Genomic DNA, 115,343 nt, shown 5'->3' with positions numbered 1-115,343 from the left:
GTGATCAACGATTTCGCGACTCAGCGGCTCTATTTCAACTTCAGGGCCTTTAACCGAAACGTAACACCGGCACAAACGGCCATCTACTACCGCATCCTGGATGAGGCCACCAATACCGTACGGCAAGGACCTACCTTGGTCTCTACCGCTGCTCAATTGGCGACTTATGCCCAGGCGGCAGCAGGACCCAATATAGCGGGCACTGCACCTACAGGCTACAGCAACTTCATCACCTTTACACCCACGACAAACGGACACTTTTACGTGGAGCTGTATCCCAGCACGGATGGTGGCGCAACAGCCAGCAACACCAATATTATTGTAACGCTATTCGACTTTACCGTGGCCAATGCGGCCGGTCAAAGGTTTGAAGGCCGCGTGCACAGCAAGGCCTGGAGTTTCATCACGTATGACCCTGCCACCAATTCCGGTGCGCTGGCCAACGCGCTCGAGGGCGACTTCTTCGGCTATACGTCAGACAGTACCGTCATCAACCTGGACTTCCTGCCAGGTTTCCGTCCCTTCGGTTTCACGCTGTACATGAATAAATACGGTGCAGTCAACGGAACCAACTGGGTCAATGACCGCCGGTCACAGAACTCCGGCGCCACCCAACCATCGCTTCCGGATGGTTATGATGTGTTCCTGGAGCAGCCGGATGCCACGCTATTCCCGGTCGCGGTAGTGGCTTCCGCACCGACCTTTGCGGGGCGTATCTATGGGTGCGCACCTACGCTTTATATACCCTATGGCATCGACAAAGCAGGAGATGTCGCCATCCTCCTCGATATCAACGGCTCTCCCGGTTACCAGGCTGGTACCAGGGACCGGTACCTTTACTTCTACAATGTTCCCGTGGGTGCCAATGTAGGGGTATGGGATGGTCTCGACGGTCTTGGTGCAGCTGTCACCTCCACAGTCACCGTAAATATGAGCCTCTCCATCCGACGGGGACGTGTCAATATTCCGATGTATGATGCGGAGTTGAACAGCAACGGTATGAGTGTAACCGGGGTAGCGCCGGTCGCCACCGTACCCCGTCTCTATTTTGATGATATCTTATTGGCCAATACAGCGAGCACGAGTTGTAGCAACCCTACCACCGATGCCAACAACAACAATACCGGCGGCGGTATCACCAATGCCGATGTGGGTGTAGCTTCACCAGGTCGTGCCTGGGATGGCCCCGGCTCAGGCAATGCAACACCAGCACCAACAGGTACCGGTGGTTCGCTGACCCTGCCATTGAATTGTGATGACTATGGTAACGTACGTACGCTAAATACCTGGTTCTGGGCTTATGAGGTCAGCACCGGCGTATTCGCAGTTAACGTACCCACTTGTAGCTCGGATGGTGACCCGATCGGCTATGTTACCGATCTTGACGACGACAACGACGGCATCACCGACCTCGTTGAAGGCAATGGCATCGACGCAATGGCTGATGCCGACGGCGATGGCATTCCCAATGCCTTCGATGCTACGCCTGGTGGCGCTGTTCCAGCCTTTGTAGATGCCAATGTTGATGGCGTCAACGATGCGTTTGATACAGACCTCGATGGTATCGTCAACTCTTTCGACCTCGACAGCGACAATGACGGCATCCCCGATCTCATAGAGGCAGGCGGCATCGACACCGATGGCAATGGACGTGTTGACAGCAATGTCGACACCAACGCCAACGGTTTGATGGACATCTATGATCCTGCAGTCGGTGGTGGTATAGCACTACCCAACCGCGATGCGGACAATGATGGTGTTCCGAACAGCCGCGACCTCGACAGTGACAACGACGGTATTCCCGACATCCGCGAAGCTGGTGGTACAGATGCTAACAACAACGGCATGGTCGACAACCTGGCCGACGCTGACCGCGATGGCTTTGTAGACGATTACGATCCGGATGACCAGAACGACGGCACCAATGAAAGTCCGTTGCAACCACTGATCGTGACCGGTGCTGACACCAATGCTGACAGACGTCCGGACAGCTATACCCGAGGCGACTTCGACGGAGATGTAAAACCCAATCCATATGATCTCGATGCAGATGGTGACGGTATCCTCGACGCCCGCGAAGCAGGCATGCCAGATGCCAACAACGATGGTATTGCCGATGGGGCACGCGGCACCAACGGATGGGCAGTTGCGGTATCCAGCCTGCCCGGCCCGCTGGTATTCCCCAATACCGACAGTTCAGGTGGTCCCAACTTCCTCGACATCGACTCCGACAATGACGGTATCGTCGACAACATCGAAGGACAAACGACCATCGGCTACCTGGCTCCGCTGAATGCCGATACCGACAACGACGGTATCGACAACCGCTACGACAATGTACCAGGCACCTTTGGCGGGAACCTCAACAATGGTATAACGCCCACCAATACAGATCTCTCCGATACCCAGGATTATATCGATACGGACTCCGACAATGACGGCAAGCCCGATTCACTGGAAGGCTGGGATACGAATGGCAATGGCTCTATCAACGGTGGTGAAAGAAGCGGCGGCATTGCCGACGCCGATGGCGATGGATTGCTGGATGGCTGGGACAACAACACCGCCCTGGTGAACCCCACCAACGGTATGATCCCAGCCAACTTCCCCGACGTGAACAACCCGGGTGGAGACCGTGACTGGCGCCAGGCGGAAGACACCGATGGCGACGGCATTCCGGACATTACCGATCTCGACGACGACAATGATGGCGTACCGGATATCGCGGAAAGCCCCACAGGATTGGATCCTTTAGGTGATTCAGACGGTGATGGCATTCCCAACTACCTCGACACCAGCAATCCTGGTTTCGTAGACAGCAACGGTGATGGCATCGACGACCAGTACGATACCGACCTGGATGGTGTCATCAACTGTAAAGACCTCGACAGCGACAACGATGGCATTCCCGATATCATCGAAGCCGGTGGTATTGACCAGGATGGCAATGGCCGGGTAGATACATTTGTTGATACCAACAACAACGGTCTCGCAGATGCGTATGACCCTGCAGCTGGTGGTATTGCACACCCGAATATCGATTCCGATAACGACGGCATTCCCAATACACGCGATCTCGACAGCGACAATGACGGTATTCCTGACCTCGTTGAAGCGGGCGGCGTAGATGCGAACAACGACGGCAAGGTCGACGTAACGACCGATACCGACAACGACGGCTATGTAGATACCTACGATCCGGATGATAACAACGATGGCATCAATGAGGGCGCATCTCAACCGCTGATCATTACTGGTCCCGATGGCAACGGTGACGGCCGACCAGATAATTACCCACGCGGCGACTTCGATGGTGATACGGTAGCTAATCCTTATGACCTCGACTCCGATGGAGATGGTATACTCGATGTACGCGAAGCAGGTATTACCGATAGCAATGGTGATGGCTTTGCCGATGGCCCAACGGGTGCCGATGGCTGGAGCGACCTGGTGGATGCAACCCCCGGTCCGCTGACCTTTACCAATACTGACGGCAGCGGTGGTCCCAACTACCTCGATATCGATGCCGACAATGATGGTATCGTAGACAATATCGAAGGACAGGCAACTGCGACCTATATAGCACCGACTGGTTTGGACACCGACCGTGACGGTATCGACAATGCGTATGACAACGTACCAGGTACCTTTGGTGGTAACCCCAACAATGGTATCATACCAGTGAACACGGATGGGGCCGATACGCCCGACTATACCGATCTCGACACCGACAACGACGGCAAACCCGACACCCTCGAAGGCTGGGATGCCAACGGTAATGGTACGATCGATGGCGCTGAAAGGACTGGCGGTGTAGCAGATGCCGACAATGACGGCCTGCTCGATGGCTGGGATAACAACACCGCTGCGGTGAATCCCACCAATGGTACCACACCCACCAGCTATCCGGACGTTAACAATCCCGGTGGTGATCGCGACTGGAGGCAGTCTGCCAACAGCGACAATGATCCGATCCCGGACAACCTTGACCTGGACGATGACAACGACGGCGTACCAGATCTGTTGGAAAGTCCGACAGGATTGGATCCGCTAGGCGACCAGAACGGCAATGGCATCCCTAACTACCTCGATCCTGCACAGCCAGGTTATGTAGACACCAATGGTGATGGTATCGATGATCGCTACGACACCGATGGTGACGGCGTCATCAACTCACGCGACCTCGACAGCGATAACGATGGCATTCCGGATATTATCGAAGCAGGTGGTGTGGACACCAACGGCGACGGCCGCGTGGACAACACGACCGACGGTAACAATAATGGCCTGATCGACACCTATGATCCGGCAGCCGGTGGGGTAGCACTGCCCAACCGTGATACCGATGCAGATGGTATTCCCAATACGCAAGACCTGGATAGCGACAACGATGGTATTCCTGACATCATCGAAGCCGGTGGCGCCGATACCAACAACGATGGTAAGGCCGACTTCCCAGCAGATGTTGACCAGGATGGATACGTTAACACCTACGATCCGGATGACGACAACAATGGCACCCTTGAAAGCCCGAACGATCCGCTGATCCTGACCGGTCCTGACACCAATGCCGATGGCAGACCAGAAAGCTATGTGCGTGGTGACTTCGATAACGACGACAGGGCCAATCCGTACGACCTGGATTCGGACAATGACGGTATTCTGGACAGTCGCGAAGCCGGCATGCCGGATGCAGACAACAATGGTCTGGCCGATGGTCCTTACGGTGCCGATGGCTGGAGCGATGTAGTAGATGCATTACCCGCACCGCTGACCTTCCCGAATACAGATGCACACGGACGTCCGGATTACCTAGATATCGACTCCGACAACGATGGTATTGTGGATAACATCGAAGGTCAATCGACCGCCGGATACCAGGCACCTGCTGGTGTCGATGCAGATGCCGATGGTATCGACGATGCGTACGATAACCTGCCGGCAGCCTTTGGTGGCAACCCCAACAACGGCATTGCACCTGTCAATACCGACAGCACCGACAATCCCGATTACAGGGATCTCGACACCGACAACGACGGCAAGCCAGACACCATCGAAGGATGGGATACCAATGGCAACGGCGTGATCAGCGGTGGCGAAAGGACCGGTGGCACCACCGATGCGGATGGTGACGGTCTGTTCGATGGCTGGGATAATGACAACACTGCGGTAAATCCGACCAACGGTACGACTCCGCTCAGTTACCCGGATGTGAACAACCCTGGTGGTGATCGCGACTGGAGACAGGTGGGTGACCGTGACAACGACGGTGTTGGCAACCAGGTAGACCTCGACGACGATAATGATGGTATACCCGATCTGCTCGAAAGCCCCACGGGTCTCGACCCCTTGGGCGATCTGGATGGCGACGGTATTCCGAACTATCTCGATCCGACCAACCCAGGATATGTAGACAGCAATGGCGATGACATCGACGATCGCTACGATACCGACCTCGATGGCATCATCAACAGCTGGGATCTCGACAGCGATAACGACGGCATCCCCGATATCGTGGAGAATGGTGGACTTGACACCAATGGAGATGGCCGCATAGACAACTTCACAGATGCCAATGGTAATGGTTTGCACGATGCCTATGATCCTGCTCTCGGCGGTACACCGTTGGGCTCCAGGGATACCGATAGCGATGGCGTGCCCAACTACTACGACCTCGATAGTGACAATGACGGCCTGCCCGATATACGGGAAGCAGGTGGCACTGACCTGGACAACAATGGACGTATCGATGGCTTCACCGATACCGATGGTGACGGATTCTCCGATCCTGTTGATGGAGATGTGGGCAACGATGGTATTGCAGAAAATACCGCCAATACCCTCATCCCAACAGGTGCCGATACCAATGCAGATGGAAGACCCGACAGCTATGTCAAGGCCAACCATGACGCAGCCGGATTACCTGATCCATATGATCTCGATTCAGATGGCGACGGCATCCTCGACACACGCGAAACAGGCCTGCCAGATACCGACAACGATGGTATCGCAGACGGACCTGTGGGAACCGATGGCTGGAGCACCGTGGTGAATGCACTGCCGACCATCGTACTGCCCAACTTCGACAATGCGGCACTGCCTGACTACATCGACATCGATGCAGACAATGATGGCATCACCGACAACGTGGAAGGTCAGTCTACGGCAGGTTATATATTACCAACCGGCGTAGACACCGACAACGACGGTATCGAAGACGCTTATGACAACGCACCAGCTGCCTTCGGCGGCAACACCAATAACGGTATCACACCATACAGGCTTTCCGGATTGCCCAGCGCAAGCCCGGATTACCTGAACCTGGATACCGATAGCGATGGACAGCCGGATGTGGTAGAAGCGCATGACTTCAACGGCAACAATGTCAATGACGACCTGGTGACGTTGACTGGTCTCGACAGTGACGGTGACGGCCTCGATGACAGGTTCGACATCGCAACCGGACCGAATGTTACCCAACAAGGTATGCTGGCAGGTGGCGTAATCGGCAACCCGGCAACGCCTGGCGCAGTTGGACCATTGTCTAAGGGACTGCCTACCGATACAGACAGGCTGTGGAGGTTCGCATTGGGTCAATTACCTGTGAAACTGATCAGCTTCACAGCGAAATCGATCGATGGCGATAAAGTACAGCTCGACTGGAAATCAGAGAAGGAAGAAAACTTCCAGGCATACGTGATCGAAAGAAGTGTGGACGGAGTGACCTACACAGCAGTTGGCCAGGTGGCCGGCAAAGGTGAGCTGGTCAACGACTACACCTTCATCGATCCGCTGAACAACGTGAACGGTAACAAGGTATACTACCGCCTGAAAATGGTGGACCTTGACGGCCGCTTCGAGTACAGCCGCGTAAATACGGTAAGTTTCACCGCCATCCGTGGCATCACCGTACAGGTGACACCGAATCCTTCCAATGGCCAGGTGGCGCTGAAGGTTGTATCGGGTGTGAAACGCCTGGCCATGATCAACATTGTTGATATGCAGGGCCGGATACTGATGAACAAACGCATCAGCATCACAGACGGCACCAACCTCATCATGTTGAGTGCAGAAGCCAACAGGTTACCATCGGGTACCTACACCGTATTACTGAACACAGGTGAAGAAAAACTGTCTGCCAAGATGGTGATTCAAAAATAGCAGGGGTTACTCGTAATACGCAAACGGGCGCCTTCCTCCGGGAAGGCCCCGTTTTTTTTGTGCCTGCCTTGAGCCATACAACAAACCAATTTGAGCTTTTCAGCAAACTCCCGGGTGCTCACGCCACCGACCTTTGAAGAACAAAATCGATATAACATGTCAAAAGTTTGGTTCATAACAGGAAGTTCCCGCGGTTTGGGAAGAAGTTTAACAGAAGCCGTATTGGCCAGTGGCTACCGCGTAGTTGCCACTGCACGCAAACCCGAACAATTACAGGACCTGGTGGCACAATATCCCGGTCAGATCCTGCCGGTTCGCCTCGACGTTACTAATAAAACGGAGATCAAAGCCGCTGTAGCAGCAGCGATCGACCAGTATGGCCGCATCGATGTACTGGTCAACAATGCAGGTTTTGGCATCACCGGTGCAGCCGAGGCATTTACGGACGAACAGGTGACCAGTCAGCTGGAAGCCAATCTCTATGGCCCGATCGAGATCACACGGGCCATCATTCCTTATATGCGTCGTCAAAAAAGTGGCCGCATTCTACAGATCAGTTCGATTGGCGGCCGCACGGGCACCCCCGGTATTACGATCTACCAGGCCGCCAAATGGGGATTGAGTGGTTTCAGTGAGGCCCTGGCCAAAGAGCTGTCCCCCCTGGGCATCCTGGTGACATCGGTAGAGCCTGGCGGATTCCGAACTGATTGGGCAGGCGACTCGATGAGCTTCGCACCGTTTGTAGAGGGATATGAAGAATCGGTAGAAAAAGTGAAACACCATTTCCGGGGAGAAGGATTCGTGCCGATGGGCGACCCACGCAAGGCGGCCCGCGTCATGATCGAATTATCAGAAAACCCCGAACCACCTGTACACCTCGTATTGGGCAGTGAAGCAGTAGCCATCCTGGAAATGGCAGATGCGAAACGTACGGCCGACCTGCAAAAATGGAAGCCCGTGAGCGTATCGACCGACCACGACGACGCCGTTAATTTTCTCGACACGCCCCAGGGAAAAATGTACAGCCAGTTAAAAACGAACTAAACCATTATTAGTATTCGCGATAAACAGCAGCCAGGCGGCTGCCGTTTATCGCTTACATTTGAAGGCATGGCTATGGACACAACACGCGGGCAAAACTCCTCCATCCTGTACTCCTGTTATGTCAGCAGGAACCGGGAAGGGGAGCAGTTTGTAGGAGAACATGTATTCGGCTTTCAACGGGCGGGCACGCTTACGCTGGAAGATGCAACCGGTAAATACGTGTGTGAACCCGGACAATTCAGGCTGGTGCGCAAGAACCACCTGGTAAAATTCATCAAACAACCGCCCCCTGATGGCGCCTTTCGTTCGGTGTCGTTGTATTTCGATCAACCCACTTTACTGGCCTTTAGCCGGGAACATGGTTATGAGGCCAGGGAACGGCAGGAGGGGAGCGCCATCATCGCCCTGAAGCCACATCCCCTGTATAAAAGCTTTATGGACTCACTGCTGGTATACGAAACGTTGCCGGTGGAGGAACAGGAAGCGGTGATGCAACTCAAACTGAAAGAAGCCCTCTTACTACTGTTGAAGGTAGATCCTGACTTACGGCAGGTATTGTTCGATTTCTCCGAACCCGGCAAGATCGATCTGGAAGCGTTTATGCAAAAGAACTACCACTTCAATGTGGAGTTGAAACGTTTTGCCTACCTCACAGGGCGCAGCCTGGCCACTTTCAAACGCGACTTCGAGAAGATCTTTCACCAGTCGCCCAGTCGCTGGTTGCTCCAGAAACGATTGCAGGAAGCGCATTACCTGATCAAGGAAAAAGGGGCAGCGCCCTCCGACGTGTACCTCGATGTAGGGTTTGAAGACCTCTCGCATTTTTCCTTTGCGTTCAAGAAAATGTATGGCATAGCGCCATCACGATTATAGTCTGTTTATGATGAGGCCGGGGTGATCCCGGCCTTTTGGTTGGAAACGCATGGGCAGCAAAATGAGTTGGCCAACCGGCATGCGTCACCAGCATGGAAGCTATTGGGATTTCGGTTATCTTGCCCTACAGTATGATCATCGTAATACAATGTATCGACCAGGTAGGTCTGGTGGCTGCCATATCCGGCGTATTGGCCGTGGAGCGTTTAAATATCGTATCGCTGCGCGAGCATGTCGACAAGGCAGAAAACAGGTTTTTCCTGCGCGTGCAGGTGGAAACACCATCGCATCCATTGGCCTTACAGGAGCGGGTGCAACAAGCCCTGGCGCAGGTATTGCCGGTCGATGCTACCATCCTGGTCAACCCGATGCCGTCAAAGCGGATTGTCGTACTCGTGACCAAAGAATACCATTGCCTGGCCGATATCCTGATCCGTCACTATTTTCAATCGCTAAACGCTACGGTCCTCGCCGTAATCGGCAACTACAACAAACTGCAGGATATTTGTGCGCGTTTTGAGGTGCCTTTCTACCATATTACGCATGAAGGCCGGTCGAAGGCAGATTTTGAGCAGGCCATCGGAGAGATCGTCGACGGTTACGATCCCGACTACCTCGTGCTGGCCAAGTTCATGCGTATTCTATCACCCGGCTTCATTGCCGGTCGCGTAGGCAGGATCATCAATATCCATCACTCCTTTTTACCGGCATTCGCCGGAGCCAATCCATATCGCCAGGCTTTCGAACGGGGGGTAAAACTCATCGGCGCTACGGCACACTTCGTGACCAATGACCTCGACGAAGGACCGATCATAGCCCAACAGATCATTCCGGTGAGTCATTCATTGACAGCCGCCGATATGATGCAAGCAGGAAAAGAGATTGAAACAGCTGTACTGGCCCGTGCCATGCGACTGGTGTTCGACGACCGGGTATTTGTGTATAACAATAAAACCGTAGTGTTCGAGTAAACAGCTTATTTGAATTTGTGAACGAGTCCCAGACCGAAGGCGCCCTGAGAATAGGTAGGCATGACGACGGTATTCAGGTCTTTATTTTTGGAGAATCCACGTTTAATAATGGGGTATAGCCAATAGGCCAATTTGGTAGAAGCAATACCGACACCAGCGCCGGCGACGACATCACTGAACCAGTGCTTGTTGTTGTACATGCGCAGGTAACCTGTAGTCGCTGCTACCGCGTAACCCGCTACGCCATACCACGGAGAAACATCCTTATACTCCTGGCGCATAAACTCTGCCGCCACAAAGGCATTAGCGGTGTGGCCAGAAGGGAAGGAATAATAATTCGATTCATCCGGTCTTTGTACATTGCTGAACTTCTTGATCGAGAAAACGGTGGCATTGGAGATAATCATCGACATGCCGTATAAAATACTTCTGTCTTTGAAATTGTGTTTACCGTGTATACCCATCGCATTCAACCCGTACACCGCAACAGCCGGCGCATACTGCAGGTAATTATCGATGGTCAGCTTATGGTGCGGATGCTCGATGGCTACCTCTTCTTTGATATTTTCATTCAGGTTCTTGACCCCTTTCAACGCAAAAGAAGATACGCCATACGAAATCATACCAGCCGGAATGATGAATGATTGCAGCGGGAACCTGTAGTCGGGCACCGGCTTATTCCAGTCAATCCGCAGGGGCAACGTATCCAGGGCAGGTACCAACCGACGGGTGCTGTCCGAGAACTGAGCCGAACAAGGCTGTAAGGCGTGGCAACCAACAACTACCACGACCAAAGTTTTAATCCAATGCTGCATGTATAAAATGGGGGGCTTTAATAGTTGCAAACTAAACGTAATTTCTAAAGAAAAATTGAAGACGGTGGACTGGAGCGGCCGATTACTTCATCTTATAAGGCAAAACATGTATGTGTGAGTAGCGAAGCGCCCACTGCCTGAAATCCCACCCGCCCCATAGACTAATGATTGTCATCCTTTTAGCACTCATTTACAGGATGTCGCGCACTAACAAATACCGGCCTTGTAAAGGCCTCCAAACGCCGTTAAAATAATCCTAATGTTTGTCTGAACCTACCTTCAAAGGGGGATTATGCAAGATGAACGGCTGACGAACTCATGCCGATATGCGCCTGCATAACATAGCAGAACTGACCTGGAAGCAGACGGGGCAGTATCTTGCACCGGAGGGGCCCATGTATGGCCTGCAGGATCGAAGGAACCGTCCATAGCACAATTGGTTAATTTTTATCCACTAACGGTTAGACATTGAGCACATCATTTTTTTCCATACTTTTATCGCCGGGATCTCATTTTCGTTTAGCCATCCAGTAAAAAAGAACGGGTTTTACTGAACAGCCTCGAGGCGAAAACAGGTCTCGACCATTCAGACTTCCTTTGCATGGATCAGGGCGCAGGTAACTGACAAAGTCATTTTTCAGGACTTGTACAAGTTTCCCCTTAGTTTGTTAACTTTAGTACAGGGGGATCCTTTTTTACAATGGGTCGCTGTTGCCCTTCCAAAGCAAAGCTGGCAACCATGCAAGCTAATAACCCGGAAAACCTTCCTCATCCTTTATAGTGATCCTCCCCACTATCGGCTATGGTTTCTCGATAGCAGCGGCGTTAGTCTGATCAATTCTTTATTCACGGTAACACGTAATGACCTGTTCATGAAAACAGCGGGAGAGTCTTTAATTTACCAGTTCCAAAACGGAGAGGAATCGGCATTTGCCGAGGTTTATCATTTATTTTTCACCTCGATTTACTACTATGCGCGGCATTATGTAACCGATGCCCAGGAGGCACGCGACATCACGGCGGAAACGTTTGTGAAGTTATGGAAGCTGCGTAGCAATTTCGATCACCTGCAAAAGATCAAGACCTTTCTGCATGTGACGGCGCGCAATGCCTGTATCGATGTACTGCGTCACCAGAAATGGAAGGCAGGTAAACATCAACAGCTGGTCGAATTGCTGATGGATGATGACGAGTCGCTGGTATCGTTCAATACATCCCCCATGGCGGCGGCGACACGCTTCGTACATGGATTGGCCGAGAACGATGTACTGGGGGTCGTTTACAAAGAGATTGAAATGCTGCCACCCCAGCGCAAGCTGATATTTAAATTATACTACCTCGAAGGCATGCGCAATGCAGAGATCGCAAACCGGCTGCAACTGAGTGTGCAGACCATACAAAACCAGAAGACCATCGCCATTAAATCGTTGCGAACAGCCGTGTTTACGCATAAGCCGGCACGGCGGTATGTCTGCCCCGGTTAATTCAATGATATTTTTTTGCGCTTCCGTGGTTCCAGCGGTTACCTCATTCGTTACATATCCGGAGGAATCCGGGGTTCCTCCTTTGTTCATGCATCACTGGCTCCCGGGTAACATGATGATGATCCCGGTCTTTCCCGTTTAGACCGGGATCTCTTTTATCAAACAGTTACCGGCGCCGTTGAGCTCAACATACCGAACGCATTATAAATAAATAATTTACCCTTAGTAGGGGAGCGATTCCTTTTCGTTGTAGCTTTTGAATCGCTCACCTGGAAGAACTACTTTCAACATGCCAGCTGAAGCGTCAAAAACCTCATCCATGAACGAAACACTTTACCAGAAGGCCGAACTGATTGCGGGCTACCTCAAAGGTTCGCTCAGCAGTGACGGCGAACGGGAATTGAGTGAGTGGATCAACGAATCACCCGACAACCGACACCTCTTCGATCAACTCACCAATCCCGAAACACTTCGCCTGGCCATTACCCGGCATGATGACCGGAAAACGAAAGCGATCAATGACCTGAATGCCGCCAGGTGGTTCAAAGATGAAAACCAGGATAAATGGTGGTATCGCCGCCGCGACCGGATCGGACTACTTGGCACCTTGCTGGTATTCGTACTGACCATTACCTTTCTGTGGCTCAATGAGACAAGAACGAAGAACCTGACTGCTATGTTGGGTAACATGCAGGAAGACATAGAACCAGGATCTGACCAGGCCAGGTTATACCTGGAAGATAGTTTGGTGGTGATCATGGTAGATACCGTTGATGGCATCATTGCCCAGCAATCCGACAATGATGTACAGGTGCTGAAAGAAAATGGCTGGCTGTTTTACCACTCCAGTCATCCCGGAGACACCATTTCTTACAATGCGCTGGAAGTTCCCCGTAAGGGCAAGTTCAGGGTGATCTTGCCCGATGGCAGCCGGGCATGGCTCAATGCCGACTCACGCCTAAAGTATCCAGCTTTGTTTGGCAACAATTTCCGCCGTGTCAACTTCAGTGGAGAAGGCTATTTTGAGGTAACGGGATTACCAGCCACACTGATCAATCCCATCAATTACACCGACCGGCTGGCGCTGGGTAAAGCCCGGCCATTCCTCATCGATATTAGCGGACGACAACTACCTGCCACGATCCAGGTATCCGGATCACGGTTCAATGTAAGAGCTTACCGCGACGAAGATTATATAGAAGTATTGTCGCTCGAAGGAGAGGTGCAGGTTCGCAAGGGGGATCATCATCTCACCTTGCTCCGCAATCAGACAGGGCGTATCTACGATGACGGCAGAAGCGTTGTGCTTAACAATGTAATGGCCAGCACCATCATTGCCTGGAAAGACAATTTCTTCAAATTTGATAAAACGCCTTTACCCGATGTCATGAAGGCAGTAGAGCGCTGGTATGACGTACAGATGGATTATGGAGACCATACCAGCAGACAGGCGATCACGGGCGTATACGATCGTGATGTACCCTTATCAAAGCTGTTGCGCAACCTGGCTACAACTACCGGCATCCGGTTTCAGTTGAAGGGGAAGGTTGTATCCATCATTCCCTGACAGTTTAAAACGTATCCCCAGGCAGTCTCAGCACTTTTTATCTAGCTACACCTACACTACCAGTGCCTTCTACCGGGCAACTCCTTCCTCTATGCGCCAGCCTTGTAAGGGTTTTCCCGTAGCACTTATTAATTATTTGTGACTAAAGCCATAAAAAAGGCCAGGGTGCTGAATTCCTGTGTACCATCCATACGTAGATACTATTAAATTTGGATACTCTCCTAATAACGGTAATGGTCGACGGAAGCATCAGGTGAAAATTTCCGCTACTACACGGTTATCGTCCCTTTTGAATTTCATTTCCTGACAATTGAACCTTACGGCTATGCGTCCTTTTACGGAGAAACTGTTATGTTGCCCACTTGATCCGGGCATATTATACACGCCTTTTTTCTATGGGTTGCTGCCAGGCGACCACCGCTTTTTTTCCCTACGCCCATTTTGTATACCAACAGACTTGCCAGTCATCTACTCGTGGATCGAACAATACCGGCCCGAGCCCTGTAAAACACCCCTCTTGCCCATCCGTCAATTGCTGGAAACTTACCAGGACCTGCTCACGGCCGATTACAGTCAATCGTTGATGGCCCTCATCAACCATGTACCACTGATGCAGATCGACATCATCCGCGCCGACCTCGACGAAGTCAGCATCCGTGAAGAAATGGAACCGGGTGACTACAGCATTCACTTCTTGTTATCGCCCGAGCAACAGGAACCAGTCAGCTATTTTGCCCAGGCCCTCAACAGCTGCCTCTATAGTTTCTTTTCCTTTCCCGGCATACACCGCATCTACTGCAAGACCGCAGTCAACGACCGTAGATCCAACAGCCTCTTGCAGGAAGCCGGGTTCATACTCGAAAAAACGATCTCCGAATACCGGGGCAAGGTCAATATCTACCGGCACGACCAGGTGCCCACGCTGATGGAGTAGGGAAAAGGACATAGGCCATGCCTGACCGGTTCAGCATCGACCATTGACCGGCTGTTTAAGCTTCCATTTCGGCAGCAAGCCCAATCGCGAGCTTGTACCCTTTGCCATGTACGTTGATAATGCTGACACGGGGGTCGGCCTGTAGTTTCTTGCGTAGTTTAGAGACGAACATATCCAGGCTGCGGCCTACGATCACGCCTTCGTCTTCCCATACCTCTTTCATCAATTGGTTGCGGTCGATCACTTCCTGCTGGGCCATGGCAAAAACCTGTAGCAATTTAGCCTCCTTGGCTGTGAGTGGGATAATGTCTTTACCCGATAATAATTGCTGACTGTCCTTATAAAAAAGCAGGCTGCCGATAGGTATCGGCGCGGGGGCCAGTGGATCGGCCGGCAATGAAACGACGTCTGCAGTCGCTTGCTCTTGGATATTGTCCGCTACCGGCGAAGGGATGTTGACAGCCATGACAGGCTCCTGCGGCAGTACGGCACGCATCGTTTTCCGCCGATACAGCGCCCTCATCAACAGGCCCAGCCCGATGGCACCAAGACTGCCAACAAGCAGACCATTGGAAAAAGGATTGGCCTGCTGGCCACTCTTAAAAGTGAGTTTGATATTGTAACAGGCTTTAAGTTGTTCCCGTCCGAGACACGCGACCACGTTGTGCGCGGTGTCTTTGGCTATCTGGTATCCGAAAATGACCTGCGAGGGGGCGGAACAATCAATCACCTCCACGAGGTAGGCGGGCGGAAGGCTGGTGGAAGCGACTACCTGGGCCACGGTGGCGACCAGGGAATCAGGAATAAACACGAAGGGAGCAGAAAACCGGAGGAGGTACTGCCCGGCAGCCAATTCTTCCACGGGAAGGATCCGTGAGGTGGAATCGCCTGCCTGGCGCAACAACTGGTGACCAATCTGCCGGATGATGATCTTCTCGGCAGCCGGATCGGCAGGTGGCCAGGACGTCCGGCTGCGGGTCGCCGTCCAGGAAACGATCAATAGCAGGGCAACGCCCAACACAAGCAAGGCTTTCCAGGTCATGCGTAAAATTACTGCATTCACCCGGCGCAACCGGGCCTTTGCCAAGAATTTACATTCGTTTACACAAGTTTTACGACGCTTTTACCACCGCCAGGTGTGTGGCAATGTAGGTTTGTCGAAACAGTCCGGGCCTGGGACTTTTCGATCAATCACCTCAAATCTGAACGTCTTATGCGTATCAATTCCTTGTTAGCCAGCACAACTTTTTGCCTGGTGGGCCTGGTGGCCTGCCAGGATCACCCCGATCCGACGGTGGCCGTGTCGCCCGTCACCGCTGCTGTCGCAGCGCCCCCGGTACCCGCCAACGCAGTGGCCTATGAACTGACCCTACCCACCAGTTTTGTGTATTGGGAGGGTAAGTCGGTGGGCGGCGGCGGCCACAAAGGTTTTTTGAAACCCGCAAAAGGCACCCTGGCCCTGGAAACCGATGGACGGATCGTGGGCGGCTATTTCGAGCTCGAAATGAAAACGATCACCCACATCGACCCCAAAGACCCTGTCGACAAGGAAAGCGGCCTGGAAGAACACCTGAAAGATCCCGACTTCTTTGATGTCAAAAAGTTTCCGACTTCCACGTTCCAGTTGGTGAAGGCCCAACCCGGTGCCAACGACAGTTCCTTCACGGTCACGGGGCAACTGACCGTACGGGGCATTGCCCGGGAAATTAGTTTTCCTGCCACCATTGCGCGGAGTGGTGATGAGATCCATGCTACAGGTACCCTGCTCATCGACCGCACCAAATGGGGTATTACCTACCAATCGAACAGCGTAGTGGGTTTTGTGAAAGACAACCTGCTGGAAGACCTGGTCCCGATATCGATCGACCTGTTTTTCCGCAAGCAATAGCCATGAACAACTGCATTTGCGCACATCCTTTCGGGTAAGCCCGGAGGGATGTTTTCGTTCCGCAGGTTCACTATTTATAACCCAATATGGAAATGGGCCCCGCCAACCCCGCTGGCACCAGGGGCGAATCGGCCGTATAGTGCTGATAGGAAACAACAGTGGAAGGAATTACACCTGGTTGCTGGTCGCCAATGAGGCGATTGATCCATCGGTTGGTGACCAGTATCTCCAGTTTATTTTCTCCCGGCTGTACATAGTTGGTGATATCGGCGACGTAAGGAGCTGTCCACAACGTAGCGACCTCCTTTCCATTGATCCGGATGGCAGCAATATCATACACCTGGTCCAGCTGCAAACGCCACAAACCCAGGGAGCGTACAGGATACAGCAACGTAAAGGACCTGGCATAAGCCACCGTACCGGAGTAGTATCTTATACCCGGATTGGTAAACTCATTCCATAACTGCAAACTATCGATGCGCAAACTATCCGGCGCACCACGGCCATCAAGGAACCGTAACAGCCAGGAGCCGGTTAGGGGCAAGGTGACAACAGGAAGGGGTGGGGGCTGTAGCAGGGCCGCCAACGAAGCAACCCGATGACCACGGTCACTCTTGGTCAGACTGTCATCATGCGACCCAGTAACGGCTGTAACAACAGGCGCCCGCTTTGCCAACACCACACAGGTAGCCGCATACGGCGCCAGCATCAACCGGAAACTGGTGTGCCCCCCAGCTTGATAGTATCGATCGATGGCACAGATCTTACCCGTCACAGGATCCCATAGTTGCGGTACACCAGCGGCGGCCAGCGTCACTTCGGCCCACACCTCTTTACCTTGTTGGTTCGAGAGAAAATAGATATCGGCCTCGCTGGTACGCCGATGAACACACTGCACAGAGTCTGCCTCTTTCACCAACATATCCGGCAGGACTTTATTCGACTTAAAGACTGCCAACGGATCGCTAGTCGTATAAACTTTTCCCGCACCATAACGGCCACTACCATTCCAGATCGTTTTTACCAGGCGGTTGTATTCAGCGAGGTTGGCTGCCGATACCATGCCAGGCGGCGATAACGGCGGCTTGCCCGCAACGATCAACCCCTGCCGGATCAATGTTTCCAGGTGTTTCAATACCGGCAACCGCATGAACCGGTTGGGCGGCAACAGCAACATACGGTACGACTGCCCATGCGGCAACACCAACCGTCCATCCTGCATGCGCATGTTCAAAATATCGTCGTGCGCACAGTAATCATAGTTATAGCCTGTATAAGCCAGTCGCGCGGTGTCACTACCTGGCTGATCAGCCACGAAATCGATCTCATCGTTTTTCAGCACGCAGATATCCGCCACAAACTGCCCCTGTTGCAACATAAATTGCACGCGCGATAAATAATCGATCCACGCGGGAGCCTGGCGCCACCAGGTGTTGAGCCGTCCGAAGTGCGATCCAAAACGTCCCAGCGTAAAACCGGGTCCTGCATCGGCAGGCTGATGTACATAGGAGTGCAGCACGTTGAGGTTGAGTCCGTCCAGAAAAGCGCGATCACCCAGCCGCTTGATATACGCCGGCATATCCTGGAAAGCGCCATACTGCGGTACTGCCGTAAACGCTTCAGCGCCTACAATTGTTTGCCCCTTGGTATGGACCGCCGACGCGATCTGGCGGATATTGTTGGTACCGAAAGACATCCAGAATTCACCCAGCGTTACATCGGCAAACCCCGTATTGCGATACGTATCGAAGAAACCGCCATACGGTTCTACATACAGTTGCAGGCCCTGCTCATTGGCCAATATTTTCGTAGTGCCATAAAAGTTCCGGGCGAGCAAGCTGCTGACCGTTTGGCGGTAGTCGTGCAATACGGCATTGGACGATTCCTGCGAACCCAGCACCCTCCCCGTCAATACGGGCAACCAGGGTCGCAGATCATATCCGTGCTGCTCACGAAATGCTTGCAGCAAACCTGCCGACCAATTCTGTACGCCGGCTTCATAACTATCGATGGCAATACCTTTCCAGCTTGTGAGGCCTTGTTCTCTGACCAACTTCTGCATGGGCGCATGCATCTGGTTGAAATGATACGCCACCGCCGCCGCGTCGAGTTTATCCACCTCAAGACCGGTCGCCTCCGGCGGCGCCGGATGATTGGTTGTCCCCGATACGGTATACCCCATACGCAGGATCGTCCAGTTACCCGCCGGTGCCTCCCAATCCAATACGCCCAGGCTATCGACTTTATCAGTAAGATCAATTGCCGTTGCTGGCGTCGATAAGGAAGCTGGTCGGTTAGCCACCCGGTGGATATTGGCAAAGGTGCGTCCAATCTGTGCGTCTTTGTTTTCCACCCGTTGTGTGTGCGACAATGCGATCTCCCGTATATCGGTAGCTATGGCGGTAGTGCGGTAAGCCGTTTTGACATAAACCCGAAAACTGCGCGCTGTTACCGCTTCAAAAGGGATGGTCATCGCCGTATGCATGATATAACCCTGGTATTGAAAATCGCGCAGCGGCCGGTAAATCTTACCATCAGCCGACCAGGTGATCCTGCCATCAAAGTGATACAACCACGCTCCAGACCCCATATACAACGTCAGCAAACTGGTGGTGACCGGTTGAGCGAAGTTGATCTCGATATAATCACGCGCATCGCTGAGGGGGATAGTAACCCCCGTCTGCTCATCGCCATCCGTCAACAGCTCCAGCGGCAGTGTTTGCGTTTTATCTGAATAGCAGATCGTACCCAACCCCCTTAAATCGATCTCATTGCTTTTATCTGAAGGAACCGCCACCACAGCAATCTCATGGTAGTAGCTGAGTTTGGCGGCCGGCATAGGCAAGGATATGCGCTGTCGTCTGCCGCCCCGCACTTCCTGTTCACTCCAGGTCAACACTTTCATCGACCGCGCTACATCGATCCAGGGACCACCACTCGTAGACCAGCCAGGACAATTCGTATTGATCAAGCTGATGCCCAGGCTGTCACAAAGCCGCAGGGCATAGGCCATATGTTCGTACCACAGCGGCGTACCATAGCGCACTGGTCCCGGCGGCACGTCCTGCGCTACATTGAACACGAACACACCCCCAATACCACAACGCTGCATGTCGAGCAGATCTTTGCGGATACCTTCTTTTGAGATATTGCCATTCATCCAGTGCCAAAACACCTGGGGCCGGGCCGTAGGGGGTGGTTGCTGAAAGCCCTGTTGCAAGGAGGAAAGCGATTGCGCAGTCAACCTGGCAACCGGTAGGATCCCAATAAACAAAAGCATCAATACGTAAAGTCGGAACAATGGCAGGCGTAGCTGGTGCATAGATTCATTGCCAGGCTACTGCCCGGACTTTATTTTACAGAAGAAGCCCTCACCACCAGTTTGGTGGCCAGGGTGCGGTGTACAGGCGTATATTGCCCATACCCCTTGGTGATATGATCTATCAGAATATCCATCGCCACCCGGCCCATTTCATGAACCGGTTGTTCGATCGTGGTGAGCGATGGCTCTATATAAGCTGATAAAGGATTGTTGCCGAAACCCACGATGCCCAGCTCCTGTGGTACGGCAATCCCCATTTCTTTGGCGACCAGCAAGGCCTGGGTGGTACATACATCATTGAGACAAAAAATGGCATCGGGCCGGTCGCGCAGTTGCAACAATTTCTGGGCACATTTCCTGGCATGACTGTCGGTGAGGTTATAAGGTATAATGTATTTATCATTGATGGGCATGCGGTATTTCTTCAAAGCATCCTGGTAACCTTTCAGCCGGTTATGGCTCAACAGCAGGTTACCCGGCCCTGCAATATGTGCGATCTTTGTAAAGCCATTCTTGATCAGGTGCTCTACGCCCTTGAAGGCGCCTTCATAATCGTTGACCGTCACCCGCGAGGTATCCAGTGGTTCACAAATACGGTTGAAGAACACCATCGGGATCGACAATTTTTCAAAGGTCCGGAAGTGGTCGTATTGTTTGGTCTCCTTGGTCATCGACACGATCACACCTTCCACCCGGCTCGACAACAACACGTTCACATTCGCCACCTCCGTTTTCGCCGACTCCTGCGATTGACAGATAATTACATTGTAGCCAGCCCTGGCAGCCACCTCCTGTGCACCTATGATCAAGGTAGGGAAGAAGTAGTTGACAAACTCCGGCACGATGATGCCAATGGTATTGCTCTTCTTATTAACGAGGCTCTTGGCCAATAGATTCGGATGATAATTCAGTTTGCGCGCCATATCGATCACCGCATTGCGGGTATGCTCGTTGATATCGCTGTGCGCCTGCAAGGCCCTCGACACCGTCGACTTGGAGATATTCAGTTCCGTTGCAATATCACGAATCGTGGGCGCCTGCTGTTGCCTGACCGGGGTTGGTTTACCCTCCTTATCAGGGAACGTAAAGAACAGGTTGCAATCCTTGCAACGGTAGCGTTGCTTACCACGTACAATTCCCGATTTGGTGATGGCGTGTACCTGGTTGCACTTGATGCATCTGATCATACCTCGGTGTCCTTGTTAAATTTCTATGCAAAGAAAATGGCATTCCAATAAACCTACCAGGACTACTCGTGTATCGGGAACGATTGCGGTATCGTTCCTGGCAGAATCTGAGGTAGGACAGGTAGCAGCAGTCGAAATTCTTTCTAATATTGGAAAAGATTACTGCTGGCATACGCAGCCTGTGCCATCCATTACTAAGCTGTTGTTTTAAAATTTGATTGCCGTATGAATGTACAGAAATTACGCGAACCGCGTTCCCAATCCAGTTTGTCCTTACTCATCTCTTTCCTCTTCCTGTCTTTAATAACCGGCGCTCAATCAGGCGCCATCCCCGCCCGGGAAGTCTATGCCAATAAAAAGCAACACCATTTCGGCTTGCGCGTGATCGCCTTTTCGCTGTTATTTACCGCAGCCATGTTGCTGGGGCTTAGTCTGGTGGCCGATGCGGGAGGTCGCTTTACAGCGGTGATCGCGGTTGTGGTGCTGGCAGCCGCCACCATCCCAATGATAGCGGCTCGTCGCTCCAAACAACAATTGATGCTGGAGGAAAAAAAGGTGCTCACCCTCGAGCAGCCAGCAACCACCACTACACTCACTGTATAATACCACTATGAACAAGATATTGCTATATGGACTATTGATGACCTTACCCGCCACCGGTATACAGGCACAAGGATCGGGAGAAGATACCTTGTCGTTGAACGCCACCTGGCTGTTCCAGACCGACCCCAACAATACCGGCGAACAACAAGGCTGGTATACAACTGGGCTGGCAGATAATGGCTGGGATAAAATGACCGTTCCCGGCAACTGGGATACGCGCAATGAATATGCCCATTATGCCGGCAAATCCTGGTATCGTCGCCAGATCGTAGTACCTGCCGGATGGAAAAACAAACTGGTCCGCCTCCAATTTGAAGCCGTGTACCACGACAGCAAGATATGGATCAATGGACAGCTGTTGGGCAGCAGCCACAGTGGCTTCCTGCCTTTTGAATTTGACGTATCAAATCTGAGCAACTATGGTGGGCAGAATACGATCGTGGTGTGCGCCGACAACAGTTTCCGTCGCGGCGCTATCTGGAACTGGGGTGGCATCCGCCGGCCGGTACAGCTGGTAGCGGGCAGCTCCGTACGTGTGGTCCGCCAACAGATCGAGCCGGTCATCAACCTGCAAAAGCAAACAGCCACCGTGACCGTCAAGGTGGTCATCCACAACGCAGGCACTTCACCAGCCAACATACAGGGTGCAGCAGTCCTTTCGGCACCCAACGGTTTTCGCCGCAGCCTGCCTTTTACTGGTACTGTTGCAGCAGCCGATACACAAACCCTGACGGTGGCCACCACCATTACCGGTAAAGAAGTACACCTGTGGTCGTTTGACGATCCCTTCCTGTACACCAGTACGGTAACGATCGGGCAGGAGCGGGGTGCCCCCTCGGCCAAAACAGATCGTTTTGGTTTACGCAAAATAGACATCGACAACAGCCGCTACACCCTTTCACTCAATGGAGAACCGATCCGTCCCATGGGCTTCAACCTGGTGCCCGATGACCGAACTAACGGCAGCACGTTGCCTTTGTGGCGCATCAAAGAAGACATTGACCTGATGAAAAGTCTCGGTGCCAATATGATGCGGCTCTCGCATTTGCCCTTACCCAAGGAAGCCATGGATTACCTGGATGAAAAAGGCATCATGATCTTTGATGAGATCCCCCTGTGGGGCTTTGACCGGCTGGCCGACAAAGACCAACCATTACCCAAGGCCTGGCTGAAGCAACTGATGGAGCGGGACTATAACCACCCGTCCGTCATCGGTTGGTGTGTAGGCAACGAGATCGGACAGTATCCCAAAACCATGGAATACGTACAGCACGCCATCGAATACATACACCGGCAGGATAGTCTGCACCTGGGGGTGATGGTATCGCATACTGCCGATCAAAAAACAGATCCCATTCAATATTCCGACCTCGGCCTGATCAATAAATATGGGTCCGCTATCGGCAGGCTGGCCGATAAGATCCACGAATACCATCCCGAAAAAGTACTGTTCTATACAGAGTACGGCTATGGACAATTGGGCGAAGACCTGAACACCGATGCCCCTGCACAAGCTATGCTGGATTCCATGCGTTTCAAGCCCTGGCTGATTGGCGCATCACTCTGGACCTTCAACGATTACCGCAGCAGCTTTATCGGTACCCGCGAGCCTTCAGAGAACCGCTCCTGGGGTATTGTCGATGTGTTTCGCCGAAAGAAACGAGCCTTCTATTCCTTCCGCAAAGAATATGCACCCGTGCGTGGGTTGACGATCACTGACCTCCAGCAAGGCACCACCAACACGGCCAACCTGGTGCTGACGCCCCGCAAGCTGCTCGACCTGCCCGCTTATACCTTACGCAATTATCAGGCAGTGTGGACAGCGGTCGACGCGCACGACCAGGTGATCACAGGCGGCATCGTATCCCTGCCGGTTATCAAGCCCGGCGATGCGGAGCTGCGTTATCCGATTCAATGGACCGCCAATACCGCGATCAAGGCTTTGCGGATCGAGTTGCTTTCGCCTTTACAATATTCCGTGTATGATACCTTGATCAACCTGCAGGCGCCTGCGGTGCCCGCCGTCGGCTATGCCACCGGGGTACGGATCGAAATGAACAATATGTTCAACAATGCGGCTGGGCTACGCGTGCAGTTCCCCACCGACCCACAGGTGAAAGCCTATAAGCTCCGGTACGGCAAAGACGGGCAAATGCAGGAATCTGCCCCTACAGTGAATCATTACATCGATGTGCAAAAGCTCAACTTTTATGAAAACTATCAGTACCAATTGGTAGCGATCAACGACGCTGGCGAAACTGCTTCGCCGGTAAAGAACGTTCAGATCGGCTATGGCTCGGCACCACCGGTGATCTACTATACCGAAGCGGCAGATGGTGGCTTCTTTGTGGGGCATGCTTCACAAGCCGACGACTATCTATACCGTATTCAATACACCACGAGCAAGGGCGATTATACGCAGGTGCCTACGATACAGTCCACCACGAAGGGCTTGTTGTTTGTATCGGGGTTGAAAAACGGTCAGACCTATTATTTCCGCCTGCAAACGGTGAAGCATAACTTTTCCGATAGTGAATGGAGTGAAGAGATCGCCGTAACACCCGATGGTGGTCAACTTCCCGCAGCGCCGCAGGTACGTGGCTTGCTGCGTGACAAGACACAGGCTTTGTTGTTCTTTACCCCAGTGAAAAAAGCAATCGGGTACCAGGTGCAGTATCGTAGCGGTAACGGCAACTGGCAGCAATTAACGATTACCCAGGCCGGCTCGCAGCACGTCTTATTGACCAACCTACCCAAAGGGGTAGTGGAGTGCCGCATCGCCACCATCAGCGCCAATGGGCAATCTGCCTTTAGTGCTGGTATCAGCAAATAGTCACTATTGTTTTACAAACTTTTGCGTCAGGTTGGTATGTCCATTGTACAACCTGACAAAGTATACTCCTGGAGCAAAGCTTCCAACATGGATGCGCTGTTTAGCGCCTTTCAATAGAGGAGCGACTACCTGCCGGCCCAGGTTATCGTAGATCGCCACGCGCGAATAGCTTTGCCAATCCGTACCCGCATCGATGATGATCTCGCCGTCAGCAGCGGTGGGGTATACACGCAAGCGGCCCGTTGCAGCAACGGAGGCGGGCGTTTCGGTTCCAACAGTTGCCACCCGCGCCGTCGCTTTCGTGAACACAAAATGATTGAGGTTAAAGAGATAACCGGTTCCGCTGCCACTCGCCAACACGTACAGATCATGGATGCCCGTAACGCCGCTGGCGGAACCACTAACTGTTGTCCAGGTTTGCCAGCCGCCCGTACTGGTCACGGGGTAGCTGCCGATCTGCGTGCCGGCCGTACCATCGATGCGAAAGGTCAGGGTACCGCCGGTCGTATTGCTCGATACACGGGCAGTGAAACCAGTAGCCCCCGTACCAAAATCGACACTGGCATACCGCATCCAGTCCCCGTTGTGAATGTAACCGACATTCAAGCCACCTTCACTGCAGGTTTCCGTTTTTACCCCTAGCATGGCGCTGTAGTTCTCTGCCTGTATCGTCGTAAAGGCGCTGGTGCCAGCCGTCGCGTTGATGGTGGTGAGGGGATTCCAGTTATCCGTTACCTGCGGACTGCCACTGTTGGCCTTCAACACATTCAATAGGGCATAAGGTTGCGCCTGGGTGGCGTTGAGGATCTTCACCCATGATGGCCTCGATCCCGGTACATAGCCGTTGCCCGAATTACTGTACTCGCTAAAGCGCGCGGTGGCCTGGTTGGCCGCATTGCCCCAGTCATTCCAGCCAGCCGCTTTTACGGCACCGGATATATTAGTGGCCCGAAAGGTCACTGATGCATACGGACCCCAGGGTCTGCCCAGGTCAGTAATATTCGTCCCCGCGCCGGTAATGCGGCAATTGTTGAATACATACCCAAACTGGATATGCTGTGCTGTATTGGCTGCTGTAATAGAAGTACCTCCTTTACTGTAGATATCACAATTCTCAAAGAAAGAGATGGCGCCTCCAAAGATGAAATCGGTAGTACCTTCAAAATAACAGGCTTCATGGTACGACCTACCGCTGTGCGCGTAGTACGTATCCTGGTTGCCCAGGAAACGGCAGTTCTTAAAGATCGCCTTATCGGCCGTAGCACGCACAGCCACAGCCTGGCCCAGCGAAGGACTGGCGGTATTGGCGAAGGACAGATTCAGGGCGTAAAAACCTGCTCCATTTATAAAGCTGCTGGCAGAGTTGGAGGTACCAAAGGGTTGACCAGTAGCCGGGTTGATCTTATTCGCTGCATTATCATAAGTAAGAATGGTACCTGTATTACTTTCCCCGATAAAAGTCAGGTTGGTTTTATTGGACGGCACCGTAATGACCTCATAATAAGATCCATTGCGGATAAAAATCTTCGTACGTATGGCACTGTTGGCTGGTGCCGCATTCACCGCAGCCTGTACCGTGGTATAGTTTCCAGATCCATCCTTAGCAACTACGATATCATATTGTGCAAACAGGGCAGAGCACGAGATGATCAGGATCAATAAAAGCAGGGAAGGGCGTCCAAAATGGCCACCGTGGCGGGTTCTGCGGCATGCGGAACGCCTTAAGAACCCTAACTGAGTGAGAATGACAGGCTTGGCGGTATTCATATGGTTTAATGGTTGATGACAAATCGGCAATCGTATACAGTTATACAACTGGGTTAGTAGATTCAACCACAGAAATGTCAAATTTCTGCAGGCGTAGTTTTACCCATAATGGTCAAAAACAGCGCCTGTTTTGAATAAATCCACGCGGCCTTGCGTTGATAACAGACGATTGTCCATACCCAAACTGAAAGCGATGAAACCAATGCTCACCCTGCTACTCACGCTATCGGCCTGCGCTGCCACTGCCCAACACTGCGACAACTCGCTGCTATTCAAACCCGGTGTTGTACTAACATTTAAGACCTACCAGACCTATATGACCTCACCCAAGGTCAAATACCATGAAACCACCAGGCTGATCGTAAAAGTGGAAGCTGTGAAGGATAGTAACAGCAAGCGATACAGTTATATTACCAAAACGGGGGTCAATCCACAAAACGAATCACTCCGCTATGAGAAGAAGTATATCATTGCCTGCGACGGCCAATCCTTTACCATCCCCATCGACCTTTACTTCGCAGAACAAGTTTATTTTTCCAATCATTATGAAAATAATTCACCAGCAGCCTTGAGCGATACCGGTTTATATGCTTCTTACACCTTCAACAACACCGTAGCGCTCCGGTTTCCGGTAAGCAGCAGCAGTCTGCCAGTTCAACTGAAAGGAGATCGCCTGGACGGGCAGCTGTACCGGCGATACTATGAGGAAACACAGAAAGCGGGCGAGGTTGGTGGAGAAATCACCGATCGCAAAATAACGTCCACAGCTGCTGCTTCATTTGTCTATTCCGATCTGCGCCTGGGAAACAGGTTGTCGTATGAAGTACCAGCGGGCTCTTTCAACTGCCAGCTCATGAGCCTGGCGCAAACCATCGAGTTGGGCAAGGCCAGTTTTAAGCAGGAACAGAAAGTTTATTACAACCACCGGCTGGGCATCGTTCGGTCAGAGCATTACGTCAACACAACACTATACACTATGTTCACGGAGTTGGTGAGTGTACAGGAGTAGCTTTTCCGCCCTCACAAAACTAAAAAGGTTGATTGCCCATGATCGATGAACAACCAACCTTATTCAATTCTATACAAAGACTATTTAAGGAACCATTTCCGCCAATCCGGCCTGCCGCCGTTGCCAGAAGGCCGATTCCGGCCAGCGTTTCTCTTGCTGATAAATGCGCCTCCGCAAATCCATGTATTGATAGAAATGCCGCTCCAGGTCAGATTGATAGGTCTTGATCCTTTGCGGATCGGGAGCCGCTAATTCGCCCAATATCACACTGGCTGCCTGGCAGGCTGAGGTCAGCGCAAATCCCACGCCCATGGAAGAGACGGGATCAAAGGCGACCGCCGCATCGCCGATGGCGATAAAACCTGTACGCCCGGCTAATTGCGCAAACTGGCTGTGTGCACTGCGCAACCAGACCTCATCGATCTTCTCCGCCCCCTGCAACAGTTCTTTCAGGTGTTTGGATTGCTGCATGGTATCTATCCAGCCATCCACCGTATGCAGCCGCTGTTGCGATATAATGTCTGCGTCGGAGAAGAAGATCATGGTACGTGTATCCCTCGCCAGGGTGGCACTGTACCACCAGCCGTTCTCCACGGTCTCCAGCATTACTTCCTGCGCCAGTGCAGGCCTGCCTTTGAACACCACACGCGCACCCACCCCCAACAATTTATCGGTCTTTTCAGTGGGCACCCCGATCTGCCGGCATACGGAAGCCTTTCGGCCGGTGGCATCGACCAGGAAGCGGGTCCTGAAAGTAAACTCGCCCTTGTCCCGGTGCCTCACCACCACCTTCCAGCTTCCGTCAGCATCCTGCAGGAACTGTTTGCACCGCATATTGGGAAATACATGGCCGCCTCTGGCGGCTACCTGTTCCAGCAGGGTGATATCGAATTGTAACCGGTCGAGCTGGTAGCTGTTGCCGGCGGTCGTAAAGACGGCGTCTCTCATCACCGGAAGGTCCATCCCCCAATACGTGGTATGTCCATAAGAAGGCAGGAAACAATCGGGGCCAAACGCTTTTCGGTCGATCTGCAAATAATCGATGAGGTCGAAGATGGCAAGGGATACATGCTCGCCGATCCGTTCAAAGTCGAAGTCGGTCAGCTCTACGATCGAGACGTCGAGGTCTTTGCCATATTGTAACAGGCTGAGAGCAGCGGCGGCCCCTGCCGGGCCGCCGCCGATGATCAGCACATCGTTGGTGTATTCTGTCATAACAAGGAGATTAACGTCTGTTGCGGGTTCCTGACCGGGGTACCTTCGGCGCATCGGGGTGCATCTCTATTTTCTTAAAGGCTCTGGCTTCCAGTGCTGCTGCCAGCTTCTTCGCCTTTTCACTGCCCACCGCTTTCACCTGGGCCGGCGACTGTATATAAAACACTGGAATGGTTGTCTCATTGTCGTCTGTATTGCCACTAATGCTTCCTATCCCAACGTTTTTGGTGGTGAACAACTCGTTGTTCCTTTCCGTTTCGGTAAAGAACGGATAGTTGGCATTGCCCGTGTTTTGATTACGGATAAAGGCCAGGGCAAACCAGTATTCCACCATCTGCGTGAAACTGTTGATGCCACGTGCATAGTTGAGCTGCTGCCCCATGGGAGAATTGGCAGCCGCCTGACCTTCTGGTGTCGATTCACCTACCAATGTATCCCAGGGACTTTGTGGTGGCCACCAGTAGGAATAGTAGGTAGGTGGCAGCGGCATGGCACTGTCGCCGGTACCTGTTTTGTTCATGGAAGCGTCGGTAAAATTGACGTACTGGATGGTACACTGGAAGAAGTCTGCCTGCCAGGGGCAAGCCATCCTTTTGGTGAGGTCACCCGGCTCGCAGCCACCACCATTGCATTCATCCCGCATAGGTGTGAGGCCCGTACTGTTGTAATAATTGGGGCCAGCTGTGTCGTTGATTACGAATGGCGCAGCATAGACATTGGGATTTTGCATATTCCAGGTCGCTTCAATTCCCGGACACATGGGTAACCCCACACAATTACCCATGGCACCCATGACACCATCATAGTTAAAGTCACGTAAATATTGGGGATCACTGGTAAACTTACCAATGGCCCATTGCCCCAGTAAAAAATACTGCGTATCGTTCAACGCCAGAAATTTCACCAGGGTCTGGTTACTAACAGAATTGCTGCCTGAGTTGACTGGCATGAGTGGGAAAGTGCCACCTTGATTGTGCGCGAATAATTGTGCCGATGGCTGATTGGGCGACGGGTCGTTGATGCCATTGGGCTGCCGGAAATAAGTAGCAAACTCCAGGCGATTGGCCTTGTTGCTGTCGCTGGCATCTGAAAAGTCGAAGATATTGGAAGCGAAGGCCTGCATCGGTTGTACGTTGGCCACCCATTGATAATTGCCCATGCGCTGAAGGATGGGCAGAATGTCACGCTCGTATATAGCCATATAGGAGTGGTTGTATTGTCCACCACTATACATGTCTGGTTTGAAATTGAAATTTCTGACAGCAACATCAAACATCGTATCGGCCAGTGTGGAGATATTGACGATCTCAGGGGCAAAATCCGGTGAACCGACGATACACCAGGCTTTCAGGGTAACTGGAGGAAGCCCGCGATTGAAGGTGATGGTGCAATAGACAGGCCCATCAGCAATATCGTCGTGCCAGGTGCTTTGGCCACCGTAGTTCTTGATGGCTTCTTTGCCACCGGCATTCCCATAGCCGCCCAAAACCACCAGCCGCCCCTTGCTGTCGGTGAGCACTTCGCCCAGGGTGGTGATGGGCGTACCTTGCGTTACCGATCCGGGAAAACTCACCGGATAGCCTGCGGGGGCTGTATCTGCCGTAAACTTTGCGGAGTCATTCGCTCCTGTAACCGTACGGGGGCCAGGATCGATGATGAGTTTTTGCCGGTCCGAATCCTTCAGCACAAGCGGATTGCGCATTTTCGTACCTAACTTTTGGTAACTGTTGTCGGGCCCAAAAAGCAGGTTACCATCTTCTTCACTGAACTGGTACCAGGCAGCCTTTTTGTTGGCCAGGTGCACCGTCCAGGTAATAGAAGCAACCAGGGGATTATCCAGTGTGAGCTCACCGCCCGTATCACTCATAATAGTGAAAGGTTGTCCCTGCCGGCGCACCATGCCCGACGCGTCTTTGAAATTCTTGACAGGCCCCAGATTGTTGCCAAACTGATCGGCTTCAAAAGGTAGTCCGCCTGCAGTTTTGGGAGCAAGATAGAACGGGCCCGTGCTGTTGCCCAGCCTGGCTACCCCCACGGAAGGAGAGATGAAAAAATTCATTGTTTGTAGATTAATGAGGTAAACAAAAGGTAAGCATCGCGCTAAAGATAGCCGCGCGACCAGACGAGGAGGGACCGTGAAAACACCCTTTTTGCCCGACAGGGAAAAACTCCCTGTTTCAGCGCAACGATGTTGTAATTGCTGCGCGTTCGATAGTTGATTAGTCCATTTATCGGTCAGGCGTAGTGCCTGTAAAATGCCTGCGCAACCGGTAGCGGGCATATCCGGGATCACTAGCTAGGTTTCATGTAAGTTTTGTGTGCGGCACAGGAGGGGATACCTACCTGCTTGTAATGCCCTCAGATCAATCCTGTTTCCTTGGCACGGTTGATCAGGGTCACGATATTGTTGACCTGAAATTTGTGCAGCAGGGTAGCACGATGGGTTTTAACGGTCAATGGACTGATGTACAGTTCTTCGGCAATAGCTACCGATTGTCGGCCAGCTGCCAGTAGTTGTAAGATCTGCTTCTCACGCTTCGTGAGTTCGGGCACGGGTTGCTGTGTGTTGAGATCGGGCTGCGCCATGATCTCTTTGACTTCCTGGCTCATCACTGTCTTGCCGTCCAACACCGAATTCAGTGCTTCCAGCAATTCCTGCGCCGACACATTCTTGAGCAGGTAACCGCGGGCACCGTTCTGCAGCATTTGGCTGATGATGCTGCGTTCGCTGAGGTTGCTGAGTGCCACCACCATTGTGGCTGGCCATTGCGTGGTGATCTGTTTACAAAAATGAACACCACTGCCATCGGGTAGCGTAATATCCAGCAATACGATATCCACAGGCTGCGTTTGCAGAAAGTCCAGCAGCGCGCTACCCGTGGTAAAGCAGCCTGCAATGGCATAAAGCGGATCATGCTCCAGCAGGGACCTGAATCCCTGTAGCACGATAGGATGATCGTCGACGATGACGACACTGATCTTATGTGGCAGATGCGACATTCAATTCTATATTGATGATGGTTCCTTCGGGCGATGATTCAATCACCAGGCTGCCCTTGAAGTATTCCACCCGGTTACGGATATTTTTCAGTCCGATCCCTCCCGACTGCACGGTAGCGGGATCGAATCCTTTGCCATTGTCTTCCACCGTGATAAAAAAACGATCTTCCTCCTGACTGCATTGCAACAGGATCACCGATGCACCGGCATGCTTTACCGCATTGCTGATGATCTCCTGTATCATCCGGTAGATCATCGTTTGGGTAGAGAGCGGTAATGCCGCATCGATATGATAAGCATTGTACACCACCCGCAGCTGTGCGCTCATGACCGACCCGCAAAGGTCTTTGAGGGCATCGGTCAGGCCGAGCGTCAACAGCGACTCCGGCATCATATTGCGCGATATCCAACGCAATTCCCGGATCGATTGATCCAGCTGATCCGTCACCAGCTGCAGGGACTGTGCTTCTCGAGCTGATTCCGCGTTAATGCGAGAAAGGTTCAGTTTGACTGCCGACAACTGGCAACCCAATCCATCGTGCAGGTCGCGCGCCATGCGCTGACGTTCCTGTTCCTGGCCATCCATCAACGCGGCATAGTTCTTCTTCTCCAGTTCGGCCTGGTGTTCCTCCTCGCGCCGGGCAGCCATGCGCTGGCGGTACCGCAAGCGCATAACGGCGAGCGAAGCGATGAGCAACAAGCCTGCTATGACCGACAGCAGCAACAATACCTGAAACTTTCTGTCGCGGGCATCGATCTTTTTCTCATGTTCCAGGGTTAGTATCTGTTTCTCTTTTTCCGTAGTTCGGAATTGTGCTTCCAGTCGGGCGATCTCAGTATTGGTTTGATTGGCATGGATAGAGTCCGATAGCAAGGCATACTGCCGCATCCAGGTAAACGCAGCCTCCATATTACCAGCCTGTTTTTCCGTTTCGGCGAGATCATACAGCCATTGTCTTTTGTTCTTGGATAAGGGGAAGCTGGCCTCCAACGCCAAACCTTGCTGTAGTAAATTCCTCGCCGCTGTATAATTCTTTTCGTCTTTGTACAAGTTGAATTGCTCATAGAGCAGCGATCGTTTTTCGAATCTATCCTGCATCCGGTCGGCCAGAATCAATCCCTGCGCCAGGCTCTGGTGCGCTTTTGCCCGATCACCGACAGCGCGGTAATAGGCGCCTTCCACCGCGTAGTACAGTGGCCAATAGGGCGAATCAGGGTTGGGAGTCAACACCTTCCTCGCTTTGTCGAGCAACGGCTTCGCCATGGCGGATTTCCCCTGCAGGAGGGAGGCACGGGCCGATAGCACATAGGCATCGGCCAGGTCGGCATAAACAGTAGTGTTGGCTTCCATGATGGCAATGGCCCGCGGGAAATACTGTAGTGCCCGTCCGTAGTCCCCCATGTTCAGCAACACCAGGCCGATGTTGTGGTAGTTGAGCGCCACGCGCGTGCTGTCGCCCGCCTGTTGTGCCAGGGGCAGCGCTTTGTTGATCAGGATATCGATATACCCTCTTGTATTGTCGCGCCGCTGTTCCAGGGCGCCATAATTGTTCCAGGCCCGCGAACGATATACCAGCGCTTCGGGTTGCGGAAATTTGGCCAATTGCTTTTCGGCATACAGGTATTCCTCCTGACTACGATCGGGATTGAACTCGAAGTAAACACCTGCCAGGTAGAAATGAGCAATGGCTGACAGGTAGGCATCCTGCTTGCTCCGGTCGAGGGCTTGCCGCGCATAGTCGAGCGCTTTCGTGGTATCACGGGTGCTGTAGTAGTCTGACAGTCCAAACAGTGCCTCCGTCTGATCTTTTAGCGGACCAGCTTTCGCCAGTACCCGCTGCAGGCTATCGGGCAACCGACGATCATCGACTACATGCTGCGCCCGTGCAGGTAAGGCCAGGACCAGGCACCACAAAGCACAATAAATGATATGGATGATATGGACAAAGTATTGCTTCAATGGGAGCTGTTAAACGTGGGACTAAAAATAGGGATAAAAGGGTAGGCGGCGCTCGTTTACCAGCCCTACACCAAAAATTACTCCTTTGGGAGTATTGCCTCGCGATGCCGCTATCCGGAATTTTGTGGAGCATTTAATCAAACCACCATTCATCATTTTACCACCATGAAAAAACTTGTATACTGGCTCAGCCTGGTTGTGCTGCTGGCAGCCTGCTCCAAAGACAAACCCGAGGACGATAATAACGGTACCACGCCCGGCGGCGGCTTCAAAGCGCTGGGTGCTGGCTTCATTTATTACGACTGGGCCACCGAAGGCATTCAGAAAGTAAACCTGCAAACAGGTGTTAAAGGACAGGCCATGGTGTCCGATACCCGCCGCAATGGCTGGGACATCAGTCGCGATCATACTCTATTACTGGAAGCCAAGGACCATCCCGATGACTATGACAACGAGCTATACACCATTACCAATATCAAAGACGGTACGCTGGTGTCGCAGTTCAAGAAACTCTCCGGCTATGCCAATCATACCTTTCCTTCCTTATCCTACGACAATAAGCTGATCGTGGTACCCCCAACAGACGACGACGGCATCATGCTGCTGGACCTGCAAGGCAAGGTATTGATGAACCTCGTCACCTTCCAGGGCAAAAAACTGGAAGGCAGTGTAGAATGGATGCCCGACAACACCCTGCTATTCCGGCAAGGCAACAGCTTGTACCGCACCAATGCCGCCTTCACACAGGGCACCCTGGTAAAGACGCTCAACTTTGCCGAATGGGGTGATATGGCCGTAAGTCCCGACGGCAGCAAGATCGCCCTGGCCGGCGGCAACCATATCTGGCTGATGAACAGCGATGGCACCAACCTCACACAGGTTACCGAGAGTAATAAAAAGGAAGTGATGCCCGTCTTTTCGCCGGACTCCAAATACTTGTTGCTCGGGTACAACTATACCATCACCGGGACCTTTGGCCGCTACTGGTACCTGGCCATCATTGCGGCCGACTTTGGCAAATACAATGTCGACGAAGGGGCTGACAGCCGCGTGATTCCCTTTATTCCGAAAGGGGAAACCCGGGCTGAGCCTTCCGACGGCACCATGCTCTGGCGATAAGGCCAGTAGCATTGCCGGATATTTTCTAATGCTAGACGCATATTAACCCACACCACAATAATCTTTCAGTAGTCAGGAGGGGTAGTTTAAATTGCTATGGTGAAAGCCTACTAAGATAAAGTAGGCTTTCCTGTAGCATTATGAAACAAGCCACCACCTTTTTAGCCGTATGCCTTTCTTTGTCGGCCGCTGCACAAAACAGCCAGCCCGGCAATGCCCTGATCACCACCTATAGTCAATACGTGATCGGCGCACCACCCGATAGCCTGAAACTCGATACCAGTTTTTACAAGAAGTATACCGATGCCTATGGCATTCCGGTGGTATCATCGACCAATGTGTCGGACGAAGCGGTGCTGGTAGCACGTGACATCGTCAACTATATGTTGTTGAAAAGACCTGATGTGCGGAGCGTACTCATCCGCAGAGGTGCGCGCCTGTCCATCATCGGCAAAGCGGAAATGCAGACCGACCTGCCCGAATGCCGCGACTGGAAGAAACCTACGAAAGACGATCGCCGGCTGACCAATGGCGAACGCGAAAACTACGACAAGCCCGGTGGCATCGCTTCGATGACCGACCGTCAATACTGGAACCAACGTGCCCGCGGCATGGGTGGTATTAAAACCTCCTGTGCGGAAGAGAACCTGCTCGGCATTCCCGGCACGCGCTACTTTGGCGAGAACATCACCGTACATGAATTCAGCCACAACATCATGGGCGCCCTGGTATCGATCGATACGGCTTTCCGCAGTGCGTTGAGAGCGTCGTATGAGGCGGCCAAGAGCAAAGGCCTGTACAAGAACCAATATGCCATCAACACGATGGAAGAATATTGGGCAGAAGGCACGCAGTGGTGGTTCTGGTCCAACTTTGAGTTCATGGACGGCAGCACACGCCTCCAAACACCCGACGACCTGAAACAATACGACCCCACGTTGTATGCCTTGCTGGAACAGGTGTATGTAGGTCATCATATTCCCATGGATGTGTACCACGGCCGCAACCTGAATTCGCCCGCTAGGAGACGGTAAGTTGATTATATCGAAGCAAAAGGCCATCCCCCCTACGGAGATGGCCTTTTGCATTGGTGACAATGGTTCCCTACAACTTCAATAATTTCTTCAGCACTACGCCTTGTCCGTTGAGCACCCGTACGAGGTACTGACCCTGTGGCAGGTGCTGTACCTGTGCGGTGGTTTGATTGTAACCTTTGAAGGTGGCTACCGTCTTCCGGGAAAGTATGACGCCTTTCAGGTCTACGATCTGAATGGTAGTCACCCCATTGGCAGCGGCCGTCCACCCGATATTGACGGTACCATACGTAGGGTTGGGGGCTATACCGATAACGGTTGGTTCCTCGTTGGTGATCGTCTTTTCCACCAGCAGCGATGGCTTCCGCAGCAAGCCGCTGCAATCACTGGTATCGGCGATCCAGATAAAGACATTGTTCGTCGACGTAGTACCGATGGTACTGTACGCACTATCCCAGGTAATGGGTGAATAACTCTGGGCAAGCTCAGTGTACTTCGTCAGCGCTCCCGGGTTGCGTACCCTGGCCGAATCCCTGCCGTGGCGGCTGCTGTATGCCCCAAATGGATACCCGCTCAGGTGACTGGTCCACCACCAGCTCTTCAACGGATTGACAACTACCGTCCAGCCATCGGAATCCATATGCCCGTTGTCATAATGGTCGAGTGACACATATACGCCGAACGCTTTGTAATAGGCTGACTGTCCCTGTCCGTTCACGCTGAACTTGTTCATGAGGTAAGTGAGCTGACTGTTTGCACTGCGGCCAATCGCAGTAAAGATATTCCGGTGCCGAACAGCGGCAGCTGTATCGAAGATATGATGGGGCAGGCTGTCGAGGCTCCACTTGATACCGATCTCCATATCGGCCTTGAGGTGAATATTGTTGAGCTGGGTCACCATATGGTATACGGCGGTGTCGCCATTGCACAACGGTTGTTTACCGTTCCAGCCATTCTTGTATTTCTTCGCCAACCCTTTTTGCACGGCATAGGCAGAATCCTTGCCCGTTGAATCGGTCATATTGTAAATGAAGAAATGCTTCAGCGTGGCGCGTTGAGCGGTATCACCAATGTAATACAGGAAATTCTTGCTGGCATGCGTGAACTGCCGCAGCTGACCTACCACAAAGGGACCGGAGGGCGCCGGGGGTTGCGTGACCACACACTGCGCCGTATCGACGATCCAATGGAAGACGTTGTTAGCCGGCAGGCTTCCGGCTGTGCTGTAGGCACTGTCCCAGGTAGAAGCAGCGTAGTTAGCGCTCGTAAGCGTGATTTTCGTCAGCGGACCGGGGTTGCGGTTATCAGCCGAGTCTTTACCTATTGTAGAGGTACTGGACACATAGGGCCAGCCGCCGCCGGTGCCAGCCCACCACCAACTCTTGAGCGGTGTTTGCATATTGGCCCAGCCATCTGTACTCAGGTACCCATTATAAGCCTGGTCTACCGAAATGAAAACACCAAAGTTCTTCCGGAAGTAAGCGGTACCCTGACCACCTACATATTTATTCATCAGGTAAGTGAGCTCCGTGTTGGGACCATACCCAATGCCCGTGAGCACATTGCGGGGACGATGCGCAGCCACGGTGTCGAATACATGGTTGGGCAGGCTGTCCAAGGCCCATTGAATACCGCCCTCCAACGCCAGTTTGGAAGTAGGATCATTGAGCTGGGTGACCATGGTAAATACCGCCGTATCCCCATTACACAGCGGTAGCTTGCCATTCCACCCATTCTTATACTTTTTGGCCAGACCGCGTTGTACTGCGTAGGCCGAGTCTTTGCCGGTAGAATCGATGGTGTTATAGATAAAATAATATTTGAGAGAAGGACGCTGTGCCGTATCGGGAATATAATACAGGTAATTGCGGCTGCCATAGGTTTTCTGCCGCAGCTGCCCTACGACAAAAGCGGGTGGGGGAGGTGGAGGTGCCGTGAGGCCATCCAGCGGGTTGACCAGCCAGCGCCAGCGGTTGGTGAGTGCGGTACCGCCGTTGGCTACCTGCGTGCCTTTGATGCTCATGCAGCTGTCCCAGATCGTACCACAATGGCATTTGGTAGGCATGTACTGGTTGGTCAATATCTTTTGCGTGCTGCCAATATCATTGAACAGGTTGACTGCATATAAAGGCTTCGTGCCTGAATTATTATCACTGTCGGAATACCATACCCAATGCCTTCCCGCAGTGCTCCGGGCTGTAACATCGGTGCCAAGCGAAGTTGGCGACTGGGAGATGGTGATCTTGAACAGGTAGGAAAAAGCGGAGCTGCCATTGATCAGCCAATCCCACATCCTGCCCGGACCACCCGAAAAGCCGCCGCTGGAAAAATAGTTGTGGTTAGACGTGTCAACTTTATTCCCCAGCCATTTAAATACCGTGTCAACGGCCCGCGCATAGACCTGCGACTGTACGCCATAGTTGGGGATACCAAATACAATGAACTTCGCCACCGAGCTATCGTTCATCGTGACACTGCCATTCCAGTTGTGTGGGGAAGCAAACAAATTGCCCGGCGTCTGGTTACTCAGCGCGTAGCCATCTTCCTCGCCGTTGCCCCAAAAAGCCACGTGGAGATAATAATTACTGCCGGTGGCATAGTCGGCCGGCAAAAAAAGGCGATAAGTAAGGCCATTGATCGTGACAACCTGCCATTGGCCCGGCGTTGTCGGAAACTGTGCATGGGCGACGACCAATAGCACGAAGGATAAAGCTGTTAGTACGACTTTTTTCATACAAAGGTATTTTGGTTAGGATAAAACGAGGTCTGCAGCAATACAGGGAAACTGTAATACTGTATAGGGCATCACGGATCAACTGCTAATGGCAAACAGGCAAACATCATCAGGCGGGAGTGCTGGGGGGTTGGGGCAGCCGCAAACCTGATGTAGATGATTGAAACGAGTAGTAACGATAGGGTGCGATGTGTGGAGTAGTTGCTGATGGGAAATTAATGATTTCTGTTTCTATTCGCAATAACACAACGTAAATAATTTATGAATTGCGTAGTATTACCGAACCAAACAGGCATGCACATATACTTTCTGACTAATAGGTGACAAAGTATACAACATGCAGCTACTGGTTAGCCCTTAGTTATGGCGTATTTAAGAATATTTGGCAAGACCTTGCAGGTATATTGTCATTGATACACGTATATCACAATCGTACCGCAACCAGTTGAAGAAACACCGCGACGGTGGGCGACCAGTTGCACCCAATAACACCGCCGCGATACATACCGGGTTTACAATCCCAGTCGATGCCAGCCAGTTCAGACAATGGCAGTTTTCTATTAAACAAGTTTTAATAACCTTTTGCCGGCTGGGCTGTTAATAGGGCTAAATTTCTCCCCATGAATACAAGTAAGATCGGCCATTCGGACCTGGCAGTAAGCAGGATCAACCTGGGCGGCAATGTTTTTGGCTGGACGCTCGACGAAGCACAGTCCTTTAAAATACTCGACGCCTTTGCCGACAAAGGCGGCAATTTCATCGATACGGCAGATGTCTATTCCTGCTGGGTACCCGCCAACACCGGTGGCGAATCCGAAACCATTATTGGCAAATGGCTGAAAACACGTAGGGATAAAGACAAGCTTGTCGTCGCCACCAAAGTGGGCTGGGATTTTGGCGACGGTGTCAGAAAAGGGCTGAAGCCGGCTTATATCAAACAGGCCGCAGAAGCCTCGTTGAAACGCCTCCAGGTAGATACCATCGATTTGTATTATACGCATATCGATACCGGCGAGGTGCCCGTAGAAGAATACCTGGGCGCCTATGCCGAGTTGATCAAGGAAGGCAAGGTCCGCTATATCGCCGCCTCCAATGTACCGGCCGACCGCCTGCGGTATTCGCTGGAACTGGGCGCCAGTGGCGCCTATCCGCTGTACCAGGCTTTACAGCCCCACTACAACCTGGTAGAGCGCACCACCTACGAATCGGAGTACGCACCCATCGTAGCACAATATGGCCTCACCGTATTTCCGTACTGGTCACTCGCGTCGGGTTTCCTCACTGGTAAATACCGCAGCGAAGCCGACCTGGGCAAAAGCGTGCGTGGCGGCGGTGTAAAAAAATACCTGGACGCAAAAGGACTGTCCGTATTGGCAGCACTGGACGAGGTAGCGGAAAAACACCATACCTCGGTAGCAGCAGCGGCACTCGCCTGGTTGCTGGCCAAGCCGGGCATTGGAGCGCCGATCGCCAGCGCCACCAGCCCCTCACAATTAGACACCTTATTTGCCGCTACAGCCCTTACACTCGATGCGGGGGATGTGCAGGCACTGGACAAAGCCAGTCAATAACCACCATCCGGGCTGGCACGAAATTTTATAGAATGCCCGGAAACAACCAAACAGCAAGTATGAAAACTAAAACCACTAAATCTGGCCCCCGCAAAGTGTTGATCATTGAAGATGAGGGTGATCTGTGTCTGTTATTGAATATCCTGCTCGACGGCAAGGGTATGGAAGTAGACCATGTACAATCGCTCGGCAAGGCTGAGGAATATCTTCTACAGGAAGAACCTTCCGTAGTATTGTTGGACAATCGTCTGCCCGATGGATTCGGCATCGACTTCATCAGTTCGATCAAGAAACAGCATCCAGCTACCAAAGTAATTATGATTTCTGGCGTAGATACTGCCGCGCAGGACGTCGCCCTGGAGAATGGTGCCGATGCGTTTTTGAGCAAGCCTTTCACACGCGCAGCGCTGCTGGATTCCGTGACGTCGTTGGCGTAGCGATGAAAGGCATCGAGGCAGAGAGGCAATCCCGGCATTCGCCGGGACAACGAGGGATGGAGAAGCGCCAAGGCCATGAAGAGAAGATCGAGCACCATGATTTCGTGTTCTCATTAACCGTATAATAGATGATTTTAGCCCGTATAGTATGTTCGCGTGTGCGGATGTATTGTACGGGCTTCTTGTGGCCCATCACGCATCAAATTATACTTGTAAACGGGGGTGTTGCCGCTGTATATTTGCGAAGGGGGATAGACTGGGGAATCAAATACCCGTAAAAGACCACATCAGCGCAGTCGACAGATCCTGTACGAGGACCTTTCACTCGCCATCTACTATTCCCCCTTCCGATCAAACCCGCCCCGGGCTTGCATATGCCAATCGGAACCAACAAAAACCGGCGTCCCGCCTGCATTTCATCCTCCCCGACATGGGCTTGACCTGGAGTTGACGGGGGATTAACCTGGCGTTCACCAGCCCCTGCCTCCCAACAGACTGGCGACCGCTATGGAAGAGATAGGTCTGGGGTAGTAAGCTACTATTACAGCCCCGTTCATGGCCACCACAAGGACCCCATACAGCCATCAACTGGCCAATGGCTGCTAAGATATTCTGTAGATATCTCGTATATATCCCGGTGAAACCTACGGAATATCTGGATTGACGGCATACAGCTTCCGGCCTTGTACGGTATGGTGTACCGCCAAAGGCCGAGTGGCATCAAAGTTGAAGCAGGCCATACAAAAAGGAGAACCATGTATACAACCGCTATTCAATCACAGGACGAGGCGTTGACCCATTTGTTTTTTCATTGCTGCCTGAAGGATAAAGAACTGGCCGATGCCGAGTTGGAAACCGTATCCAACAAACTGGTGACCGTGGGGCTCAACAAGACCCTCAACTTCAAAGATGAGATCGTTAAATACCGCGAATACAGTGCTGAGATCACCGACGAGAACGAATACCTGCAATACCTGGTAGAGCAGATCAACCCGGCCAACGAACTGGCGTTGTTTTCGTATTGTGCCGAGCTGGTATTGAGCGACGACATTTTAGCGCCCGAAGAAGAAACGCTGCTCCACAATATCGCCGAAACGCTGGGCATCAGCAACGAAGAGCAAGACATTGTAAAAAGGCTGATGATACAGCGCAAGGTCGTAGAGACCGATAAGCTGTTTTAGCTGAAAAATTATCGCCCAATCAAAAGCCCTGCGGACTACAGTCTGCGGGGCTTCTTTGTGCCCCCGGATTGGAAGACAATTTCCGGGGATTGGCAGATAGAAGGGGAGTCTGCCCGAGGGGGATCGTATCATTGTGGTATTAAAGCACCTTACCATGATCCGATCTGTCGCTGTTTTCCTGTTGTTGTCTATGATCGCTTTGCCGGGTCGCAGTCAATCCGTGGTCCGTTACCAGGCCGACCTCGACCTGCTGTATGAGCAATTACAGACAACACCCTCCTTCAAAGACCAGATCAGGAATACGCGGAAAGCATCGTTCGACTCCCTCTACCAGGCATTGAGAAGCGATACTGCCCAGGCAGGGAATAGCTTTGCCGAATTTCGGCAATTGTCCAAATTATTCTTTCAGCTGAAAGACAATCACCTCGGCTTTTACCAGCAACCGGAAGCCGTCCTGCCATTGACCGAATACCAGAACACGGCAGCCATCGAAAAATACCGGCAGTCACGTTTTTTCACCCAATTTCCTGCCGTTCAACTTTCGCTCGACTCATTGCAGCAGGCACTGTCTACTACGCCGGCGGACTCCATCGAGGGCATTTACCACTACGACACGGTGCTGAGCATAGGACTGTACCGCACCGCCCAACCCGGCGAACTGATTGGCGTGGTATTGCGCTCTTCACTGCCTGTATGGAAACCAGGACAGGTAGCCGCTTACCTGTATGAGCAGGAACCGGGCACTTACCGGGCCCTGTATGCGCATCCCTTTTACAAATACTTTCAATTCTATACGACCGAAAAGGCCCGCAATCAATCGCTGGTCAACTCCTGGTTCTACGCTTCTCCTTCCAATGCCATCTACAAGAAAAAGCCGCTGGCACCTGACTACGTCAACATACCCCGCACAACACCCCGGCTCCAGTTCAGCACCCTGAATGCATCAACCCAATACCTGCGACTGGGCACTTTTCAATCTTCCGACGAGGACCTCAAGATCTCACAAGCCTTCTTCGACCGGATCAAAGATTCACTGACCGCACCCCACCTCATCGTCGACCTGCGCAACAACAATGGCGGTGGTTACAAAGCAGCCGGCAAGTTTCTACAACTGCTCAAGCGATACAGCTCCAAAGGAAAGATCTACCTGCTCATAAACTATGGCACGATGAGCTATGGCGAGATATTTACGTTACAATTGCGGAAAGCGATACAGGTGACGGTTTATGGCCAAACGACCCAGGGCACCATCGCCTACGGCGTCAACGGCGAATCCTCACTCAAATTTCCCAGCCGCCGGTTTGCCGGTACGATGACCGATATGAAAGATGTCGGCTATAGCCCTTACGAGAACATCGGCGTAGCTCCCGACCACGAGTGGGACAATTCAGCAGACTGGATTCAAAAGCTGGTGGACATCATTGGGCAACAGTAGACTTCGATACCCGGCTAATGAATTGTTAATCGGGTAGTCATGTTTTCCTGACTTATTGTTTGGCGTGGCGCATTTCGTCAATTTTACACCCGACATCCGGCTCCGAAGGAGCGAGGGAAAGTAAGCAAACAGGAAAACAAACAATGACATTCATGGAAAACCAGACGGTGAACCCTTTACTGTGTGATATCGAGACCGGCCTTTGCGAATTGCCGGCCGCCCACAGCGATCTGCAAACAGAAGCCATTGCGGCCGGCAATCAGCCCATCCGCGTCATCTACTATACCGATCCCATTTGCTCGTCGTGCTGGGGCATCGAGCCAGCCCTCCGGAAACTGAAATTGCAATATGGCAAGCACCTCGACATCGAATACCGCATGGGCGGCTTGTTGCCCGACTGGAGCTATAACAGCGGCGGTATCAGCAAACCCTCCGATGTCGCCAGTCATTGGGATGAAGTGAGCCTTCACTATGATATGCCCATCGATGGAGATGTATGGCTCGAAGATCCTTTGTCTTCTTCCTATCCGGCCTCCATCGCTTTCAAGGCGGCACAGGTGCAGGATGAAGCACTGGCGATCCGCTTTCTGCGGAAGATCCGTGAAATGGTATTCCTGCAAAAGAAAAATATCAGCGAATGGCAACCACTGTCAGAAGCGGCCAGGGCTGTTGGCCTGGATGTGGTAAAACTGAAAAAAGATTATGCCGGTAAGGCCAAGGCCCTGTTCAACGAAGACCTCGAGCTGGGCAGGAAGCTCGGCGTAAGGGGATTTCCTACTATGTTCTTCCTCGACAGTTCGGGCAATAAAGAACGCGTATATGGATCACAGCCGTATACGACGTACGAACAAGCCATCACCCGTTTGTATCCGGCAGCCGGCAAGTTTCATTACGACCATGACTGGCTGAGCCTGTTCACTACTTACCCCACACTCACCTCAAGAGAGTTCGCCGAATTATCCGACATGCCGCGCCAGGCAGTAGATCATTTTCTGCAACAGTTGGTGGATGATGGCGCACTCGACAAGCTGGTCACGAAGAATGGCGTCTTGTGGTTGCTTACTAGCCAATAACGTTATACCTGTTCGCAATAAATGAATGAGCCCGCAGTGAACGCTGCGGTTTTGCTGTTTGTGCCCATGAGTCATGGCGGCCCTCGAAGATGATTTTGTTTTATCGTTCGCTATAGGCCTTCAGGTATCGGCCCGTCAGCGAGTGTTTGTCTGTGACGATATCCTGTACCGTTCCCTGAAATACCACGGTACCACCTTCGTGACCGGCGCCTGGCCCCATATCGATGATCCAGTCGGCCTGGCTCATGACCTGCAGGTCGTGTTCGATCACGATCACCGTACTGCCCTGGGCGATGAGGTTGTCGAATACCTGCAGCAGCTTACCAATGTCCGACAGGTGGAGCCCGGTAGTAGGTTCATCAAATACATAGACCTGACCGCTGTTCTGTAATTCGGCGGCCAGTTTTACCCGTTGTCTTTCTCCTCCCGAAAAAGAACTGAGCGGTTGTCCCAAACGGATATAATCGAGCCCTACGGCAGCCAACTGTACCAGCGGGCGCTGCAGGCTCTCCCGGGTTAAAAAACGGGAGGCTTCTGCTACCGTCATCCGCAGCAACTCGTGTATATTTTTTCCTGCCAACTCATACTGCAACACTTCCGGCTTAAAACCCGATCCGTTACAGACCTCGCAGGTTTCTTCTACGGCGTCCATAAAGGCGAGGTCGGTGGTGATAACGCCCAGTCCTTTGCATTCGGGACAGGCGCCTGCGGCATTGGTGCTGAACAAGGAGGCACTGACTTTGTGTTTGGCCGCATACATCCGGCGTACTTCATCGGCCATGTCCATATAGGTGAGCAGGTTGCTGCGCTTACTGCCCGTCAACGCCGATTGATCGATGAGCCGTACGGTGGGATGTTGTTTGCTCAGCACCCGGTTGATCAGGGTGCTCTTGCCCGATCCGGCCACGCCCGTAACAACGGTCAATACACCAGTAGGTATATTGACACTGATGTTTTTCAGGTTGTGCAGCCGGGCGTTTTTGATGGAGAGCTGGCCGGTCGCTTTCCGAGGATCTGCCTTCAGCGTATTGCGCCTGGCCAGTGCTTCGCCGGTGAGTGTGCCGGCCGCTTTAAGGCCTTCGAGTGATCCCTGGTACACGATCTCGCCACCCTGTTCACCCGCCCGGGGCCCCATATCGACGATGTGTTCGGCCGTGAGGATGATATCGGGATCGTGCTCAACGATCAGGATGGTATTGCCCTTATCGCGCAGCTGACGAATGAGGCCATTGAGGCGGTCCACATCGCCGGGATGTAATCCTACACTGGGTTCATCGAAAATATAAACGAGGTCGGAGAGGCTGTTACCGAGGTGTTTCACCATCTTGATCCGCTGCGATTCGCCGCCCGACAAGGTAGCTGTTTCCCGGTCAAGGCTCAGATAGCCCAGCCCGATATCCAACAGGTGCTGTAAGCCGTTGACGATGGCCTGGCGCACGGTGTCTGCCGGCCGGGCATCGATGCCGCGCATAAATACCAGCAGCTCGTCGACCTGCATGGCGGCACAATCGGCAATATGTTTTCCATCGATCCGGCAGGATAATATCTTTTCGTTGAGTCGGGTGCCTTTGCACACCGGACAGGTACCCTGGCTAACCACCTGCTGGAACCGCAATTTGTTTTTCCCCTTGATCTCGTCGGTATCCCGTTTGAGAAAACTACGTTCAAAACGGGGTATGACACCCTCATACCGGGAGGTTTTGGGATATTCATGCGGATCGGCATTGGCCAGGGTGAGGTCATCGGCGTACAACAACAGGTCCCATTCTTCGGTCGTGTAATCTTTCAACTTTTTATCGTTGTCAAACAATCCGGCATAGACGTAGCGTTTCCACCGCCAGCCGCCTGGCTGAAAGGAGGGGAAGTCGATGGCGCCTTCATTCAGCGACCTGTTCTTATCGATCAGGGCATCGATATCGATGTGATCGGCCGTGCCCAGTCCCTGACAATGTGGACACATACCCACTGGGTTGTTAAAGGAAAACACATTGGAGTAGCCGACAAATGGTTTACCTACCCGGGAATACAACAACCGCAGCAGCGTGAATATCTCCGTCGCCGTACCCACGGTGGAGCGGGCATTGCCGCCGATGCGTTTCTGATCGATGATGATGGCCACAGGCAGGTGGGCAATGCTGTCGACATCCGGTTGGCCATAATGTGGCAGGCGGTGCCGGATAAAGCTGTCATAGGTTTCATTGAGGTGCCGTTGCGATTCTGCGGCAATCGTATCGAATACCAGGGATGATTTACCCGAACCGGACACACCGGTGAACACGATAAGCTGATGCTTGGGCAGGTCGAGCGACAGGTTTTTCAGGTTGTGCTCCCGGGCACCCCGGATGCTGATCATGGCGCGATTTTTCATGCCTTATCATGCTATAAAGACCGTGCCGGGATGATCAATATACCCGGACACGGCCTATTGCTTGCTGCGTTTATTGTATCGTGACGCCGCTAGTGTCCACTTTCATCAAAGGATTGAAAGACTATGTCGTGATGCACGTCGACAACCAGAAGATAATTACAGCCATGAACATCAAGACCATTTATGACCAGTTGTCCAGGAGTATGTTGGCCCGGGTGAGTAAGTCGTATGTCATCAATGTGAAGCAAATCGAATCGGTGGACAACAATACCGTCTATATCGGCAAAAACGAGATTCCCATCGGCAATATCTACCGGGAGTCCTTCTTCAATGAATTTGTGATCAAATAGGTGTTGAACAACAAGTTGACCGGAAAAGCGGGATGATCGCAGCGGTCTTAGCGCCTACCGGGCAAAGACCATCGTAATCCAAAATAGTCTAAATTACAGGGATGAGAACCCTTATCTTATTGCTCGTCCTTTCATTGCCAGCGCTGGTGTGGGGTCAAAAGCGTACAGCGGTACCAGTGAACCAGCTCGTGCAGGGACGCCTGGATACGATCGTGTCCCTATTGCAGCTTACTCCCCAGGATGTGGTGGCCGATATCGGCAGTGGCAATGGCAAAAACCTGGTACGGCTTTCTGCTTATTACCCGCCGATGCGCTACCATGTGGAAGACATCGATTCTTCGACCTGCAACCGGCGTACCTTCAGTAAGATGATCAAAGCGTATAACCCGGCTATTTCCATCGATAGCTTTACGTTTCACTACGGTACGCCTACAGCCACCAACTTACCGAAGCAATACTTCACCAAGATATTGATGATCGCGGTGCTGCATGAATTTGACAGCCGCGATGAGATGCTCGCCGATATCAAATCGATCCTGCAACCTGGTGGCTTGATTTATTTTGAAGAACCGCTGACGACAACACCACGCCCGGTAGAGAAGGGCTGCCGCAATCCCTATTTAACCGAGGCCGCCTTCCGGGAGATCCTGCAACGCAACCGCATCGAGATCATCCGGGAAAAGCCGATTCCCGATGCGGGTGATGGACAACGGTACCGGAAGTTTTTCCAGTGCAAGGTCGGTGCGTAGACCCGCCCTAGATATTGTTTCAAATCCTTTTAGCAAATAACAATATGGAAACATGGTGCTTTAATTCAGATAGGACTTTCAGGATGTGTGATTACACAATGGGGCTGGGGCAGCTTCTGCTGAGGTCCTCTAAAAACTCGGTAAATAAAACCAATATTGACATTGTGTTTTTCGACACAACGTTTGTACAGGTTTATTGGAATCTTGACGGCATTAAGATCAGTGACATTAGCCCAATCGCCTTCAATGACTATAAATCCGTGAACGACTATCTAAAAAAACCTGGTAGCCACCTTTTTCAACTAGAAAGCCAGGAAGAGCGGTATCTTATAGCCGCATCATTCATTAAGATTTATGAAAACAACTTACATTTCAATGTATCAAGTTTGGGACTAGATGAGCAGGAAAAAGGCACACTGATCGGCAAAAGCAGTTAATTACCCAAACAGGATTAATTATCGTTTCACCCCCAGGTGTTGGTCAAACCACTGTACAAAGGCCTTTTCATCTTCTTCCATGCCCTTCCAGCCATGACCGGCGCCGGGTTTTACCGTCAGCACCACGGGTACTTTGGCGGCTTTGAGTTTTTGCTCCATCCATTGTGATTGCTGCAGGGGCACCTCATTGTCTTTATCGCCGTGCATGATATAGGTGGGGGCGTCGTCGGCAGTCACCAGTTGAGCCGGAGACACCGACTTTGCCACTTCGAGAAGCTGGGCTTTGTCTGTGACCGGAACATACACTCTTTGCGCCTTATCCCATTGTTTGAATTGGAATGCCCCCAGCACCCGGTGTTGCTGCAGCAAGACTGTCTGTGCAGCTAAATTGAACTCCAGCCTTCCATAATTCAGGAAATCGGTGGGCGGACAGAATACCGCTACGGCCTGCACTTTCGATGACATGCGCTCGATTGGGTCATTGGAAGCGGAATTGCGTACATCATCGGCCATGCCCGCCATCAGGGCCAGGTGACCACCGGAGGAAGTCCCGGTAATACCAATATGCAAAGAGTCGATGCCAAAGGTGCTGGCTTTATACCGCACGAACTGTACAGCCCGTTTGATGTCGAATACGGCATCATCGATGGCGTATTTCGGTGCTGCACCATGTGAAGTGATAAATACGGTATAGCCACGGTTAACAAAGGGCAGGGCACGAGTGATAAAACTTTCTTGCCAGTCGTACGAAGAGCCCCAACCGCCGCTATTCAGACTGATCACTGCCTTGCCATTGGGTTTTGCAGGCGTGAGCACCGTCATCATCAGCGCCATGCCATCTTTGCGGTCGTATACAACTTCCTGTTGGGTATATTTTTGCTCCTGGGCTGTAGCGATCAAAGTGAGCAAACAAGCGAATAGCAGGGTTGTGCAGTGTCGTTTCATTTGGTTGATTGAGTGCAATAAATATACACTTATTGCCCCTGCAGACAAAATCCCCCATTGCCTGATTCCGCCTGTCGTGCTGATTGCTGCGGCAGTCTGCCTTCCATCAGGCAGCTGCCATCCACTACGCTGTCAACTCACCGAAATACCACCATCTACCGGCAGTATCACACCCGTGACCCACGATGACCCCGACTCGATGAGCATAGCCGTATTGGCGACAATATCGCTGACGGCGCCACGTCGTTGCAGGGGTATGGTGGTTTTATCGTTTTCGTGAATGGCCTGGATCAGTTCCGCCGGCAGCCCGGCATTTTCCAGTACCGGCGTATTAGTAGGACCAGGTGCAATGGCATTCACCCGAATGCCCAGCGGGGCCAGTTCCAAAGCCCAGATAGACGTCAGCATGTTCAATCCCGCTTTGGCAGAGCCATACGCACTGAGTTCGGCGTATGCCTTGATGCCATGGCTGCTGCTGATATTGATGATCTGTCCTTTGCTTTTTTGTAGGAAGGGGACACAAGCTGCGGTGAGCAGGCTTGGGCCTACCAGGTGCACCTGGTACATCGCTTCCAGGTCATTTCTGTTGATGGTGGTAATCGGCGTGAGCGCCACATGGCCGGCATTGTTGACCAATACATCGAGTTGGCCATTCCATTGCTGGCTGATGAAGTCTGCGATCAGCTGTTCCTGACCGGGCTGTAAGCTATCGTAGTTGATGGTTTGCAAGCCTGGCAGTTCCCGGGCAAGCGCCGTCAGTTTGTTGTTGTTGCGGCCGGTGATCAATACCTGCCATCCCTGCTGTATAAAATGCCTGGCCAATCCTTCTCCAATGCCTGAAGATCCTCCTGTGATGACTATATGTCCTTTCATACTTTGTGTTTTTATAACTGCAAAGTAAGAACACCTCTATCCGCAAACAATAACTTACCCCAGGGTAAGTGACTGACAGCAAGGTTGGCCTCATTCACAACCAGGCCATTGTAAAAAGGGAGTTTGTCGCATTTTAACACGGCATTGGCGAAACCAGCTACCCTAATCCGTTACTACGGCCGCCTTTTGCCGGATATAAGACTTTCCCCAGGTATCCAGGGAAGCGAATACAGCTTCCAGTGACTGGCCGAGCCTGGTCAATCTATACTCGACACGCGGAGGCACTTCAGGGTATACGGTTCGTACCACGATTCCGTCTGCCTCCATCTCCCGCAACTGGGCCGTCAGCGTTTTCTCCGAAATATCGCCCAGTGATTTAGTGATGGTGTTAAAACGTTGCGGCACCCCATCCCGCAGGGCTTTGTAGATCTTCAGTTTCCATTTGCCGCCGATGATCGAAAGGGCAGCTTGTACCGTGCAATCGGCTGTGGGATTGTTCTCGCAGCTAACAGTATCCTGTCTGTTATAACTCATACTGGCCTATAACAACCTACCGGCGGGTTGGTTGGGGCGGGCAACGATTTTGACCAATACAGGCAATTAATCGCCCGGCAGATGCCGGAAATTTTTGCCGGCCGGCAAGCGCTGTTCGCCGTCACGCGGCGATCTGTCCGGTTCGCCCCGGAATTTGTCTGACCAGGCAGGATCCATGCTGGCGGCAACTGCCGGGCGGGGTAGTTTTACCGACATGGAAACCAGAAAATTCACCTCCAGACAAAGAAAATGGATCATTACCGCCGGCATCGTGTTGTTTGTCGGCATCGGCCTGCAATTCACGTCGCCGGCATTCACCAATCCACCCGTCACCAATGAGATCGCCGTACCCGACGAAGTGCTGGCCATCTTTCAAAAAGCTTGTTACGATTGCCATTCCAATAACTCCCAGCCCACCTGGTACGATCGCATTGCCCCTGCCTCTTACCTGGTAGCAAGCGATATCCGGGAAGGCCGGTCACGCTTCAATTTTTCTGACTGGGATAAAAACCCACCGGCCGTACGTGAATTGTTGCTGTGGGAGATGGTGAATACGATCGAGCAACATAAAATGCCGCTGGCGCTGTACACCTGGGCACACCCGGAAGCGAAGCTGACAGCAACCGACCTCACCACATTGAAGAATTACGTGAACACACTTCCCGGCAGGCACCGCGTCGATACCGCAGCGATCATGCAGCCCGACGCTTCTCATACCCCTGTCAACACACCCGTATCAACCACGGGAATTGCTTACCCGGCAGACTACAAGAACTGGACAATCATCAGCAGCACCGATAAATTCGACGGCGGCAGCATGCGGGTGGTGTATGGCAACGACATCATGGTAAGAGCCATTGAAGCGCATCAATTGCCTTTTCCGGATGGTGCCACCATCGTGAAAGTGGTATGGGGCAAGCAGCCCGCCGACAGCGCTGGCAATGTGTTGCCGGGCAATTTCCAGAACGTACAGGTCATGGTGAAGGACAGTAAGCAATACGCCTCCACCGAGGGCTGGGGATTTGCCAAGTTTGATGGACTGCAACTGAAACCCTACGGTAAGACGGCCGACTTTGCCATCACCTGCATCAACTGTCACCGCGAGCTGGTGCCTGATCAGGATTTTGTTTTCAATATTCCCACCAAATAATTCAACCAACATGATCAAGCTAATTCCTTCCATCCTGGTGTTGCTGCTGTTGGCAGCGTGTAAAGAGACCGCCCGTCCTGTACTGGCACCCGAATACCTGCATCCCGAAAAAGACATGCACCTGATCACTTCCCTCATCAATAACAGTGACAGTACCATTGCGCTGCTGTACGGCAATGAACCTGCCATACAGTATGGAAAAGCAATAGAGAAAGTACATCGCTCCGACGAAAAATATGTACTGGTAACAGCCCACCTGCGCCAGATGCCGCATTGGTACGGCACCAATATGAATGGCCCCATTGTGAGCATCGAGCAGGTAGCGGCGCATTTGCACGAGGCCGGCAACATCAGTTATGCCTACAGCAAACACAACCGCGAGGGGGAAGTGCTGCCCGATACGGTGGGTCAGGCAGCCAGGATCAGGTTTATCATCGACCAGCCACTGGCTGTTGCGCCCTAAACTGGCAACGCCGAAGCCGAATCTGCAACAACCTGCATTCAAACAGCGGCCGTTGTTACGCCTGCGGCGCTGGTATCATCGCTGTAACCAGCAAAATATCAGCAATAATGCCCTATATCGGTATTTTCATGCCGGTTAGTTAGCGGTCGAATGCCCATTGCCAGTAATTTTGAACCAATGTATACACGGGTGCACACAGTCAGCCACAACAACGAAGTATGCGGTAATCAAGGCACCGCCCGACCTCATTCACCCATCCTGCGTAGTTGGGGGTATGCCGTGTTGCTGTTCCTGCTTCCCTTGTACAGCTTATGTCAATATTATCCCGCACCGCTTCCGGTAACGGCTGATAAAAAAACTGGTTTGATCCGGCAGCTGCGGGTAGTACCAAAGGGTCCGCTACATATCCACCTTCTCATCGATCTGGGCAGTCTTTACCTGAACCTGCCGGTCAGGACGTCCTCCGACCTGCAGACGGCTGCCAGCTATGCCAACCAGGCGTATACTGAAAGTGCGCTTACGAATGATCGCGACCTTCGGGAATTATCGCTCTTATTATTGGCCCAGGTTTACTTCCGCGAAGAAAAACCTGCTTCGATGATTCAATTGCTGTCATTGGCGCCGGATGACACGGCCAAAGCGAAGCTATTGCTCACCCTCAGCTTCTATCACTGGGCCACCGATCAGGGCGACTTCAAGGACCTGAACGAAAAATGCATCAAATATGCGCGGGAAGCAGAAACCCTTTGTAAACGACTCGGGTTGGAAGAACTGGCCATCATGGCGAGAAGAAACATAGCCTTCGTTGACTTCCAGGAACAAAGAAGCAACGCGGGGCACGATATGTTGCAAGTGGTGGAAGATTATCGAAAGCTGGGGTATAAGCGGCTGCACTATGCCTATTTTGCCCTAGCTTTTTATTCCATGCAGGCAGGCAAATCAGATTCTGCCTATTATTATTCGCGCGCCGCCATGCAGAGCGTGCACGACACCCGCGACTCTTCCGCCGCGGGCGACATCTACCTGATCAAAGGAATGATAGATCACCGGCAGGATCGTTTTGACGACGCCGTCAATGCTTACTTACAGGCCAGTAACTACTATAGGCATTATCCGGGACTGTATAATTTGTCGTCTACCATACTGCATTCATCCCTCAGCGTATCCTATAGCAAATTGGGCAGGCACCGGGAGGCTATTCAATACCTGGAGAACTCCTGGCAAAAATATCCGCCTAAAACCTGGCTCGACAGCTGTATGTACATACATAAACTGGGACACGCTTACCGGGAAATCAAGCAATTTGGAAAAGCCGAACAATATTTTCTACAGTACCTGGAAATTCTGGAAAGAAAAAAACACCGCGTGCTGGATGGCTATTACACCCTGGGGCAACTCTACCTGGACTCACACCAGTACGACAAAGCCAGGAAATACCTGTACCAGGTATTTGGCGAAGGATTTGCCGACTCGACCACTATAGGCGAGCGCCAGGCACACTATATGCTGTACCTGGCCGATTCGGCCACCGGCCATTACCAATCGGCCATAAAGCACTTGCTTTACCTGAATGGGGAAGCAGAAATGAAGCTGCGCGCCAAAAGAGACAGTGTCGTCACCGAAATGGACATTGCCTATAAAGCCAAAGAAAAAGAGCAGGAAATAAAGATCAAGAACCAGGGCATTGCGATCCTCGAGCAGAAGGCCATCGCCCAGGAAGATAAGTTGCGACAGTCCAGGATGATCTACCTGATCGCTGCTGGTTGCCTGGGGCTAGCGCTGATCACGCTGATCCTGGGGTACCGGCTTTACCGGCAAAAGCAACGCAACAACCAGCGTGTTCAGATGCAGAATGAGGTATTGCAAAAAGTGGTTTCTGAAAAAGAATGGCTGCTGAAAGAGGTGCATCACCGCGTTAAGAATAACCTGCATACCATTTTTTGCCTGCTCGAAAGCCAGGCACGCAACTCCGGACTGGAAGCCCGTACGGCCCTGGAGAAAAGCAAAAGCCGGGTATATGCCATGTCACTGTTTCACCAAAAAGTATATCAGTCGGAAGACATCGAGCAGGTTTGTTTCAGTCAGTACATCCGTGATTTCCTCATCTTCCTCGAAGACAGTTTCGACCTGGAAAACAGGAATATCCGGGTGGTGCATGAACTTCAAAAAGAAGCACTGCCTACCAAAGTAGCCATGCCACTCGCGGTCATCATCAACGAAGCCCTGACCAATGCGGCCAAATATGCCTTTGAAGGCCGGGAGCAGGGGACGATCAAACTTGTTTTTAACCGGGAGGGAGATACGTATCATTTACAGATCATCGACAATGGCGTCGGCATTCCGGCCGACCAACTGGCTGGCCGGCGTTCGCTTGGCATGCAACTGATGCAGGGCCTTTGCCGTGATATCGGCGCAACCCTCGTGATGAACGTCGACCACGGCACCACCATCCATATATCTTTCAAAGCGCAGGAAGCCTGGCAGCCCGCAGCAGAACCTACAATAGCATGAGTAAAAAAGTATTGATAGTAGAAGATCAGTTCATTGAAGCACACAACCTCAGCATGGCGCTGGAGACGGCCGGGTATGCAGTAACCGGTATTGCACGGTCTGCCGATGAAGCCTTGCTGATGATGGAAGACGTATTACCGCAACTCGTGTTGCTGGACATTTTCCTGGAAGGGAAGAAAACAGGCATCGACCTGGCGGGTGACCTGAAACAAATGAATATTCCCTTCATCTACCTGTCGGCCAACTCGGATGCTGATACGTTCCGGCTCGCCAAACAAACTTCTCCGTATGGCTTTCTTGTCAAACCCTTCCGGGAAAAAGACATCATCGCCATGCTCGATATTGCCGACAACCTGCACCAGGAGCACCTGGCACTGGCCCGCCTGCATGAGCACAGCGATAAACGCCCCGCGTTGAAGCAGCCGGCCAATGAATATGGCATGATCGGGAAAAGCAAAATGCTCAAAGAGATCCAGAAGTTGATCCATATAGCCTCCAATGCCGAAACACCGGTATTGGTGCTGGGCGAAAGCGGTACGGGTAAAGAGTTGGTGGCCCGCGCCATACATGATCATTCATCGAGAAGCAAGAAGCCATTGGTGATCGTCGACTGTGCGGCCCTGTCGCCCACGTTGATCGAGTCCGAACTTTTTGGCCATGAGAAGGGCAGCTTCACCGGTGCACTGGACAAACGGCTGGGTAAGTTTGAACAGGCTGCAGAAGGCACCATTTTCCTGGATGAGGTAGGAGAGATGCCCATCGAAATACAGTCCAAATTGCTGCGCGTGCTGCAGGAAAAAGAGATCTGCCCCATTGGTGGCAAAAGAAAAAAGGTGGATGTGCGCATCGTCGCTGCCACCAACAGGAACCTGGAAGAAGAAGTGGCTGCCGGCCGGTTCAGGCTTGACCTGTATTATCGCCTTTTTGTATTTCCGATCAAACTGCCTTCACTCCGGGATCGCCGGTCAGATATCCTTCCTATTGCCGAGCACTATATAGCCCATTATGCTGCCCAAAATAAAAAGTTGATCCAGGGGTATTCGGAGGCCGTTAAGGAGGCTTTGCTGAATTACGCCTGGCCCGGGAATATCCGTGAACTAATCAACCTGGTTGAACGCTGTGTGTTGTTGACCGAGACCACCCGGATCGAACAGGTTTCCCTACCCGCCATTAGAACTAACGGTCCCGATGCCCTCCAATCGATCAAGTCGATGGCAGATAATGAACGGGATCATATCCTGCAAACACTTGCCCGCTGCAACTGGCGCATCTATGGCCGTGGTGGCGCGGCAGACCTCCTCAACATCAATGCGTCTACCTTACGGTCCAGGATGAGCAAACTGGGTATCGTCAGGAAATTTGATTGACCGCTTCTGGAGTTAATGCTGGTCGGCGGATCCATGCCCGACCAGCGGGGTCTTGTACTTTCGGTGCGCAGCATTTCCCTAAATCGCGAAATATCGCGACCATCCTTGTAAGCCATTTTCCATAACCAATTACCTGTCAATGGGTTACCAACAGGCACACTCTTTGTTTTTCCAGGTGATCGCTTAACAGCAAGATCATACCTAGCATTCACCATTCATCACCGGAAAATTAAAACCAATGAATACATTCAACGCGCGGGCAGAAGTGACCATCAACCTGAGAAGCCTGGGGTTTATGCAGGACCTGAAATTGGTAAAAGACTGTGTGTTGTACCTGGACGATTTGACGGAATCATCCGTCTCTTCCAACCTGCTGTCTCTATTAAACAACGTTAGCGCTGTAAAGAAATCTGACAGTGCCGAGTTGCTATTTGATCCTACGCCACCGAGCGTGACCACCGGCAACAAAACGAGCTTTCTCGTATTCAAACACCAGAAGTATTCCACAGTACCAACAGAGGACATCGCCTTTTTTTACATCCGCAACGAGGGCGTATCCATCATGCGTTTCGACGGCAGGGAGTATTGCTTGAGTCAGTCTTTGTTGCAGGTAGCCGAAGCCGTTTCTTCCAGGCAGTTTTACCGGGTGAATCGGCGATACCTGGTCAACTTCAAAGCGATCAAAGAGGTTGAGCACTACTTCAACCGGAAACTTTTTGTAAAGCTGCATGTCAACTCACCCGACCTGCTGTTGATCAACAAAGAAAGAGCACAGGATTTTCTCACCTGGCTGGAGAACCGATAGCCGCCCGGCACCTGCTCTCAACCGCACCAGCGGTTGAGAGCCCTTCACAATCGCCCCGTTTTCAAGATCCACTATCGTTCCGCCAAAGCGGCCGGTGGCTATTATTTATTAAAAGCCGGCAACACATATTTGGCAATGAGTTCGTCCGAGCAGGACTGGCTGTTGTAACTGCCGGCCGTGATGATCGTTACCATGTTTTGTTCGGGCCAGATGCAGATCCGTTGTCCACCGTTGCCTTGTGCCGAGCGGTTGTAATAGCGCTTGCCGTTTGCGTTGAGGTATTTGATCCACCAAAGGTAGCCATAGCCGTTGTTCTGTACCGTGGCTTGCGGAGCGATCGATTGTTCCACCCAGGTAGCTGGAATGGTCTGCTGGCCATTCCATTGGCCTTGCTGCAGGTACAGCAACCCAAATTTGGCCATATCCCTCGGACGCAGGTACAGCTGGCAGAACGTTTCTGCACTGCTTTGATCGGGCTTGAAATGCCATTTGAACTGCGTGATGCCCAGGGGGGCAAAGAGGTTTTGTCGTGCAAAATCGGGCAAGGCCTGCTGACTGGTGGTTTCAATGATGCGCCCCAGGGTGATGGGGTTGCCCGAGCAATACCTGCCTTTACCACCCGGCGTGTCGACCATGGGCAGGTCGAGGGTGTACTTGACCCAATCGGATGAATATCCCATGGCCGTTTCGTTGCCGGCAGCCTGCGGGTTACTGATGTCGCAATCCAATCCGCTTTGGTTGGATAGCAGGTGGCCTACGGTGATCTTTCTTTTGCTTTCGGTCAGGTTGTCCAGGATGTATTCGGGAAAATAGGAGATAACTTCCTCGGCCGTGTTTTTGATAATGCCTTTATCGATGGCGATGCCGGTGAGGGCAGAGATAAAACTTTTGGTCACCGACCGCAATTCGTGCAGACTGTCTTTGGTATACTGGTAAAAATATTCTTCGAACACGAGTTTGCCGTCTTTGATGATCAGGATGCTGTGAACGTCTTTATAGGTACCATCGATGATCTGCTGCATCATGGTGTTGAGTAGATCAGCATTCAAGCCGGCAGCGGTGATATCGCCTGTTTTAAGTCCATCCTTTGTGGCAACTGGCTGTTGATACTTATAACCTTTTTTGCGCTCCGCTTCGGGCCTGGCGTACCAAATGTTCGCTGGGAACGACACCTTGTTGTCCAGTAGCTGAAAGGTATCGTTGCGGACGGAATAACCGGTGATGAGGTTTTCTTTGTTTCGATAGAACTGTACTTTGTTGTTGGTCCCGTCCAGGAACAAGTCTTGTTCAGCATGCCTGAGCGGATATTTGCTTTCGCCGATCACGGCATACAGCAGGTTGTCCTTGGGAGAGGCCGCTATCTTCAGCGTGCTGTTGTTGGTGTATTCGTACAGACCCTGAAATTCCTTGAGTTGCTTGTAAGAAGCAGCGGGTTGTTGTGCGGTGAGTGCGCCGCTGCCAGCGAGCAGCAGGAGCATCAGTTGTAGCTTTTTCATTTGAAATGATTGTACTGGCTAACAGTCCATGGCTGTGCCAATTCGCTAACTCGCTACAAATCAACCACCGGCTTTTTTGCGTCGCCCCGGCTACTGTCCGCTTTTGGTACGACAGGCGTTCGGTTGCGGAGTGTTGGCCGCTCTATTCAAGTTGCTGCCGGTGGATCTTACTGATAGTATCTTTGAAGTCAATATCACCGGCATCAAAAGCCTGATATAAATAGGACCGGATAGGTTGATAAGATAGCTGGGGAGGAATACTAACCACTACATAATTATCGGCCACATGGGTATTCACCCCACACCCAAAGACATTCAGGGCCGCTACGATCCGTTCTTTCGACGCTTGTTTCCTAATAACAAGATGGGCAACACTGAATCCCGATTCTTCCATTAGTTCATCGAAGTGGTATTCGCCCTCGTCAAATTCAACCTTGACGACGTCACCATACGCGATATTAGGTGCAAAGGCAGGTACATGGACCAACCTGTAATAGTCTCCAACCTTTTCAGCGTCCACCTTTTCCGTGAAAATTTCTTCGTCTGCTGGATCGTGCTTATAAGTCAACACCAGTACTATTCTGTCGGGATAATTCATGAGAACGTTATTGATAACCTGTGTAGCAAATTTACATCGATGATCCATTATTTACCGACCCCGGCTTGCTTAAACACCTTGACCAGCTTAGCGGCGATGATCTCATTGCCTTTGTCGGAAGGATGCAGCCCGTCGTAGGTCATGTTGATGGCTTCCGGGGGATAGGGGTATTCGTCGTTTTTGGGATCAAAAGGGATCTGCGTGTATAGGGGATAGGGATAATTTTTATACTGACCGGTAGCCGTATCTTTCAACCGCTTGAAGTTGACCATCTTTTTGAGCCCGAGCCGTTTTTCGTGGTACAGGTCTACCACCGGCATCTTTTCGGCCTTGGCGATGTCGATGACGGCATTGGCAAACTGCTCCAACCATTGACCGTTCTTTTGCTTGTATGATCCATAAGCGTTATTGGTGGGATTGAGCAGGTACACAAAGTCTCCGCGCTGCATGGGCGTTATGAGCACGATCTTCGCCTCCGCGTTGAGTTGGCGTATTTTGTTGATGATGATCCGGAACGCTCCGTATACGGAACCCGTACCCGTATTATTCTTGTAATCTTCCAGGGTACCCAAGGGACGGCCGCCCCACCAATCGTTGGTGCCCAGGAACACCGTGTATACGTCTGCTTTCACCAGTCCCAGGCTTTCGATCTTGCCGGCGATATCGGTCGACTTCCATCCATTGTGTCCCTGGTTGATGTACCGCAGGTTGGGCATTTCTTCCACGACGCGGCTGAGATAACCTTTGGTCACGCGGTTCCCGGTTTCATTGGGATGGTCATTGAGGTACGTGATCGAGTCGCCAATGGCCACCCATACGGTTTCTTTTTCTTTGAAAGCCGTCACCAACAAAACGACCAGTATCAACACCAGCCATGTACGCAGTAGGCTCATATCAGTTTTTTATTCTTATGTCTGACCAAGATAAAACAAACCGCCGAATATCACCTACGACTTTCCCATGGGCACGAAAAAAGCCAGACCGCTACCAAGCAATCTGGCTTTTTCGTTTATAACGATATATTTCTATCCGTTGATCAACTTGTACAATTCATCCAGCTTGGGCGACAGGATGATCTCTGTTCTTCTGTTTTTAGCTCTTCCTTCGGGCGTGCTGTTGGCCTCTACAGGATCATATTGGCTATGGCCAGATGCTACCACACGAACCGGATCGACCTGGTAGTCTTTCGTCAGGATACGCACGATGCTCGAAGCCCGCGCAGTACTCAGCGCCCAGTTGTCTTCAAACCGGGTGCGGATAGGAATAGAGTCGGTATGTCCTTCGATATTCACAGTAATGTCGTGGTTTGCATTCAATACCTCGGCCAGTTTACCCAGGGCCTCTTTTCCTTTCGCATTGACCGTGGCACTGCCAGAAGGAAATAAAAGATTTTCCTGCAAGCTCACATATACCTTACCATTCTTTACAGATACACTCAGTTCATTGGAATTGAACTTCACCAACGCATCGGCCATTTTCTGGCGCAGGGCATCGGCGTTTTTCTTTTGTTGCTCCAGCAATGATTGCAGGGATTCCAGCTTACGTTGCCGGTCGGCCAGTTCCTGTTCACTTTTCTGGAGGGCATTTTGCTGACTGGCAATGGTACCTGCCGCAGCTTTGTTACTGGCCTCCATTTTCTGGTTGAGGTCTGCCAGGTTTTTCTGCAGACCAGCCACATCGTTTTGTAATCCGGCTATTTTCTTTTCCAATCGCAGGCTATCATCTTGCAGACTGCTGACTTGTTGCTGGGAGGCCACAAATTTTCTTTTGGCCACACAGCTTGTCATCAATAGGGGAACACAAGCAACCAATAGCAGGTTTTTCATTTGTTTGTTCATATTCGGCAGAATTAATTGCAGCAGCTTATTCAATAACCATACCAGCCCTGTTGACATGCTGCCACATATACCTTCAACGGGTCAGAAAACGTCCATTAGGGGATAATTGCTATCAATAACATCGTAGCACTTTCACCGGCCGGCCTGGTCGCCTCACGGATGAAATAGACCGCCTTGCCCCTTTGTGCTTGTCAACAGGCAGGCACCGGCCATAATTTTACCAGCAAATCAATATAGCATGGAACAAACAATGAACCGGAGGGCCTATAACAATAGCAAGAACTCGGCTACAGCCATTTATTCGACACCATACCTCGCAGCAGTGGTAACGTTCATGCTATCTTTATTGCTGCTACCGATGCTTACAAGGGCACAACGGTTGCCGGTGAACAGGGTAGGGTCCTCGTTACCCGATAGCATCAGCTGGTTTCCCTTTGCAGCATTTCCCGCGCCGGTACGCCTGGCAGTGATAGCGGGCGACCCCACGATTAAAGGTCCGTATGTGGTGCGTGTAAAAGTACCGGCGGGCGTCAAGCTCTTGCCGCATATCCACCCGGAAGACAGGATCTATACCATCCTATCGGGTGTTTTCTACATTGGCCTGGGCACCAGTTTCGACGATGCCAAACTCATGGCATTCCCTCCAGGCGCTGTATTTATTCTACCCGGTAACACCCCGCATTTCCATTGGGCCAAATCCGGCGAATACGTTTCGCAGGTGACCGCCACTGGCCCATTGGGCATTAGCTACGTTAATCCGGCCGATGACCCACGCAACCATTAGCCAGTGTGCATTACCAGCCATTGATGGCTTATATCTGCACGGCAGCCATCCAAGCGGGCAGGCTTATCGAAGTATCACCAAAGGAGTATTTATGGCAGCAGTGGCCTGTATACTTCATCCATTTGGATAAAGATCTTTTGCTGCCCGACGTGCTGTAGCCTGCTGTAGGGCCTCGAGAACCATTGTGCTACCTGAAATTTCCGAATCTCGGCTTCCAGTGTTTTATTACATTTTTTCCTGACCAACGACACCATTTCTTCCAAGGTATATCCGCTTTGCAGGGATTCGTGCCTGGTAATCTTTCCAATAAAGGTGTCGAAGTTAAATTGGCCGGCCAGGAAAGGATATCCCGTAAAACGCATGTTGTTGCCGGTGTTGTAAAAACGGTCGCGGAATTGCCCGATGGTATGAATCGCACCGTCCTGCAGCAGGTTCATGGCAAAACAGGTAAGGTACAATTCCTCGTTGCTGTACCTGTCCACAAAATGAGCATACACATCGCCCCACGATGGCTGCCACTGGTCGAGGGCTGTCTTGCGGTCAATCGCCTGGTATCGGATATATCCCGTAATGCCCGACTGCGTCAGTGATTCGGCCGCAGTGCCTGCAATGGTTGCCGGACAGTAGGTCAACACCAGGTCTGGCGCAAACTGTTTTATTTGCTGGTCGATCCGGGCTGTCTGCAGCGAACTGCTGTCCCGCTGATTGGTAAATGCAATCAGGAGCTGTTGCTTTTTACCCCGCCGTGCATGGACGGTAACCATTATACCCTGTTCCTGCTTTTTCTTCCCGGTGCGTATGGATCTAACCCTTTGCCGGGCAGGTTTCAAATAGCAGGGAACAATATCCTGTAGCGCTTGAAAATGCGCCGCGCCCGCCTGCAGGTAAATCTTTTGATACGCAGGAATTTCGCTTTGCAATACCTGCAGCAACCGCTGATCCCGCAATTGCGTAAACCAGCTATCGCAGCGTTTGCGCGCGGTATCCTTCCACACCATTAATCGTTGCGCAGCATACCCGATATCGGATGGGGGCAACAGCGCCTGGCCAAAGTATTGTTCAAAAAGCTGCTGGTAATAAGCAAAGGACAATTGCGCGGGCGTCAACAGGCCACCAGCCATTTGAAAGGCATACCGGAACTGCGCATAGGCTTCTTCTCCACTTTGCGCCCGTACTCCCATCTCTCCAATTGAATTCAACAACATTACCAACGCACTATCGTATCCATATTTCGGAAAAAGCAGGTTATACACCTGCGCTACATTGTCCCAGCTCTTCACCGTGATCTTATGAATATTGGCGAGATAGGTAACATACCCGGCATCGGCATAACCGGCAACCGCCGCAGCACTGTCAAGGTCTTCAATAGCCGCATAATTCTCCACCAGTATGATGCCTGGTTTAAAAGCTGTCACCACCGAGTCTATCTTACGGTAAAGTGGAAAGGCGATTTCCGTCGAGTGGATCGTGCCCATAAAAAACACTTGCTTGTCCTTACTCCCGAACAACCGATTGCTGTGTGCCGCGTAAAAGGCGGGAACGGTGTCTACCCGTTTATATTGGTCCCAGAAGTTCGTTATATGCTGTTGAATCACCGCAGGGTTACAAGGCTGGGCAACACCCAACTTACCAATGAGCAGCATGGCGAGGCAATACAGCAATACTTTATTAGGCATACGTTTTTTTCCTGGGATAGGTGGTGTACCATGCGCCGCCAATCCGCAACACATAGTACAGAATAGTACAGATCGTGAATATAGGAAATTCCTGCTACAATTTGCCGGACGGCTCTCAATTCTCCCAACGCGCAATGCCCTTCAGCGTCTGACGGGTTTTGGCTGTTTTTTAGTGTCCATTGTACAATTATTCCGATTTAGGTCCTACATTTACCCGGGACGTACAAACATATTGCTTGTCGCCCGTCAGCGCCGGTGACCCCTCAGCGGGGAATCGGTCTGACCAGATTGCACCATTCATAAAATTTCAGTCAGCATGCGTATGCCCAACAGGACCCTTATTTCTCTGACATTGCTCGCCATTGGTACCACCTTACAAGCCCAGGACCTGGTAGTAGCTTCCCCCGACAACCAATTGCAGGTTACCATCGTCAACCAGGCCGGCAAACCCACCTATGCCGTCAGCTACAAAGGACAGTCATTCCTCGAACCTTCTCCGCTCGGTGTAACCACCAACGTTGGCGACTACAGCCAGCAAATGACCTATGTCAGCAAAAAAGAAAACCGGGTGGAAGAGTCTTATTCGCTGGCCAGCATTAAAAAGAGTCAGGTCAATTATATCGCCAATGAACTGATCACTACCTGGCAGAATCCTGCCAAACAAAATATTGAAGTCATCTTCCGCGTGAGCAACAACGACATCGGTTTCCGCTACCGTGTGTTGCGCAGCGGTAAACCCGCCGCTTTGGTGATCGAAAAGGAATTGTCGGGCTTCGACTTCCCCACACACACCACTACCTTCCTCACACCACAGGCTTCACCCATGATCGGGTGGGAGCGTACCAAGCCGAGTTATGAAGAAGAATACACTGCCGACGGCGCACTGGGCGCCCGGTCCAAGTACGGCGTAGGATTTACTTTTCCGGCCCTGTTCCGCATCGGCAGCAACGGCTGGGTATTGTTGTCTGAAACCGGCGTCAATGGCTCCTATTGCGGTGCCAAATTAAGTGAGGGCAATGCAGCCGGACTGTACTCCATCGCCTTTCCCGAACCTGGCGAAAACAACGGCCTCGGCAGCGTAACACCGGGCATGGCTTTCCCCGCCGAAACGCCCTGGCGCACAATCACGCTGGGCACCGACCTGAAACCCATCGTGGAAACAACGATCGCGTTTGACCTCGTGAAGCCGTTAATGGAACCTTCCATTCCGTATACCTATGGCCGCTCTGTGTGGAGCTGGATCCTGTGGCAGGACGGCAGCATCAATTACAATGACCAGCTTAAATACATCGATCTCGCCGCTACGATGGGCTATGAATTCAGCCTGGTCGACAACTGGTGGGATACGCGGATCGGTCGCGAGAAAGTAGAGGAGTTGGCGGCTTATGCGAAATCAAAGAACGTGAGCCTGATGATGTGGTACAACTCCAATGGTTATTGGAACGATGCCCCACAAGGCCCCAAACAACGCATGAACACCGCCATGGCGCGTGAAAAAGAAATGGCCTGGCTGAAGAAGATTGGCGTGAAGGGCATCAAGGTAGACTTTTTTGCCGGCGACAAACAAACCACCATGCAGCTGTATGAAGACATCCTGGCGGATGCTAACCGGTATGGCTTACTGGTGATCTTTCATGGCGCTACCATGCCCCGCGGCTGGGAGCGTATGTACCCCAACTATGCCGGCAGCGAGGCGGTACTGGCTTCCGAAAACCTGATCTTCACCCAACACGCCAACGACAACGAAGCCTTCAACGCCGCCCTGCATCCTTTCATCCGCAACAGCACCGGAGCGATGGAGTTTGGCCCCGTGTTATTGAATAAACGCCACAACAAGGAAAACAATGGTGGTACCATCCGCAAGACAACCGATGTGTTTCAACTGGCGACCTCCATCCTGTTTCAAAATCCGGTACAGGTCTTTTCCCTGGCGCCCAACAACCTGCAGGATGCGCCTCCGGTGGCCATCGAGTTCATGAAACAGGTGCCCACTACCTGGGATGAAACACGCTTTATCGAGGGTTATCCCGGCAAATATGTGGTACTGGCACGCCGGCACAAAGACAAGTGGTACCTGGCCGCCATCAACGCGCAAAAAGAACCTTTAAAGGTAAAATTGAACCTGAGCTTCCTCGGCAATGCACCACTCGTTAAATACGCCGACGATAAGAACCGCAACCCGGTGATGGAGAAAGTGACCGCCGATAAGAAGGGCAATATCGATGTCGAGATTGCCACAGGCGGTGGGGTGATCATCACCAACGGTATCCAATAAGCAGACAAACACCGGCATAGGTGTTCACCCAACAACATTTCGGCAAGAAGCCTGATCCCGGCATCCCCTGGGTCAGGCTTCTTGTTTTGGCGCCACGGCGTGGATGGCATCAGGTGCAGCCAAAGCTTCACCTTTTCGCCATAACAGCACCGGCAGTACGACAAGTATTGAAAACAGCGAAAACAACAAGCCACCGATGGCCCCCACGGCGAAAGAAAACCAGAATACGCTGCTGGACCCTTCCAATAAAAATGGTACCATGCTGACACATACCGCCAGCCTCGTCACGAACATGGTTTCCGAACGGGCCACCAGGGTCCTGATCAATAACCGGCTGTATGCTTCGTCCGAGGTTTGTCGAAGTATAGCCAGGTCATTGATGATAAAAATGGAAGATCCGGCAACCAGGCTGCCCAACAAGATAAAAGCCGCGTAGCCTCCCTGGTCCAGGTAAAAGTCGCCCCAATAGTAAGTAAGGAACAACCCGATAAAAGAAACCGGTATAATAGCGATCACGTACAGTGGCTTTCGCAGGCTTTCAAAAACAATGCTGGTGATGAAAAAAACGGCGACCAACAGCAAGGCTACCCATACGATCTTGTTGTTGCCCCCCCATTCCCAGCCGCCATCATATTCTTTGTACACGGCTGTATAACCTACCGGCATTCCCGCTTTCATGGCTTCCAGCTTTGCCGCTAAAAAATACCGCCCTGCTTCCGATAAGCCCAGGTATTCGAAACTGACGACCCGTACATACTGCCTCCCTTCCTTATAGATACTGTTGACAGCCGGCGTAAAGACCAATGACCCCACGCTGTTCAAACGGAGTAGGTGATTGGAATCTACCGCCTGGTTGGCAAACAACAGGTCGTAATTGGAAAAGGTTCCCGACGATTGCTCTTTGATAAGGACCGGGTAATAGGTACGGTTGATGTACACCCCTCCGGCAGTCTGTGTGGGTGCTGATGCACTCCTGATCGCATTCAGTACGCCGGCTTTATCCACCCCAACCAACGCCAGCCTGCCTGCATCCAGGTACAAGCGATACTCGTTGCTGGGCTTTTCGCCGTGATTGATCCGTTCGTTGATGTTGATGGCCTGTACCCGCCGCTGCTCTTTCAGCTTATCGGCCAGGCGTATCGCCTGCTTTTCCAATTCGTCGTAGTTGTATCCCTTCATCACCACCTTAAAATTGGGGGTTTCCGCCTCTCCACCATTGCTGAATCCCTGGCCAATGCCATAGATACTCCATTTTACACCACCCCAGTTCAGAGACCGGCCAATCAGCTTTGCCTTCAACTGATAGGGCAAACTGCTATGGCCGGCATGCGCTGTAAAAGAGATCTCGATAAACCCAAATTGCCCGGAATAAACGTTCGTGATGAATTGATCTACCCCGGATACCGTTGACAGGTACTCTTCGAAATCTTTCAATAGCCGGTTCATTTGAGCCGGCGTACTGCCGATGGGCAATTCCGCCTGCAGATACAGTTTTGTTTTACGCAGATCCCGCACACTGCTTTTGTTGTATACCTGCTCCACAAACAAACGTAGTGTACCACCCAGGCATTTGTCGATGGCCGGACGGACGTGTTCCAGGTAATAGGCATTACCGAGCGTATGATTGTAGGCCTTATGATACCATGCCGTTCCCCTCCACTGGTCGGGCAACAGGAAGACCGGAGTGCCAAACAACAGCACGAGCCCCACGATAAAAAGTTTCCGGTACCGCACCAGCCAGGGCAGCATGCGCTGGTAACATCGCTCCACGAATGGCAGCAAGCGGTGGCGATGTGTTACTGCAATACGCAAACGGGGAGCTGCTGTTATGCGCAACAAGGTGCAAAGCGCCGGCGTACACCAAACGGCCGTGATCAACGAAGCCACCAGGGAAATAATGACGATCACCGGAAAGTCGCCGCCAGTGGCCTCGTCATTGCTTAGGTAGCCACCCACCAGCCACAGCGCAAAAATGGAGATCAAACTGGCGCCACACATGGCCAGGAACATCCTGCGGTCCTGCCTTGTTCGATAGTAGTCGAGCATGAGGATCCCATTGTCCATAACAATAGCGACGGCCACCGCAATGCCCCCCATTGTATACAAATGGATCGTAGCGCCCAGCAAACGGGCGATAATCACCGTCAGCGAAAACGTCAGGAGTAGCCCGGCCAATAAGTGCACGACCATCCGCCAGTCGCGGTAAGCGATCGCCAGCCACATCACCAGCAACACCAGCGACCCCAACAGTCGCCCATAGCTTTTGTCCGTAGCGGCGCTAAGAAAGGACGTATCATCGTATTCAAGGCTTACCGCAAATCCCTTCGGCAGTAGTTGGGTGGCTTTCTCCATCACCACCTGGGCGTTACCGGCCAACGCCACCTTGTTCACGTCTTTCGCCGGGTATACAGACAGCCGCACCACATTTTTACCGTTGATGCGAAAATAGGACTGGGGTTCCGCCCGCTGCAGGTACACCCCGGCAATATCCTTCAGCAACAACCGGCTATTCCTGCCGGAAGGGATTGTGATTTGTTCTATCGCACCGATATCCGCTTTGGGTGCCGGCACCCGTAGAAAATACTGTTCATGGTTGTCCCGGGTGAGGTAACCCGGATAGGATGCTCCGAAAAAACTGTTGAGCGAAGGCAGTATGTCGTTAGGGCTGACATGCCAGGCAAGGCATTTTTCCCGGTCAAACTGTATGACCATTTGCACCTCATCGACACCGGAAACCGTCACGTCCTTAACACCCTTCAGGTCAGCAAAAGCCTTGCGAAAAATTGTTTCACTTTCTTCCCGGATCAGCTGCGGTGGTAGCTGCGCATGAATCGCATACACCAGTATTGGCATGGCTGTGCGATCGGTTTCTCCGCCACCGATGTAGGGAAAACTGACCCCTGCCGGCAGTTGCCGGTAAATACGTCGTATCAGCGTGGCCAATTCCAGTCGTTTAAAAGCCATCTTCGCCGATGGATCGAAATACAATTGAACAAAACCGCCATGATAGCTGGAGGTGGAACTGATGTGCTTCAATTCGCGGAGTTGTGAACAGGCGTTCTCGATGATTGCAGTGACACCTTCCACTACCTCGGGTGTACTGTTGGGAAAAGAAAAAGAAACCGTTAACGCCGTTGACCGTTCCTTCGAGTCGGCCTGCACATACAGATCCGACAAAAAGAAACCAGCCACCATCACCAGCGCAACATATACCATCATCCATCTCTTCGGCGACATAGTCAGTAGTTTATCCCGCTCAACGTGGTGAAGGTTACCACCAGGTTTGCAGGCCATTTTCGTAGGTAAAAATGCGCTCTTCCTGTCCACCCGTCAGGCATTTGAGCCAAAACAACGCGCCAGCAGGTACTCCTTTGTAATCAAGCCTGTATTGACCCGAGGCAGCTACCCCCAATGAAATCCAGTCTGTACCATTCCAGTAAAACAATTCATACTGACTGTCTGGCAGAATACCATTGGTATCGTTGCGCGGACAAAACCTGATAGACCCCACAGCTGCCCGTTTACCAGGACCCAGGTCAATACCAATCCACCCGTCTCTGTTCCGTGCATTCTGGTAATAAGAATTCAGGTCGCCATCAAACGCCTTCGCAGGCTCGTGCCCGGCAATGCCGTCCATGCCGATGACCTGCCCTGTCAACGGCTTGCCATCCACCCCGATGAACTGAACTTCGGCAATATTATCCGGTTCGAAATTGGCCTCCGGAGCAGCCACATACCGCAGGTACCGGAACCGATCCTTACTGGCACTGCTCACCTCATTCACAAAAAACGGGTAGTTGGCAATCCGGTGCAATACTGTCGGATGCGTGAACACCGCATCATTGGCGCCTTCAAAATGCCCTCCTTTCAAAATCTCGGAATGATAGGCCGTGTAGGTATACAATGGATATTTCCGCAGCACCCGCATATCGGTGGTCTTGTTGCTGGCCTTCACCTGGTGCACCTGGCTGGCAGCATCGATGTAGAAGGGGGCACCAGCCGGCCAATGCTTTCCTTCGTGGTACACCGTAGGTAAATACATCGTCTGTCTTCCCAGCTTCTCAAATACCGCTTTTCCCGCTGTTATGGGGGCCACCGCTACTGCCTGCCAACCGCTGATATCGAAAACCGTCAGGTAAGCGAGTTTATATTGAGCCATCGCTTCGGTCACCGGGATGGTGACGGTGGTAGTGGTAACATATTCATCGGTTACGTCTTTGAAATTGGTTTTGGTAAACTCCGGACAGACAAATGACGCTGGGGTATTTTTGTTCATCTCGACCAGCTCAACGTTTTGCGAATACTGGTAGCGGTATACTTTGGGAATGGTACGCACATTTTGAACGTATAAGCCCGGTGGCATTTCTTCGGGGGTAAACTGGTGGCGATGCTCGTTGAATTCGGAAGAAAAATCGACCAGGTGCCAGGTGTTCTCCTGTACATTCTCATTGGTGATCAACCGCAGGGAGTCAAACTTACCCACCAGGTGTGGCATATAGTGCCGGCTATTGGTACTGCCCCAATGCATGATATAATCATATCCTACCGGCAACCCCGCCGCGCGCATGGCACTGGTGGCAAAATAAGCCGTGATCTCACAACTACCGATCCTCCCTTTTTCTACGTCGCCAATGCTTTGGTCGAAAGGGTAGTACTTGTCAAAAAACACATTGAAACTCGTTTCGGTGTTCAGCTTCCAGTTCAGGTCATCGAACACCGACCGGGCATTGCGTGGTTCATAATTGTTCTTTGCCCAACCTGTATAGCGCTGGTAAAATTCCGGACGCCAATACTCAGCCCGTTCTGCCTTGATCCGGTAGGGGAGGATATACTCACAAAAAACAGCAAAAGGTACCTTATCGGCCCAGGGAGCGCCTTTCCAGGCCCTGACAGCAAATTCAATATTACTGATCAGGTACGAAGCCGATAAGATCCTGCTGTCGTATTGCGGCTGCAGGTTATCTACCTGTGGCCAGCCAAACCGGCTCACGACAGCCTCGCCAATAGCCTTCTTGTCTGCAAAGGACAAGCTCTCTTTCAAATACGACAGGGTGTCTATCGCGGCAAATATGCTGGCGTAATTGTTTACTTCCGTACCATAATACCCAACATGGTACGGCATATGGCGGATGAGGAACCTGGCTGCTTCCAGCTTCAGGCTGTCTTTGGGCGCTTTGTAATGGTCCAACACTTTTTCCAGTTCGCCCCGGTTCTTACCGGCAAATGCCAACGCTTTTTCCAGGTCCTGTTCATGACGCGGACCACGGGCAGCAACCGCCAACATCAATGCACCTGCGAGCAGGCCAGCCATCACCACAAGTAATGTTTTGTTGTGTAGCATAACCAGTAGTTATTTTTTAAGTGGATAAATGATTCCGCCATACACATCGTGCTGTGGAGGAGCAGCGTACCATCCTTCCGTGGAGTGGCCCTTATCGGAATAGTACCGTAATTTGTATTTTCCTGCTTTCAGGTAGATTTTCGCTTCCATGCTGTAAGAAGGTGCGTAGCGGGTCGTATCCGCTGGCATCTTCCAGATCAACTGGTTGGTGGCGGCCTCTTCAATCCAGCATTTGTCTTTGGTGATGACGCCTGTCTTGTTTTTGCAATTGTCGCCTACATAAAAAAGGAAATACACGTACGATTCATCATACAACGACTTGAATTTACCGGCATGATCGTACGCACTGACCCGGTCCTGGTAGGGCCATTCGATACCGGAATAAGTAACCTGGTCCCAAACGTCGTCGATCTGCCCGTCGATTACCGGGGGATGCGATACCAGCCTGCTGGCATAGCCCTTCCTGACGGCTGCGGGATGCGCCGCAAAGGACAACACCCCATAGGTGGCGGGATCGTCCCAACGCTCACCCGGCTTGGTGGCCCAGGACAAAATGCTTTCCCGTTTGTTTTCTTCATAGTCACAGTCGCCCAGCAAGACGTTTAACCTTACCGGTCGCTGGTTGAACTTTTTCTTCCCCGGCATTTCATACCAGGGAATGGCTATCTCCAGCACATACGAGGTATCGTCCGGATCGCCGTAGGCAAACCGTATATTGGATGCCTTTATCCAGCTATCGGCATGCCGATCGTCCTGCATACCGGCAATCTTGTTGTACCGGTAGTTGAAATGGAAGACCTGCAATGGATCTTGGCCGGCTTTGACATGATCGTCCTGGCTGAAATACAGCTGAACATGGTCTGCATTGTAAGGGGCGTTGTATTGATCAGTGACAGGTAACACCTGCCCGCCCGCAAATACCTGGTAATTGCCATCCTTGTCAATGGAAAAAGCGGCAGTGGTATTGAGGCGATCCGAGATGTACCCGGTTTCTGCAATCGGCACTTCATTGAGATAGGCAGCCAGCGAGCTACCCCCGGTAAGCATTTCATATCCGGCATAGAGTTTTCTGGCGTTGGCACTATCACCGACCGCTTCATCGTATCGTGCGCGGGCGATCAACTCTTTGTTGTACAACAGCCGGTAGGCGCTGTTGTCGATTACTTTCCTGTTTTCAGCAATCGTGCTCCAGGCGGCCGTATAGTCTATATCGAGTTGCTGTGCCTGCGGAACCAGCAATGGTTTTATCAGGGCCAACGCGATGGGTGATTGCAGCAGATCATCCCGGTGGTAACTGTAGGGGTCAGGTACAGGCTTCGCTGTATATTGAATGGCCGCAAAAACCTTCTTGTCCATGAATTTCATGAGCAACAGCGTCCGCTCCTGATCGACAAAGCAATTCCAGAGGATCGTACTGTGTTGGATCTTCAGGATCTTCCAACCGTAAAAAAAAGTTTTGTTCTCCGTATACCAGGTAGGGAAGAGGTTGGCCACCAGGCTATCCGCCTTATAGAAATACTCGATGTATTTTTCATCAAATAGCCGGGATACCTGCGCCAGCGATTCCAGCAGCGATTGGTGGCCCTGCAGGTGGGCAGTTGCCTGGTCCAGGGCGCCCATAAACGCATTGGCATACTGATCCTTTTTCGCTACTGCCTGTACCAACCGGTCCGTCATCCAATAAACGGAATCGGCGCAGAACCGTTGCGGTTCATAATTGTCGGCAGGCACAACGACCAGGTCTTTCACTTGTATCCCTTTGTTATCGATGGAGTGGAAATACTTCTTCAAGGCACTATCGCCGGGCAGGATGGAGTCTTTGACCAATACATCCAGCTTTAGGGGATTGCAAAAAATGGCAGCAATGGCGCTGTTGGTTGCCGGCGAAAAATCAAGTAGGGAAGAAGAGAATTGCTCCGCAGCCACCCGGCCGTTTTGGGTGATCAGGTACGAGATGTCATGGATGCCGTATTCTTTACTGACCCGGTCCAGGATATCGTGGTAATCCCTGTTGGGTGCCGTGGCATGGTGGGCACAGCCCGCCAATAGCACCAGCAGGGGAAGCCAACAAAGCCGTTTAGGGAGGATAAGTGTTCGCACTTTCATCACAATTGTTTTAGTGGATGTGGATCGTTTCAATTCGTATTGTCCGGGGTACTGGTTCTCAACAACGATTCGTGTTTTTCAAAATCATACAAGGTCTGCTTGCGAAGCTGGTAGTAACAATCCCAAAAGGCCCGTAGCGCATTGATGTAATTCCTTCTGCTGTTGTCTTTTTCCGACTGGGCAAAACTGAGATCGGTGACAGACAACTTCCCGATCTGGTACAGGTCATTGGCCAGGATGTACCGCCGGTGTGCCACAGAATCGGTCTTCCTGGCCAGATCGATGTTTGACTCCAGCAGGGTCATATTGTTGATGAGGATCTCGATGGCCTGAAAGATATTCGCCTCTTCAAATTCATTGCTGGTAGCGGTCAGTTTTTCCAATGCCCTGGCAGTATGGTACCGGGCTTTCCGCCGGCCCCAGTCTACCAGGGGGATATTAAAGCCGATGCTGAGCCGTTGCTGGTTGTTGGGATTTTGGTATACGTCGCCCACCTGCGTGCCAATATGAGAAAGACCATAACTCGCTGTGAGGTTGACCTGCTGGGTGGCAGCCCTGGCTACGGCCACATCCCGTTGGGCCTCGCGAGTCCTTCGTTGAAAGGCAATGAATTCGGGCCTGTTCTTTTTCGCATGACTGGTCGCTTCTGCCAGATCGATGGACAACTTCTTTGATTGTACGGGCTCTATCAACAGGATCTTTTCTTCCTTGATCCCGATGTACATGTTCAGGTTCAGCTGGGCGATCGTGTGATCGTATTTGGCCCTCTCCAGATCCTGCTTACTTCTCAGCATCTGTAACTCCAGTTGCAGCAACCGGTCTTCGGAAGTAGTGCCCAGGTTGACGCGCTTCTTTTCGATCTCGTAATTCTCCTGGGCTACCAGCAGATTGGTGGTGGCGATGTCGATATTGTTTTGCGCCTCCAGGATGCCGAAGAAAAGTCCTACGGCCACCTGGGCGATTTGCTCCCGGTCGAAGGCAAATTGTTTCTGCGACTCATCGAATTTCAGCGTTTCGATCAGCCGGTTCCACTTCAATTCGTTGACGGCAAACAGTGGTTGATTCAGCTGCAAATACACCGGTGTGCCACTGTACTGTTTTGTTTTGGTCTGGAAATTATCAAACCTCGACAAGTCGGTGTTCAGCGAAATGGTACCCCCGGAGAAAGGCAACCGCTGGCTGATGCCCAGTCCGATGTTGTTGTTGCTTTGTTCGATCAACTGGTAACTGATCGCCCCATCGGGCTGACGCACGGCATAATACTCTTTGTTGTATACAGGTGCATTGCCATAGAGCGAGACCTGCGGTTTAAATTCGCTGCTGAAAGTGCGAAACCGGTAAAAGCTGATCTCCTTTTGCGTGGCCGCCAATTTGTAGCTGTACGATTGCATTTGCGCCCGGGAAATGATATCGTTCAACGAATAGACAGCGGGCCGCTGCGCCAGCAGCCGCGTCCCGGACAGCAACAGCAGCCACAATAACAATGTTCTCGCAGAGATGAAATGCATAAGTCAGGCTTTATTCTTTTTTTTACTCCTCACGGTAATGTACCAGTAAGCAATCGGGATGAACCAGGTCGTGAAAAAAGTACCGATCGTCAACCCGCCAATGATGACAATGGCCAGAGGCTTCTGCAGGTCATTCCCGATGCCGGATACAAACAGTACGGGCACAAGCGCAATACTGGTGGTCAATGACACCATCAGCAGCGGTTTCAGACAAATATCACCGGCTTCGTGGATCATTTGCTCCATCAGCTGTTGATCGATAGGGAGCCCCGCAGCGCGGTATCGTTTCTCCAACCTGTTCAATGTTTCAATTTTCAGGATCGGGTCATCGACGATCAATCCCAGGATGACAATAAACCCAATAGCGGCCATCACATCGAGGGTGCCACCGGTTACCCACAGCAAGAATAAACCACCGGCCACGCCCAGCGGTATGGTCAGCATGACGATCAATGGTTGCACGAGGCTCTCATATTGTACTGCGAGGATGACATACAGCAGTAACAACACCACCAGGAAGATCCACCACAGTTGCGTTACCTGCTGTTGGTTCTCAAAATACTGACCGCGCAAGGTCACCGAATAACCGGCCTCCAACGCCAGTTGCCGGATCTCCTTGTCGAACCCGGCCCTGTCGCTGTTTTGATCGAACACGACAGACTGGAATACCCCGGAACGATCGGCCGTAATGTATTTGGGTTTGTGCTCCGTGATCATTGCCACAAACAGGCTCAGCGGATAAGCTGTGCCGCTATTGCTTCTTACGCCCACCGATAATTTATCCTGCAGGGACGGCCTGTCTGCCTGTAGTCGAATGGCCTGCACATCGCCATATCTTTTCAACTGAGAGATGGTGTACACACCAAATTGTTGCCGCAAGGCATCCTCGATCTGCCCCCTGTTCACACCATATACCTTCATGCTTTCGTAGTTGAGTACCACAGTCACACTGGGCTCCCGGATAAAACCCATACCCAGGACATAGTCTTTAGGATCGAATCGACGCAATGCCTTTTTCAGCTTTTCGCCCGCCTCCGATGGATCGGCAGACCTGATCATTTTAAAACGGGCTTCCAGGTAATGGTCTGCCGTAGACGCAAACAACTGGGTAAATGCATTGGGAGCGTCGACAATTTCCAGGCTGGCCGCAGGGTAGTGACGGCTCATCCACGCTTTCACCCGTTGGTCCGTCGTGGCTTTCAAGGCTTCCTCCCTACAGCTGTAGTACAGTTCGCCCCGCTGTATGCTGTTGTCGGTATGCTGCAGCATAAACTGCCTGATGCCAACATCGGCTTCCGACTCCTGCATGTCTTTACCAACATCAGCCAGTAATTCCTTTATCCGCCGCAGGTTTTCGGGTGCATCGACGGGTGCGTTCCAATCGATGAGGACGAGGCTCTCCTTTTTCTCCAACCTGGGCAAGGCACTGACGGGGATCAGGGTCGACAGCCCGATACCGGCGCACATGACGAAAACGGTAACCAGCAGATAAGGCAACTTATGCCGCAGTATATGATGTACCATCCGGTGATACCCTTTGGCGACCCACGTATAAAACCGGGTATCCTCATTCCCTGCCTTCACCCGCTTTACCAACAGCGTATACAGCAAGGGAGCCAGGATAAATGCGACGAGCAACGATACACACAGGCAAATGGTGAGGCCAATCGCCTGGTCATAGACCAACGAACCCGCCATGCCGCTCAGCAATAGGAGGGGCGCGTATACAGCAACGGTTGTCAGCACCTGGCTGATCACAGGGGCTATCACTTCATTGGTTCCCTGCACGCTGCTTTCCTGCATGCTCAACCCCTGGTTTCTTCTCCGGGTGATGTTGTCGATCACGACAATGGAGTTGTCGATCAGCATGCCCACGCCCAGGGCCAGCCCCGATAGCGAAATGATATTGAAAGAGATGTTGAATACGTAAAAGAAAATAAAAGTGATGATCAGCGACAGGGGTATGCTGATACTCATCAGCAGGGCAGGTGCCCAGTTGCCCAGAAAAAGCAGCAACAGCACGACGGTGAGGAGGCCTCCGTACAGCAGATCCTGCCATAGGTTGCTGATGCCTGCGTCCAGCAGAAAAGACTGATCCTGGCTCACGCCAAACTCTATCTGCGGAAAATCTCTCCGGAACTGCTCAACGGCCTCTTTTACCTTCGGCACCAGCTCGTTCATGCGGCTGGAGGATTGCTTCTGAATGGTAATGACCAGTCCTTCTTTTCCGTTGTACAAATGGTAACCCGTGGGGGCTTCCTCCTGTGTCTTTACCTGCGCGATCCGGCCCAGGGCTACTGCGGTACCTTCCCGCAATACCAGGGGCAGGGCGGCAATATCCGACTCACTCCGAAGTTCATTGTCGAGCCTGACAAAATATTTGTATTGCCCATCTTTTACGGTCAGTCCGCCTAACTCCGTATTGGCCGCCTGAATGGCATAGGAGAGGTCACCTTCGTGCAGGTTCAGGGCCGATAGTGCTTCTTTGTCCGGAACAACGGTAATCACCTGTTGCCGTAGCCCGTTAATATCCACCAGCGAAACGCCTTCCAGTTGTTCGATGCGGCGTTTCAAAATCTTTTCCGTAAGCCGCGACACTTCCAGGAACTGCTTTTCAGCTTTGGGAATCACCTGCACCCGTACGATGGGAATATCCGACGTATTGACCCGCATCACTTCGGGCCTTGGCATGTCACGCGGCAGGAAGGAAGACAGGCGGTCCAGCTTTTCATTGACAGCAATGTAGGCCAGGTCCATTTCCGTACCATATTCGAAAGTCATTTCGATGGTACCAATATGGTTGGCTGCCTTGCTTTCTATAGACCGCAGGTTGTCGGCATTACCCAGCGCCTCGCGGATGGGCGCCAGGATACTTTGCTCCATGACCTCCGCCGCCGTATTGGGATAGTTCACCTGCACCACCATCTGCGGAACGTCGATGTTGGGCAACAGGGAAACAGGTATCTTATGAATAAGCGACAACCCGGTGATCAGTAGTGCTGCAAAGAGCATCAATACTGCAATGGGCCGCCGGATGAGGTATCTGACCATCTGTGGGGTTTGTACTTAGGAGATCATTTATCCATGTCCCTTTGCCCCTCTTGTACAGGAGCCAGGTGCGCCAGTTGCAGGTTATTGGTCGTTATCACCTTCATACCCGGTGTCAACCCTTCCAGTATCTCCACCTCTTTGCCATTGGAACGCCCGGTAGTGACATAGTGCCAATGGGCCAATCCTTTCTCTACGCTGAAAACCACCGGCCGGTCATCGTGCATCACAATGGCTTCCCGCGGTACTGTCAACGACCGGCTGGAAGACAGTTTGATCGTGGCGGTACAGTTCATGCCCGGATAGATCACCCCAGCATCTGTCAGCGCCAATCTTACCAGGGCCATGCCGTTCTCATCGATATAGGGATTGATTGCTGCCACCCGGGCCCGGTACTTTTTGGACGAGTCTGCCAGCGGTGCCACCTCTGCCGGCGCACCTATCGTCAACAAGAAAACATCCGCCTCCAGCACCTTGATCTCCAACACCAGCTGGTGCGGATCATAGATCCGGAACATCGGCTGATCCGGACGGACCCGCTGCCCTTCTTCCACCGTTACATCGGACAGGACCCCGGCAAAAGGTGCTCGTATCACCGTCCTTGATAACTCATACTGCGCTTCGCTGATCTCTTGCTCTGCCGGCAACAAGCCGCTGCGGATCTTCAACTGCCGCCTGATCTTTTCCGCTTCCGCTGCCGGCTTATCTTTCAGCAGGCGCTCATAACTCAATATCTGGCTTTCGTACTCCTTTTCGCTGTTGAGCAGGTTGAGTTCGGCTTTGTTGAGCCGGAATTGAATCACAGTGGGATCGACCTTTACAAGCACCTCCTGCACAGCTACGCGCTTGCCCGTAGCCGCATGACAAGCCAGCAGCGTACCACCCACCTCCGATGCAATCATTCTTTCGTGCAGTGACCGGATCTTCCCCGAAGACCGGATCAGGTATTTAAAAGGCGCTTCGCCGGCCAATACGGTATGGACGATCGTGCGCGACGTATCGGACTGCTGACTTTTTAGAAAGGGAAGCTCTGTATCGCCCTGTGAGGATAAGGAGTCGCCACAAGACACCAGGCAGCCCCCTGCCAAAACGGCGACACAATACCTAAGCAGAGGCTGTCGCCGGTTCGAGCGGGTAGTAACGATGGAATGGAAAAACATGTCACAATCTATTTTAGGATACTCCAACCACTACTCACGGATAGGGTAAGGTGGAGTATTAATGAGTTGTTTCTTTTGTCGTTCATTGGCCGTTTAAGCTAGCGCGTGCTTAACAACAGGCTTGTTTCTCTTTTGATCCTGTCTACTTCATCGGAAGGAATCTTGACTGGCATACGCAGTATCAGTTGGGCAATCGCGGTTGCCTTGTCGCGCTCCCCGGCCTCGTGATACAGGTTCAACAACCTGAATTTGATGGCAAACCGGCTGGGTAGATAACCAGACAGCCATTCATACCGGGTGATCGCTTCCCGGAGGTGGCCATCTCGCCGATACGCTTCCGCCAGCAGCTCGATGGTCCTTTTGGAAATGAAGTAAGTGCTGGCAGCCTCCAGCACCTGGATCGCTTTTGCCGCATCCTTTTGTTGCGACAACAAAAACATCCCATAGCTGGTCAGGAACTTCCCGTTGCAGGGCAGGGAGGCACGCAGGGATTCGTAGGTTTGCACACGTTGTGCAGGCGACAGTTCCTGTTGTCCGATCTGCTGCCAGCAGTTGACGGCCCGCCATTGGCGCCCCGCAGTATACGTGGCAAAACCGCCGGCTACAACTGCCAGGGTGATGATGGCTTTACCCACAGGCACCGGTACCCTTCCGTAAAGGGTATCGAGCCATCGCCACCGCCCGTCGTGCAGGATCACCGATGCGGCCACGCAACAGGCCCCCTGCAACAGCAGGATGTTTACATGCAAGGGATACGAAAACAGGCTACCTGTCAGCAGCAATACCATGGTCATTTTTACCGCCGTCAACAACTTTGCCTGTTTCGCCGACCGGCTGTTAAAAAACAGGATCAGGCCCATAACAACACCGATCATACCGGCCAACCCGATCGTATGAAACAATTGAATGGGCTCATTGAACAGGATATAACTTTCATCGGCACTTAAAAAATACGCATCGGGTGAAGTAGGGTGGGTCGTAAAATAGTGTGACTGCCACTGTGGGTAATACCAGGTAAACCGTCCAACACCTGTTCCTGTTAGAAAATGATCCTTCCAATGCCCTGCCGCAATGTCCAATTTCATCATCCGGCCAACAGCAGACAGCATTTTGGCTTTGAACAGCACCTGTGCAGCCGCCATGAGCGAGAGCAGGATCAGGCCCGCGCCAGCAACGATCACGATCCTGGGCAACCGGCTCAACCTGCTCTTGATGGTTTTCCCCAGGGTGCTCATGACCAGGCCTGTCAGCCAGACGAGCAGCATGACCATGGCCGTACGGGTAGTCGTCTTCCAGACAACCCAGGTTGTAAAACAAAGCACCAGGGAAAAGACAAGGATCTTCGCGATAACGAGGCCTGCTGCTTTCCGGTGCCGGAGCGGCTTATCGGTACTTGCTGGGCCCACAAAAAGAAGGTAGTACAGAAACGGTAGCTGTATGACCAGGTAATTGCAAAATATGCCCGTGTTCTGCAGGCTCCCCTGCACGTTAAAACTTCGGATGTCCAGGGCAAGGCCTCCCATTTGAAAACAGGCGATGCCGATCTGGATCAACAGGACGAGCACAAAAAGCCAAACGATCAGGGGCAATAAGCGTTGTCCTGCGTAGATCACCATACCCATCAACAGGATGATGCAGCTTACCTGTACAAAATACTCGTTGGCCAACGAATAATACCGGGACCAACACAGCCAACCTATCAGCAAACACCCCAACAGCAACGGCAATAGTGGAGGAACCGGCAGGGACCTCTTAAAAAGCAGCATGACAGACCACAAGGTCCAACCGGAGAGCACAACAACAGCCACCCCGTATTGCTCGTGGCGGGTCAATTCGTAGTTGAAAGAAAAAACACTTTCCACCTGGTAGTAATACCCGCAAAACAGGAGCAGCACGACAGCCAGCACGGCTGCCGGCGTTAGCTTGTTTTCCCGGGGTATGGAGTTGATGGCAAACATACTTACTGGTTGGGTTGCTTGATGTACCTGCCAACGACTGCCTGGAGATAATCAGCAGTTCGGGACGTATTCTCCTTCATGGGGAAGAACAATTGATGCGCCGTCATACTCTTGGGAGTCAGTACAAAGAAATAAGGGATATTGTAGGCATCCACAGCCGGCAATACCTTACCGGAAGGAGCGTTTAAGATCGTGAAATCGAACTTATTGACCCTTTTCCAGATCAATAGGTTCCGCCGGTTCTCATAGCTGGGCACAATGAGGATCTGCTCATGTCCGATCTGATCACCGATCGCCCGCAATACCGACAGGGAGGAATCGACGCAGGGGGTGCAGCCAATATCGGAATAACGGAATATGATCCTGGGCGACTGAATATACCGGTCAAAAAAAGCCGGCAGGGAATAGGCGGTGGCAGTGTCAGATAAGGTAACTGCATCCTCCACCACCGGATCAGCATGCTGGATGGCCAGCCTGTTGTACTTACGTTCCAGATCAGTCACCACAGCAGCGGCCTGTTGCTGATCCGGCCCCACCGGGTGGCTACCTTTATTATTGAAGTAGATAGCACCGTTTACGACAGTTACACCAATAGCAGCAACGATCAGCAATAGATAAAACAGAGATTTCTTTGATGGAAGCATAACACAGTCAATTGAGTAATGATAACGAAGGATTCAAACAGGCCGCGCGGCCGTAGCGGCACTTAACCTTTCAGGTTGATCACCAGCAACACCGGGTTGTCGTCTTCTTTCAAGGCTGCTGTCACGTGCTCCAGCGACGATAGGAGTGCTTTGGTGGCGCCTTCCTGCACACGTTGGCGATACAAGGCGATCAGCTCCGCAGCCTCGAACTTCACCAGCAACTGGTTATCGGCAGCGCCTTTGTACCAGTTGACGCAAGGCAACATGGTCTTGGAGCTAACAATAAAGTTGGCATTGGAAAAAGTCTCTTTCCGTTTCTTGTCCCAGATAACAGACCGGTTCCCTTTTTTGTAGATATAATTGAAAAACAGGTAATCTTTGAGTTCCAGGTACCGGCATCCAAAAACGGCGTATTGATTTTTCTCCACGTCTTTCATCTTATCCCGTATATTCTTATCGTTTACATAACCGGCCGGCGAGGGATCATCTTTAAAATCGAGAATATACCTGGCAGACAGTTTCAGCGAGTCTGCAGCAAAATTGTAAATCGTGTCATTGAAAAACTCAAAAAATACCGGCCCTTCGGGAGAAGCCTGAAAGTGTGATTCATCGACATAGGATTCGGTCATTGACAGCGACCGGTCGATGGGTAGAAAGTATCTTTCCAACTGATTGCGTGCTGCGTCCCAGGCAATCAATTTGTATCCCTCGTTGCCGGCAGTAGGCTCGTTGACATTATAGAAGAGGTATTTGCCCTCCGAATACTTCAGGAAGTTGGTCTTGTAGAAGTGAGCTACCTTATACTCCTTCGAAAACTGACCATCGAGGTCATAATGCAACATCTTCGACAGGCTGTTATCGAAGATGTCGATACCGGCGCTATCGGCCTTACACCGTCCGATGCTGTTGAACTCACCGGGACCTTCGCCGGAGGGGGATAGCTTAGCTACAAACTTCCCTTGATCAGAAAAGATGAAGACGCTTTTTGCATTGTATTTATCGAAGACAACGATCCTGTTTTTAATGGGGAATACGGCATTGATATTACCCAGCAGGCTGCTGTCTGTTGTTTCCAGTGGGATATAAGAGAAGGACGAGATCAACGTGTCGATATTGGAAAAATCGGTGATGGCACCATTATCTACCGAAATGGTGGCAGTCTTCGCATCGACAATGGGTCCGGTCTGGACATTGGGGTCACAGGAAGCCAGCAGGCCTCCCAACACGAACAATAAGATACTATTTCTCATGGTCATTGTATGAATGGGGTATGGTATCGTCCAATCGATATGGATTCAAAGAGAGAGCTATTAAAGGGTTCAATAGCTCTTCTCTTTGCACAATGTTGTGATTGGGGTTTATGAATTACAAGGTTTGTAATCCATGCCTTTTTTGTCGCAATCTGTCGGTAAGCAACCTGTATTGCCACCAGAAGCGCAATCAGCTCTCCAGCTCGTTACCGTTACAGTAGTAGTGCCCGGATTGGTAGTCGTCCATGAACTGGTTTGCGGGTTGTAGGTGATAACGACGCCGGCCGTTTGTCCAACGTTGGCATTGCTGGCAACGCCGCCCGTAACCTGGCCCGTAATCTTTCCACCCGTCACCGTTGTTTGTGTGGTTACACCATTGGTGGTAGTAGTGGTGGTACCATTGCACATTTGCTGTTCTGTTTTCCAGCAATTGCCTCCACCGGATTCGCCATCACCTGTAAAAGAAGAAAGCGAGGTAATGGTACCAGTGCCGGCAGCAAGCAGGCAAACAGCCAGGGCGACTTTCTTTAGTCGCGTTGAACTTGTTTTTTTGTTTGTCATAAATTAAAATTGCATGGTTAAGAAAAAAAAGCACGCTACGTAGCTTTTTTGAATGGCTTATTGTTGGGGAGACGGACAATAGATAGCTATACTTCTATAGAATAGAAATACAACAGGTAGACAGTCTTTGTAGGATTGGAAGTGGGCAGTACCCGCGATGGGCTGATGAAGCGGTGCCTTACAGCATGAGTACTATTTTCGATTGTTGCGTACGCCGGTTTTAGGCGCACCTACGGGCCGGCCATTGCAATCGGTCACCTGACAGGATGAACAGTTGCCTTTACCCGGGCCAACATATTCACATTCCCATCTTATCCTTTCAACAAGGCTATCGATCGCCTTCACTTTTCTTTCCAGCTTATTAGTTGTTGGATCGGCGCTCCACACCGTATATTTTTTAACGATCAGAAAAACCGTATCGGACAACAATTGCGCTTCCGTGATCACGCCCGACGAATCAATCCTGGCCAGGTCGGCAACTGGTACAGCAGGAGCCACTTCTTCACGAAACAAATTCCGCTTCCTTTCGCCTCCGCAGGACACTTTCGTCCGGCTCCAACACTTGTCTGACGGCTGGGCAATGTGTGATAGGTGGCGGCTGGCCGTCAGGGCAATAGCCGCCACGATCATACCAATTACAGTACAATGAAAAAGCATACCTTAAACTTTAAGCATGGGCATGACAACTCAAGTCAGTTACCTGAGCACAAACCCGAATACTGTATTAAACGCTGGAAAGTTATTTAACGCAAACCTTGAGGGTTCCGATAGATTGGCCATTACAATCGGTAGGCTGACAATCGGAAGTCGAATTGCCTCCTTGTGAACAATCTGATCTGCTACTGGTCACTACCGTAACTGCTCTGCTTTCGATTTTGTACCGGAACGAAAAAGTGGCAGGATCCCATACAGGCGTAGCAGCGAGGGTGATGACCGTGATGTTTCCCGAAGCGTCGGTAGTCGTTTTACCGTTATAGTCGCCGGGACCAGCCCACGGAGCTGCTGCTCCACTATAGGTGGTCGTCGTGGTGGTTCCATTGCAAACGACTCTTTCGGCTTTCCAGCAATTACCATTACCGGTTTCGCCGGGATCTGTGAAGGAAGAAGTGGTTGCCACGAGGCTGGCAACAAAGGCCAGGCAGGTCAGACTAACGGAGATTTTTTTTAATGGCAGGGAGAGGTGTGTGTGCTTTTTCATAACAACAAGGCAAAATTTTGGTTAATAGTTTACAGTCACCATCCATACAACAGGTAAACCAAATAGTATAGAATAGTATAGTACTGTTGTGTGAATATAGGCATTTCCCCCAGAACGGCAGTAAAAAGGATCAAAATATTTTACAATCTACCCACAGTCCGTTACCGTTAGCGTCATTTATGACAGCATCGCGCACACTACGCGCAACCACGGATGCACATCATCACTTATATATAAAGCAAAAGCCTTCTAACGTGGTTAGAAGGCTTTTGCTTTATAGCAAGGTCACAACGGCCGGTCTACTTTGCCCGCATCCTATCCGCCAGCATTTTCATATAGAATCCGCCTACCACACTTCTCGCCTTGAAATTGTCGCGGATACCGGTGATAGCATCGTAGAAATCGTTCAGTGGCACACGGGAGGGTGTTTCCAGCGCATGGAGATAAACGGGGGCGATGATCTTTTCAAACTGCTCGCGCTGTGGCGCAAACGTGGCCGTCCACAAGATCCAGTCATTCTTCGTATACGTCTTACGGCTATCCAATGGCAAGCCAAACTTCTGCTGCTTCGTCAGGTAGTACTGTGTTTCTTTCTCATATACCTGTTGGGGAAACAATTGCAGTTTCAGCACCTTATCCCATACCAGGTTGTACTTCTGGCTCCAGGTATTTTTATTGTCGAAGGTCAGGCTATAGTGATCACCACCATCGGCCATCTCCATCCATTTGGGCACCATGCTTTCGGCGATGGCCCTGTATTTCTTAGCCGTTTCTGCTTCGCCAAGTGCTTCCGCCAGCTGTGCATAACAGGCAATACCAACAATGGCCTTCACCGATAGATTGGCATTGCGCGCCAGGTGGCCCGCAAAATCATCGGTACACAGCTGCGTCTTTGGATCGAGGCCTTCCTTCACGAGGTAATCGACCCAGGTAGTGAGGGTTTTCCAATGTAGTTTAGCATAATCCGCATTGCCTTTCACTTTCGCGATCGCCGCCGTGAGGATGATCATATTGCCGGATTCTTCTACCGGCATGGGTTCGCCGTAGGTCTGGCCATTGGCGATGGGATAGGTACCCAGGTCATGCGCAGCCCAGGGGTGTGGATACTTGCCACTTTCGCTGAAATAGAAAATGCCATTCAGCATGCCTTCCAGCAATTCGGGGTTGTAGAGCAAGTACAGCGGGGCAGAAGGGTAGGTGACGTCTACGGTGTTGATGAACCCACCACTGTTGTTTTCCTTCGACAGCCACAGGGTTTCTCCCTGGGGACTTTTCACCAGCGTATGAGCGGCGATGCTCTGGCGGTAAGCCAATGCACAAAGATGCGCATACTGATCACCACCGGCTTTCACTGCTTCTTTGTTCAGCTCACTGTTGAAGGCCACACATTTGGCGATGACTGACGGGTAATCTTTTTCAGCATCGGCCAGTTGACCTTCGATGGTCTGTTTGCCATCCTGGTTCCACCAGGGGCGCAGGTTGGTATTGAAGTATTGCACGGAATAGATCTCATCGTAACCAAGCAGCAGATGCCGCTCGATCAGGCTTTTACCCACGGCAGTGATTGGCATCACCGTATTCAGCGATAAGGATTTCCCTTTGGAGGCGGTGGAAGTGGTAGCGCCCTTCGCGAAGGCCTGCGCTGCTTCCGTGCTTTTGGTGATAAATTGTGTGGCGCCGGATGACTGGGGCACTGCCACATGGAAATAGCCCCAATCGATGCGCATATCGTCTGCGCCCTTTTGTAAGATGGGTTGCTCGACGGTACCGGCTTTCAGGATCGACAAACCGTTAGCAGCGTATTGGCGCGTGGTGACTTCCTGCATCGGCTGGTAAACAGCCAGGTTGGAGGAGGCACCCAAAAAGACTTTTACCTGGTGCTTCTTATTATCGTTGGCCTTTACGCCGTAAGTAATGTACGAAACGGGCCTTGCCAGCAGTTTCATATCATTGAGCAATAGGGGAGACGTAAAAGTCAAAGTCAGGTCGATCGTTCCGCAGGTAAAGTCATAGCTGGTTTGGGTGGCGGTGAACGCAACCTTCTTTTGATCGGCCAGGGCAATGGCGCCGGTATTGTCTTTGATCTTATCCACCAGACCAAAGTCGAGGAAACGACCACCGGCCGTGTTTTTCAAGTAGATCGCCAGGATATTTTGCCCGGCTTTCAGGTCTGCCTTGTTGATGGCATGGTACTGGAAAGTGTTGGTCCAGCCCGCTTTTTCATAGACCCTTTTCCCATTCAGGAATACTTCCACATTGTCGTCGTGGTTCAGCTTCAGGAAAAGCTCGTTGATGGCGGCGAGGTTGGCTACGGTAAAAGCCCTTCTTACCCAGATATCGTTGGATTTCCAGAGCGTTTTGGCCGTCTTGGCATCATCGCCGATGGGTGCCTGGCCCGATTTCCAACTGGCGTCGTTGAAACTGGCGGATGCCCAGTCGCCCTGGGGCTTTTCTTCGGTATAGCGAACGGTATAGGCTATTTCGTCGGCAGCCAGTACGATGGTTTTGTAATTGGATTCGGTCTTGCCCATGAACCGGTATACCTTGCCATCTACGTTGATCAATCCCAACAGCGAATGATCGGCTCCCGTCCAGTGCTGGGTCGTAGAGGCAGTCAATTGATCGGTCATCGACCAGATACTGAAGTAGGTATTGTGCGTGATCAGGGGATAGGCGGGCGCTTGTCGCTCCTGCGCAGGCAGGTGGTTGCTGGCAAACAAACCGACGGCTACTGCCATGGCTTTAAAACTGTCCAATCTCGTCATGTAAAATGGCTTTGTTCAAATAAAAAGAGCGGTAAGGTAAACAACGGATGACTCACCCCTTACACCTTTTTGTTTCAATCTTTGTGCAATCCGTTCCAAAATCAGCAAATATCCCTATTTCGGCCTGCCGGCGCGATCACCCAACCTATTATCTTTCTATTTTTACCGCTTTCCGTAACCAGTTTCAGTGTGTTCTGAACGCCCAATTTTTACCCGACGACGATGGACAATAACCAACTTGCCACCAAACCTCACTATCCCATTTTGGACGGACTGCGCGGGGTAGCTGCCCTGATCGTAGTATGTTTTCACCTCTGCGAACCACTTTCTACCAGTCATTTTGATCAACTGATCAACCACGGTTACCTGGCGGTTGATTTCTTCTTCCTGCTCTCGGGCTTTGTGATCGGGTATGCTTACGATGACCGGTGGAACAAACTTACGGTCGGTGGCTTTCTCAGACGTCGGTTCGAGCGTTTACAGCCATTGGTGATACTGGGCATGACGCTGGGCGCCATAGGATTTTACTTCACCGATTCTACCATCTGGCCTACGATCCACGAGGTGCCGGTATGGAAATTTCTCCTGGTGCTGCTGATTGGTTATACGATACTCCCCATCCCTTTGTCGCTCGACATCCGCGGCTGGCAGGAAATGCATCCGCTCAACAGCGTTGCCTGGTCGCTGTTCTTCGAGTACATCGCTAATATTTTCTATGCAGTCGGTATCAGAAAGCTGTCAAACAAGGCGCTTTTTGTATTTGTATTGATCGCTGCCGCGGCCCTTTTCCACTTTGCCCTGACCAACGCCAATGGCGACGTCACCGGCGGCTGGACCCTCAACTGGGATCATATGCGGGTGGGCATCACGCGCACGATGTACCCGTTTTTTGCGGGGCTGTTGTTATCCCGGGTAGCGAAACCTACCCAGCTCAACAATGCCTTCTTGTTGTGTAGTCTGTTGGTGGCGGCTTTGCTCTTTATGCCCCGCATAGGCGGCGAGGCGCATCTTTGGATGAATGGGCTGTATGAGTCGATCTGTATCGTGGTGATCTTCCCGGTGATCGTGTACCTGGGAGCGAGCGGTGTGATTAAAAAGCCTTTTGAAAACAAAGTCTGCAAATTCCTCGGCGATATCTCTTATCCCTTATACATGGTGCATTATCCGCTGGTCTACTTCTACGTGGCCTGGGTCAGCAACAATAAGGGCATCACCCTGGCGCAAGCCTGGCCTACAGCGCTGATGACCTTAGCGGGATCGATCGTCCTGGCTTACCTCAGTTTGAAATTCTTCGATGAGCCCTTGCGGAAATGGTTGCGGAGGAAGATGAAATAACATCCTCCCGGCATCACACGGCTGCATATTCCTCCCCGGCACTCACCATGGAATGCAGTGATAACCGGGGTTTGAAACGCAGGCGCACGGAAGTGCCCTGGGATGACTCGATGGATACGGTGGCGCCGATATCGGTTGCCAGTCCCATTACCAGTTCCAGTCCCAACCCCATGGATTCCTCCTCTTTGCGCCGGAAGCCAATACCGTTGTCGGCGATCAGCAGTTCGGCCATGCCATCCTGGTGGGTCAGTGACACCGTGATGACAGGATGCTCGATACTGTCATTAAAGGCATATTTGAAGGTATTGGTGATCACCTCGTTGACGATAAGTCCCAACGGTACGCCTTGCGTAACATCCAGCTCCAGGGGCACAATATCCTTCATGATCGCTATCGGACGTTCCACCTCCAGGGCGTCTTTGATGTGCTGGATCAATTCCGACAAATAGGTGGCGATATTGACGGACGATATATTGTCCGAGCGATACAGCTTCTGGTGGAGCAGGGAAGTGGCAAAGATCCGGTTCTGGCTGGTCAGTAAAGCCGATTGGGCATCCTTGTTCACCGCGTTGGACTGCATTTCCAGCAGGCTCATGATCGTTTGCAGGTTATTTTTCACCCGGTGATGCACTTCTTTGAGCAACCATTCTTTTTCCTTCACCAGGCGCTCCAGTTTATTGTTCTTCCCGGTAATTACCTGGTTGCTTTGTTGTTTTAGCCGGTACTGCCGATAGAGCAATCCGATGATGACAGCGGACAGTACAATACCGGAAATAGTAATATCCCTTGTCAACCCTGCTACGCGTAAACTGGCCGATTGCAGGTCATTCTTTTGCGTCAGCAAGGCAATGGAATCTGCCTTTCTGGAGGTTTCGTATTCAACCTCCAGTTGCTGAAACTGGCGGAATTTCACCTCGTTGAACAGGGTATCCGACACCGACTTGTATAAGTTTAGATTCACCAGGGCCTCCCGGTAGCGGCCTTGCGCGGAGTCGAGCTTGTAGGCCAGGAAGGCTCTATCAGCGGCAGGGCGCGATATCGGTGGCACTTCCAGGCTATCGCATTGACGAAGAAAATGCAAAGCCCGCGGCAGATCCTGCCGGCCGAAATAATTCCGTCCCAGTACCACATACGCGGCATACTTCAGGTCCTGGGAAACTACCGGATCTACAACGGCCCTTTCCAATGCGTGGCGGTGCCGCAACACGCTGTCCTCCTGCCCTTGGAGCTCATATGCACGCATATAGATAGTGCTGAGCCAGGTGCGACCGATGGGATGTGGGTCGGACGTATGGTGTACAGGTATCGATTGCAGCAGGTTGATCGCCTCGCGGGGCTGCCCCAGATCGAGGTAACACAAACCAATATTGTAAGCGATCGAGATCACATTGGAGGTTTCATCAAAATGGAGCGCTACCCCCAGGGCATCTCTAAAATAGCGGATCGCGGTTTCCCGCCTGCCCGCCATCCGGTACAGGTTGCCCAATGAGTTGTTGATCGTAGCCAGTTGCAGTGAACTATCCTGTTCGGCTTTCGCCACCTTCAAGGCCAGCAGTCCATAGACGATGGCGCTTTTATAGTCCGTAACGCGCATACTGGCCCGGCTCATCAATTCGTATACCCCCTGCAGCTTTGTATGGCCTGCTGCCTGGTAGGCCACGACGGCTTCTTTCAGCACGACCAACGCTTTGGGAAATTCCCTGTTGACGCCATACAGATCTCCCAACATGCGTAGTGCATGTCCCTGTTGCTCGATATCCCCCGCCTGCAGGAAGGCGTCGGCCGCCTTATGCGTCAACACGATCCGCTGCCGGAGTTGATCTTTATCCTGCCATTCGTAATAACCACCCAGTTCATTGTAAGCCCTTCCCAGGTGATAACGGTAGGTACTTTGCTCGAGGAGGGGTATTGCCTGCTCCACGGCTTTCCGGCCATCGGCCTCGTTGCCCTGCTCGCGGAGCATAATGGCTTTGATCAGCAGCAGGCGACCTTCAAAAAAAGGAATACGGGCCGATTGGTTCAGTTGAGTAGCCTCCTGCAACAGGGTATTGGCACTATCCAGGTCGACCTTGTTTTCGCCGGGTTTGAAAATATGGTAGGCAGCCAGGTTGGTAAGTATTTCGACCTTGGGGGCCGATGCCTTGGTTGCCTGCAGTAATTGCAACAGGGAATCCGCCTGGAGGCGATTGAACTCCTGGGCAGCCGAAGTGAAGGCAGCAGCCACTCCCAGCAATACGAGGATGAGTCGCATGGTCAATGTTTTATGGATGTAGATAGATGTAGGATAAGCGTTTCACGCGGTACCGGGATCAACAGTGAAAAAGGGCAGGAAGGGGTGGAGGGACGGCAGGGCGGATAAACCGATGGCCGAAATTACTGTTATTAGAAGAGATGGGAAATTAATTGTGACTGACAGTAATTACCTGGCTCCGGCGTTACAAAGCAATTCCGGACTATCTATTGACCCCGGAATACGACAGTGGAGCTGTGATGCAACAATTATATGTTTTGGGTAAACCAGGAGCCCTATTTTACGAAAGATGTATTGCCTTGCTTCCCCAAAGGCAGTAGTGCCGCCATTGACTCTCTGCACACGACCAGTTAATACTTCCGCTCAAAAGACTTGCCATTGAAACGAAACACCCCGTTGGGGCCTCCACCAAACCACAATTCGCCTGATTTACTTTTGTAAATAATCCAGGTCATGTCACCATCGAGGCCATCTTGTTGAGTGAAATTGGTCATGGTATGCCCATCATATCGCCACACACCCGACTGTACGGTGCCAAACCACATGTTACCCGAACTGTCCTCACCAATCGAAAACACCCGATCCAGGGAGTTACCTTTGGTGTCTTCTTTTCTTAATCGCTGTTGTTTGGTAAAGTGATTGAATTGCTTACCATCATATTTTATGACGCCGATGCCACCAATGGGACTGCCACCACTGTTATTGCCAATCCATATATTGCCTTTGCTGTCCTCCATAATGGCCCGGATATGCAAAGATTCGGTACTATCTAATCCCATCGAATCATCAGTATACATGGTAAACCGCTTGCCATCGTACCCGATCAAGGCATTGTAAGTCCCCATCCACACCATGCCTGTTTTGCTTTTTATAAAAGGGGTGGAAATGGAATAGCCATTTTCGTGTCCCCGTGGCGGTTGTATAGGAAAGGAGCGGTAATAGATGTGCTTTCCGTCATATTGATACACACCTGCCAGCCCTTCCAGCTTATTGTACCCAACCGTTTCATCGCTTTTAAACCAAAGATCACTGACGTTAAACGTCCTGTCTTTAGGGGCCGAATATTCCCGCTCCCTGGAAACAGTCATTGCCTTACCATCGTACTTACTTAACCCCACCCCACATTCAAACCAGATGATGCCATTTTTATCTTCATAAATACTCCTGACCTGGTTATCACTCAATCCATTTTGGGTAGTAAAATATTGCAGTTGCCCATCCTTAAGCATACATACCCCTTCGCGATTGCTACCAAACCAGGTATTTCCTTTACTATCTTCCAAAATGGCACGAACGCCCGTGGTGTATCTCAACCGGGCGGTGTCGTTATGCTTAAAGTCGGTGATGGGCCGGGCATTTTCTGGTGGTTTGTTGGTGGGGTTTTGTCCGCAGGAGCTGAACCAACCAGCCAGGGAGAACAACGTGTAGATTAGTAGGTGTTTCATAATTATTTGTGCAGGAAGGTTTGACACCGCGAATCTACCGGCTTCCCGGCAGCATCCTGAAACAGGACTGTAAAATAGCGGCGCCAACTGTGTAAATAATTGTAAATACCCGGTTTCCTCCGGCCATTAGCGTACATTTAAGTGCACAGCGAACCTATTAAAACCGTCACCAACATGAAATACAATATCTTAAACGGAGATGCGCTCGCTTATAGTTTTCCTGAAAGCGAAATTGAAGGAGCCATTATTGTGTGCAGGGAAGCGCTGATAGATGGAGATGTATCGGGCAATGACCTGCCATCCTTCTGGCAAGCAAGGGCGAAATACCTGGGTGTAGCGGAGAACGACTACCACGACAAGGTAGTCAGCCAATTTGAGCAAGTACTACAGGCGCCCGACGGCTCCACCTTCAACCTCTGGTTTGAGTACGACCTGTTTTGCCAGGTGAATATGTGGTTTGTGCTGTCGCTACTCCATGGCCTGTCGATCCGGAAAAAGGTCTATGCCGTTTATACCTCGTATGTAGACAGAGACAGCAAGCATTTCTGGAATGGGTATGGGCCGGCCACATCCCCGCAGCTGCAGGTTTGCTATGCCGACAGAATTCTTTTAAGCGATGTAGACGGGCAACTCGGGCACGACCTATGGGCTGCCTATAAAGACAACAACCTGGATGCGCTAAGCCGGCTGGCCAGCCATCCTACTGATGCCTTTCCCTATTTGCAGGAAGTGGTACAAGCCCATATTGACCGTTTCCCCCACGACGGCACAGCCGGGCGGCCCGAAAGCGTGATCGCCGACATCCTGCAACAGGGCACTACCGACTTCCCCGGGGTGTTTCAGGAATTCTGGAAGCGGGAAAGCATTTATGGATTTGGCGATACGCAGTTGAAGTCAATCTACGATATGGTGATGCGTGGCCAGTGAAGGGGCTATTTTTTGTAAACCGTTTTACCATCCTTAATCGTGGCCAGCACCTGGACCTCGCGGATAGCCAGCGGCTCCACCTTCAGCAGGTTTTTATCGAGAATAACCAGGTCCGCCTTTTTCCCCACTTTCAATGACCCCCTGCTATCCTCCTCACTCCATTGGTAGGCAGCGTTGATCGTAATCGCTTTCAACGCTTCATAGGCAGGGATGCGCTGATCGGCACCCAATACCCGGCCACTCCTGGTTTGGCGGTTTACAGCTGCATAGATGGCCGTAATGAGGTCGGGCGGGGTTACAGGAGCATCTGAATGAATGGTAAATAATAGCCCATTGTCCAACCCTTGTTTCAGCGGACTTATATGGTTTGCACGCTCTGGGCCCAGCACACTTTCGTAATGCCAGTCGCCCCACAAATAGCAATGCGTGGGGAACCAGCTGGGTATAATGTTTAGCTGTTTTATCCTTGGCACCTGATCGGGCCGGCAAACCTGTGCATGTATAATTGCATTGCGCATATCGGTTGTAACTAAATTCTCTTTGCGCAAGCTGTCTATGAGGTCCAGGTACTCGTCAATAGCGGCGTCACCATTACAATGCACATGTACCTGCATACCGTTACTGAATATATCCTTCAACCCATTGTAAGCAGCCTGTCGGGTATATATAGGCACGCCATTAAATCCTGCCTGTTCACCATCCGGCGGAACCAAATAAGGCATTGTAAGCCATGCAGACTTTCCCTGTGGAGAGCCATCAAAAGTCATTTTTATGGCCCCCACCTTGAAGTGCCCCTGGTATTTTTTATAATACTGTTTCCAGTAGGCCAGGCTATCCTTATTGAGATCATAGTCGGGCAACACAATAAAATCACCGGTTAATAGCCCCTTTTCGTCGGCGGCCTTGATCAGATGGAGTGTAGCTGGGTCGGCCCTGCATTCTCCGATGACCGTTTGGCCATTTTTAAACCACAGTTTTTCTGCGGCCAGTAAGGCATCGAATTGATGTTCCGGAGGTGTTGGGGGAGTCTGTTTTCGCACGTACAGCAAGGCATGAATATTGGCGTTTTCAATCATTCTTCCAGTTAACTGTCCGGATGCTTTATCCCTGATAAAGGCACCGCCCACAGGATCAGGCGTGCTGTAACGAACACCCAATTTTTTCATAAACAGACTATTGCCAACACCCATATGACCCGAAGTATGCACGATATATATCGGGTGGGTAGTTGATACGCTATCCAACTCCGTAGCTGTGGGATGCCGATGTTCCCGCATCACCGATTCATCATAGCCATTACCCAACACCATACCACCATCGGGAATTTTATGCTGACCGATGTAATCGGATAACACCTTCCGGAGATCGGGTATCGACATTACGTCACCATAGGGTGGGGGCGATAATGGGGCAGTGGCAGATACCATGGCATAATTGGCCACATGGGCATGAGCGTCAATAAATGCCGGCACCAGCGTTTCGCCCCGCAGGTCATACATCAACGTGCTGTCTCCCTGATAGCCGTCCGCCTCCTTTGTAGTACCTACAAACAGGATGCGGCCGTTTTTGACAGCAAGCGCTTCCACATAGCTGGCCGAATCACCCTCCATGGTAATGATATCACCGCCGTAAAAAATGGTATCAGCTTTGGGAAGATCGCGATCAGCGCCACAGCCCAAAAGTATAAGACTTAGGAGTACCGAAAATGAAATAAACAATTTGCTTCGCATATTATTTTGGTTGATGGTGTAACAGGTAACTCATCCATAGTAAAAGCAGTTCAGGCAGCCTATGAATCACTAAGGCGGGATAACAGAGCGGGAACGTTGCTTATTAGCTGCCAGAAAGCACGAACGCATCAAAGTCGGCTATTCAAAAAGTAAGTCAATGGGATCGAAAGCACCTATTGTGTTTAGCTTGCCGGGACAATTATTGCACTATGATATTAACAAAACGCACCGCCTTGCCAACCAAACATGCCAGAAAAAGAAGGAAGAAATGACAGCGTTCGTGACAGGCGGGCAACCTGTTCGTGCCCAACCTCAACGTTTTGCGTACATTTATAGCTAGTCTCCCCGGCGCAAATAATGCAATGACATGGGGATCGATGGTGTATAATGCTGGCAGCATAAACAACAACTATAAAGGAATGAATAAAGTGATCTTGGTGCCCGCGCTACTGTATGTAATCTTACAGCATGCCTCCGCACAGCTCCCCAGCGATAGTATCCGGGCGTTGCTCAAACGCGAGGTAGCGGCCCAACGGGGCAAAAGCATCATCGTAGGCATGATCGACTCCACGGGCAGTCGGCAGGTATTTGCCGAAGGCATACTGAGTGACAAAGATCGCCGTCAGCCCGATGCCAACACCCTGTATGAGATCGGATCGATCACCAAGGTGTTTACGGCGCTGCTGCTGTGCGATATGGACCAGCAAGGTCAGCTCAGCGTGAACGACCCACTCTCGAAATACCTGCCGGCCAATACCAGGGCGCCCCAATGGAATGGGAAAGAAATCACCTTGCTGTCCCTGGCCACCCACCGCTCGGGCATGCCGCGTTTTCCCGACAATGTATTTCCCAAAGACCCCGACTTTACCCGGGCCTATGCCGACTATACGCCCGTTAAATTGTATGAATACGTGTCTACATTTCAGCCACCCGATATCGATACTAAGTGGAGATATTCCAATGTGGCCTATGGCTTGTTGGGACTGATCCTGGAAAAAGTATCGGACAAGGACTATGAAAACCTGGTAAAGCAGCGCATCTGCCAGCCACTGCATATGAACAACACCGTAATCACGCTGAATGCTCAACAGCGTAGCAACCTGGCCATCGGCCATGCGGAAACAGGTGCGGTGGTGGGTCTGGGTCAACTGGGCGCCATTGGGGCAGGAGGTGCCTTACTATCCAACGTCAACGACCTGCTGACATTCGCCCGGGCCCAACTGGGTCTTGTATCCACTCCCTTGTATCCTGCCATGCAGCAGACACATATACTGCAAGCGAAAAAAGAGGGAGAGGATACCTATACCACCATGGGCTGGACGCTTTACCAGGAAAACGGCAAGCATTACCTGTTTAAGGACGGAGGCATGCCGGGCTACCGGACCTACCTCGGCCTTGACCTGGTAAAAAAATGCGCAGTCGTGGTGCTTTGCAACAACAACAACTCCGTCACGGATATCGGTAGGTACCTCCTCGATCCCAGTCGCCGGGTGGATCTTTACCGCTATCCCTGGGCATTGCTGGATACGTTGCGGAGTACGTTGCGGTCGAGCGGTGTCGATGCCACTGTTGCCCGCTATCGTCAATTAAAGGCCGCAGCCGATCCGCGCTATACCTTCAACGAAGCCACCCTCAATTACCTCGGAGAAGAATGCCGGAGGAACAAACAATATAAGGATGCTATCAGCCTGTATGCACTCAATGCGGAGGAATACCCGAAGTCTGCGGGCGCGTGCGAAAGCCTGGCGACCACCTACCTGCTGTTAAAAGACAAGACCAAAGCACGGCAATACTTTGAAAAAGCGCAACAGCTGGAGCCGAACAACCGCCATTGGAGGTATATGCTGGAGCAAATCAGCCGGTAAATTTCAACTATTTTGCACCTACGCAGCTCTACTGCGCAGGGGTGTTGCATCTTGCAGTCAAGTGATAAAATTGTTACCATGATTACCGGACAAGAATTGATTGAATTGGGCTACCGACCTTCAAAATGGTTTAAAGCGGCCATCGAACACGCCAACCAACACCAACTGGCAGGAGAGGCCCTGGCCGCCTATTTAGCCACCGTGGCTCCGGCCATTGTTGACCCTTTCGAGCAACCATTGCCTTTTCACCAAAATATCAAAGCTGAAACGAACGATGAAATAGCCAACGTGCACCAAGTGGTGGCTACCATGAATGAGTTGATGAAGACACCGACCCTGGTAAAAGGTGTGGTGATGCCCGATGCCTGTCCGACAGGAGGGCTTGGACAGATCCCCGTAGGTGGGGTAGTAGCCGCCAGAAACGCCATACACCCGGCCATGCATAGCGCCGATATCTGTTGTTCGGTGATGATGACCAATTTCGGTAAGCAGGATCCTAAAGCAGTATTGGATGCAGCAAATGCCGTGACGCATTTTGGTGGTGGCGGACGGCTGGAGTATTCAGACCTGCCCCAGGAGCTGGAAGCGCGTATGAGGGCCAACTCCTTCTTCAACAACCAGGCTAGTTTGCAGATCGCCAAATCGCATCTGGGTACTCAGGGCGATGGTAACCATTTCCTGTTTGTAGGGATTTCCCAACAAACAGGCGACACGATGATGGTGACCCACCATGGAAGCCGTGGACTGGGCGCCAACCTGTATACACAGGGCATGAAGGTGGCTGAACTATTCAGGAAAGATATCTCTCCGCTAACGCTGGCGAAAAACGCCTGGATACCGTATGATACCCAAGAAGGACAGGCGTATTGGGAGGCCTTACAGATCGTGCGGGATTGGACCAAACTGAACCATACCACCATTCACGATGCCACGCTGGAAAAGCTGCATGGGAACCTGGTAAACCGGTTCTGGAATGAACACAATTTTGTATTCAAGGAGGGTGATTTGTTTTACCACGCCAAAGGCGCCACACCGTTGGATGACAAATTTGTGCCGGATAGTCAAGACGGGTTACGCCTGATACCGCTGAACATGAGCATGCCGGTGCTGATCGTGAAGGGACAAACGACGGCCACCAACCTCGGCTTTGCCCCACACGGCGCGGGAAGGAATGTGAGCCGAAGTGCGCATAAAAGGGCCAAGGCTGGCAAAACCATAGAAGAAATATTTGCAGCAGAAACAGCTGGACTCGACATCCGTTTTTTCTCTAAACACATCGATATCTCCGAATTGCCCAGCGCCTACAAGGATGCGCATGCCGTAAAACGCCAGATGCAGGAATTCGGATTGGGGGAAGTGGTCGACGAGATCATGCCGTATGGTTGTATCATGGCAGGAGATTGGGAGATCGATGCCCCGTGGCGAAAGAAGAAGAACAAAGCCATTCAGGCACCTCTATAGCAAATCAGCTTTTGCTATAAACGGGTCGATATGTTCTCTAAGATGCAGGGGTTTACTATTGTCAAAAAGGTTACCAAAGCATAAGTATTGTCTCCGCTTTGCCGGGGTGGTCATGCGCCTCATTGTTTGATTTTTGCAGTTTTTAGTTTGAATGATGCAGCCGGTCAATGCGCGTAATGAATATTTTTGTGTCGAATGGACCTGGCTCATGGCTGAACCAGGTCCATTTTTACTGACGAAATATTACAACTATGGGAACGCTCGCCGACCTCGATCTCCCCACCATGTGGATGCCCGATTACCTGCAACGGGAAATGGGCCAGTTCAACGTATTTGCCATTCACAACACACCCGGTAATTTTGTCAATTGCCAGCCCTACAACCGGAAAGGGTTTTATAAGATCAGTTTGCTGAATGGCAGAACCCGGTTGTATTACGCCGATAAAGACCTGGAGTTTCAACAAAGCGGTTTGTTGTTCTCCAATCCGTATATACCGTATTCCTGGGAAAACCTGGCCGACGAGCAAACCGGTTTTTACTGCATTTTCACCGAGGCATTTTTCCGGGAGCATCCGCAGGTGAAGGATTATCCGGTCTTCAAACCGGGCAGCAATCCCCTGTTTGAATTGTCGCCGGCACAGGTGGGGGCCGTCACAGCAATATTTGAACGCATGCAGCAGGAGATCGACACGGATTTTCAATACAAATACGATGTCTTGCGCAACCTCACCCTGGAGTTGGTATACATGGCCCTGAAAATGGAACCAGCCAGGAGCCAACCCTGCCAGGAAGCCAACGCGCCCCAACGGGTAACCGCCCTGTTTACGGAACTGCTGGAACGCCAGTTCCCGATCGAATCTACCCACCAACGTATCCGGCTGCGGTTTCCGGGAGAATACGCGGATCATTTGTCTGTCCACCTCAATCACCTGAATCGTTCGCTGAAGAAAGTAACCGGCCGCACCACTTCGCAACTGATCGCTGCCCGCCTCATGCAGGAGGCGCGGACCCTGCTACAGCATACCAACTGGAATATCTCGGAGATCAGTTGGTGCCTGGGCTTCGAAGAACTGCCGCACTTCATCAACTTCTTCAAAAAAAATGAGGCATTGACACCAAAGCATTTCCGCAACCGGCAACCATAATGGTTGCTTGTACAGTGATGCCCCGATGCCATGCCTCTTTCGGCTGCCGGTTTTAGGAAGCCTTTCGTTGGTTGGCGGTTTGAATCCAACCTTTGGCACTTTGCACGTACTGCATCAGGTTTTCCGGGATCTTTTTTTCTGCAGCGAGGTCTGTATCCAACACCATGGTGATCTCATCTTCTATTCCTTCATAAGCCCATTGTGCCCACTCGGGGTGTATGACCAGTCCACGGCCGATGGCTACCAGGTCGAGCCCGGCCTGCAGGGCCTTGTCTGCTTCTGCTGGTGTGGTGATTTGCCCGGCAGCTATAACGGGTAGGCGCTTGTTGATGAAGTCGGTCAGCACCTGCGTAATGGTTTTGGGGGTCTGACTGTTCAACGGCTTCTGGTTCAATACATGAAACAGGGAGAAATGTAGATAATCGACCTGCTCATGGATCAACCGGTCAACGAGGGCCAGGCTATCCCGCAATTTCAATCCTTCCTGGTGCGATTCTTCCGGTGAAATGCGAAAGCCAGTAATGAACGGGCGGTCGGCATATTCAGCGATCACGCGCCTTACTTCCCGTACTACCTCGGTAGAAAAGCGAAGCCTGTTGTCCAGCGAGCCGCCCCACTGGTCGGTGCGCCGGTTGACCATGGGCGATAAAAAGTTCTGGTTGAGAAACCCATGGGCGCCGTGGATCTCCACGCCATCGAAACCCGCTTCGATGGCCCTGCGGGCGGCGTCGCCGAAGGCCGCGATGACATCCCATATCTCCTGTTCTTCCAGTGGGCGGGGTGCCACCAGGTCGGGGGCACTGAAGGGTGTTATTTCCGATGGCACGTCGCTGGCGCTGACCACCGTTCTGCCAGGGCTCAATCCGGGGATGGCCTTGTGCCCGGCATGGAAGATCTGTAATATAGCAGGAGCACCGGCGCTTTTGGCAGCAGCAGCCAGCTTTGTTAATCCTGGCAGAAAACGGTCGTCGTAGGCCGCGAATTCATTGGTAAAACCGATGCCTTCGGGTTTTACGTGGGTGCAGCCGGTGATCACCATGCCAACGCCTTCCACGCGTTTTTTGAACCATTCCAGTTCCTGGTCCGATACGGTGAAATCATCATTACCGGCCCAGGTGGTCATGGGTGCCATGACGATCCTGTTCTTTAAGGTAATGCCGTTGGGGAAGGAGAGGGGTGTCAATAGTTTATTATACTTGTTCATGGTGTGTTATTTTTCGCGGTAAAAGATGTAGCCGCCATGTTGCAGCGTATCGTTGTCTGTAAAGGTGCCGTCTGCCGTAAACCCGGTATCATCCCAGTAATCGATATGGGTGCCTTTGATCTCGTAACGACCGGTATAAGCACTTTGCCGGTTGCCGCGGGCTTCATCATATCTTCCGTTGGGCAACAGCTCCTGCCGGATATAGCCGTCGGCCGTTACCCACATGCCGATGTAGGTTTGATTGTCTGTGTGTTTGTTGTTTGTTTCCATTGCTTGCTGTTTTATTTGATCCACTGTTATTGCTTTTGTCAGATCAAAATTATCGCGTGCAGCAGGATGCGTTGATGCACCTACGCGACTAAAAACTGCGAAATTCAAACAAGTGGAAGTGGTGTGCAGGCGCGAGGGGGCTGCTGCCTGTCACCATGAGCCAGGAAGGGCGGTGCGTTGGAGGTGGAGCACCTGCAGGTAGCAAAACGTGGATATTATTGAATCCCTTTACGAATAGTGGACAGGTATTGGCGGTTGTTTGATTTGGTAATGACGATATCGATGCATTGGTTGAATTGAGCGAAGGCGCGAATTGCTTCCGCTAATTTGTCGAGGGTCGCCTCGCTGAGTTTGACAGCTTCAAAGTGCAGGTTGTGGATGGTGAGTACCTGCTGTTTCCGCTCGGCTTTGGCATCCATGCGGGCGATGAAGGTATCGCCGGCCAATACAGGCAGCGAGAAATAACCATATTTGCGTTTGGGGGCTGGTACAAAACATTCTACCTGGTAGTCGAAGTGGAAAAAGTCGCGGAGGCGATGCCGGAAGACGTTCAAGGTATCGAAGGGCGACAGGATAAAGACATCTTCAGAAAGCGTGATCTTTTTGTTCTTATACCCCGGAAGCATGTACAGGGGTGCTGCCTTCAATCCTTCAATGGCCACCGATAATACTTCACCTTCCTGCACCATCTTCTGCAGCTCTTGCTTCACCAGGTTATTTTTCACCAGCCGGGCGCGCCAGGCTATTTCTTTTACGTAGGCGATGCCGAGGCATTGCAGTTCGCGCCGGATGACATGCCGGGCAAACTCCTCGGGCGTGGGTGGGGTGGTATCGATATCGTCGGGCAGTATATTGATGGGCAGGTCGTATAGTTTAAAGAAGTCTTTACCCCTGGTGACCATGAGTTTGCCTTCTTTGTACAATCTTTCGATGGCGATCTTGGAGGGGCGCCAATCCCACCAGCCGGCACTGGCTACCTGCCGGTCGTTGTCGAAGTCTTTCACCATACGTGGCCCGTCGCGGGTAACGGTGTCGAGGATCTTGTTCATCAGGTTGATCTCTGGCTGCGTCAACGGCTTCCGGTTAGCTACAAAACCTTGCTGTACGGGCAGGGAAAAGCGATAGTCGTGCATGGGGAGATAACCGGCATCGGCGGTAAAAAACTCGAAGATCCGACCATCGGCCTGCAGTTCCTGCAACCACTCCGGTTTGTAGCCGGGTACCCTTGCCGCGATGCTGTGGTGGTGTGCCCGCTCTACGACGTAGTTGGCATCGATCTGCACGAAGCCTAATTGGCAAATGAGTTTGTACACGGCCTCGGGGCCTTTGCCGAAGGCGGCTTTCTTCCATAGTCCGCCTGCGTGAAGGATGATCTTTCTGGCTTGTTCAGGTGTAAGGATTACTTGGCTCATACTGATGGCGCTGCTGTTTGTCCAATATGGTATCCCTAAATGTAACGATTTATTACAATGGTACGCATGAACTGTAACCTTAGGTGCACCAAATCCATTACCTCCTACTTTAAAGAATAGAAAGGCAATTCCTTTTAACGGGCGCTTGTACTCCTTTCTAACCGCACACTATGCTTGGATGCAGTTTAAAATAAAAACTAAAGTGTCGATTATTAAGCGTAGCTTCGGTTTATTCATTTGAGCCTCGCATCAGTACTTGTCTTCAATCTGCTACTACCATTGCACATTTGTCTTCTACTACTTCTTGCCTTCCTCAGATATCATTCTAAAAAGTTTATTACATGAACATCTACGTATCGAACCTGGCTTTCAGTTTCCAGGATCAGCAATTAAAAGATCTTTTTAACCAATTTGGCACCGTTAGTTCTGCGAAAGTGGTAACCGACCGCGAAACAGGCCGTTCAAAAGGGTTTGGCTTTGTTGAAATGGAAAACGGCATTGCCGCGCGCGAAGCTATTCATCAATTGGATCAGTCTTCGCAAGACGGCCGTACCATCAAGGTGGCAGAAGCGATCGCGAAACCTTCCAAATCTTATAATAGCAGTCCATCCGAAAGCGACAGTTCATCTTCCCGCAACAGATGGTAACTCATCATAACGCCTGCCTCGTGCAGGCGTTTTTTCATTGCGATATCCTTCCTTACCCTGAAATGCTATTCAGCCTTCAAAACACCTGGCACACTTCAGCAGTACACAGAAAGTCCGTCTTCAGTTGAACCAGATGACCGTTTCATCGCATCCCCGGCATTAATATACTCCGCACCATTGTCGAATAACACTTCATCCCAGGGAATGCTTCCTTGAGCGAGAAATTGTATTACCAGCGCTTCCCCTTTTTCGGCTACTATTTTCCTACACCAAACACCCTGGGGCATTAGTATTCCGATGGGGCCATCGGTACACCACGCACTGCACAGGGTGGCAATCTTATGTAAATAGGTTAATGGCCTTTTCGCTTTGGCGGGATTTATGCCCGGCGTGGTGGATTTCCCCAAGGCCCATAAACCCGTCATTAAACTAAAAGGAAATACGCCGGAAAGCTCCCGGCTTACCGGCGGTAAATTCGATACGGAGATACAGATCAGCGCCCGGGACTATACCATTGAAAAGATCATTACGGCCAACACCCGATCGGTGGCTCAAAAAGCCGATAAGCTCATGAGCGAAATACACTACGGTATGTATGGTGGTATAGCCATGCAGGTATTGTATGCTTTTTGCGGTATAGGCACCGGCCTGCTATCGATCACCGGTTTTATCCTTTGGTATAACGAAAAATAGACTGACAGTTTATTATGAACCCTTTCGCCTGCAGATAATCAATTCCTGATTGTTTTTGTCCGACATTTCTGTGGGGACCAAACCAGGAGGTGCCACTACAATCGTCAGGGAATCTCCGTCCAACGCATAAGCAACGCTGACGGGCGTCGAATCGGCAAGCGTTTCCGCTGGCCGAATAATAATCAAGTTGAGATTGCCGGTTGTGTCCAACTTGAACGAATACTTCATCTCCTTCCCGGTCTCGTCTATAAAAGTAATTTTGTCTTCTCTGAAGACATATAAGTAAGACACATTCTTTTTGACGCCGTTCAGGCTTTCTGATTGCGCCAGCCATTCTCCTTGCAGGTTCGCCTGGTCATTGGATTTTGCCGCATCTCCAGGGGCGTCACATGACAAGGCGCCTGCAAAAGCCATTAAGATGAGTAAGGTCTTCATAATGTCCGCTATTATTATCTTCTCAACCCTCATTGAAATAAATGGATGAAAGACGTTGTACAATAATATCTCCCCTTCCTGTCAATCAGGTTGCTCTACATCTCCCACATAAATGAACTATTCAATCCTGACAGGGTACTTTACCGGAGAGCTACGCAGCAGGTGTCATTTGAATACTATATTAACGAAAACTAACGACATGGAACAACCTCTCAACAACTAACCGGCAAATAATGAGCATTTTATGAGATAAATCAATTCCAGTTCGACTATTCAGCCTCTTCTTCTTAAAATAACCCGTGTTGTCAGCCCACGGGCGGATACCATCACCAGTAGCTACACCTGAAACTCAGCTACCCGACACCCACCAAATAAAAAGCCCCCGAAGCAACTTCGAAGGCTTATTCTTTGTACCAGGATCAACGATCCTGACATAACTATAAAGGTAGTACCAGTTCACCTGCAGAAAGGCGAAATACAAGCAGCTTTACGAATTATTGATCTCCGACATGATTTCAGCAAATAGTCTGACAGACTTTAGCCGGTCATTGATGTCATAGGCGGTTGATGCTACAATAAGCTCGTTGACTTTTGTCTCCTCCAGGAAAGCCTGTAATTGCTTTTTCACGGTTTCTTTACTCCCTACAAACGAATACTTCAGCATCTGATGTACCGAAGGGTGATGGAGCACCTCTCGTAAATCGTCGGTCATTTCGGCGGGCGGCTGCAAGGCTTGCGATTTACCGGTCAATACGCCCACAAACATCTTGATCAGGGTCGTGAATAGTCTTTCTGCCTCCTCATCTGTATCGGCCACGCACACATTGATCCCGGCCATCGTATAAGGCTGATCCAGCCATTCCGATGGCTGAAACTCCCTTCGGTAAATAGCCAAAGCCTGCATTAATTGCGTAGTCGCAAAATGACTGGCAAACGCATAAGGCAAGCCCTTCTGGGCGGCCAGGTGAGCACTATCCGTGCTGGAACCTAGTATATAGATGGGCACCTCTGTACCTTCTGCGATGGCAGCCCTGACTTTGGCGTTTTTGTTGTTTACAGAAAAGTATTGTTGAATTTTATCGACCTCCCGGGGGAAGGCATGGGCCGCACGCATAAAATCCGCACTAATGGCCTCGGCCGTTTCCCGGTCGGTGCCGGGCGCCCTGCCCAGGCCCAGATCGATGCGGCCGGGATACAGGTGTGCCAGGGTGCCGAATTGTTCGGCCACCACCAACGGCGAGTGATTGGGCAGCATGACACCGCCGGAACCTACCCGTATGGTTTGCGTGTTGTCTGCTACATAGCCGATCAGCAAACTGGGGGCATTGCTGCCTATATAGGCTGAATTGTGGTGCTCCGCAAACCAATACCGTTTGTAACCAAGTGCTTCTGCCTCTTTGGCTAAGGCGAGTGAATTATTGAGGGTCTGTTTAATGGTGTTGCCTTCCGAAACGATGGCCAGTTCCAATATAGAATAGGCGACTTTATCTTTATTCATGCTGCGTATGCTGTTGAGATGTAAATACTAGTGGCTTTTTAGCTTTGCCGGGTATCTAACAAGGCAACAGGCAATAAGGTTGACGATGGCTATTACCATCCCGCAGCCTCTGCATCTTTTTAATCCGGTTATAATGTTCCGGGTTGGTGCCCAGGTAAGTGGAAGGGAGGGCGAAGTAAAGCAATTACGGCCGGCCCTTCCGGACCGACCGTAACCAAGTGAAGGGTATATGATATTACGTACGGATCTCCTTGCGCATAAAACAATAATAGGTAAGCGCACAGCAAACTGCAGTGGCTGCCACCAGCCCCGTTACCTGCGGCCATACGATCAATAAACTTTCCCTTACAGAAAGTGGTGACGGGATGGCGCCGGCCATCTGCTCCATCGTCAGCGGGCCAAGACTACGAACAGATGGCATCAGCAGGGTAGTGGTCGCATCGGTATACAGCTGGCTGGGCGCGAGCCTGAGAAAGTCCAACAGCAGTTGCTGGTACGACACCACTTCCGATTCGGACAGGTATACCGGATCGGGGAAAAAGGCTTTGACGATCATGCTCACCACAATACGGTAAAAAATGGTGAAAAATAACCAGATCCCGATGACGGTCAGCGCCGAGGTAGTTGCCTGTTTGAAAAGTACAGAGAAGAGGATGGACAAGGCCAACCAAAAACCCACATACAACACCGTTACAACAACAAAAGCCATGATGCGGATAAACTCAGACCCTTCTATTTTTACGCCCGTCACGAACAAACCACCACCGATCATCAGCAGCGCCAGGGACAGGAACAATGTGCTCACGATCGTGAAAGCCCCCAGGAATTTAGCCAACAGCAGCGTATCGCGGTATACGGGTTGCGCAAGCAGGCGGGTAAGGGTGCCGGCATTTTGCTCCGCATTGATGGCATCGAAACCAAGGCTGATACCCAGCAGCGCGCCCAGGAAACTGATAAAGATGTGAAAGGTCGGCAGCGAACCATCCGAAATAGTGAGCAACTTCAGGTACAGAAATAACCTGTCGGGGTCATTCTCATTGGCCACTGCGGCCTTTACATTCGAAAGGGATATATACATAGATCCGGCATAGGTCAGCAGGATCAGCAGCAGCAGTATCAGGAAACGCCAGGAGCGGATATGGTCGGCAATTTCTTTGCGTACCATGACGGCCAGCGGTGGTCGCTGCCTGGCCTCCGTAGTGACCTCCGCCCGGTTGAATAGCAATGACAAGAAGCGGTTATGCTTTTTGCTTCCTGAAAAAAGTCCGTTGAAATAAACCAGTGGATTTTCCATCCGTTTTATGAAGGTTTACATTGTTTTCAAAATAGCGGTGATAGATATCTTCCAGCCCGTAAGCTTTTTGTTGAACGCCCATCACCTCCAGCCCCAGTTGTACTGCCCTGCGTACGATCGCGGGTGTGATGTTGGCGGAGCAGGATAGCTCCATACCTTCCTCAGTGAGCGACACGGCCTGTACACCTTCGAGGTCCTTCAGGGCAGCCGGTATCGCGGGGTCTACCGAAGCCGGATCGGCCAGTTGGATATTTACGACGGTATTTTCCCCTGGCGAAAGGTTGCGCCACAAAGAAGTCACATCACCATCTGCCAGCAATTTGCCGCCCACAAAGATGCCCACCCGGTCACACACCTGCTGTACCTGGTGCAGGTGATGGGAAGACAACAGCACCGTAATACCCTGCTGCCGGCTTAGCTGTCGTATCAGGGTCAAAAAGTCTTTCACACCGGTGGGATCGATGCCCAGGGTGGGTTCATCGAGCACGATGACTTCCGGTTGGCGAATGAGTACTTCGGCCAGGCCAAGCCGCTGCTTCATGCCCCGTGAGTAGGTTGCTGTTTTTTTATCCATGGCCGCTGCAAGGCCTACCAATTCCATCATTTGACGGGACTGGTGATGCACTTGCCCTTCGGGTATCCCACTTAGCCGGGCCACGTACACGAGGTTATCCAGCGCCGTCATCGAATCGTAGAAACCCAGGCTGTCGGGCATATACCCAACTTTGCGCTTCACCGCTATGGGATGGGTGGTGGCATTGATGCCACACACGGTCGCTGTGCCGGCAGTTGGTTCCGTCAAACCGAGCATCATGAGGATGGTGGTGGTTTTACCGGCGCCATTGGGCCCCAGCAAGCCATAGATCTCCCCGGGAGCGATACGCAGATTAAGGTTATCCACGGCTTTCAGAGAACCGTAATGTTTGGAGAGCCCTTCCAGTTCAATGATTGCTTGTTGCATAATTAGTGGATTATCTGCGTCCGTACTTTTTTATCAGCGTATAAATAACCCCCACTGCCGCCAGGATGATGAGCACACCAAACCAGCCTGCCAGCCAGGAAGTGGTAACCGTCATACGGAATACAGCACTGCTGTTCGATTGATTGTTCCGGGTAGAAAAAGTGGTTACATAATCTCCGGCAATGGTTTTATCGGGCACCTTCAGGGTCGCCACAACGTCGACCGATCCACCGGGCTCCAGCCTTTCTATCTTTTGCGGTTCGAAGGTAGCGTCCCACTTGGGTGGGGATTGGGCAGTCAGTTCCAGGCCATCGAGTGGTAGGGTACCGGTGTTCTTGATGGTCAGGTGAATTTTTTGCTGCGAACCTTCTGTGATCTCATCGCTCAGTAGCCCCGACGGCGTAGTGAGTTCCACGCCATAAGCTCCTTTCACCACGGCTTCCAGGTTTAGGGAGAGGTCACCCAATTCACTGGTAGCCTTTACAGGTACCGGATACTTACCCGGTTTTGTTGCTGGCCCTGGAACCAGTTCGATCGATACTTCCTGGGAGCGCCCGGAATCTGCACGGAATGAAGTAACGGACATACCATCGACGCGGAATACGATGTTCCACCCCGCTGGTGCTCCCGCCGAAAATTGGTAAGTGACCGGCCTGGCCGATCCGTTGTGCAGGGTAGCACTGAAACGAAAAGTTTCCTTGGCCGTAGCTTCCAGGTTGATCAGTCTTGCGGTGAACGTGGAAGGCGCGCTGCTGGCGGGTGCCGCATACCCGGGTTGGAAAATAAGCAGGAATAAAAATGCCAGAACAGGCAAAGAGTAGTCATGTCGCCGGCCTTGCTGTTGCCGGCTATGGCAATGTAGCGCTAACATAGATTAACAAATAGATTTTAAATATTCATTAATGGATTAAAAGCGCCTCGAAAAAAAGGCGGGACTAAATTAAATAGCCTGCAAAAAATTTCCAAATCAGGAATATATTTTTTTTAAAAAAGCCCAGCCCCACGCATACTGAAGATAGCCAGTACCACGGCAGTTATTCCAATTGTACCCGTAATACTCCGGCATTATATTGTAGGTTCTATTGAATGGTAAACTGACCGAATAGCTATTCTTTTGATACGGCTGTAATTATCGGGGGGGCCAGATACGTTTATAAACGGTATGTATCCTAATCGCTTCGCCGTTCGGCTATGGAAGGCAGCGGTGACGGTTCTTACATCCCAGTAGTTTTCGGGGAGCCCTCCAATCCCAGCATTGCTGCCGTTAGCTGGCTAAAAGGCTTATGGCAATGCTTTTGCTGCATAAAACAGGCAGGATGATATCGCAGGATATCAACAACTTGATTGTATAACCTACCATCGGGCGACCTATCGGTAGCTCCAGCTCCCGTAACCAGGTGGTTAAAATGAAACATATGACAATAAGAACAGGCATACCGTCGGATGAAGCACAAGCCATCGCCACGATGACCCTGGCGTTCAGTACAGACCCCATGGCACGTTGGTCATTGCCGGATGCCGCAACATTCCTGGCGGCCTTTCCGTTACTGACAAAAGCATTTGGTGGAAGTTCGTTTTTTGGGGGAACCTCCTTTATTGCTGACGAATACGCGGGCGTAGCTATGTGGTTACCGCCCGGCGTGGGACCCGATGAGGAGTCGCTGGTGCGTATATTGGAAGAAAATGCCCCTGACGCTATCAAAGGCGATATGCCGAAAATATTTGAGCAAATGGAAAAGTTCCACCCGACCGAACCGCATTGGTACCTGCCACTGATCGGTGTAGACCCAGCGCACCAGGGTGCTGGGGTAGGTGCCGCCCTCATGACCGAAGCGCTCAAGGTGATCGACCGCGATCACGCCATTGCCTATCTCGAGTCCTCCAACCCAAGAAATATTTCCCTATACGAGCGTCATGGCTTCGAGGTTATGGGAGAAATTCAATCCGGCAGCTCACCAACTATACATCCTATGCTGCGAAAAGCCAGGTAGGTTAGTGCGACGCTCACACGGATATAATCAGGCCGCTTCTCCCGGCTTCCGTTTATCATTTCCCGCTTTCATCAATTTCTTTTTGATGCGGCTGTAGTTCTCGGGGGTGGTGCCCAGGAAAGTAGCGAGGTGTTTTTCGGGCACCCGGCTTATCCATTCCGGCCGGTGTTTCATCAGCCACTTTACTTTTCCTTTTGTATCGAGCGGATTGAGGGCAGCCGACTGGTAATTTGCTTCTCCCCATGATTCCAGGGCCATGGTGAATGCCAGTTCAATAAACTCCGGGCAAATTTTTGCGATGGCAAAAAACTCCTCGCGGGTCAGCGTCAACGCCTCCGTAGGCGCAAGTGTATAGATGCTTTCTTTGCTGGGGATATTTTTACCAAAACTGGCCACATTGAAGACCGTCTCGGTTTCCATCATAAACCGCGACGACTGCCACCGTTCTACTTCCTCATCTTCCCGCAGCACTTCACCCCGCAGTAAACCGGAAATAATAAAATACATTTTGTTACTGACCTCGCCGGCTTTCAGCAGGCAAGTATTCTTTTGCGGGAACGATTCGTGCTTGATATGCCGCTTTAGCAGGGTGATCAGTTCGGGGGATACATACCCTTGCTGTTTGAGGAAGTCGAAAAACTGAACCAATACTTTGTCCATGAAGCTGTTTCTTTTATTAGGTGAATAAATAAAACATCTCCGGACTGTTGGTTGGGACACTGGCTACTTGTGATGGATCGCAGCCCCACAAATATAGTAGAATTAGCAAAATCACCAAAAGCTTCTGAACGATACCGGTGTCACACATACGCCGTGGTCCCCAAAAAACTTAACACCTGTTAAGTTGATACCCAAAAGAAGTCAAAAAACCCTCCAGAACTTAACAGGTGATAAGTTTTCGTAACATGATTCCCCACTATTTTTGAAGCTGTCAAAATCGAACCACCGAATCCTTCAGTTCTATTGCCTAATCCCCTACCCGGGAAGTATGTCAATCAACCGCCGGCGCAAAATTTAAGTCGCCTGCCTAATCATATCATAAAATCAAATCATCGCTTATGAAAAATTGTCAAGATGAAATTTCAGCTCAGTTGCAATCATCACTAAGCAAGTTGCACGAGGTAGAATGTAAAGAGACGGACCTGGTGAAACGTCTTAAAAAATGTATTCAGGTATGCCATGAAATGCTCAACAGCTGGCGGCAGGCCATCAACTTGTACGGCTTTCCAGACCAGCGTAGTGAGATTTACTTTTTTAAACATGGCAAGCCCAGGCTGGCCGCACATTACCGCTACTATCAAAGGGTGTTGCATTTTCATCTTGACGAATGGAAAGGCTGCCAATATAACCAGGAGCAAAGACTGGTCAAAGAAATGGCTTATGTTGAGCAGGTCTTTGAGCAAAACAGGTCTCTATGGCAATACTATCAGTCGCGCGACACTTCCATGGATAGCGTCTATTTTGTACGGGGCACAGAATTGTGGCTATTGAATAATGGTACCGGTTACTTCGACGACAGTTTCAGCAGTCGTTGTGATGGTCCCCTGGCAGAACTGTTGGCGATGGAGATGTATTCGGCCTATATTGGACGCCGTTTGGCTGGTGACGAAGATCATATAGTGGCTGGCCCTTCAGCACCAACTATAGGTAGAGTCGTGGGGACGGGTACGCTCACGCAACTGACGGTCATTGGCTACGCGCTATATGAGAGCAATATCTATGACCGCGCGGTCCTTTCCCGCGAAATGGCGATGGAGCATTGGGGCAAGCACTGGAATGTCGATTTGCGCAATCACCGGCAGATCATTTATCGGTTGAAGGGACAGCACGAACCGGACCGGGTGTTGAAAGACATGTGCGGAGATTTCAATAATTTTTTAGGAGCATAGGAGTAATAAACTTTTCATGAACCTCAAAATGTAAACACCCATTATAATGGGTTTTGGTCCAGAAACTGGGTAAAGCATTGAAAAATGCGCAAACAGCTCAAAAACGATCGATTTTCGGTCGTTTTTTTTATGCCTTGTTGCAAAAAAAGTTGGGTGTTTATAACGGGTATGTATCGTGATCCAGGCTCGCGGATGTTGCAGCTTTGTGTTATCAAAATTGATGTATATGACAACACAAGCAAACATACCGGGTTCATACGGCCACCAAGGGACGCCGTTGTACAACGAAGCTGGCAGGTTACTGGCCTGGCTGATGCCTGCCGATGCACTGGATATGCCCTGGCAAAGCAACCCCTTACAGAGCAGTGGCAGAACTGTGCCAGAACTATGCCAGAGCAGTGCCTTGTTTACCGACTTGCAGTCCGGACGAAGTGGGCAGGATGCCCTGTTACCCTTCGTTCACTACTATAATGAATTGAAGATTTTGGTCGACCAATTATTTCCATCACGTAAAAAAAGAAAATGTATGGCATCCGATGAACCAAAAGGAGTCAGCGCCGACAGAGTAGCGACTGATCCCAACTTTGAACGCACCCGCGAAAATGCCGCGGAATTTGCAGCGGCTGGTAAAGCAGCTTACTTGTTACGGTCTATCTTCCGCGACGTAACCGTTTATGCGAAAGACAAGATTACCCAGGCACGATTGCTGACCGTTTGTAAACGCGTACTATCTACCGACGGCGTCAGCGCCCGGGGTGAACGCTCCGTGGCCAACGGCGATCACTTGCAGTTCAAGAACTTTAATTTTAACGGAAGGGCAGGTATCCGCGATACGTTGTATGTGCGCTGTCCGGTCACCATTGACAGGGTCACTGGCAAGGCTACCGTCGCGATCCCTTCTTTTGTTCCAAAGACCATGGTGCAAGCCGCAAAAGGCTCCACGCACTACAAGATCGTGGCAGGAGCCTCCGCCATTAACTTCAACACCGGCGACTCCTCCTTTATGCGGGTAGATACCGGTCATCTGCCCTGGGATCAGTTGCCGACTGCAGCGACCAGCCTGGTGCTGGACTTTCCGCCCAACAGCCCGGATACTGTATTCGTGGCGCTGTGTGTTGAGTTCACCCAGCAGATGAATGGTCAGTTTTATCCGTTGAAGACCGGCCGCTCCAATGCAGCGACAATCGTAGAAGTTAGTCAGCCGTAAGTAGGCAGCATCATCCTTCCTCCGGTGCGGTGAATAGTCGAAGTTAGGGCGCACAGGCACGCCGTTGCGGCTAACCTCCTTCAAACAGGACACCTGTCGCTGGTACTACAGCGACCACCACCTCAGCCAACAAACATCGTGGACCACACGTCGCGCAACACCCACAGGTTCGCCCCTGGTGTGTAAGGGCACCGCCATGTCCCGCTGTCATGCGGATCGTCGATTGGACGGTGTTCTTATACTTCAACTCATCAACTCCATCCTGTGCGCAGGGATGGGGGAGGTGAGGGGCGATTAGCCGGAGGAAAGACAGGCATCGAGGCATAAAGGCAACGCAGGAAATACAAATGCCCGAGCCGATCCGTATCCCGGCAATGATCAGTAGCACAATCATCATTATTCATTTTTCAAACATCAACAATGAGCAACATCATCAACCGTATGACCAACAAAACGCCCAAGTTCTTCCAATTACTGCGCACCCTGGGCGTTGCGCTGGCCGCCGCCAGTGGCGCATTACTCGCAGCGCCGATAGCACTACCCGACGCAGTAAACACCATCGCAGGTTATGTAGCAGTAGCCGGTAGTGTGATGGGGGCAGTAAGCCAAACGGCGGTATTGCATGAAGAAGAGTAGGAGCGGCCCATTATTCACACAGGACGCCCTCGGGCTGAGGGCGTCCTTTTTCATCTCAACACACAAAAAACAAGATATGAAACCTTCTAAAATCAGGCATTTCTGGGAATGGTTCGAACGTCACCATCAGACGTTCCTCGACTTTGAATCGCTGACCCGCACAGAGCGGCAATACTGGCTGGCAGAGCTGGATGGTCACCTGGCAGTTTATAATCGTTTTCTGATGCCGTTACTGGAATGGGACACGATTCATTCCACCCAAAAGTGTCAACTGACCATTACTGCTGTCGGTCGCAGTCGTTCGTTTGCTATGGTCGACAAGCTGATGAAACAGGCGCCCAAACTCCGGAACTGGGAGATGACCGCCCTTGAGCCTGCGGCTGGTTTTGACGAAACCGCTGCCGGTATGTTGCAACAGCTGAACGCTTCGGTCGGCAAATTGTGGTTTGATGTACGGGATATGGATGCACGCGGCAAAGACCTGCTATTTGTGTTTGCCGAAGGCGATGCCGATATTGATTACGATCACCATTTTGAGATCGATGAACTGGTGTACCGTATACTCGGCGAGAAGGTCTACGGGACATGTTTTGGAGGTATCAGGCTTGAAGCCTATGAATCGCTGGTGGAAGAAGAACAGAGTTACCTGGTGCCCCTGGAACAATTACCCGAGTATGTAAAGAGACGGCACGTGCCGGGCATGACTGTAACAAAAGGCGGCCGCCTGCAGCGCAAGGCCTAGGCTAACACATCAAAGCACCAAAAATGATCCTTTTCGGGCAGCATAAAGTTTTTTAAAAAAAACTTACAAATCCTTTAGTACCGTTCGGCGGTTTAGTTGTTATAGTATAAAGGATAAGGTTTAATGGTTAACGAATTTGATTAGCGACGCCCTGCATGTCTATGCAGGGCTTTTTTTATTAAAACCGATATCACACTATGAACCAGTACGATGAATTACCAGGTGGAAAAAAATTGCCCTGGCGACATTCGCAGACGCACTTTGTAACCATTGTGCTCTCCATGGCAGGGAATTTACCTAATGAGGATGATATGGATGCATTGGGCGAGCGCATGTTAAACATGGTAGATTTGGATCCATCGCCTTTCCCGGATTTCCGGTCGATGCGCCTTGCTTTACAACACGGCTGCGATGTGGCCACCCACGAAGAAATGCTAAACGACCAATTGCGGCAGTATTCAGGGGCTATCACGGCCGTACAGGAAGCTGGTATTGGTTTCGCGGAACGAGAAATCGGACAAGCCCACAATGGCGACATCCCTTTGCAGCACTTGCAGGATATTATTGACCTACACAGAGAGTTGGCCTTTCATGCAATAGGTGGACCTCCTGTTCGCTTTGTCAAACTGCCCTATCCAGGCGGCAAACTAACCTGGAACGCCTCTCTGATTGATTTTGTAAACCTGGTGGTGGCTACCGAAGCATATGGAATAGCGCCCAAGGACATGGAAGACAGCCTGGAACTGATTGCTGAGCGCTACCGTTCCATCATTGAGGTCGATTATGCCGGATACACCGATTTTCAGGCGCTGCGGTCGGTATACCCAGTAAAGATCAATTACAAAATTTATACTGAAAAGCTTTTTCGAATGGACAAGGCGCACAGGATATTGTTTGACGCCGGACAGCTAATAGCCTACAAGCATTTTCCCGGTTTCGCTGTGCAATCGGACTACCACACGATCCTTGCAGAAGAAGTCGTCAAACTGTGGCCCCAAATTGATCTTATCAAGATTATGTATCTGTTTGACGTGCTCTTCATGCCCACTAAGCATCTGAAAGCGGTACTGAAGTCGAGGGATTAATACTTCTATCCGGTCTTAAAGATGGTCACCTGGGCCAGCCTGCTGTCCGGTGCAGGGCACATATTATTTCGACCTCCTGGGTAGGGTGGAGGACGTGATTTTTCGGACAGCATAGATGGCTGAAAAAAAAAGTTGATTTTCCTTTAGTACCGTTCGGCGGTTTAATTGTTATAGTATAAAGGATAAGGTTTAATGGTTAACGAATTTGATTAGCAACCGCCCTGCATGTCTATGCGGGGCTTTCT

Annotated in this window: 85 protein-coding genes (1 of these 85 cut by a window edge); 41 read left to right on the top strand and 44 right to left on the bottom strand. The window is 51.5% G+C overall.

Features of this window, described 5'->3' with window-relative positions:
- From P2W70_RS15580 to purU, 4 genes are all read left to right on the top strand, one after another.
- Positions 1–7,161, top strand: the 3' portion of a protein-coding gene (locus P2W70_RS15580; protein ID WP_276482414.1) for a T9SS type A sorting domain-containing protein. 258 nt of this gene lie to the left of the window's left edge; the window shows 7,161 of its 7,419 coding nt (coding positions 259–7,419); its start codon lies off the left edge, out of view; its stop codon occupies positions 7,159–7,161.
- Positions 7,162–7,317: 156 nt separating this feature from the next.
- The gene (locus tag P2W70_RS15575) at positions 7,318–8,205 is read left to right on the top strand and encodes an oxidoreductase (RefSeq protein WP_276482413.1); all 888 of its coding nucleotides are present in this window, start codon (positions 7,318–7,320) and stop codon (positions 8,203–8,205) included.
- A 72-nt stretch (positions 8,206–8,277) separates the two neighbouring features.
- Entirely contained in the window at positions 8,278–9,078 is an 801-nt protein-coding gene (locus tag P2W70_RS15570; protein ID WP_276482412.1) for a helix-turn-helix domain-containing protein, read from the top strand.
- 131 nt (positions 9,079–9,209) lie between these two features.
- Positions 9,210–10,049 carry a formyltetrahydrofolate deformylase gene (gene purU / locus P2W70_RS15565; protein ID WP_276482411.1) on the top strand — a complete coding sequence of 280 codons (840 nt, stop codon included), beginning with the start codon at positions 9,210–9,212 and terminating at the stop codon, positions 10,047–10,049.
- Between the two features lie 5 nt (positions 10,050–10,054).
- On the opposite strand, the gene P2W70_RS15560 is transcribed toward purU, so the two are convergent.
- On the bottom strand, positions 10,055–10,864 hold the full coding sequence (locus P2W70_RS15560) for a phosphatase PAP2 family protein (protein ID WP_276482410.1): 810 nt from the start codon (positions 10,862–10,864) through the stop codon (positions 10,055–10,057).
- Between the two features lie 872 nt (positions 10,865–11,736).
- Between P2W70_RS15560 and P2W70_RS15555 the strand changes: the two genes are divergently transcribed.
- From P2W70_RS15555 to P2W70_RS15545, 3 genes are all read left to right on the top strand, one after another.
- Entirely contained in the window at positions 11,737–12,348 is a 612-nt protein-coding gene (locus tag P2W70_RS15555; RefSeq protein WP_276482409.1) for an RNA polymerase sigma-70 factor, read from the top strand.
- Between the two features lie 319 nt (positions 12,349–12,667).
- Positions 12,668–13,915 (top strand): FecR family protein, encoded by a 1,248-nt coding sequence (locus P2W70_RS15550; protein ID WP_276482408.1) that lies wholly within the window; start codon positions 12,668–12,670, stop codon positions 13,913–13,915.
- A gap of 457 nt (positions 13,916–14,372) precedes the next feature.
- Positions 14,373–14,849, top strand: a complete 477-nt coding sequence (locus P2W70_RS15545; RefSeq protein ID WP_276482407.1) for a GNAT family N-acetyltransferase — start codon at positions 14,373–14,375, stop codon at positions 14,847–14,849.
- A 55-nt stretch (positions 14,850–14,904) separates the two neighbouring features.
- Here the strand turns inward: P2W70_RS15545 and P2W70_RS15540 are convergent, their stop codons facing one another.
- Complete coding sequence (locus tag P2W70_RS15540; RefSeq protein WP_276482406.1) at positions 14,905–15,891, bottom strand: winged helix-turn-helix domain-containing protein; 987 nt, start codon at positions 15,889–15,891, stop codon at positions 14,905–14,907.
- A 171-nt stretch (positions 15,892–16,062) separates the two neighbouring features.
- Here P2W70_RS15540 and P2W70_RS15535 point away from each other — a divergent pair, with 171 nt between their 5' ends.
- Complete coding sequence (locus P2W70_RS15535) at positions 16,063–16,737, top strand: YceI family protein (protein ID WP_276482405.1); 675 nt, start codon at positions 16,063–16,065, stop codon at positions 16,735–16,737.
- A gap of 70 nt (positions 16,738–16,807) precedes the next feature.
- On the opposite strand, the gene P2W70_RS15530 is transcribed toward P2W70_RS15535, so the two are convergent.
- Together P2W70_RS15530 and P2W70_RS15525 are read right to left on the bottom strand one after the other, a co-directional pair.
- Entirely contained in the window at positions 16,808–20,011 is a 3,204-nt protein-coding gene (locus tag P2W70_RS15530; RefSeq protein ID WP_276482404.1) for a glycosyl hydrolase, read from the bottom strand.
- A gap of 77 nt (positions 20,012–20,088) precedes the next feature.
- Positions 20,089–21,246 (bottom strand): LacI family DNA-binding transcriptional regulator, encoded by a 1,158-nt coding sequence (locus P2W70_RS15525; RefSeq protein ID WP_276482403.1) that lies wholly within the window; start codon positions 21,244–21,246, stop codon positions 20,089–20,091.
- 225 nt (positions 21,247–21,471) lie between these two features.
- Here P2W70_RS15525 and P2W70_RS15520 point away from each other — a divergent pair, with 225 nt between their 5' ends.
- Positions 21,472–21,849 (top strand): hypothetical protein, encoded by a 378-nt coding sequence (locus P2W70_RS15520; RefSeq protein ID WP_276482402.1) that lies wholly within the window; start codon positions 21,472–21,474, stop codon positions 21,847–21,849.
- 7 nt (positions 21,850–21,856) lie between these two features.
- Positions 21,857–24,682, top strand: a complete 2,826-nt coding sequence (locus P2W70_RS15515; protein ID WP_276482401.1) for a glycoside hydrolase family 2 TIM barrel-domain containing protein — start codon at positions 21,857–21,859, stop codon at positions 24,680–24,682.
- A 3-nt stretch (positions 24,683–24,685) separates the two neighbouring features.
- Here P2W70_RS15515 and P2W70_RS15510 read toward each other — a convergent pair whose 3' ends face one another.
- Positions 24,686–26,449, bottom strand: a complete 1,764-nt coding sequence (locus tag P2W70_RS15510; protein WP_276482400.1) for a pectinesterase family protein — start codon at positions 26,447–26,449, stop codon at positions 24,686–24,688.
- 193 nt (positions 26,450–26,642) lie between these two features.
- Between P2W70_RS15510 and P2W70_RS15505 the strand changes: the two genes are divergently transcribed.
- Positions 26,643–27,458: a TapB family protein gene (locus P2W70_RS15505; RefSeq protein WP_276482399.1), complete on the top strand. Its 816-nt coding sequence runs from the start codon at positions 26,643–26,645 to the stop codon at positions 27,456–27,458.
- 84 nt (positions 27,459–27,542) lie between these two features.
- Here P2W70_RS15505 and lodB read toward each other — a convergent pair whose 3' ends face one another.
- The 4 genes from lodB to P2W70_RS15485 form a co-directional block, all read right to left on the bottom strand.
- On the bottom strand, positions 27,543–28,673 hold the full coding sequence (gene lodB / locus P2W70_RS15500) for a lysine-epsilon-oxidase maturase LodB (RefSeq protein ID WP_276482398.1): 1,131 nt from the start codon (positions 28,671–28,673) through the stop codon (positions 27,543–27,545).
- A 10-nt stretch (positions 28,674–28,683) separates the two neighbouring features.
- Positions 28,684–30,732: a CTQ-dependent lysine 6-oxidase LodA gene (gene lodA / locus P2W70_RS15495; protein WP_276482397.1), complete on the bottom strand. Its 2,049-nt coding sequence runs from the start codon at positions 30,730–30,732 to the stop codon at positions 28,684–28,686.
- A 299-nt stretch (positions 30,733–31,031) separates the two neighbouring features.
- Positions 31,032–31,673 (bottom strand): response regulator, encoded by a 642-nt coding sequence (locus P2W70_RS15490; protein WP_276482396.1) that lies wholly within the window; start codon positions 31,671–31,673, stop codon positions 31,032–31,034.
- Entirely contained in the window at positions 31,654–33,633 is a 1,980-nt protein-coding gene (locus tag P2W70_RS15485; RefSeq protein ID WP_276482395.1) for a tetratricopeptide repeat-containing sensor histidine kinase, read from the bottom strand. The genes P2W70_RS15490 and P2W70_RS15485 overlap by 20 nt, the downstream gene beginning before the upstream one ends.
- Before the next feature lie 165 nt (positions 33,634–33,798).
- Between P2W70_RS15485 and P2W70_RS15480 the strand changes: the two genes are divergently transcribed.
- Together P2W70_RS15480 and P2W70_RS15475 are read left to right on the top strand one after the other, a co-directional pair.
- Positions 33,799–34,752, top strand: a complete 954-nt coding sequence (locus P2W70_RS15480) for a TolB family protein (protein WP_276482394.1) — start codon at positions 33,799–33,801, stop codon at positions 34,750–34,752.
- Between the two features lie 140 nt (positions 34,753–34,892).
- Positions 34,893–35,786 (top strand): hypothetical protein, encoded by an 894-nt coding sequence (locus P2W70_RS15475; RefSeq protein ID WP_276482393.1) that lies wholly within the window; start codon positions 34,893–34,895, stop codon positions 35,784–35,786.
- A gap of 70 nt (positions 35,787–35,856) precedes the next feature.
- On the opposite strand, the gene P2W70_RS15470 is transcribed toward P2W70_RS15475, so the two are convergent.
- On the bottom strand, positions 35,857–38,520 hold the full coding sequence (locus P2W70_RS15470) for a T9SS type A sorting domain-containing protein (protein ID WP_276482392.1): 2,664 nt from the start codon (positions 38,518–38,520) through the stop codon (positions 35,857–35,859).
- Positions 38,521–39,140: 620 nt separating this feature from the next.
- Between P2W70_RS15470 and P2W70_RS15465 the strand changes: the two genes are divergently transcribed.
- From P2W70_RS15465 to P2W70_RS15445, 5 genes are all read left to right on the top strand, one after another.
- Positions 39,141–40,091: an aldo/keto reductase gene (locus P2W70_RS15465; RefSeq protein WP_276482391.1), complete on the top strand. Its 951-nt coding sequence runs from the start codon at positions 39,141–39,143 to the stop codon at positions 40,089–40,091.
- Between the two features lie 59 nt (positions 40,092–40,150).
- Complete coding sequence (locus tag P2W70_RS15460; RefSeq protein WP_276482390.1) at positions 40,151–40,528, top strand: response regulator; 378 nt, start codon at positions 40,151–40,153, stop codon at positions 40,526–40,528.
- A 755-nt stretch (positions 40,529–41,283) separates the two neighbouring features.
- Positions 41,284–41,709: a TerB family tellurite resistance protein gene (locus P2W70_RS15455; RefSeq protein WP_276482389.1), complete on the top strand. Its 426-nt coding sequence runs from the start codon at positions 41,284–41,286 to the stop codon at positions 41,707–41,709.
- Between the two features lie 154 nt (positions 41,710–41,863).
- Entirely contained in the window at positions 41,864–43,144 is a 1,281-nt protein-coding gene (locus tag P2W70_RS15450; RefSeq protein ID WP_276482388.1) for a S41 family peptidase, read from the top strand.
- Positions 43,145–43,296: 152 nt separating this feature from the next.
- On the top strand, positions 43,297–44,217 hold the full coding sequence (locus P2W70_RS15445; protein ID WP_276482387.1) for a ClpXP adapter SpxH family protein: 921 nt from the start codon (positions 43,297–43,299) through the stop codon (positions 44,215–44,217).
- A 100-nt stretch (positions 44,218–44,317) separates the two neighbouring features.
- On the opposite strand, the gene P2W70_RS15440 is transcribed toward P2W70_RS15445, so the two are convergent.
- Entirely contained in the window at positions 44,318–46,570 is a 2,253-nt protein-coding gene (locus P2W70_RS15440) for an excinuclease ABC subunit UvrA (RefSeq protein ID WP_276482386.1), read from the bottom strand.
- A gap of 95 nt (positions 46,571–46,665) precedes the next feature.
- On the opposite strand from P2W70_RS15440, the gene P2W70_RS15435 reads away from it, so the two are divergent.
- From P2W70_RS15435 to P2W70_RS15425, 3 genes are all read left to right on the top strand, one after another.
- Complete coding sequence (locus P2W70_RS15435) at positions 46,666–46,935, top strand: LytTR family DNA-binding domain-containing protein (RefSeq protein WP_276482385.1); 270 nt, start codon at positions 46,666–46,668, stop codon at positions 46,933–46,935.
- 101 nt (positions 46,936–47,036) lie between these two features.
- Positions 47,037–47,684 carry a class I SAM-dependent methyltransferase gene (locus P2W70_RS15430; protein ID WP_276482384.1) on the top strand — a complete coding sequence of 216 codons (648 nt, stop codon included), beginning with the start codon at positions 47,037–47,039 and terminating at the stop codon, positions 47,682–47,684.
- A 44-nt stretch (positions 47,685–47,728) separates the two neighbouring features.
- The gene (locus P2W70_RS15425; RefSeq protein WP_276482383.1) at positions 47,729–48,121 is read left to right on the top strand and encodes a hypothetical protein; all 393 of its coding nucleotides are present in this window, start codon (positions 47,729–47,731) and stop codon (positions 48,119–48,121) included.
- Positions 48,122–48,139: 18 nt separating this feature from the next.
- On the opposite strand, the gene P2W70_RS15420 is transcribed toward P2W70_RS15425, so the two are convergent.
- The 3 genes from P2W70_RS15420 to P2W70_RS15410 all read right to left on the bottom strand — a co-directional run bounded on the left by P2W70_RS15420 (position 48,140) and on the right by P2W70_RS15410 (position 50,473).
- A complete protein-coding gene (locus P2W70_RS15420) occupies positions 48,140–49,066 on the bottom strand; it encodes an alpha/beta hydrolase (protein ID WP_276482382.1) in 927 nt (308 codons plus the stop codon).
- A gap of 132 nt (positions 49,067–49,198) precedes the next feature.
- Complete coding sequence (locus tag P2W70_RS15415) at positions 49,199–49,939, bottom strand: SDR family NAD(P)-dependent oxidoreductase (RefSeq protein WP_276482381.1); 741 nt, start codon at positions 49,937–49,939, stop codon at positions 49,199–49,201.
- A 162-nt stretch (positions 49,940–50,101) separates the two neighbouring features.
- Positions 50,102–50,473 carry a winged helix-turn-helix transcriptional regulator gene (locus P2W70_RS15410; protein WP_276482380.1) on the bottom strand — a complete coding sequence of 124 codons (372 nt, stop codon included), beginning with the start codon at positions 50,471–50,473 and terminating at the stop codon, positions 50,102–50,104.
- 214 nt (positions 50,474–50,687) lie between these two features.
- Here P2W70_RS15410 and P2W70_RS15405 point away from each other — a divergent pair, with 214 nt between their 5' ends.
- The 5 genes from P2W70_RS15405 (at position 50,688) to P2W70_RS15385 (ending at position 56,769) form a co-directional block, all read left to right on the top strand.
- Positions 50,688–51,623: a heme-binding domain-containing protein gene (locus P2W70_RS15405; RefSeq protein WP_276482379.1), complete on the top strand. Its 936-nt coding sequence runs from the start codon at positions 50,688–50,690 to the stop codon at positions 51,621–51,623.
- Positions 51,624–51,633: 10 nt separating this feature from the next.
- Positions 51,634–52,086 (top strand): hypothetical protein, encoded by a 453-nt coding sequence (locus P2W70_RS15400; RefSeq protein WP_276482378.1) that lies wholly within the window; start codon positions 51,634–51,636, stop codon positions 52,084–52,086.
- 177 nt (positions 52,087–52,263) lie between these two features.
- A complete protein-coding gene (locus P2W70_RS15395; RefSeq protein WP_276482377.1) occupies positions 52,264–54,597 on the top strand; it encodes a sensor histidine kinase in 2,334 nt (777 codons plus the stop codon).
- Positions 54,594–55,964: a sigma-54-dependent transcriptional regulator gene (locus P2W70_RS15390; RefSeq protein WP_276482376.1), complete on the top strand. Its 1,371-nt coding sequence runs from the start codon at positions 54,594–54,596 to the stop codon at positions 55,962–55,964. The genes P2W70_RS15395 and P2W70_RS15390 overlap by 4 nt, the downstream gene beginning before the upstream one ends.
- Positions 55,965–56,202: 238 nt before the next feature.
- Positions 56,203–56,769 carry a LytR/AlgR family response regulator transcription factor gene (locus P2W70_RS15385; RefSeq protein WP_276482375.1) on the top strand — a complete coding sequence of 189 codons (567 nt, stop codon included), beginning with the start codon at positions 56,203–56,205 and terminating at the stop codon, positions 56,767–56,769.
- Between the two features lie 101 nt (positions 56,770–56,870).
- On the opposite strand, the gene P2W70_RS15380 is transcribed toward P2W70_RS15385, so the two are convergent.
- From P2W70_RS15380 to P2W70_RS15365, 4 genes are all read right to left on the bottom strand, one after another.
- Positions 56,871–58,265, bottom strand: coding sequence for a serine hydrolase domain-containing protein (locus tag P2W70_RS15380; RefSeq protein ID WP_276482374.1), 1,395 nt, complete (start codon positions 58,263–58,265; stop codon positions 56,871–56,873).
- A 142-nt stretch (positions 58,266–58,407) separates the two neighbouring features.
- The gene (locus P2W70_RS15375) at positions 58,408–58,863 is read right to left on the bottom strand and encodes a DUF4265 domain-containing protein (protein WP_276482373.1); all 456 of its coding nucleotides are present in this window, start codon (positions 58,861–58,863) and stop codon (positions 58,408–58,410) included.
- Between the two features lie 47 nt (positions 58,864–58,910).
- Positions 58,911–59,756, bottom strand: a complete 846-nt coding sequence (locus P2W70_RS15370; RefSeq protein WP_276482372.1) for an SGNH/GDSL hydrolase family protein — start codon at positions 59,754–59,756, stop codon at positions 58,911–58,913.
- A gap of 132 nt (positions 59,757–59,888) precedes the next feature.
- Positions 59,889–60,701 carry an OmpA family protein gene (locus P2W70_RS15365; RefSeq protein ID WP_276482371.1) on the bottom strand — a complete coding sequence of 271 codons (813 nt, stop codon included), beginning with the start codon at positions 60,699–60,701 and terminating at the stop codon, positions 59,889–59,891.
- A 238-nt stretch (positions 60,702–60,939) separates the two neighbouring features.
- Between P2W70_RS15365 and P2W70_RS15360 the strand changes: the two genes are divergently transcribed.
- Positions 60,940–61,485, top strand: a complete 546-nt coding sequence (locus P2W70_RS15360) for a cupin domain-containing protein (RefSeq protein ID WP_276482370.1) — start codon at positions 60,940–60,942, stop codon at positions 61,483–61,485.
- 89 nt (positions 61,486–61,574) lie between these two features.
- Here the strand turns inward: P2W70_RS15360 and P2W70_RS15355 are convergent, their stop codons facing one another.
- Positions 61,575–63,161 carry a hypothetical protein gene (locus P2W70_RS15355; protein ID WP_276482369.1) on the bottom strand — a complete coding sequence of 529 codons (1,587 nt, stop codon included), beginning with the start codon at positions 63,159–63,161 and terminating at the stop codon, positions 61,575–61,577.
- 322 nt (positions 63,162–63,483) lie between these two features.
- Here P2W70_RS15355 and P2W70_RS15350 point away from each other — a divergent pair, with 322 nt between their 5' ends.
- Positions 63,484–65,436, top strand: a complete 1,953-nt coding sequence (locus P2W70_RS15350) for a glycoside hydrolase family 97 protein (RefSeq protein WP_276482368.1) — start codon at positions 63,484–63,486, stop codon at positions 65,434–65,436.
- 72 nt (positions 65,437–65,508) lie between these two features.
- Here the strand turns inward: P2W70_RS15350 and P2W70_RS15345 are convergent, their stop codons facing one another.
- The 13 genes from P2W70_RS15345 to P2W70_RS15285 form a co-directional block, all read right to left on the bottom strand.
- The gene (locus P2W70_RS15345; RefSeq protein ID WP_276482367.1) at positions 65,509–68,673 is read right to left on the bottom strand and encodes an efflux RND transporter permease subunit; all 3,165 of its coding nucleotides are present in this window, start codon (positions 68,671–68,673) and stop codon (positions 65,509–65,511) included.
- Positions 68,674–68,707: 34 nt separating this feature from the next.
- On the bottom strand, positions 68,708–70,777 hold the full coding sequence (locus P2W70_RS15340; RefSeq protein ID WP_276482366.1) for a discoidin domain-containing protein: 2,070 nt from the start codon (positions 70,775–70,777) through the stop codon (positions 68,708–68,710).
- 9 nt (positions 70,778–70,786) lie between these two features.
- Positions 70,787–72,883, bottom strand: a complete 2,097-nt coding sequence (locus P2W70_RS15335) for a sugar-binding protein (protein WP_276482365.1) — start codon at positions 72,881–72,883, stop codon at positions 70,787–70,789.
- Between the two features lie 29 nt (positions 72,884–72,912).
- Entirely contained in the window at positions 72,913–74,391 is a 1,479-nt protein-coding gene (locus P2W70_RS15330) for a TolC family protein (protein WP_276482364.1), read from the bottom strand.
- Between the two features lie 3 nt (positions 74,392–74,394).
- Complete coding sequence (locus tag P2W70_RS15325) at positions 74,395–77,442, bottom strand: efflux RND transporter permease subunit (RefSeq protein WP_276482363.1); 3,048 nt, start codon at positions 77,440–77,442, stop codon at positions 74,395–74,397.
- 23 nt (positions 77,443–77,465) lie between these two features.
- The gene (locus P2W70_RS15320) at positions 77,466–78,599 is read right to left on the bottom strand and encodes an efflux RND transporter periplasmic adaptor subunit (protein ID WP_276482362.1); all 1,134 of its coding nucleotides are present in this window, start codon (positions 78,597–78,599) and stop codon (positions 77,466–77,468) included.
- A 98-nt stretch (positions 78,600–78,697) separates the two neighbouring features.
- Complete coding sequence (locus P2W70_RS15315) at positions 78,698–80,557, bottom strand: tetratricopeptide repeat protein (RefSeq protein WP_276482361.1); 1,860 nt, start codon at positions 80,555–80,557, stop codon at positions 78,698–78,700.
- Between the two features lie 2 nt (positions 80,558–80,559).
- Positions 80,560–81,201: a hypothetical protein gene (locus P2W70_RS15310; protein ID WP_276482360.1), complete on the bottom strand. Its 642-nt coding sequence runs from the start codon at positions 81,199–81,201 to the stop codon at positions 80,560–80,562.
- A 62-nt stretch (positions 81,202–81,263) separates the two neighbouring features.
- Complete coding sequence (locus P2W70_RS15305) at positions 81,264–82,451, bottom strand: 6-bladed beta-propeller (RefSeq protein WP_276482359.1); 1,188 nt, start codon at positions 82,449–82,451, stop codon at positions 81,264–81,266.
- A gap of 108 nt (positions 82,452–82,559) precedes the next feature.
- Positions 82,560–83,012, bottom strand: a complete 453-nt coding sequence (locus P2W70_RS15300) for a hypothetical protein (RefSeq protein ID WP_276482358.1) — start codon at positions 83,010–83,012, stop codon at positions 82,560–82,562.
- 192 nt (positions 83,013–83,204) lie between these two features.
- The gene (locus P2W70_RS15295; protein WP_276482357.1) at positions 83,205–83,669 is read right to left on the bottom strand and encodes a hypothetical protein; all 465 of its coding nucleotides are present in this window, start codon (positions 83,667–83,669) and stop codon (positions 83,205–83,207) included.
- An 82-nt stretch (positions 83,670–83,751) separates the two neighbouring features.
- Positions 83,752–84,210 carry a hypothetical protein gene (locus P2W70_RS15290; protein WP_276482356.1) on the bottom strand — a complete coding sequence of 153 codons (459 nt, stop codon included), beginning with the start codon at positions 84,208–84,210 and terminating at the stop codon, positions 83,752–83,754.
- A gap of 299 nt (positions 84,211–84,509) precedes the next feature.
- Positions 84,510–86,975 (bottom strand): glutaminase family protein, encoded by a 2,466-nt coding sequence (locus P2W70_RS15285; protein WP_276482355.1) that lies wholly within the window; start codon positions 86,973–86,975, stop codon positions 84,510–84,512.
- Positions 86,976–87,197: 222 nt separating this feature from the next.
- On the opposite strand from P2W70_RS15285, the gene P2W70_RS15280 reads away from it, so the two are divergent.
- Entirely contained in the window at positions 87,198–88,310 is a 1,113-nt protein-coding gene (locus tag P2W70_RS15280; protein WP_276482354.1) for an acyltransferase family protein, read from the top strand.
- Positions 88,311–88,323: 13 nt separating this feature from the next.
- Here P2W70_RS15280 and P2W70_RS15275 read toward each other — a convergent pair whose 3' ends face one another.
- Positions 88,324–90,561, bottom strand: coding sequence for a histidine kinase dimerization/phosphoacceptor domain -containing protein (locus P2W70_RS15275; protein ID WP_276482353.1), 2,238 nt, complete (start codon positions 90,559–90,561; stop codon positions 88,324–88,326).
- 350 nt (positions 90,562–90,911) lie between these two features.
- Complete coding sequence (locus tag P2W70_RS15270; RefSeq protein WP_276482352.1) at positions 90,912–92,006, bottom strand: ligand-binding sensor domain-containing protein; 1,095 nt, start codon at positions 92,004–92,006, stop codon at positions 90,912–90,914.
- Between the two features lie 174 nt (positions 92,007–92,180).
- Here P2W70_RS15270 and P2W70_RS15265 point away from each other — a divergent pair, with 174 nt between their 5' ends.
- Entirely contained in the window at positions 92,181–92,933 is a 753-nt protein-coding gene (locus tag P2W70_RS15265) for a hypothetical protein (protein WP_276482351.1), read from the top strand.
- A gap of 5 nt (positions 92,934–92,938) precedes the next feature.
- Here the strand turns inward: P2W70_RS15265 and P2W70_RS15260 are convergent, their stop codons facing one another.
- The gene (locus P2W70_RS15260; RefSeq protein ID WP_276482350.1) at positions 92,939–94,663 is read right to left on the bottom strand and encodes an amidohydrolase; all 1,725 of its coding nucleotides are present in this window, start codon (positions 94,661–94,663) and stop codon (positions 92,939–92,941) included.
- Positions 94,664–95,082: 419 nt separating this feature from the next.
- Between P2W70_RS15260 and P2W70_RS15255 the strand changes: the two genes are divergently transcribed.
- From P2W70_RS15255 to P2W70_RS15245, 3 genes are all read left to right on the top strand, one after another.
- Complete coding sequence (locus P2W70_RS15255; RefSeq protein ID WP_276482349.1) at positions 95,083–96,528, top strand: serine hydrolase domain-containing protein; 1,446 nt, start codon at positions 95,083–95,085, stop codon at positions 96,526–96,528.
- A gap of 78 nt (positions 96,529–96,606) precedes the next feature.
- Entirely contained in the window at positions 96,607–97,989 is a 1,383-nt protein-coding gene (locus P2W70_RS15250) for an RtcB family protein (RefSeq protein ID WP_276482348.1), read from the top strand.
- Between the two features lie 251 nt (positions 97,990–98,240).
- Positions 98,241–99,134: a helix-turn-helix transcriptional regulator gene (locus tag P2W70_RS15245; protein WP_276482347.1), complete on the top strand. Its 894-nt coding sequence runs from the start codon at positions 98,241–98,243 to the stop codon at positions 99,132–99,134.
- A 52-nt stretch (positions 99,135–99,186) separates the two neighbouring features.
- On the opposite strand, the gene P2W70_RS15240 is transcribed toward P2W70_RS15245, so the two are convergent.
- From P2W70_RS15240 to P2W70_RS15230, 3 genes are all read right to left on the bottom strand, one after another.
- A complete protein-coding gene (locus P2W70_RS15240; protein WP_276482346.1) occupies positions 99,187–100,338 on the bottom strand; it encodes an NADH-dependent flavin oxidoreductase in 1,152 nt (383 codons plus the stop codon).
- A gap of 6 nt (positions 100,339–100,344) precedes the next feature.
- Positions 100,345–100,608, bottom strand: coding sequence for an Atu4866 domain-containing protein (locus tag P2W70_RS15235; protein WP_276482345.1), 264 nt, complete (start codon positions 100,606–100,608; stop codon positions 100,345–100,347).
- Positions 100,609–100,823: 215 nt separating this feature from the next.
- On the bottom strand, positions 100,824–102,020 hold the full coding sequence (locus P2W70_RS15230; protein ID WP_276482344.1) for a winged helix-turn-helix domain-containing protein: 1,197 nt from the start codon (positions 102,018–102,020) through the stop codon (positions 100,824–100,826).
- 341 nt (positions 102,021–102,361) lie between these two features.
- Here P2W70_RS15230 and P2W70_RS15225 point away from each other — a divergent pair, with 341 nt between their 5' ends.
- Together P2W70_RS15225 and P2W70_RS15220 are read left to right on the top strand one after the other, a co-directional pair.
- A complete protein-coding gene (locus P2W70_RS15225; protein WP_276482343.1) occupies positions 102,362–102,667 on the top strand; it encodes an RNA recognition motif domain-containing protein in 306 nt (101 codons plus the stop codon).
- Between the two features lie 369 nt (positions 102,668–103,036).
- Positions 103,037–103,360 (top strand): PepSY-associated TM helix domain-containing protein, encoded by a 324-nt coding sequence (locus P2W70_RS15220; RefSeq protein WP_276482342.1) that lies wholly within the window; start codon positions 103,037–103,039, stop codon positions 103,358–103,360.
- Between the two features lie 12 nt (positions 103,361–103,372).
- On the opposite strand, the gene P2W70_RS15215 is transcribed toward P2W70_RS15220, so the two are convergent.
- The 5 genes from P2W70_RS15215 to P2W70_RS15195 all read right to left on the bottom strand — a co-directional run bounded on the left by P2W70_RS15215 (position 103,373) and on the right by P2W70_RS15195 (position 108,419).
- Positions 103,373–103,795 carry a hypothetical protein gene (locus P2W70_RS15215; protein WP_276482341.1) on the bottom strand — a complete coding sequence of 141 codons (423 nt, stop codon included), beginning with the start codon at positions 103,793–103,795 and terminating at the stop codon, positions 103,373–103,375.
- A 487-nt stretch (positions 103,796–104,282) separates the two neighbouring features.
- Positions 104,283–105,293, bottom strand: coding sequence for an LLM class flavin-dependent oxidoreductase (locus P2W70_RS15210; RefSeq protein WP_276482340.1), 1,011 nt, complete (start codon positions 105,291–105,293; stop codon positions 104,283–104,285).
- 235 nt (positions 105,294–105,528) lie between these two features.
- The gene (locus P2W70_RS15205) at positions 105,529–106,587 is read right to left on the bottom strand and encodes an ABC transporter permease (protein WP_276482339.1); all 1,059 of its coding nucleotides are present in this window, start codon (positions 106,585–106,587) and stop codon (positions 105,529–105,531) included.
- Positions 106,532–107,548 (bottom strand): ABC transporter ATP-binding protein, encoded by a 1,017-nt coding sequence (locus tag P2W70_RS15200; protein ID WP_276482338.1) that lies wholly within the window; start codon positions 107,546–107,548, stop codon positions 106,532–106,534. The genes P2W70_RS15205 and P2W70_RS15200 overlap by 56 nt, the downstream gene beginning before the upstream one ends.
- 10 nt (positions 107,549–107,558) lie before the next feature.
- Positions 107,559–108,419 (bottom strand): COG1470 family protein, encoded by an 861-nt coding sequence (locus P2W70_RS15195; RefSeq protein ID WP_276482337.1) that lies wholly within the window; start codon positions 108,417–108,419, stop codon positions 107,559–107,561.
- Positions 108,420–108,963: 544 nt separating this feature from the next.
- Here P2W70_RS15195 and P2W70_RS15190 point away from each other — a divergent pair.
- Positions 108,964–109,539 carry a GNAT family N-acetyltransferase gene (locus P2W70_RS15190; protein WP_276482336.1) on the top strand — a complete coding sequence of 192 codons (576 nt, stop codon included), beginning with the start codon at positions 108,964–108,966 and terminating at the stop codon, positions 109,537–109,539.
- Positions 109,540–109,566: 27 nt separating this feature from the next.
- On the opposite strand, the gene P2W70_RS15185 is transcribed toward P2W70_RS15190, so the two are convergent.
- Complete coding sequence (locus P2W70_RS15185) at positions 109,567–110,199, bottom strand: Crp/Fnr family transcriptional regulator (protein WP_276482335.1); 633 nt, start codon at positions 110,197–110,199, stop codon at positions 109,567–109,569.
- 398 nt (positions 110,200–110,597) lie between these two features.
- On the opposite strand from P2W70_RS15185, the gene P2W70_RS15180 reads away from it, so the two are divergent.
- The 5 genes from P2W70_RS15180 to P2W70_RS15160 all read left to right on the top strand — a co-directional run bounded on the left by P2W70_RS15180 (position 110,598) and on the right by P2W70_RS15160 (position 115,098).
- Positions 110,598–111,428 carry an RteC domain-containing protein gene (locus P2W70_RS15180; RefSeq protein ID WP_276482334.1) on the top strand — a complete coding sequence of 277 codons (831 nt, stop codon included), beginning with the start codon at positions 110,598–110,600 and terminating at the stop codon, positions 111,426–111,428.
- Between the two features lie 226 nt (positions 111,429–111,654).
- Positions 111,655–112,635, top strand: a complete 981-nt coding sequence (locus tag P2W70_RS15175) for a hypothetical protein (protein WP_276482333.1) — start codon at positions 111,655–111,657, stop codon at positions 112,633–112,635.
- A gap of 420 nt (positions 112,636–113,055) precedes the next feature.
- Positions 113,056–113,271: a hypothetical protein gene (locus tag P2W70_RS15170; RefSeq protein ID WP_276482332.1), complete on the top strand. Its 216-nt coding sequence runs from the start codon at positions 113,056–113,058 to the stop codon at positions 113,269–113,271.
- Positions 113,272–113,347: 76 nt separating this feature from the next.
- On the top strand, positions 113,348–114,013 hold the full coding sequence (locus P2W70_RS15165; protein ID WP_276482331.1) for a hypothetical protein: 666 nt from the start codon (positions 113,348–113,350) through the stop codon (positions 114,011–114,013).
- Between the two features lie 197 nt (positions 114,014–114,210).
- Positions 114,211–115,098, top strand: coding sequence for a hypothetical protein (locus P2W70_RS15160; protein WP_276482330.1), 888 nt, complete (start codon positions 114,211–114,213; stop codon positions 115,096–115,098).
- Positions 115,099–115,343: the final 245 nt, after the last annotated feature.

Origin of the sequence: Paraflavitalea pollutisoli (assembly GCF_029360705.1) — a bacterium.
GTDB classification, from domain to species: domain Bacteria; phylum Bacteroidota; class Bacteroidia; order Chitinophagales; family Chitinophagaceae; genus Paraflavitalea; species Paraflavitalea pollutisoli.
The sequence above is the reverse complement of the archived record's forward strand: the minus strand, read 5'-3'. Positions and strand labels throughout refer to the sequence as shown.

Excerpts from the sequence above, each read along its gene's own strand:
- P2W70_RS15575 (WP_276482413.1), top strand. The coding sequence starts at position 7,318 with ATGTCAAAAGTTTGGTTCATAACAGGAAGTTCCCGCGGTTTGGGAAGA.
- P2W70_RS15570 (WP_276482412.1), top strand. The coding sequence starts at position 8,278 with ATGGACACAACACGCGGGCAAAACTCCTCCATCCTGTACTCCTGTTAT.
- purU (WP_276482411.1), top strand. The coding sequence starts at position 9,210 with ATGATCATCGTAATACAATGTATCGACCAGGTAGGTCTGGTGGCTGCC.
- P2W70_RS15560 (WP_276482410.1), bottom strand. The coding sequence starts at position 10,864 with ATGCAGCATTGGATTAAAACTTTGGTCGTGGTAGTTGTTGGTTGCCAC.
- P2W70_RS15555 (WP_276482409.1), top strand. The coding sequence starts at position 11,737 with ATGAAAACAGCGGGAGAGTCTTTAATTTACCAGTTCCAAAACGGAGAG.
- P2W70_RS15550 (WP_276482408.1), top strand. The coding sequence starts at position 12,668 with ATGAACGAAACACTTTACCAGAAGGCCGAACTGATTGCGGGCTACCTC.
- P2W70_RS15540 (WP_276482406.1), bottom strand. The coding sequence starts at position 15,891 with ATGACCTGGAAAGCCTTGCTTGTGTTGGGCGTTGCCCTGCTATTGATC.
- P2W70_RS15535 (WP_276482405.1), top strand. The coding sequence starts at position 16,063 with ATGCGTATCAATTCCTTGTTAGCCAGCACAACTTTTTGCCTGGTGGGC.
- P2W70_RS15525 (WP_276482403.1), bottom strand. The coding sequence starts at position 21,246 with ATGATCAGATGCATCAAGTGCAACCAGGTACACGCCATCACCAAATCG.
- P2W70_RS15520 (WP_276482402.1), top strand. The coding sequence starts at position 21,472 with ATGAATGTACAGAAATTACGCGAACCGCGTTCCCAATCCAGTTTGTCC.
- P2W70_RS15515 (WP_276482401.1), top strand. The coding sequence starts at position 21,857 with ATGAACAAGATATTGCTATATGGACTATTGATGACCTTACCCGCCACC.
- P2W70_RS15510 (WP_276482400.1), bottom strand. The coding sequence starts at position 26,449 with ATGAATACCGCCAAGCCTGTCATTCTCACTCAGTTAGGGTTCTTAAGG.
- P2W70_RS15505 (WP_276482399.1), top strand. The coding sequence starts at position 26,643 with ATGAAACCAATGCTCACCCTGCTACTCACGCTATCGGCCTGCGCTGCC.
- lodB (WP_276482398.1), bottom strand. The coding sequence starts at position 28,673 with ATGACAGAATACACCAACGATGTGCTGATCATCGGCGGCGGCCCGGCA.
- lodA (WP_276482397.1), bottom strand. The coding sequence starts at position 30,732 with ATGAATTTTTTCATCTCTCCTTCCGTGGGGGTAGCCAGGCTGGGCAAC.
- P2W70_RS15490 (WP_276482396.1), bottom strand. The coding sequence starts at position 31,673 with ATGTCGCATCTGCCACATAAGATCAGTGTCGTCATCGTCGACGATCAT.
- P2W70_RS15480 (WP_276482394.1), top strand. The coding sequence starts at position 33,799 with ATGAAAAAACTTGTATACTGGCTCAGCCTGGTTGTGCTGCTGGCAGCC.
- P2W70_RS15475 (WP_276482393.1), top strand. The coding sequence starts at position 34,893 with ATGAAACAAGCCACCACCTTTTTAGCCGTATGCCTTTCTTTGTCGGCC.
- P2W70_RS15470 (WP_276482392.1), bottom strand. The coding sequence starts at position 38,520 with ATGAAAAAAGTCGTACTAACAGCTTTATCCTTCGTGCTATTGGTCGTC.
- P2W70_RS15465 (WP_276482391.1), top strand. The coding sequence starts at position 39,141 with ATGAATACAAGTAAGATCGGCCATTCGGACCTGGCAGTAAGCAGGATC.
- P2W70_RS15460 (WP_276482390.1), top strand. The coding sequence starts at position 40,151 with ATGAAAACTAAAACCACTAAATCTGGCCCCCGCAAAGTGTTGATCATT.
- P2W70_RS15455 (WP_276482389.1), top strand. The coding sequence starts at position 41,284 with ATGTATACAACCGCTATTCAATCACAGGACGAGGCGTTGACCCATTTG.
- P2W70_RS15450 (WP_276482388.1), top strand. The coding sequence starts at position 41,864 with ATGATCCGATCTGTCGCTGTTTTCCTGTTGTTGTCTATGATCGCTTTG.
- P2W70_RS15445 (WP_276482387.1), top strand. The coding sequence starts at position 43,297 with ATGGAAAACCAGACGGTGAACCCTTTACTGTGTGATATCGAGACCGGC.
- P2W70_RS15440 (WP_276482386.1), bottom strand. The coding sequence starts at position 46,570 with ATGATCAGCATCCGGGGTGCCCGGGAGCACAACCTGAAAAACCTGTCG.
- P2W70_RS15430 (WP_276482384.1), top strand. The coding sequence starts at position 47,037 with ATGAGAACCCTTATCTTATTGCTCGTCCTTTCATTGCCAGCGCTGGTG.
- P2W70_RS15425 (WP_276482383.1), top strand. The coding sequence starts at position 47,729 with ATGGAAACATGGTGCTTTAATTCAGATAGGACTTTCAGGATGTGTGAT.
- P2W70_RS15420 (WP_276482382.1), bottom strand. The coding sequence starts at position 49,066 with ATGAAACGACACTGCACAACCCTGCTATTCGCTTGTTTGCTCACTTTG.
- P2W70_RS15415 (WP_276482381.1), bottom strand. The coding sequence starts at position 49,939 with ATGAAAGGACATATAGTCATCACAGGAGGATCTTCAGGCATTGGAGAA.
- P2W70_RS15410 (WP_276482380.1), bottom strand. The coding sequence starts at position 50,473 with ATGAGTTATAACAGACAGGATACTGTTAGCTGCGAGAACAATCCCACA.
- P2W70_RS15405 (WP_276482379.1), top strand. The coding sequence starts at position 50,688 with ATGGAAACCAGAAAATTCACCTCCAGACAAAGAAAATGGATCATTACC.
- P2W70_RS15400 (WP_276482378.1), top strand. The coding sequence starts at position 51,634 with ATGATCAAGCTAATTCCTTCCATCCTGGTGTTGCTGCTGTTGGCAGCG.
- P2W70_RS15395 (WP_276482377.1), top strand. The coding sequence starts at position 52,264 with ATGTATACACGGGTGCACACAGTCAGCCACAACAACGAAGTATGCGGT.
- P2W70_RS15390 (WP_276482376.1), top strand. The coding sequence starts at position 54,594 with ATGAGTAAAAAAGTATTGATAGTAGAAGATCAGTTCATTGAAGCACAC.
- P2W70_RS15385 (WP_276482375.1), top strand. The coding sequence starts at position 56,203 with ATGAATACATTCAACGCGCGGGCAGAAGTGACCATCAACCTGAGAAGC.
- P2W70_RS15380 (WP_276482374.1), bottom strand. The coding sequence starts at position 58,265 with ATGAAAAAGCTACAACTGATGCTCCTGCTGCTCGCTGGCAGCGGCGCA.
- P2W70_RS15375 (WP_276482373.1), bottom strand. The coding sequence starts at position 58,863 with ATGAATTATCCCGACAGAATAGTACTGGTGTTGACTTATAAGCACGAT.
- P2W70_RS15370 (WP_276482372.1), bottom strand. The coding sequence starts at position 59,756 with ATGAGCCTACTGCGTACATGGCTGGTGTTGATACTGGTCGTTTTGTTG.
- P2W70_RS15365 (WP_276482371.1), bottom strand. The coding sequence starts at position 60,701 with ATGAACAAACAAATGAAAAACCTGCTATTGGTTGCTTGTGTTCCCCTA.
- P2W70_RS15360 (WP_276482370.1), top strand. The coding sequence starts at position 60,940 with ATGGAACAAACAATGAACCGGAGGGCCTATAACAATAGCAAGAACTCG.
- P2W70_RS15355 (WP_276482369.1), bottom strand. The coding sequence starts at position 63,161 with ATGCCTAATAAAGTATTGCTGTATTGCCTCGCCATGCTGCTCATTGGT.
- P2W70_RS15350 (WP_276482368.1), top strand. The coding sequence starts at position 63,484 with ATGCCCAACAGGACCCTTATTTCTCTGACATTGCTCGCCATTGGTACC.
- P2W70_RS15345 (WP_276482367.1), bottom strand. The coding sequence starts at position 68,673 with ATGTCGCCGAAGAGATGGATGATGGTATATGTTGCGCTGGTGATGGTG.
- P2W70_RS15340 (WP_276482366.1), bottom strand. The coding sequence starts at position 70,777 with ATGCTACACAACAAAACATTACTTGTGGTGATGGCTGGCCTGCTCGCA.
- P2W70_RS15335 (WP_276482365.1), bottom strand. The coding sequence starts at position 72,883 with ATGAAAGTGCGAACACTTATCCTCCCTAAACGGCTTTGTTGGCTTCCC.
- P2W70_RS15330 (WP_276482364.1), bottom strand. The coding sequence starts at position 74,391 with ATGCATTTCATCTCTGCGAGAACATTGTTATTGTGGCTGCTGTTGCTG.
- P2W70_RS15325 (WP_276482363.1), bottom strand. The coding sequence starts at position 77,442 with ATGGTCAGATACCTCATCCGGCGGCCCATTGCAGTATTGATGCTCTTT.
- P2W70_RS15320 (WP_276482362.1), bottom strand. The coding sequence starts at position 78,599 with ATGTTTTTCCATTCCATCGTTACTACCCGCTCGAACCGGCGACAGCCT.
- P2W70_RS15315 (WP_276482361.1), bottom strand. The coding sequence starts at position 80,557 with ATGTTTGCCATCAACTCCATACCCCGGGAAAACAAGCTAACGCCGGCA.
- P2W70_RS15310 (WP_276482360.1), bottom strand. The coding sequence starts at position 81,201 with ATGCTTCCATCAAAGAAATCTCTGTTTTATCTATTGCTGATCGTTGCT.
- P2W70_RS15305 (WP_276482359.1), bottom strand. The coding sequence starts at position 82,451 with ATGAGAAATAGTATCTTATTGTTCGTGTTGGGAGGCCTGCTGGCTTCC.
- P2W70_RS15300 (WP_276482358.1), bottom strand. The coding sequence starts at position 83,012 with ATGACAAACAAAAAAACAAGTTCAACGCGACTAAAGAAAGTCGCCCTG.
- P2W70_RS15295 (WP_276482357.1), bottom strand. The coding sequence starts at position 83,669 with ATGCTTTTTCATTGTACTGTAATTGGTATGATCGTGGCGGCTATTGCC.
- P2W70_RS15290 (WP_276482356.1), bottom strand. The coding sequence starts at position 84,210 with ATGAAAAAGCACACACACCTCTCCCTGCCATTAAAAAAAATCTCCGTT.
- P2W70_RS15285 (WP_276482355.1), bottom strand. The coding sequence starts at position 86,975 with ATGACGAGATTGGACAGTTTTAAAGCCATGGCAGTAGCCGTCGGTTTG.
- P2W70_RS15280 (WP_276482354.1), top strand. The coding sequence starts at position 87,198 with ATGGACAATAACCAACTTGCCACCAAACCTCACTATCCCATTTTGGAC.
- P2W70_RS15275 (WP_276482353.1), bottom strand. The coding sequence starts at position 90,561 with ATGCGACTCATCCTCGTATTGCTGGGAGTGGCTGCTGCCTTCACTTCG.
- P2W70_RS15270 (WP_276482352.1), bottom strand. The coding sequence starts at position 92,006 with ATGAAACACCTACTAATCTACACGTTGTTCTCCCTGGCTGGTTGGTTC.
- P2W70_RS15265 (WP_276482351.1), top strand. The coding sequence starts at position 92,181 with ATGAAATACAATATCTTAAACGGAGATGCGCTCGCTTATAGTTTTCCT.
- P2W70_RS15260 (WP_276482350.1), bottom strand. The coding sequence starts at position 94,663 with ATGCGAAGCAAATTGTTTATTTCATTTTCGGTACTCCTAAGTCTTATA.
- P2W70_RS15255 (WP_276482349.1), top strand. The coding sequence starts at position 95,083 with ATGAATAAAGTGATCTTGGTGCCCGCGCTACTGTATGTAATCTTACAG.
- P2W70_RS15250 (WP_276482348.1), top strand. The coding sequence starts at position 96,607 with ATGATTACCGGACAAGAATTGATTGAATTGGGCTACCGACCTTCAAAA.
- P2W70_RS15245 (WP_276482347.1), top strand. The coding sequence starts at position 98,241 with ATGGGAACGCTCGCCGACCTCGATCTCCCCACCATGTGGATGCCCGAT.
- P2W70_RS15240 (WP_276482346.1), bottom strand. The coding sequence starts at position 100,338 with ATGAACAAGTATAATAAACTATTGACACCCCTCTCCTTCCCCAACGGC.
- P2W70_RS15235 (WP_276482345.1), bottom strand. The coding sequence starts at position 100,608 with ATGGAAACAAACAACAAACACACAGACAATCAAACCTACATCGGCATG.
- P2W70_RS15230 (WP_276482344.1), bottom strand. The coding sequence starts at position 102,020 with ATGAGCCAAGTAATCCTTACACCTGAACAAGCCAGAAAGATCATCCTT.
- P2W70_RS15225 (WP_276482343.1), top strand. The coding sequence starts at position 102,362 with ATGAACATCTACGTATCGAACCTGGCTTTCAGTTTCCAGGATCAGCAA.
- P2W70_RS15215 (WP_276482341.1), bottom strand. The coding sequence starts at position 103,795 with ATGAAGACCTTACTCATCTTAATGGCTTTTGCAGGCGCCTTGTCATGT.
- P2W70_RS15210 (WP_276482340.1), bottom strand. The coding sequence starts at position 105,293 with ATGAATAAAGATAAAGTCGCCTATTCTATATTGGAACTGGCCATCGTT.
- P2W70_RS15205 (WP_276482339.1), bottom strand. The coding sequence starts at position 106,587 with ATGGAAAATCCACTGGTTTATTTCAACGGACTTTTTTCAGGAAGCAAA.
- P2W70_RS15200 (WP_276482338.1), bottom strand. The coding sequence starts at position 107,548 with ATGCAACAAGCAATCATTGAACTGGAAGGGCTCTCCAAACATTACGGT.
- P2W70_RS15195 (WP_276482337.1), bottom strand. The coding sequence starts at position 108,419 with ATGTTAGCGCTACATTGCCATAGCCGGCAACAGCAAGGCCGGCGACAT.
- P2W70_RS15190 (WP_276482336.1), top strand. The coding sequence starts at position 108,964 with ATGACAATAAGAACAGGCATACCGTCGGATGAAGCACAAGCCATCGCC.
- P2W70_RS15185 (WP_276482335.1), bottom strand. The coding sequence starts at position 110,199 with ATGGACAAAGTATTGGTTCAGTTTTTCGACTTCCTCAAACAGCAAGGG.
- P2W70_RS15180 (WP_276482334.1), top strand. The coding sequence starts at position 110,598 with ATGAAAAATTGTCAAGATGAAATTTCAGCTCAGTTGCAATCATCACTA.
- P2W70_RS15175 (WP_276482333.1), top strand. The coding sequence starts at position 111,655 with ATGACAACACAAGCAAACATACCGGGTTCATACGGCCACCAAGGGACG.
- P2W70_RS15170 (WP_276482332.1), top strand. The coding sequence starts at position 113,056 with ATGAGCAACATCATCAACCGTATGACCAACAAAACGCCCAAGTTCTTC.
- P2W70_RS15165 (WP_276482331.1), top strand. The coding sequence starts at position 113,348 with ATGAAACCTTCTAAAATCAGGCATTTCTGGGAATGGTTCGAACGTCAC.
- P2W70_RS15160 (WP_276482330.1), top strand. The coding sequence starts at position 114,211 with ATGAACCAGTACGATGAATTACCAGGTGGAAAAAAATTGCCCTGGCGA.